Raw genomic sequence first — 112,345 nt, 5'->3', positions numbered from 1 at the left:
CGTACATGTGCCAGCGCCAATCGTCGTTGGGATCATCAGACGCGATAGCGCAGGTGATACCACCCTGGGCAGAAACGGTGTGAGAGCGGGTCGGGAAAACTTTCGATAACACGGCCGTCTTTTTACCGGACTTCGCCAGTTCCAGAGCGGCTCGCAGGCCAGAGCCACCGCCACCAATGATAATGGCGTCAAACGTCAGGCTACGCAGATTAGACATGTAATCAAGCTCCCCACAAAATTTGAATGCCCCACACCAAGTACACGAAAATGCCCAGAATGATGACAGCTTGGGCACCCACGCGCAGGCGAGTGGACTTGAGATAGTCGGTGGTAACGGTCCACAGACCGATCCAGGCGTGTGCCGCTATGGCGACGAAAGCCAGTAGCGAGAAAATCCGCATCCACGTCTGGCTGAATAGGCCGCTCCACGCGTAGTAGTCGAGGTTCGGATTAAACAGCAGGAAGGCAACGATAAAGACCGTGTAGAGGGCCAAAATAACAGCAGAAACGCGCTGCATCAGCCAGTCAGAAAGCCCACTACGGCCAAAACTTGTAATGTTGGTTACCATACCCAAACTCCTGCCAGAATAATCAGAACGGCGCTGACCACGACGGTGATCTGCGCTTTTTTAACGCCACCCTCAAGGGTTACACCAATGTCGGCATCCATCAGCAGGTGTTTGATACCTGCGACAAAGTGAAATGCCAGTGCGGATAACAGCCCCCAAGCAATCAATTTAGCCAAAAAATTATTGGCCAGAGCATCGCTAACGGCGTCGAAACCCGCCGGAGATGACAAGGATTTACCCAGCGCCCAAAAAGCGAAAATCAAGCCAACGAACAGGATGACACCAGTGATACGGTGTGTGATCGACGTCAGCGCCGGCAGTGGGAAATGTATCGTAGTAAGGTCTAGGTTTACGGGTCGTTTGCTATTCACGGCTTTGTACACACTCTCTTGGCCCGCTCTGCGACAGGTCGGGCATGGCCCGAGCGGGCGGTGGTTGCTGGAAGGGGCTCGGCCGTTGCCAAGTCGGGCACGACCACCTACCTGCCGGTCGCGCGCCGTGGATTATAAGAACCTTCGCCCTCGCTTACAAACCGAACTCAGGGCTAACTCGACTATGGTGCAAGAAAATTGTCTTCACCCTGTGTCGATTTTGCGCTGCAGCATGGTTATAGTGACAGTAGATTAGCAATTTGATAAGCCTGTTAACATATCATATTAGCCTATCGTCAATCTTCTGACGCTTCGCCATAATCTAGGCTTTTTCATCATATACAAAAATTATCCACAACAACAATATTTGTACAACCTGTAGCTAGCGCTTAGGCTAATTGACAAAATGTCGCACGCTTCTATAGTGGGCAAGCCTTTTCGCCGGCGCGGTATGCGCAGCAATGACTTTACGTCCCAACCCGAATTCGAAAGGAGGCCAGCATGGCTGACAGGAAAGCGACATTGACGGTAGGCGGTCTGGATAAACCGATCGATCTACCCATGTATTCCGGCACACTTGGCCCCGACGTCATCGACGTACGCGGTTTAGGCGCGGAAGGCCTGTTCACCTACGACCCCGGCTTTATGGCCACCTCTTCCTGCCAGTCTGCCATCACTTATATTGATGGTGGCAAGGGCGTACTGCTTCATCGCGGCTACCCCATCGACCAACTGGCCAAAGAGTCTAATTTCGTCGAGGTGTGCTACACCTTGCTATTTGGTGAGCTGCCCAACGACGAGCAGTACGCAGATTTTGAATCGCGCATTCGTAACCACACCATGGTTCACGATCAAATCAATAACTTCTTTAAAGGGTTCCGCCGCGATGCGCACCCGATGTCTATCTTGTGCGGCGTAGTAGGCGGCTTAGCGGCTTTCTACCATGACCACATGGACATTACTCAAGAAGAAGATCGTGTCATTAGCGCGATTCGCCTGATTGCCAAAATGCCTACGCTGGCGGCCATGTCCCACAAATATAATGTGGGCCAGCCGTTTAACTATCCGCGTAACGATCTGAGCTATGCAGAGAACTTCCTCTACATGATGTTCAGTAACCCTTGCGAAGAGTACAAAATCAACCCGGTATACGCGAAAGCCATGGATCGCATCTTTATGTTGCATGCGGATCATGAGCAGAACGCCTCTACCTCAACTGTACGCCTAGCAGGCTCCACGGGCGCCAACCCATTCGCTTGTATTAGCGCAGGTATCGCGGCACTTTGGGGCCCCGCTCACGGCGGCGCAAACGAAGCCGTGCTGGCCATGCTTGACGAAATCGGTGAAGACTCCGAAGAGAACATCCAGCGCTTTGTTGATAAAGCCAAGGATAAGGACGACCCGTTCAAGCTGATGGGCTTTGGTCACCGCGTTTATCGCAACTTTGACCCGCGCGCCAAGGTAATGAAAGAGACCTGCGACGAAGTTCTTGCAGAGCTTGGCATGGCCGACGACCCGCAGCTCAAAATCGCTAAGCGTCTTGAGCAAATCGCCCTTGAAGACGAGTACTTCATTGAGCGTAAGCTGTACCCCAACGTGGATTTCTACTCAGGCATCATTTTGAAAGCCATGGGTATCCCAACCAATATGTTCACCGTGATCTTCGCAGTATCGCGCACTATTGGCTGGATCTCTCATTGGCACGAAATGCTCAGCGAAAGTTACAAAATTGGTCGCCCGCGTCAGCTCTATATTGGCCACGACCAGCGGGACTACCCAAAAAAATAAATCATCCCCGTTTGATAGTAAGATCAAAGGCCACCTTCGGGTGGCCTTTTGCGTATGGGCTGATTAACCTGGCTCATAGACCAGCAACGTGCCACCACACGCGCTCACGACCAATCACTAACTACCGATGCCATGAGCAAGCTCTCCCCTTAGAGGCTACCCCTTGCCCTTTCTTAGCTTAGGCCACGGCGATAGTCAGATGCACCAGTGAAGGACTTCAAAAACGCCTAATTCGACCCTATTATCGCTTGACTTTTTTGCTTCTGGATCTTGCCAAGGGTTTTCCACACTATCTGTGGATAACCCTGTTCACAACCACTTCAAAACGTCCCGAAATCGCCATGGGCAGTGGGCCAGCCTTAAATTGGTTATTTTTTAACCTTCCATAAGTCATTGTTTTTTAACAGTTTAAGTTCTGTTGAAGATTTTTTGCGTCAACAACAAGGGGTTGTGCACAACCTTTAAACCAGAATCGCAAAAGTGGACAAGTCAAGCACAAAATCGTCCAAAAATTGACGATTTGTAGCTTTTTCGTGAACGACAGGAATACAAAAAGCCAGCAGATGAGAGGACTCATTGCCAGAGAAATAAACGATTAGGAAGGGTACTGAAGCAGTGGCGTCCCATAGGGGGTTCGAACCCCTGTTACCGCCGTGAAAGGGCGGTGTCCTAGACCACTAGACGAATGGGACGTATAACACTAACTATAAATCGCTTTGAAGCAATATGACGCTTAAAGCATGACTTCTTGAGCGGCTATCCACACGCTACGTTTAAATAGCTATATGAATTGGTGGAGCCTAGCGGGATCGAACCGCTGACCTCAACACTGCCAGTGTTGCGCTCTCCCAGCTGAGCTAAGGCCCCACATGTCGCGAAGACGGAGCGTATAATACTGATTCCCCAGGCCTTCGTCAACTAGTAAAACGCCAATTCCTTACGGTTAAGAAATTGGCGCTAACGCTAGATCAAGCGCGGTTAAGCGATCTCACGAAACTATTTCCCGGTACTCCTTTTCAAAGCGCTTCGCCTGTTTTTTCGAGACGCCGCCTAAAACCTCTATCGCACTACGCAGCCGCGCCCGGGTAACGTCAGAGCCAAGAATTGCCATAGCGTCCATCACAGAGGTACTGGAGGTGCTGCCGGTAATAGCAATAAACACCGGGGCAAGGAAAGCCTTCATTTTCAAATCAAAATACTCAGCCAGTATCTTCACTTCGCTCAGCAGCGCCTCTTTGTGCCAAGCCGAAACGCCCTCGAACCGCCAAACAAGGAACTGGAGCAGTTTAACCAGCTCCTCTTCCTCGAGCTTCACGCTATCAAACGACTCTTTTGTTAGCGCCGGAAGGCCTGAGAAGAAGTGCCCTGCCAAGGGCATTACCTGGGAGAGCGTCTCTACCCGTGGCCGAACCTGCGGCAGGATCTGCTTAACATAGGCTTCATTGAAGGCCCAGTCGCGAAGGGCGCTCAACAGGGCATCGTCGTCCAGATCTTCACGGATATAAACACCGTTCAGCCAGGTCAGTTTTTCCAGGTCAAACACCGGGCCACCTAACGAGACACGTTGAACGTCGAACTCTGCCATCATCTCTTGCAGGCTGAATTTTTCGCGTTCATCAGGCATCGACCATCCCATCCGCCCCAAATAGTTGGTAACGGCCTGGGGTAAAAAGCCCATCCGGCGGTAGTAATTGATGGAGGTCGGGTTCTTGCGCTTCGAGAGCTTGGATTTATCCGGGTTGCGCAGCAGCGGCATGTGACAAAGTTGCGGCATTTCCCAACCAAAATACTCATACAGCAATTGATGCTTTGGTGCGGAGTTAATCCACTCCTCCCCACGCAATACATGGGTGATCGCCATTAGATGATCGTCGACCACATTGGCGAGGTGGTAAGTGGGCATGCCGTCTGACTTAAGCAGAATTTGCGCGTCCACCTGCGCCCACTCCACTTCAATCGTACCGCGCAGCATATCATTGACCACACAAACGCCTTCGGCGGGCACGTTCATACGCACCACGAAAGGCCACCCTTCCTGTTCACGTCGTGCTTGCTCCTGGCTCTCCAATGCCAAGTCGGCAGGCTTCAATGCCAGTTGCAAGCCCGCGGCTTTGCGGGTTTCACGCAACTCATCAAGCTCTTCACTGGTGCGGTAACACTTAAATGCATGCCCGGCATCCAACAACTGCTGGGCGTATTGAGCATATATATCGCCACGCTCGCTTTGCCGATAAGGGCCGTGGGGGCCGCCAACGTCCGGGCCTTCATCCCACTCAAGACCCAGCCAGCGCAGTGAATCAAGAATCATCTGTTCCGATTCAGGTGTAGAACGCACCCGATCCGTGTCTTCAATACGCAGTATAAATTGGCCACCATGCTGACGCGCAAAACAGAGGTTAAAAAGCGCGATGTAGGCCGTACCAACGTGGGGGTCTCCAGTGGGAGAAGGTGCGATGCGAGTACGTACGGTCATGAAAACGTCCTATTGGCAAAAATGCATGGCGATATTATACGCACCTTAGGCGCAACCAACAGCGTTGCCCAGGGAACGACTAGCGCAAGAAAGCGTCAGAGAAATTAACTCAACGTTATTTGTCCACTAATGCGCGCTAAAGCACAATCGCTTAGTATGGCTCTGCAGCAACACCTTGGGTGCATACCCCAAGCTTGAGACAGACCAATAACGTATGTTCTTAGCGCCACTATCTATATTAGATGAAATTATTGTAGTGGCAGTCATTCAACGAGCTTGTTAGCTCATCATCAGGAAGACGAAATGGAATCGCTAGGCTCACGTATCAAGCAACTGCGGCTTAGGGCCAAGCTCAACAAAGCTGCCCTCGCACGCAAAGTTGGCGTGTCAGATGTCACCATTTCTTATTGGGAATCTGGGGCGATCAAACAGATCGGTCACGAACGCCTCGTTGCGCTCGCTGATGCACTCGACTGCTCCCTGGCAACTCTATTGGAAGGTGATAGCGCCCCCGAGCTATTAACGTTGACCCATACTGGCCCCCTCCCCTGGGAACAGGTGCAGGCAACGACCATTAAAGTGCCCAGTCATCTCCCGCTGAACATCGACTGGAAAGCACCGTGCGTGATGGCAACACCCGGCCAAGGTACAGATTTTTCACCCGTTAATGCTGGTGATCTTCTGCTGCTTGGGCCAACCCATGTGTTTCACAAAGCGGGCCACTATGTAGTGCAACGCGACGATCGTTTCGTCATTGAGCACTTCGCCAAAGCCCCAAGCGACACATCGATTCATGCAGTACTGTTAGCCCATTGGCATCCTGCCTAAAGCGTCTACCTCCCCGGACTCTCTAGCACTTCCACCTGGTCACGCGTTTGCCTTGGCTCACTCCCCACCAAGAAGCGCCGTGAGTAGGTGGCCACTTGGCCCAGCCCGTGGCGGGATTGATTTACCAGCTCTCCCGCCAGGAGCTGGCCCTCTTGGCCAATACGCGCCTGAACGGCTTCCGGCTGCACACTGCCTTCGGAAACCTCAACCTGCACTATATAGCCACCATCGGGTAAGCCACTGCCAGGCCCAAATGGCCCTGCTGCGAATTCCCCATCCCCTATACGTGTCCGCTCACGCCAACGGACGCTGCTGATCTCGCGCTCGACAATAATTTGCACCAGCGTCTCATCAGGCAAGTTGCTTTCACCTTCCACCATTAACCGTCGATCGCTGCGCAGCGATACATGCGCCGTTATCTCGACGACAAGAGGCGCCACTTCTTCTGCCGCAACCACGTCTATCTCAGCAGCTGTGGACTCAGGAGTTGATGTTTGCTCAGTTGTTGATACTGGCTCACTCGGCTTGTCTGTTTCGCTACAGCCTGCCAATAGCGCAACGGATATCATCAACACACCAACACTGCTTAATACATTGCGCATATGCACTCCAAAATATTGCCCCGGAGCCTTTCAGGCTTGACCGATCGTCGCGAAAAGCACACGAATTTTCAGTAGATCAGCGTTCCGCCTGTCAGGCTCCTAGCAGCTTACCACTGCATAGCTGCTACCACAGTGGAATACTTGTATTGGCCCCGCTACAGGCACCGCTTCAGGTACAATATGCTTATCATGCTAACAAGACACTTTTAGGAGCAGCGGCTTTGGACATCATTTGGTGGTTGGCCTATGTAGCACTGGGCGGTTTTGTAGGTTTGATGGCAGGTTTATTGGGGATTGGCGGTGGCGGCATTATGGTGCCGATTCTCACCTCCCTTTTTGTACTCCAAGGCGTGCCCCACGAACACCTTGCCCACTTGGCCTTAGGCACCGCCATGGCGGCCATCATTCCTGCCTCTACTGCTAGTTTGTTCTCCCACCACCGGCACGGTGCCGTTCGCTGGGACATCGTGCGCTTTATCACCCCCGGCATATTAATCGGCACTTTTTTGGCGACCTTTATCGCTGCATTGCTCCCTACCCGCGGCCTAGCCATCTTTTTCGCCTGCTTTATGGTGTTAATGTCGCTCCAGATGCTGGCAAACATTAAGCCCAAACCGAGCCGCAGCCTACCTGGCCCTCTCGGCGTAAGCGGTGTGGGCCTGGGCATCGGCGGCATTTCAGCACTCGTCGCCATTGGCGGTGGCTCACTCACAGTGCCTTTCCTCACCTGGTGCAACGTCAAGCTACCCCGCGCAATTGGCACCTCCGCAGCCGTAGGGCTCCCTATCGCGATTGCCGGGGCACTGGGCTACATCATTAATGGTTGGAGTACAGCTGGGCTGCCGAGTGCGGCGCTCGGCTATGTTTACCTGCCCGCGCTACTGCTAATGGCTCCCTTCAGTATTCTTACCGCCCCTATCGGAGCAAGGTTAGCGCATAGACTACCCGTCAATCTCCTCAAACGAGTATTCGCTTTTATGCTGATGGGGCTGGCACTGCAGATGGTGTATGCGGTGTTTACGGCTTAAACACAGGCTTCAGCGTATGGCCCTTTCTGAGAATGCTAAAATGGGCAGTATATGAGAAACTGCCGTCCTTTTTACGGCGCTTGCGAACCGTTGCCATACTTGCCTCTCAGATGTACAAATCGAAAGCGGCTCAAGTACCAAATATATACCAACGAACCATGAAAAACGCCGCCAAACCACTGTAAACATGAACAGCTATGAATGATAACACAACCGCGCGAACCCGCATGAAGTCTGGCATTGCCCGCCCGGAGCTGGATAGAACTTTCTCCGTCGCGCCCATGATGGATTAGAACGAAACCCCGCCGTTAAGCCTCTCGTTAAGAACAAGTACCAAATTTGTGCCAACTAAATAGCGCTTTTGTTCTGTTTCCCTTTTGCTAACAGATACTCGAGTGACGCGTGTGCGTGCGCATCATGCGTAAGGGTGCTTCAGAATGTTTGGGGGTCTCGGAAAAAGGTAATAAAGGTAACCAATCCTGAAAATACACAGTAAAATATTGATTTATATATAATTAAAACAGTCGTTCAAAAGGTAATAAAAAGGTGATCAATAGGTAACCACATTACCTTTTAAATAGGTAAATTCTTGTTTTTATAAATCTCAATATTTTCAGTTACTTGCTTTAAGATTACCTTTTGGATCACCTTTTATTACCTTTTAGAGGTAATCTTAAAAACAAGTAAAAACAAAAGCTTACAAACGAAAAAAGGCCAAATTACCTAGATTACCTTTTTCCGAGACCCCCATGCTTTCTGGGAGGTTACCCCCGTGACCTCCTTGTCCAGTGTTACTCCATTAATTTCGCAAGATTTCGCATGAGAAAACACGCCAGTAACAGGGCTATAAAGCCCAGCACCGGGGCGGCTTGTTAGCTAGTGCATGGGTGCATAAAAACACACAGGTTTAGCGCGCAGGCGGGGCGGGGAGTCGACGGCGCGGCTGGGGGAGGCAAGACTGTTTTGTATGGTCTAGTGTTGATTGTTGAAAATTAATCAACAGGAGGTGTAAGTGGACAATTACCACATCTCGAAAGAGGGTCATGAATGGAAGTTTCAGAGAGCAGATGCCAGTTTGGCTACTGGGCGCGCTGATACTCAAGAGAAGATCATCTTGTTTATGCAAGAGTACATGGTAGGTAAAGACGGTGTCGTTGAGATCTACCAAGAGGATGGCAGCATCCTAGAAGAGCGAATCTATAGTGATAGCTGCCGCCATCCTCAGGCTACTGGATAAAATATAGCCGCCCTTAACTGGGCGGCTTACTTTTGAGGGTGGCTCTCGGCTCAGCTATTAGTGATTATTAGCTCGCCACGTGGGCCAGTTGCCTGCTGCCCTACCGTGTACCGAATTTCAGTGGTACGAAACGTCAAGCCCTGGAACGCATCACGCATCTCGGGCGTATCGTTTACGCTGATCACGAACTGCCCCTGCCCTGTTCGGGCTAGCTCACCCATCCGGTAATACTCCTCAAGCGGGAAGTCACAGCCGTAGCCTGCGGTGCCCCAATACGGTGGGTCGAGGTAGAACAGCGTGCCTTCCCGATCGTAGCGTTTGATGCACTCCGCCCAATCCAGATGCTCAACCACGGTACGAGCCAGGCGCAGGTGTGCGGCGCTGAGATCTTCCTCAATGCGCAGTAGGTTCATTCGTGGTGGGGAAACCGCAGAAGTGCCAAACGTCTGGCCGCTCACTTTGCCGCCGAAGGCTAGCTTTTGCAGATAGAAAAAACGCGCCGCCCGTTGGATATCGGTTAGGTGGCGTGGGTCGATCTCTCTTTGAGTGAGGTACTCTTCCCGGCTGATCAGCCCCCAGCGGAACTGCTTTACCAGCTCATCAGGGTGGTGCTTCACCACTCGATAGAGGTTTACCAACTCCCCATGCGCGTCGTTGATCACTTCCACTTTGCTGGGTGCTTTCATGAAGAAGAGCGCGGCACCGCCGCAGAACGGTTCCACGTAGGCAGTATGAGGTTTGAAGAGCGGTAGGATCTGTTTGGCTAAGCGTCGCTTGCCGCCCATCCAGGGCAATATCGGTCGATTCATCATCCATGACACCTGTTCAAATATACAGTATTTATATACAGTAGTGGGTATCGCTTGCGAGGCCGGGACGCTCCCACTGTTTTCAGGGATGAAACGAGCGATGTGCGCCTGGTCACGCCAGGCGCTTTTTTTATTTATGGCTCCAACGAATACTCCCTAAACCGAATCACCTCCTCCCCCAGCACATCATTGATCTCACTGAACACCGCCTGCACGGGCTCTAGCTCATTAGTGACGAACACCTTGGCGGCTTTCTCCACGTCGCCGAAGCCGCCAGTGTTGTTGGGGATGATGCCCATTAGCTGCGGGGGAATGCGGTGGCCGGCTAGCTGGTCATCGCGGGTAATATTTTTGATTGCGGCGAAGTCATCCTTGGCGGCCACCTCGCTGATGGGAATGATCTGGATGCCGTCTTTTTTGCCGTTGGGGCTGTAGAGGAACAGGTTGCGGAAATTTCCCACGCCCTTCGACTCCTTCAGTGCGGTGCGCATGGCGTCGATATCCTCCTGGTTGTGGGCAGCGTCGGAGACGTACATCACAAAGCCCGCGTGGGAGCCATTTAGGTAATACTTGCGTCGGAACAGCGTGGCGTTTTCGTTCAGGTAGATCGACTGCAGCGCGCCCAGGTAATCCGGCACGCCGTAAACCTCTTGGTTAATGTCTGGTTCCAGTAAGTGAATGATGCTGCCCTCGTCGAACTCGCTGCGATCCGACCAGTTGGGCACCCAGAAGTAGCGGCTAAGATCCGCCCCGCGGCGCACGTATTTCGCCCGCGCTGGTTTCAGTGCCAGCAGCCGACCCAAGCGCCCGAAGATCCGCTCCAGGTAGCAGTTGCCGAACACCAGGTAATCGGTGGCCAGCGCACTAAACGCCTGGCGGCTGAGCAACGGGTGGGGAATGAACGAACGCACCAGGATATTGCGCTTCACCTGAATGGCCGAGCCATGGTGCGCCGTGGCGCGATAGGTCTGGGCCAGCGCCGGAAAATCCACCGGTGGCTCGTACCACTCATTCCCCAGCATCCAGCAGCCGGTGTAGAAAAAATCATAGCCATCGATCACCGGCGTCGGCTCGCCAAAGCTGAACGCCTCCGCCTTGGCAGGCGCGGCTGTGGTCTCGGTGTCTTTCACGTAAGCAGGCACGCGTACCCGCGGCTTCTGCGCTGCTGCCGCTTCGCTCATCCGTATAACTCCATTAGGGAACGGCCCGTGCCGTGATCGACCGGGCCATCGAGTGGTTCATTGTGTAAGGCATGCATGGTCGCCCACGCCAGGTCAGCGTGGCCGGTCTGGTTATTGCGCCCGGCGGTGTAAGTCATTTGGCGACCGGAGGCGGTCAGCTCCCGGCGGATCGCCATAAACGACTGGGCGAGATCCACCCACCCAGCATCGAATTCAAGACGCCCCTTGTTAATGATCTGCTGGGCCTGCATAACCAGGCGCGACTTCATTTCCGGGGTATAGCGGTAACGGGTCACGGTGGGGAAGAACTTCGCCACCAGCTGTGCCACGGCTTCGCCTAGGCCCGAAGTATCAATGCCGATAAAGGTCACGTTATAGCGGCGCGTCACACTGCGGATAAACTCCGATTGAGCCTCATAATCGCGGCCTTTAAGGCGGTGGCGCTCCAGAATACGGTGCTTGCTATCGGCGGTTTTTGGTGGTGCGACCACAACAAGGCCAGCCCCATCGCCATCTTCACCATCTCCGGCCGGATCGTAACCAATCCACACCGGATGCTCGCCATAGGGCCGCGGTGCGAAGGGTTTCAAATCCCGCCAAGCATCCCAGCTATCCACCATGCAGCGCTGCATCATCGCCAGCGGGAAGGCACTTTGCGTGTCGTCCACGAACTCGCACATCAACAGGTTCGCAAACTCGTCATCCGAGTACTCAAGGCGCAGCTGATCGATGTCGAACAGGTCACAGCCCCCGGCGATCGCATCCTCAATGGTCACAATCTGCCGCCATTGGCCATCCGGCCCGCGTGCCCCTGCTTTCAGCGCCGCGTGGCTTACGTCAATCTTCACCCGGTCGGCTTTTTTCTGGCGTTTGTTGAACCGGTCCCCGGTCCAGAACGGGTACGCCTCATGGGCCACGGACGATGGCGTGCTGAAGTAGGTCTGTTTCCACTTCTTGTGCATCGCCATGCCCGACGTCACCTTACGGAACGTCTCGAAGCCATGAATCCAGAAGTATTCGTCTAAGTAGGTATCGCCGTGGTAGCCCTGGGCGGTTTTGGCGTTGGTACCGAGAAAGTGAAGCTCCGCGCCATTGGCGAGAATGATGGGGTCGCCCTTGAGCTCCACCCCGGTCACCTCCTTCACAAACTGCACGATGTAGTGACGGAAAATATGCGCCTGAGCCTTACTCGCGCTCATGAAGATCTTGTTCTTACCGGTCTCCATGGCATCGGCGATCGCTTCCCGGGCGAAGTACCAGGTGGCACCGATCTGCCTCGACTTGAGCAGGTTACGAATCCGCTCATGCTGGCCCGCCCGGTACCAGCCCCGCTGGTAATCAAACAGCGAGGCCTCGAACGCCTCGACAATCTGAATGACGCCCTCGTCACCCACATCGTTACGGGCAGGCTTACGCTTCGGCCCTTCGTTACGGCGCTCGATGTTGGGATTAAGGTCGCTCTCCTTCCCGCTGCCCTGGTACTTATGCACCCGCGCTAACCGCTCGATCTGGCGGCCCAGCAGGTCGATCTCCTTAAAATCCTTGCCCTCTTTCTGCTCCTTCCAAATCAGCTGCACCAGGCGCGCTTCCAGTGCCCCCTCTACCCGTTGGGTCGGCGTCGCATCGTCCCAGGCGTCGCGCTTTTTCCACGAATCAATGGTCGCCCGGGGGATATCCAGGAACTCGGCAATGCGCGCAATCCGCCACCCCATCCAAAAAAGATGGCGGGCAGAGAGGCGGTAGTGATCGTCGTCGATGTTGGCTTGAGGCGTCATGCCGCCAGCGTACCCGCGCCGGAGCAGCCACGATTGCCCCGCCCGGTGTAAGTCACGCCACTTACACCCAGCCCTCATTGAGCCAAGCCGCGTGTGCGGGGAACCTGACCGCAGCCAAACGCCCAACCCACACACTGAGGCCCGCTCATGCCCTGGCACCGCATTGCAAAAGAAGGCGCAACCACCGATGGCCGCACCATCAGCGCCGAATGGCTCACTCAAATGGCCGCCAACTTCGACCCCGACAACTACGGCTGCCGGGTCAATATGGAACACATCAAAGGTCTGTTACCGGAAGGCCCCTTCAAAGCTTACGGCGATGTCACCGCGCTCAAAACCGAAGAAGGCGACGACGGCAAGCTCGGCCTATACGCCGAGATCGACCCGACCGATGAGCTCAAAGCCATGGTCGAGAAACGCCAGAAGATTTACACCTCCATGGAGATCGACCTCGACTTTGCCGACTCCGGCGAAGCCTACCTGGTTGGCCTGGCCGTCACCGACTCCCCCGCCTCTCTCGGCACTTCCATGCTCAAGTTCAGCGCGTCGGAAGGTAAGAACTCCCCGCTGGCCGCCCGCAAGCAGCGCCCGGAAAACCTCTTCTCTGAAGCTATCGAAACCGTGCTCTCATTCAGCGAGGAAGAGGAACAGGAAGAGAAAGGCCCGTCACTGGCCGAGCGCGTCAAAGCGCTGTTCAAAAAGCAGGACGCCAAAACAGAAGCTGGCTTCGCTGCCTTCCGCGCCGATCTGGAAGAGACCCTCGGCCTGTTCGTGGAAAAACACCAGGCACTCAGCGAAGCGCTTAAAAAGCGCCCTACCCAGGCCGCCTTTGCTGAGCTCAAAAGCGCCCACGAAACGCTGAAAGAAGAGTTCGACGCGCTCTATTCCCAGCTCGACAACACCCCCAACCGCCCGTCGCGCACGCCTGCCACCGGCAACGACGGCACCATCGAAACCGACTGCTAAGAGACGCCCAAGCCCATGCGCAACGATACCCGCACGCACTTCAACAGTTTCGCCGCACAGGTGGCGAAGCTTAACGGCGTCCCGGACGCCACCCAGAAATTCGCCGTCGACCCCACCATCCAGCAGCGGCTGGAAAAGCGCATCCAGGAGTCCAGCGACTTCCTCTCGCGCATCAACATGGTCGGCGTCGATGAACTGAAAGGCGAAAAACTCGCCCTGGGTGTTACCGGCCCTATCGCCGCCCGCACCAACGTCAACAACCAGGATCGCAAAACCCGCGACCTCACAACGCTGGATGCCCAAGGCTACGAGTGCCGAATGACCGAATTCGACACTCACCTGGGCTACGCCAAGCTGGATGCATGGGCCAAGTTCCCCAACTTCCAGGCCATGGTGCGCGATGTGATCGTTCGCCAACAGGCGCTGGATCGAATGATGATCGGCTTCAACGGCACCTCCGCCGCGACCCAAACCGATCCGGTGGCCAATCCCTACCTGGAAGACGTCAACATCGGCTGGCTGCAGCATTACCGCACCCAGGCCCCGGCGCGGGTGATGAAGGACGGCAAAACCAACGGCAAGGTGCTGATCGATCCAACGGCCAACGCAAACGAACCTGGCATCGTGGGCGACTACTCCACGCTGGATGCGCTGGTCTATGACGTCGTGAACAGCTTGATCGCCCCCTGGTTCCGCAAGCTCCCAGGGTTGGTGGTCATCCTCGGCCGCAACCTGATGTCAGATAAATACTTCCCTTTGCTAAACCAGCTACCGCCCACCGAGCAGATGGCCGCCGACCTGGTCATCAGCCAGAAACGCATCGGCGGGCTGCAAGGCATGGATGTGCCCTTCTTCCCTGATAACGCGCTGATGGTCACCACCCTGGATAACCTCTCGGTCTACTGGCAGAACGGCGCCCGCCGCCGTTACTTCACCGAGAACCCACGGCGTAACCGCGTGGAAAACTTCGAGTCCTCTAACGACGCCTACGTGGTGGAGGACTTCGGTGCGGGCTGCCTGGTGGAAAACATCGAGCTGTCTCCGGCAGCGCTGAACGGTTAAGGAGACACAATGACCAGCCCAGCCCGCCGTCACTTTGAACGCGTCAGCGCTGCCCAGGCAGCCGCTGACGCGGGCGAAGCCCCCATGCAGGGCGAAGCCTTCGAGCTCATGCAAGCCGCGCTGTTTGAAGACTACCGCCTGCTCAAATCCACGCAATCAAAGGAGCGCAAAGCCGAGATCAAGCGCGAGATCCTGCCCAAGTACGCCGAGTACATCACCGGCGTTTTGGAAGCCGGACAAGGCGCCCAGGACGACGTACTGATGCGGGTAATGCTCTGGCGAATCGATGCCGGCGACCTCGCCGGTGCCATTGCGATCGCCAAGTACGCCATCAAGCACGGCCTCACCCCGCCGGATCAATTCGAGCGTGGCACCGCCGCGATTATTGCCGAAGAGGTCGCCGATCAAGCGCTTAAACAGCTGGATGAAGAGGACGTTGATAGCGGCGCCTTACTTCTTCACTTGATCGATGTAGAGCTGCTCACCCGTGATGCGGATATGCACGATCAGATCCGCGCCAAGTTGCACAAAGCGCTGGGCTACGCCTGCCGGGCGACCGGCCAACTGGAAGATGCCCAGGTCAATCTGGAGCGCGCTTTATCACTCAACGACCGCATAGGTGTGAAGAAAGATCTTGAGCGCCTGGAACGCGAGCTGAAACAAAACGCTGCGCAGCCCAAGGCTGACAGCTAACCGAGTCGACCGCCGACGTCAGGGGGCGCGACGTAAGAGCCAGGCGTTTCAACGCCCACGTTCGAACGCCGCCCACCCCCTTTTACATAAGCGGCCACTATAAAGAGGTAACCCGATGAGCAGCTTTATCTCGGCAGGCACCACCAGCAGCGCAACCGAAGCCACCACCATCGAAAACCATCTCGAAAATAATGGCTTCTGGCCGGCGATCCAGCCCAGCGACTTCCGGGAAACCCACCGGCTGGATACCACCATAACCAACGCCCGCATTGAAACCGCTCTGAAAGCCGCCATGGCCACCGTGAACCGAGTACTGCGCCACTGGCAGCAGGCCAAGGTCGAGGCGGGCTACCCCACCATGGAAGCGTTGCCGATTCCGGTCTGGCAAACGCCTGAAGTCTTCAACGTGCTCTATTTGCGCGCTGTTTACTCCACTGCCCACGCCAGCCTGCTGGAACGCTACGCGGATTACGACGCCACCAACAGCGGCCGGGAGCGCAGCGAACGTTTGCAAGATCCCGCTGACGGTTACCGCCGCGATGCCGCCTGGGCGATCAGCGAGATCGAAGGCCGGCCGCACAGCACGGTCGAGCTGATATGACCCTGATGCACGCTGAGCAACACGACACGCTCGATGCCATCTGCTACCGCTTTTACGGCACCACACGAGGTGTCACCGAACAGGTGCTGGCTGCCAACCCGTGGCTGGCGGAACTAGGGCCGGTGCTGCCCCACGGCACGCCCGTCACGATGCCCGTCATTCCCCAGGCCACCCAACGCGCCCCCACGGTGAACCTGTGGGATTAACGTTTTAAACCGCCGAGGCCCGAATGAGCCACCACTTTGAAATCACCACCGAAAGCGCCAAGGTCACGCCCCCGGCCGTCGTCTCGCTGCTGCATGTCGGCGGCATGACACCCGCCGATTGGGTCACGGTGCTAACGCTGCTCTACCTCGCGCTGCAGATCGGGCTGCTGGTTCCCCGCTACCTCACCCGCCTGCGCCAATACTGGGAGAAACGCCGTGGGTCTTAAAACCAAACTCGGCATCAGCCTGGCCGCCGGTGCCATCAGTATCGCCACCGCCGTGGTCTCGTTTTACGAAGGGTACGAGCCCACCGCCTACCGCGACCCCGTGGGCATTCCTACTATCTGCTACGGCCACACGGAAACCACTCGCCTGGGGCAAACCCTCAGCCAAGCCGAATGCACCGCTCTGCTGCAGCAGGATCTGGGCGATGCCTTCGCGGTAGTGGATCGCCGCACCCAGGTCGAACTGCCAGAACCCACCCGCGCCGCGCTCGCCTCCTTCGTTTACAACGTCGGTGCTGGCAACTTCGCCCGCTCCACCCTACTGCGCAAACTCAACGCCGGGGATCTACACGGCGCCTGCCACGAGCTCTCCCGCTGGGTGTATGCAGGCGGGCGAAGACTCAACGGTTTGGTAAAACGCCGCACCACCGAACGAGAACTGTGTTTGGCCGGGCTAGAACAGGAGCCAACACCATGACTCGCCTACTCACCGCCCTCGCCATTCTGGGCCTGGTGCTGCTGGTCACCTGGGCGCTCTGGCAGCGCACCAACGCCGCCGAAGCCCGTGCTGATCTTGCCGAACAGCAGCTGGCCGAATCCTTACAGCGCGAAGCGCAAAACAAAGTGGTCATCAACGCCCTGTGGGACAACGCCCGCCGCCAGGCCAATCAGCGCCGCGCCCTGGCTCAGCAGCAAGCGGCGCTGGCCCGCACCGCCTCCAACCGCCTTACCACCATCGAGGAGCTACACCGTGAAAATGAAACGCTTCGCGCTTGGGCTACCGCTCCCTTGCCTGATGCTGTTAGCCGGATGCGCCGCCGCCCCGCCGTCACCGGCGCCGATGCTTATCACCAATCAGTGCGCGACGCCGAGCCCCTGCACGCTCCCCGCCAGTAACCCGCTCACCAATGGCGAGCTAGACCTGCAGCTGGAACGCACCGAAGCCGCCTGGGCACAGTGCGCCGCCGAGGTCGATGCCATTATTGCCTGCCATGAGAACGCCGATGAAAAAACTCCACCTGCTACGCGCCCACCTAATTAACGCGGTACCGGCGCTCGCCAACGACCCCGAACGGCTGCTCACCTTTGTGGAAGAGGGCAGCATCGAATTTCGCCGCGGCCCCAACCTCACCCATGAATACCGGTTCACCGCCCAACTGGTACTCACCGACTTCAGCGCGGATCTCGACACCATCATCGTGCCGCTGCTGAAATGGCTCGCCGAATACCAGCCGGATGCCGACCCAACGGAAGCCATCAGCTTCGAAGCCGAGATCCTCAGCCACCAATCCGTGGATGTCGCTCTGCGGGTGAAACTGACCGAGCGGGTGCTGGCCAAGATGGATTGCGACAAAGGGGAGATCAAGGTCGATCACGCCCTGCCCCGCTTCGATGTTACCGGCTGCCCGGCCCCTCGCTGGCAGCTGTTGATTCGTGATAGCGAGGCAGACGCCGACTACACCCTGGCCGCCGAATGGGAAGGCCCGCATGGCGGATAATATGGAAGCGTTAGAGGAGTGGGTTGGCCCGCTCCTGGTCAGGCTGGATGTTAAGCAGCGCCGAGCGTTGGCACGCAACGTAGCGCGGGATCTTCGCCGCCGGCAGCGGGAGCGAATCCGCGCCCAAACCAACCCGGACGGCACGCCCTACGCCCCGCGTAAGGAACAGCGCCTGCGCGCCCAGCAAGGCAGCATTCGTCGCCGTGCCATGTTCAGCAAGCTCTCCACCGCCAAATGGCTCAAAGCCACCGCCCAAGGCGACACCGCCGTGGTGGGTTTCTTTGGCAACGTCGCCCGCATCGCCACCACCCACCAACGCGGCCTAAAAGATCGCGTCAGCCGCGACGGCCCCCGCGTGGAGTACGCCCAACGGGAGCTGCTGGGTTTCACCGCGCTGGATCAAGAGCACATCATGGATTCAGTGCTTCATCATCTAAGCTCGGTATAAGCGGCTCGGTGTAAATAGCCCCACTTACACCCGCCGCCGCTTCGCCTTCGCCAAACGCCGCCGCAGGATAGCGGCTATGAACATTCCCGAACTGCTCCGCCTGCTGCACAACCTGATCCGCCTCGGCACCATCGCCGAGGTGGATCACCGCGCTGCCCGGGTGCGCGTTAAAACCGGCGAACTGCTCACCGATTGGCTGCCGTGGATCGAAGGCCGCGCAGGCACCACGCGGGACTGGGACCCGCCCACCCAAGGCGAGCAGGTGATTATCTTTTCCCCCGGCGGCGACCCCGCCGCTGGCGTGGTGCTGACCGGGCTTTTCTCCGATGCGCACCCAGCGCCTGCAGAGTCCGCCGCGCTGTGGCGCAGGCTGTTCCCCGATCAAGGGCTGTTCGAGTACGACCACGCCAACAGCGTGCTGCGCATTCGCCTGCCCGGAGCCATCGAGATCACCGCCCCCGGTGGCACCACCTGGCAGGGCAACATCAAACACATCGGCGAATTAAACCGGCAAGGCAGCTACCAGCAGCAAGGTGGCGGGCTTACCCATAACGGCAAAAACGTAGGGCACGACCACGCCCATAGCGGCATCCAGCCCGGCCCCGCCAACACCCAGGGGCCAGTGTAATGGCAGGTATGAATGCAAAAGACGGCCGCCGATTAGATGCGCTGGCCCATATCCAGCAATCCGTGGCGGATATTCTCACCACGCCCATTGGCTCCCGCGTGATGCGCCGGGAGTACGGCTCGCTGCTGCCAGAACTGATCGACCAACCCCTAAACGGCCCCACCGCCCTGCGCGCCTACGCCGCCACGGTGGTGGCCTTAATGAAGTGGGAACCGCGCATTCGCGTACAGCAAGTCACCCGCCAGGTCTCCACCCAGCGCCCTGGCCGCTTTGATCTGATCATCACCGCCCGGCGCGTGGATACCGGTGAAAACGTTAGCCTGGCCGTGCCGCTAAGGGGGAACCTGTGAACAGCCCCATCGATCTCTCCCGGCTACCCGCGCCCAACATCGTCGAACCACTCGACTATGAAACGATCCTAGCTGAGCGCAAGGCGCGGCTTATCGCCCTCTACCCGGAAGAGGAGCGGGACGCCATTACCGAGCTGCTCGCCCTGGAGTCCGAACCACTGGTCAAGCTGCTGGAAGAGAACGCCTATCGGGAGCTGGTGTTGCGTCAGCGCATCAACGAAGCGGCCCGGGCCGTGATGCTGGCCTACGCCAACGACGCAGACCTGGAACACCTCGGTGCGCTATTTGAAGTGGGCCGCCTGGTCACCGACCCCGGCAACCCGGACGCCATCCCCCCAGTACCGCCCAGCTATGAAACGGACAGCGAACTGCGCCGCCGCATACAGCTGTCGTTAGACGGGCTCAGTACCGCAGGCCCGGCGCAGGCGTATGTGTTTCACGCCCTGTCTGCCAACGGCAACGTGAAGGATGCCAGCGTCTCAAGCCCCGCCCCCGGCCAGGTCGTGGTGACGGTGCTCGCTCGCGATAACGGTGGCCTTGCCGATGCCGCCTTGCTTGAAGCCGTCAGCCAAGCCGTCAATGCTGAAGACGTGCGCCCGCTCACCGATCAGGTCAGCGTCCAGGCCGCCGAGATCCTCGACTACACCCTTGACGCCACGCTTTACCTCTACCCCGGCCCGGACAGCACCGTGGTACTCGCCGAGGCCCGTGCCCAGGCAGACGCCTACACCAGCGAACAGCACCAGTTGGGCCGTGATATCACCCTTTCAGGACTATACGCCGCCCTGCACCGCCCCGGTGTACAGCGCGTCGAGCTAGCCCTCCCCACCGCATCGTTAACCGTCAACCCGCAGCAAGCGGCGCACTGCAGCGGAATCACCCTGCGCGAGGGGGGCACTGATGAGTAACGCCACCCTGCTGCCACCCAACACCACGGCGCTGGAGCGGCGCGCCGCTCAGGTAAACGGGGCTATCACCGACCTCAATACCCCGCTGCGGGATCTCTGGCGACCCGACACCTGCCCGGCGCACCTGCTGCCCTGGCTGGCCTGGGCGCTGAGCGTGGACGAATGGGACGCCAGATGGAGCGAGGATCGCCAGCGCCGCGCCATTCAAGCCGCCGTCGGCGTGCATCGCCGCAAGGGCACCATCGGCGCAGTGAAGCGCGCCCTGGCAGCGATTGACTACCACGTGTCGCTGATCGAGTGGCACCAGGACGAACCGCCAGGCGCGCCCTACACCTTCCGCGCCGAAGCGATCATTGAAGACCGCGGCCTGGACGCCGCCACCCAGGCCGAGATTATCCGCCTGATCAATGCCACCAAGAATGCCCGCAGCCACCTCACCACGCTGCGCCTGATCGGTAGCCTCAAGGGGCAGATCTACCTAGCAGGGTGGGAACAATCTTTTGACACAGTATCGGTGCTGCCGCTTCAGATCACCGAGGCTGAGGTGCCGCCAACGCCTTATTACCTTGGCGCCACGACGACCGCCTACGACACCACCACGGTACAACCCCTATGAGCCAATTCTTTACCCTCCTGACCGCCACCGGCCAAGACCTTCTCACCCAGGCGATGGGCTTTGGCCAACAGATTGAATTGACCACCATGGCCGTAGGCGACGGAAACGGTGCCGCAACCTCGCCCACCGAGGCCCAAACCGCACTAAAAAACGAGGTTTACCGCTCAGGCGTTTCCAGCCTGATAGTCGACCCGCAGAATCCCCACTGGCTGGTCGCCGAACTGGTGATCCCCACCGATATGGGTGGCTGGACAATCCGCGAGATCGGCCTGTTCGATGTCAACGGGAACCTGTTCGCAGTGGGAAACTTCCCCGAGACCTATAAGCCGACCCTGACCGATGGCAGCGGCCGCGAGATCACCGTGCGCATGACGATTCAGGTCAGCGACACCGCATCGGTAACCCTCACCATCGACCAATCGGTGGTGTTCGCGACCCGTACTTTCATCGACAGCAAGATGCAGGCGCATGAACAGAGCCGCAACCATCCCGATGCCACCACCACGGCCAAAGGCTTCGTTGAGATAGCGACCAGCGCAGAAGTATTGGCTGGAACCAGCACCACACATGCGGTCACGCCAGCCGGTACCAAGGCAGTTCTCGACCAACACGCGCAAAGCCGCGACCACCCGGACGCCACGACGACAGCGAGAGGCTTTGTCGAGATGGCCACCAGTGCCGAAGCCGTCGCTGGGACAAGCACCGCGCATGCGGTGACCCCGGCCGGGGTAAAAGCCCACGTTGCTCATCAGCTCGACAATTACGGCAACACCGTTGATGGGCAGCTCGCCACGCTGGCTAGCCACATTCGTCTTAAAAACTACTTCATGAGCCAAAACTGAACGGAGCAGAACTGATGTCAGGAAAACTCGGCTCGGCGGCCCTTGCCGCTGACACCACCACCACGGTTTACACCGTGCCAGCCAGTACCGTGGCGACACTCAATATCGCCCTGGTTAATCGAGGTGGAGATCCCGCCAAGGTGCGTGTGGCCATCACCGATTCAGTGAACCCAGGCGATGCCGATTGGATCGAGTACGACGCGACAATTCCAGGCACTGGCGGCGTCATGGAGCGCACCGCGCTGGTCGCAGGCGCGGGCGAGAACATCATCATTCACAGCGATGTGGGCACAGTAAGCGCCCGCGTGCACGGCTTTGAGGAGGCTGAATAATGGGGCGCACGCTTGATAACGGTACAACAACGGCAGGAACCGGCGGCAGTGCTAGTGGCAGCAGCTTAGTGCTTCACGATGGCGTCGCTCGCGATATCTTCGGCGCAGGACAGTACGCCATTTACATGAGCGATGGAGTATTCACAGTTCCGCAAAATGTCAGTCGAATTCGTGTTCGCGCGATAGCGCCAGGCGGCGGCGGTGCTGTCAAAAATGAAAATGGTGCACGCTGCACTGGCGGTGCAGGGGGTGGTTTCGCCATGGGCGCTTACGACGTATCGCCTGGTGATACCTTTCAAATAACGATCGGGCAACCGGGGCAATATGTGTCTGACGGCGTTGCCAGCGCTGGCGGCACCACTTCCTTCGGCACGCTACTTTCTGCAACCGGCGGTGGTGCCGGTAATTACGCTCAGTCGGGGATGTTCTGCCCAGGTGCAGAGGGTGGTCAAGGAACGGGCGGCAACATCATTAATGCTAAAGGTGGTAATTCGGGATCAATCAGCGCGGGCACAGGCTCATGTGCAACGGGTGGGGGTGGAGCTGGCAGCCAACACGGCGACGGCGGCGATTCCGGCAGCTTGCTATCGATGTCTAGTTGGAGCGGTGCAACAGGTGGCGGTGCTATCCGTGGTTTTTCATCAGCAGGGGTGACAAGTACTTCTGTTAGTACGGGGGGCGCGGGGACAGCCTCAGGGTCAATAGGCAAGTTGGGCGGCTATAGCAGTTTCGCTGACGCTTCTGATGGCCATGGAGCGGATAACCCAGCGCAGTATATTTCCCGGTTCCCCAGTGAGTTTCTCCTGGGAGGTGGTGGTGCGGTCACCACTTCTACAGTTAGTTCATTTTCCGGAGGCCCTGGGGCAGGCGGCGGCGCCTCGCAGAGCACAGGGGGAAATCGCGCCGGTGATGGTGGATGGCTTGGCGGTGGTGGTGGTGCCATTTTATCTAACAGCGGTTCCGGCGGAAATGGAGCTTTGGGCGGCGGTGGTGGCGGCGCAGCTGGTACCAACGGCTACGCGGGAGCCGGTTCTAAAGGTGGATCCAGCATGATTATAGTGGAGTGGTAACCAATGAGTAATTACGCACGCATCAAAAGCAATGTCGCTGTGGATGTCAGCACCGACCCGGCCAGCCAGTTTCACCCGGCTATTGCCGCAGAGTTTGAAACGGTACCTAATGAAGTCAAGCGCGGCTGGCGTATCGACGAGGATGGCAACTGGTCGGCCCCACCCGCCCCAGAGCCTTTCGAGCCAGCAGAACCTGAGTTACAACGTCCGAAAGTCGGCCCGGTCGAGTTCAAGCTACTCTTCACCTCTGCAGAGCGGCTCATGTTAAAAGAGCTACGCAACACTGACGCAGCCCTCGCTGACTTCTTCGAGATCATTGAAGATCCGCGCCTGCAGTATGTTGATCTATCGCTCGGCTCCACAGCCGCCGGGGTTGACCACTGCCTATCATTGCTCATCAATGCAGAGATCATCGCCGAAAGCGAAGCGGACACGCGGCGAGAGCAGATTCTTTCGGGTACGTTGCTTTAGCCCCAAACAAACGGCCCGCCAAGCGGCGGGCTTCGAGCTAGAAAGGGGGCAAATGCCAATTTATTCGGCTTTTCTATCCACCTTTAGAGAGGGGGGAGATGTCGTAACTATCGTCCCCAATTTGCATCTGAGTGACCAGTAAGAAGGGCTCCACCAAGCATCACGAAAGGTATAACCGTCGAATTCATTCACGACGAAAACCCACTTTTTTCGATAAATATCTTTATAACGCACCACTAAGGACAGGCGTGTCATGAATTGAGCCATGCCGTCAGTTCCAGTGCGCACGAGATCTTCGGAAACTGAGAATTTTGCTATGGTGATTTCATCGTTGGCACCTAATGCATGCCCCCTTTCTAAGCTGCTTACTGAGTGTATTTCTTTCAAATACTTCCCAAAGGTTCCCGCTATTAAATTGCTTACCTTGTCGAACATCGGTCCGCCGACCGGGCTTCCATCCCTAAAGACCTGAAAAGACTGAGGTATTGCTGGACCAAAACCTTTGTTTCCCAGTTTTATTTCACAGACTAGATTACGTGCTCTGGGGTATTCAGCCCAAACTGATAAGGCAGGCACTACAGATAGTCTCGCGTTCTTGCGCGTGATAATACCGTTCCATATGGCAATGGCCACCGCTAGAAAAGCAACAAGCACACTGACTATACCTACCACTACTTGGGCGGAAGCTGGGTCGCTCATCAGCTCGATCACACGCTCCCACATTAGGTGTCTCCTAGCCGTTTAAGGTTTTAATAGTCAGGGATATCGTTGGGCATTAGCTATCAATATCCTGTGGATGAAAAATACCACATATGCTTGAATTGATTTTTCAATGGTCTATATATAGTATCCATTCCACTAGGCATTTGAATTACCTAGAAACGCAAAAAGGCCTGAGCCAATTAGACTCAAGCCTTCTTGCAATGTCCAAGGCGTTGACGCGCCTTAAACTAGATATTGGTAGATATCATATGAAGAAACTTAACACATTACGTGTTACATGCAAACACTGTTTAAGCGTTTTGCTTAAGCGTAGGCAGACGTTGAATATGTGTAGTTGGAGGGCTTCACGATGAGAACCATAGAAATCGTGTTACACCTCTTTGACTTAACGATTAGGCTAGTCGAACTTACACACAATGTGTTGCCTCACTGGCCAATATTCTTTTGACGTCAGCAAGCCCGCCTTGGCGGGCTTTTTTGTGCCCATTCACACCCCACGGTGTAAACCGCCCCACTCACACCCAAGACCGCTACCACCCTCCCCCAAGCCCCCGCACGATACCTGCGTGAATTCACAACATTTAAAGTGAACCTGCGCAGGAGCCACCATGGCACTCGATCAATACCACCACGGCGTGCGCGTTGCGGAAGTCAACGACGGCACGCGCACTATCCGCACCGTCTCCACGGCGGTAATTGGCGTGGTCTGCACCGCGTCCGATGCGGATGCCACCACCTTTCCCCTTAACCAACCCGCCCTGGTCACCAGCGTAGATACCGCCATCGGCAAGGCGGGCACTCAAGGCACGCTGAAAGACACCCTCACCGCCATCAGCCAGCAGGCCAAGCCGATCATCGTCGTGGTGCGGGTGGCAGAAGGCGAAACCGATGAAGAAACCACCGCCAACGTGGTGGGCACCACCACCGAGCTAGGCCAGCGCACCGGGCTGCAGGCGCTGCTGACCGCCAAGCAGAAGCTGGGCGTCACGCCGCGCATTATCGGCGTGCCTTACCTGGATACCCAACCGGTGGCCACCGCTATGGTCGCGGTGCTGGAGCAGCTGCGCGCCTTTGGCTATGTCTACGCCCACGGCTGCGAAACCATCAGCGAGGTCACCGCCTACCGGGATGAATTCGGTGCCCGCGAGCTGATGGTCATCTGGCCCCAGTGGCAGGCGTTCGATACCGACGACGCCGATACGTTGGATATCAGCCCTGTGGCGATCGCCCTCGGCCTGCGCGCCAAGCTGGATCAAACCGTGGGCTGGCACAAAACCTTGAGTAACGTGGTGGTCAACGGCGTCACCGGCATCAATAAAGACGTGTTCTGGGATCTGCAATCGCCCAATACCGATGCGGGCCTACTCAACGCGGCCGATGTCACCACCCTGGTCAACCAGAGCGGCTACCGCTTCTGGGGCTCGCGCACCTGCGCCGGGCCGCAAAGCCTGTTCCCCTTCGAGAACTACACCCGCACCGCGCAGATCCTCGCCGACACCGTGGCCGAAGCGCACCTCTGGGCAGTGGATCTGCCCCTGCACGCCTCCCTGGCTCGCGACATCATCGAAGGCCTGAACGCCAAGTTCCGCGAGCTGAAAACCCTGGGGCTGATTGTGGATGGCAGCGCCTGGCTGAACGAAGAGCTCAACACCCAGACCTCCCTCAAGGCCGGCAAGCTGCGCATCGACTACGACTACACGCCGGTACCGCCGCTGGAGGATCTCGGTTTCCAGCAGCGCATTACCGACACCTACCTGGCTGACTTCGCCGAGCGCGTCGCGGCCACCGCCTGAACTGACTAGCGAGAGACTCCATGGCACTCCCCAAAAAGCTCAAAGACCTCAACCTGTTCAGCAACGGCGAAAGCTGGCAGGGCATCGTCCAGTCGATCACCTTGCCCACCCTCACCCGCAAGATCGAAGAGTGGCGCGGCGGCGGCATGGACGGCGCCGTGGGTATCGATATGGGCCAGGACGGCCTGCTCACCGTTCAGTGGACGGTCGGTGGGCTGGTCGAAAGCCTGTTCGATAACTTCGGCACCGCCCGCATCGATGCCGACATGCTACGCATGACCGGCAGCTACGAGCGCGACGATATCGAAGACGCCTCCGCCGTCGAGGTCGTCATGCGCGGCCGCCACACCGAGATCGATATGGGCGATGCCCAATCCGGCGAAAACACCGAGCACCAGGTCACCAGCACGCTCAGCTACTACAAGCTCACCATCGACGGCGTCGAGAAAATCGAGATCGACCTGGTGAACGGCGTGTTCAAGGTCAACGGCGAAGACCGCCTGGCCGGTCGACGTCAGCGCCTAGGTATTTAACAACCCCCTTTTTTCGAACCCTCACACACCAGGACACCACCATGACCAAAGCCAACACCGCCACCGTGACCGACCCGATCGAACTAGACGAACCCATCAAGCGCGGCGAGCAAACCATCGACACCATTACCCTGCGCAAGCCCAAATCCGGCGAGCTGCGCGGTGTTGCCCTGGCCGATGTACTGCAGATGCAAACCGACGCGCTGATCACGCTAATCCCACGCCTCTCCAACCCGTCGCTCACCGCGACCGAAGTCCGCCAGATGGATCCGGCCGACCTGGTGCAATGCGGCGGTGAAATCGCCGGTTTTTTGCTGACGAAGCGGGCCAAGGGCGAGAGCGAATAAACCTCCCTGGCCAAGTAGAAGACGCGATGGCGGATCTCGCCATTGTCTTCCACTGGTCGCCGGAAGAGTGCGCCGACTTCAGCCTGCGGGAGCTAATGGAGTGGCGCGAACGGGCGCGAAAGCGCAGCACACCCTCGGAAAGCAGGAGCCAGCGTGGCGCGTAATCTAAAGCTTGAAGTCATTCTCAACGCCGTCGACCGGGCCACCCGCCCGCTACGGGCGATTGATCGCGCCTCCCAGGGCGCGTCTCAAGCCATGCGCGAAAACCGTGACCGCTTAAAGCAACTGGAGGCCACCCAGAAGAACGTCAACTCCTTTCGTACCCTAACCCGGCAATCCACGGAAACCACCACCGCCCTGCGCGAACAGCAGGAACGCATCCGCCGCCTCTCTCAGCAGATGCAGTCCCACCAGGGCGACACCACCGCATTGCGTGCCGAACGTCAACGGGCCATTACCCAGGCGCGCCGACTAAGCCAGCGTTACGATGAAGAACGCCAGCAGCTACAGCGACTGCGTACCTCGCTGAAAAATAACGGCGTCAGCACCGAACACCTCTCCCGCGATCAACGGCGGCTGACCAGTGAGATACAGCAGGCCAACACCGCCGTGGATGAGCAGCGGCAGCGGCTAAAACGGTTAGCCGAACAGCAGCGCAATGCCGCCCAAGCCCGTGGCCGATACGACCGCGCCATGAGTATGCGCAACAACATGGCCGGTACCGGCGCGGGCATGATGGCCAGTGGCGGTGCCGCGCTCTACGCCGGGGCACGGCTGCTGGCCCCCGGTGTGGCCTATGGGGAATCCATGTCTCGGGTGCAGGCGCTCACCCGCATGGAAGCCGACGACGAACGCTTCCAGGCCCTTCGCCAGCAAGCGCGGGAGCTAGGAGCCACCACCGCCTTTAGCGCGGGGCAATCCGCCGATGCCCAAGGCTACCTGGCCATGGCAGGTTTCGATCCGGAGGCCATTCAGGCTGCCATGCCGAATATGCTCGATCTGGCACTGGCCAACCGCACCGATCTCGCCCGCACGGCGGATATCTCCTCCAACATTCTCTCCGGCTTCGGGCTAGACCCCGCCGAGATGGGCCGCGTGGGCGATGTGCTCACCGCCACCACTACCCGGGCCAACGTCGATCTGGAAATGCTCGGCGAATCCATGAAGTACGTGGCGCCCCAGGCCCGGGCCATGAATATGTCCCTGGAACAATCCGCCGCCATGGCCGGGCTGCTGGGCAACGTGGGCATTCAAGGCAGCCAGGCGGGCACCACCTTGCGCGCCATGGTCACCCGCCTGGCCGCGCCCACCGGGGCCGCCGCCAGCGCGCTGGGAGATTTAGGTGTCAATGCCAAGGATGCCCAAGGCAACCTGCGGGACATCCCCCGCATTCTCACCGATGTGGCCCGCGCCACGGAGGAGATGGGCAACGCCGACCGCGCCGCCTACCTGAAGGATATCTTCGGCGAGGAACCCGGCGCTGGCATGGCGGAACTGATCGCCCAGCAAGGCAGCGCGGGCATTGAGCAGTTTGTCGAGATCCTCACCAACGCCGCCGGTGAAAACGCCCGTGTGGCGAAAACCATGGCGGATAACATCGGTGGCGACCTCAAATCGCTCAAATCGGCCTGGGAAGAAGTCGGGATCTCGATCACCGACACCAACAACGGCCCGCTGCGCGAACTCATCCAGAACGTCACCGCCATTACCCGTGGCGTAGGCCGCTGGATCAATGACAACCCACGGCTGGCCGGCACCATCGCCAAGGTGGCCGCCATTCTGGCCGTGCTGGTCACCGCGGGCGGTGCACTAACGCTGATGCTCGCCTCCATCCTCGGCCCCATCGCCATGGTGCGCTACGGCATGGCGTTGGTCGGCCCGCAGATCCTCATGGCAGGCAAAGCGTTCCTATGGCTGGGCGGTGTGTTCCGCACGGTGTCGATGTTCCTGCTCGCCAACCCCATTGGCGTGGCCATCGCGTCGATCGCCGCTGCAGCCTACCTCATCTACCGCTACTGGGAACCGATCAAAGCCTTTTTCCAAGGGCTGTGGCAGCAGGTGAAAAACGCTTTTGATAACGGCATCAGCGGCGTGGCGCAGCTGCTGATGAACTGGTCACCGCTGGGTCTGCTTTACCAGGGGATCACTACCGCTTTAAGCGCCCTGGGCGTTCAGATCCCCGAGCAGTTCAGCTCACTGGGCAGCGCCATTGTGGACGGCATGATCGGCGGGCTAACCGGCAAGCTGGGCGAATTGCGCGAAAGCATAACGGGCATGGCAGGCAGCGTGCGTAACTGGTTCGCCAATGTGCTGGGCATCAACAGCCCCTCCCGGGTATTTGCTCAACTAGGCGGTTTCACGGTGGATGGCTTAATCAGCGGCCTGAGTAGCAAGCTCGGCGAGCTGCGCGACCGAGTGGTGAATATGGCAGGCAGCGTACGTAGCTGGTTCGCCGATGTGCTGGATATCAACAGCCCCTCCCGTGTGTTCACCCAGCTAGGTGGCTACACGGTGGATGGCCTGAATAGAGGGCTAGATGCCCAGCGGGACGAACCCGCAAGGCGCATTCAAGAGATCGCCCGACGGGTGACCCGTGCAGGGGCCGGGCTGGCACTGGGCGCCGCTACCTTACCTGTAGCAGCGATGCCCAGCATCGAGCAGCAGGCACCTATTCAGTTTGATAACCGGCCACCGCTGAGCGCGCCCAGCGCCCAGGCGGGCAGCCTCACCATGGGCGATATCAATATCAACGTTACCCCTGCCCCCGGCATGAACGAACAGCAGCTCGCCCACTACGTGGCGCAGGAAGTCCAGCGCGCCCTGGCCAACGCCCAGCGCGACGCCCAGGCACGCCAGCGCTCATCGATGCGCGACCTCGATTAAAAGGAACCCATCATGCTCATGGCCCTCGGCATGTTCGTGTTTGAAACCCGCACCGTGCCCTACCAAGAACTCAAACGCATCACTGAATGGCGGCACCCCAGCCAATCCCGCGTGGGCCAACGGCCCGCCTACCAGTTTGCAGGCCCAGGCGCGGATACCATCACGCTCAGCGGCACCCTACTGCCCACCTTCACCGGCGGGCGCTTTAGCCTGGATGAGATCCGCGAGATGGCCGACCAGGGCAATGCCTGGCCGCTGGTTGAAGGCACCGGCCGCCAATACGGTTTATGGGTCGTCACTCGCGTGGAAGAAACCAGCACTCATTTTTTCCGCGACGGTGCCGCTGAAAAAATCGAGTTCGTACTCACGCTCGAGCACGTCGACAACGAACGCACCGAACTGATTGGCCGCTTGGCCCTGCCCGCCGTGGCGCGCCTAGCCGGTGGCTACGTATGAACGCTTACCCAAAGCCCAGCTATCGAATCACGTTGGATGGCACCGACATCACCCCGCGCATTAATGGGCGGCTGATCAGCTTAACCCTACGCGAGCAGCGCGGCCTGGAAGCCGACCAGCTGGATATCACCCTGGCGGATCACGATGGCCAGCTCGCCATTCCCCCACGCGGCGCCGAACTACAGGTAGCCTTTGGCTGGCTGGATGAAGGGCTGATCGACAAGGGGCGCTTTACGGTGGATGAAGTCCAGCACAGCGGCACGCCGGACCAGCTCACCATTCGCGCCCGATCGGCGGATATGCGCGGCCAGCTGCCTGGCAAGCGCACCCAGAGTTGGCATGACGTAACGCTGGGCGAGATCGTTAACACCATCGCCAGCCGTAATAGCATAGAGCCTGTGGTAGCCGCTGCGCTCAACGGCATCCGCATTGGCCATATCGATCAAACCGACGAGTCGGATCTGAATTTCCTCACCCGCCTGGGCGAACGTTTTGATGCCATTGCCGCCATCAAAGCCGGGCGAATGCTGTTCACCGTGGCAGGAGAAGGCCTAACCGCCAGCGGCCAAGCCATGCCCGCCATTGCCCTCACCCGCCGCGATGGCGACCAGCACCGCTACAGCGTCACCGATCGCGACGCCTATAGTGGCGTTAAAGCCTACTGGAATGACACAAGAGGCGCAGAGCGCAAAACCGTACTCGCCGGCAGTGGCGACAACACCAAACAGCTGCGTCCTACCTACGCCACGGAAGACGACGCCCTGGCCGCCGCCCGCGCCGAATGGCAACGCATCCAGCGTGGTTTGGCAGAGTTTGAATTAACGCTGGCACTTGGGCGGGCAGACATACTGCCGGAGTCGCCATTAACACTTAGCGGGTACAAGCCAGAAATTGATGCCACCGCTTGGCTAGTAGCGGAGGTAACTCACTCGCTGAATGATCGAGGGTTTGGGACGCAGGTGAGGTGTGAGATTAAAACCGCAGAACCAACCTCATTTTAACTGATCAGCTAAGAAATTCATCAGCCCTATAGCTGATAGACGTATTAATGGAGCATTTAACCCGCTAAGTCTTCTTACCTTGTCTCATACTGGTCTCTAGGGAACCCATACGTTTTAAAAAGAGGCTGGGGACGATGTTAAACAATAAAAAAATGAGCAGAAGAACCTTTGTGACAAGCGCAAGCCTAGGCAGCGGTGCACTGATTTGTTATCCCATCAACGTGTTAGGTCAACCAAGAAGCGTTTACCTGGATATAGAGGACTACGACACTATCAATGCGATTAGAGCCTCTGCGAAGCAAGAGTTCGCCCTCTTATGCCTGAACCCATCACCCGATGACCAAATTGATACCAGCAGTGAAGTCCTCGGTGTACTGCAGAATGAACTGGACAGGATAGTTCCTGAATTCGTGGAACTTGATGATATTGAAGGTGAGGAGTGGATACGTACTAACTTTTCCCCCGCTCCATTCAATGAGGATATCCCTTTACGTGATGAAGACGACATCAATTGGATATTGCCACCCTCGACACTCAACCCTTGTGCGGAAGCAGTACTACGAATATTAGCCGATGTGTTCAACATAGAGCCTAATCGTATAGATGACTTCAGGGGCTTTTTGAGCGAGCAAAATCAAGTTGCTTATGTAGATGGGATGGCTGATTCACTTGAGCAAGGCGATAACAATAAGCTCAGGAACTATATAGAACTACTTATTAATGACTTTACTATCAGTGAAGCTATCAAGCAGGCTGTTGAAACCTTGCGCTCCCCAATAGCGCGTGCGATAAGGCTTTGGCTGATGAAGCGAACCATTCCCTTTGTAGGCTTATGCTTGGCAATTATGGATGTAGGTATAAGTCTTATCCGGCAGCGCCATTATATTTTAGAGTGCGCTCATTCAGTTAGGAATTAACACCCAGTCCTCCATGGCTGGGGCTCATCCCAGTGCCGCAATCTTCTGGCGAAACCCTAAGGTAACGCGTGCTATTAGGCGACACTTACAGCTTGGTAATTTTTTGCCTAATTTTATGTAAGCCAACGCCGACAAAATTTGTAAGAGATCGCTTACACCGCCCAACACCGCGCCTGCCTAACCACCACGCCCTTGAACTGCTGCACGGTCACAAAGCAGCCCTGCCCACCAGCGGTGGGCAACAACCGGCACCGACTACCCACGCGGCGGGATTTAAACAAACGGCACCCCCCTTCCTCCTACGTCACAGAAGTCAACGCCCTGGGCGCCGCTCGCAGTGAATGGCAACGCATCCAGCGCGGCCTGGCAGAGTTTGAGCTAACGCTGGGGAGGGCAGACATCTCCCCCGAAACCCCGGTCACAGCCCAAGGCTACAAGCCAGAGATCAACGCCACGCCCTGGATCATTGACGAAGTCACCCACAATTTCACGGCGCGGGGGTATACCTGCAGTATTAGGATGGAGAGGCGGTGAGTATTAACGCAGAGGTGTCGGTGGGAATTATCGGGCTGGGCCCTTAACAATCAACACCAGACAACCCCCGGCCATCCGTTGGCCGAGGGCTTTTGGCATCCGTCTCCTTACAGAAAAGCTGATTCCTTCCAGCTCGCGCATCCAAGCGTCATATCCAGCTTGACAGAAAAGCACCACCATTGATGTAAGACATCGCCGACAAGATTTGTAAGAGATCTCTTACAACTTTATGACTAGGATCCTTCGCGAAGTGACCCACAATTACATTGAACGGGGGTATATAGAGACACGGTGAGGCTCACCGTAGCGTTGCCAGGTGGAAGGAAAGCCGCGCATTCCCATGACATAATGTTCAGCCCGTTTTTAGGAGGCGGCATGGGCATTATTAGAGGAACATGCTATGCATTTATACGCGACTGATCACATCACACAGCAGCAGCGCAAGGCGGCAACCATTGAGGCCGCACGTAAGCGCTATCTTGCCGCAAAACGGCAAGGCAATGTCAAAGTCAGCCTGAGCGCCGAAGAAGCGCAGAAACGTGCTCAGAAGTCCGTTTTTCGCCTGTCCTAATTATTAGCTTCAAAACAAAACCCCCGACCACTCCACATGGTCGGGGGTTTTGATTGCCGCAATCTTCTGGCGAAGCGTTACCGCCACGCGTGCTCTTAGGCGACACTTTCACTATGGCAAAGTTTCTCTAAGTTGCAAACAAGTAATTTCCCGTTACGCAATGTAAGGGTTCACCTACACCGCCCAACACCTAGCCTGCCTCACCACCACCCCGCGATACTGCTTAGCGGTGATAAAACACCCCTGGCCACCAGCGGTGGGCAGCAACCGACAACGGCTACCCACGCGGTGGGATTTAAACAATCGGAACTCCCCTTCCATCTCAGCCACCACCAGATCCCCGTGGCCGAACGAACGCGCCTCATCCACCACCAGCACATCGCCCTCCATCCACGGCCCACCTGGGCGTGCGTCCTCGCTTATCTCCACCAGAAAGCAGCTGGGGGGAAATTTTCGGCTATCCATTTCGGCCACTGCCGGGTGCTCCACGCCCACCACTGCTGGCCCCAAGTAATTTACTCGCATGCTGTTGCCCTGTGCTTGCTCCACATTAAGCGACGTACATTAGCGTTTGCCTGTCGCTTTCCTTGAGCCTAATACTGTATAAATTAACAGTCTTACACAAGAGCGGAAGCAAATTATGATTGGGCTGGTGGACTGCAACAATTTCTACGTCAGCTGTGAACGGGTGTTCAACCCCAAGCTGGAAGGCCGCCCCGTGGGCATCATGTCCAACAACGATGGCTGCATTATCGCCCGCTCAAATGAGCTCAAAGCGCTGGGTATCGAGATGGGCACCCCCGCCCACCAGGTGCGCCACCTGGTCGATCGCGGCGAGATCGTGTTGCACTCCTCCAACTACGAGCTTTACGGCGATATGTCCCACCGGGTGCAAGGCATCCTGGAACAGGAGACCGCCGGGGTAGAGCCCTACTCCATTGATGAAATGTTCGTGCGCATGGATGGCTTCGAGCCGGAAGCACTGCTGGAACACGCCAAATCCCTGCACGCGAAGATCCGCCGCTACACCGGCATCCCAGTGTGTGTTGGTGTAGCCGCGACCCACACCCTCGCCAAGCTGGCCAACCGCATTGCCAAGAAGCACCCCGGCTACCCCGGCGTGTGTATCCTTCACGCGGAAAGCGACGAAGCCAGGCACCTGCTGCAGCAAATCAAGGTGAGCGATGTATGGGGCGTCGGCCGCCGGCTAAACGAGCGCCTGCAGATCCTGGGCATCAACACCGCCTGGGATCTCCGCGAAGCGGACGCCAAACGCCTGCGGCGTAAGTTTTCGGTCAATATGGAGCGCACGGTGCTGGAACTGCGCGGCATCAGCTGCCTGGAGATGAACGACTTCAACGAGCCACGCCAGCGCATCATGACCAGCCGATCGTTCGGCCGCCCCACTTCACAGCTCTGCGACCTACAAGGCGCCGTTCGCCAACATGCCCAACGAGGCGCCGAAAAGCTACGCGAGCAGAAGAGCCTCGCTCGCGCCGTGCTGGTGTTTCTCAAAACCGATCGCTTCCGTCCCGACCTGCCCCAATACTCCCCCAGCCTGGCGGTAGAAATGGAACGCCCGAGCCAAGACACCCGCGACATACTCCACGCCGCTCAGGAGGCGCTACGCAAGATCTACCGGCCCAAGTACGGCTACAAGAAAGCGGGCGTTATGCTGATCGACCTGACCGACGAGAACCGCCAGCAACTCAGCCTAATGGACACACCGCAAACGGAAGAAGAACGCCAGCGCAGCCAGAAGCTAATGGCCACCATGGACGCGCTAAACGAGAAGATGGGAAAGGGAACTGTACGTCTAGGACTACCGGAAAAGAACGCCCCCTGGCACCTCCGCTGCGCGAACCGAAGCCCGCGCTATACGACGAGTTGGGATGAGTTGATGGTAGCGTATACAGATGAGGGGGCGGCAAAGAGAAATGTCGAAAAATTTTAATAAAAATCAAAATGTTGTGATTGATCAAGCCCCACGACAAAAACTAAATACCTATTATTTTCTTTAAAAATCCGTGAAAATAAGCACCAAATTCGAAACTGCCAAATATCCAAAATTGAGAGTCAATATGTCATCGCCCCGCTCATTTGTTACTCCCCTTCGCTACCCAGGAGGAAAAGCACGCCTTGGTGAATGGCTGGGTAGCTTAATGCGGCATAACGGCATCAGCGGTGGATATTACGTAGAACCTTATGCAGGTGGCGCAGGCGCTGCTATCTATTTATTAACGAATGGATATGTTAACAACATAATTATTAATGATGCTGATCCAGCAATTTATGCTTTCTGGTGGGCGATATTAAATGATGAAGAAAAATTCTCCGAACTATTTTCAAAAACTGAAACCAACATGGATAGTTGGTATCAACAAAAAGACATAGTTAATAACCCGGAAAAACATAGCACAACCGAACTTGGTTTCGCCACATTCTTTCTCAATAGAACGAATAGATCAGGAATAATATCGGCTGGCGTTATTGGTGGAAAAAAGCAAGAAGGAAAATATAAAATTGATGCTCGCTACAACAAGGAAAAATTATTAAAAAGAATCAAAAGCATAAACTCACTTAAAAACCATATAAACGTTTACAATTTGGATGCCCTAGAGCTAATAGCAAGGAAGCTACCTGAAGAAGATAGCAAGTGCCTTGTTTACTTAGATCCCCCTTATTATGTTAAGGGCAGCCAGCTATACAGAAACCACTATCAACCTGAAGATCACTCTAAAATTGCGGATACAGTAAGAAAGATTCGCCATCCTTGGCTTGTCACTTACGACAACTGTGAACCTATAAGAGCCTTATACTCTCAAGAGCGAAACGTGGAATTTTCTTTACGTTACTCCACTCACTTATCAAGACCAAATGCAACTGAAATCATGTTTTATGACAACTTAATGTTACATGATAGTCCTACGCTTCGTCGTTAAGAAGGCTTTGCTCTCCAACAGACTCCTATATAAACTGAAATCTCATCCCATAGGCTATTCAAAATTTGCCCCGTGGGATGAAATGATGCTGAATGAACATATTTTTGAATAGTTTTTATATGAAGCATACTTTCTGAAGAACGGGTTTGTCGCATCACAACTTCATGTTGATCCTTAGCTATAAACCCACTATCCAACATATGATCAGCAACTTTAGCTACTTGCTTAGTAAAATCTTGATCTTTTTTTACATCACTAAAATTATTACAATAATTTTCCGTACTAATTTCAATTAAAGCTCTTAATAGCATTGCAACTGCAATTGGTGTTCCTGGAGTGCTTTTATTACCGTTCGTTTTTAGCCTTCTAAGCTCCGCCACGATATTCTTAGCCTTTTTATGTACGCTAGGAATTGGAATTCCATCCTTACCTCGTGGGAAAAGGCCGGGACGTTCCCATGAGGCAGAAACAGTACCTTTTACTTGTGACCCGGTTCCAGCTGGCTTTTCAGGTTCAACATCATTAGAACCATTAGACTGACTATTATTAGATGCACTTTCGTGATTAATGCCGGCTGTTTCATTCGAACTTGAGCTTTCTTGGCTATTTAAACCTGACTCACCTTCTGCTCTAGCTCCTGTATCAAAATTGCTAACATCTTGATTTTCACAATTAGCGTTTAGGCCAACACTTTCTCTTACTTCATACAGGTAAGATTTGGCACTTTCTGGTGAAAAAACTTCCCTTACTGGTTTCCCACCACCAAAATCCGAAATAATTTTAACTGCCATCGATTTAGCAGTAACTTCTGGAATCATCAGTTTTAAAGAGTCATCGCTTTGCACTTCAAAGCCTAGCAAAACAATGTTTTCTTTAGTAAAAAATCGGTGTAAATTAGTTATCGGAAAATCATCCTCGACAACCAACCCTTTAGATTCAGCCCAAAGCAAATATTTCCCAGCTCGCCTATAATCTGTTGCACCATTATGATTCAATGAAAAAACAGCTTTCATATAAGCAGCCCAAGGGAGTTGCCCAGCCCCTCCCATAGCCCCAGAATGTCTTGCAATAACTTCTTTCTCTAAAGATTGAATATCATTACTTGAAAGGCACTCAACTTTATCTAAAATGCTATCTGTGAATTCCTCTGCGATTTTTTTTATTTTTGGCTTCAAATATTCTACTGGACAGCGTTCAGGATGTCTTAGCAGTTTAAGCGCTGTCGTACGCCTATTACCATCCCATACTAGCCATTTACCATCATCTAGTGGCTGAATTAAAATGGGCATAGTTGTTAAACCATTTTCAGCAATATCCTGTATTAGCGTAAGCATTTGATCTTCTTTCGCTAATATTTTTTCAATGCAATCTCGCTGATCTGCACCGGTTCTGATACGTGCATTCCCAACATCTAGCAACAAGTCATCAACGGAGACTTCTTCAATAGTAAAATTTCGTCTACTCACTGCACTCCCCCAATATTTTTAATATAATGATTAAAATAAAATTCAAGACTTGACCAATAGTTATTAATCAAACAACCCGCCCAATCCGTATCTCACACCGCCCCAGAATCTCCACATCATGCATATCCTGCGGCTTGATCATTTCCGGCTGATAAAGCTCGTTATCGCTGATCAGGTACAAAGCGCCCCCGGCTAACCTTTGCACCCGCTTGATCCGCCGCTCTCCACTCACCAGCAGCAGAAACACCCCTTCCTGTTTCGGATCCCGGTTGCTGCGATCTACCAATACCCAGTCGCCATCGGCCAGAGTACCGTCCATCGAATCACCGCGCACCTTGATGCCTACCACCTGTGCGGGATCCAGCCCCTTATCGGCCAGCTCACTGCTGGGGAAGTGCAGTGTGGTTTGCACTGGTTCACCTTCAAAACTGCGACCCGCGCCGGCGGCGGCTTCGATGTCGTACATCATCACAGGCACTAAATCCGGCCCTGGCTCGGTAACAGGCAAGCCAAGAGACTGAGCATCGGGTGTGCCTGTACGTATACCTGTCAAAACGTAGGAAACATCCACGCCAATATTTGCTAGCCGAGCAACTAGGTCAGCAGAACATTTTTGTCTTCCAGCAAGCACGTCTTTCAAGCGCTGAGGTGAGTTTTCACCCGCGCGCCTGGACGCTTCAGCCAGAGAAATCCCAAGGAGAGATATTTCTTCCCTAATTCTTTGGGGTATATTTTCCACCAATCCAATTGACACGGTAGGATATCTCCACCATTCTATTAATGTCTTTCACTCTAAAACACTACGCAAAGGGAGCCACTGCCATGGTCACCATCATTGCCACCATTCTTATGCCCACCACTCAGACCACCCTGTTCCGCGGGGTCGAGGTGGAGCTTGACCGCTGCTCTGAACAAACCCGCCGCAACATCGAAACCGCACTGAAGCGCGGCACCAACACGCCTAACCCGCTGGCGGATCTTGAAGCGCTGGAAGAGCGCATCACCGCCGAAGCCGTGGGCGAACTCGCTGCCTTGATGCTGGCCTGCAACGCCTCTAGCGATGAAATCGAAGACGCCCTTTGCGAACTGCGCACCTACATGGATGAACACTTCCTGCAGCGCAAGCTGGTACGCCTTTACGAGCGTTAATACAGACGCTCGGCCACCTTGTTCAAGCTCTCGTTTAAAGTCTTTCACTCTCTTAAGGAAGCCTAACCCATGGCCACCACTAACACCATTACCCCAAAGCCAATTTATGCCCCAAAAGGCTGCGACCAGCCTGTGATGACCTACCTCACGGAAAGCGAGTGTGCCGACCTGGAACGCATTCAGGAGCTGGAGATGCGCACTAAGTCGGCCACCGCTCGCATGCTCATGCTGCGCGGCATCGCCGAGTACGACCAAGACACGCTGAATGCCGAATGACCTTGCCTGCATAAGGATGTTTGCCATGTACCAGGACCCCAAACGTGTGCGCTCTCGTTACGCCGCTCTCAATTTGGATCAGTACGAGGCCCAACTGATCGATGCGCTGGTGGATTACACCGGCATCGAACGGGCATCGCTGCTGCGTCAACTGGTGCTGAAAGAAGCACTGGAAACGCTGGGCGTTGCTGATCTCTCTGTTAGCACTGTGCCCCAGCAGGCGTCGTAAAGGCAGGGCTTTTTGAGGCCCTCAAGGAGCATTGATGTATGGCTGACCAACCGGCACGCGGCGAATTACGACTTCCGCTGAACGACCAGCTAGAGGCCGTGCTGCAGCAGGTATGTGAACAGCAGGATTTAACCAGCCTGGATGAAGCCGCCGAGTGGCTACTCCGCCGGCGCTTACGCAAAGGCACCCAAGGGCTCACCGGCCGTGGTCGCGCCCTTTACCCCATTAAGAGAAAACATTGATGACAGCTAGCAAACACCGCATTCCTTGCCCGCACTGCGACCAGAACCTGCGCATTCGCAAAAGCCAGGGGCTAACGCCGTTGTATCGCGAGGCAATCGCGGAGTGCCGCAATGACGACTGTGGGTTTCGGGCGAAGGCACGCATAGAGCTGTGCAACACGTTGACGCCCAGCGACATGCCGAACCCGGCGATCGATCTGCCGTTTACGCCCACCTTGCTTAGCCAGGCGATCAAGCAGGCGCAACGGAAATCGTGAACGCCTAACCGGCCCCGCTACTAACTGTGACATAAGGAGGCGAGCGTGAATTCATCGCTGCGCCAGGACATTGTTGCGCGCTTAATCAGCGATTTTGAGGCGATTGAGCGCGGCCCCTACCTGCAACGGGTGCGCTGCCCGGAGTGCGGTAAGCGCGAGGCGTACATCAACGCCGATGCGCCGTGGATGCTGAAATGCGGGCGGGAAAACAACTGTGGCGCGCAAACCCACGTTAAAGCGCTGTTCCCGGATCTGTTCCGTTCCTGGAGCGAGCGCTACAGCACCCAGGTGGGTGAAAAGCCCACCTCTCAAACACCCGTGGCCGATGGCTATCTGCGTGATGGCCGCGGCTTTGAGCTGACGCGCATTCAGGGCTGGTACACCCAGGAAAGTTACTGGAAGCCAGAGATCGGTGGTACCGCCACCGTGCGCTTCGCCCTGCCCGGAGGCGCTTACTGGGAGCGCCTGCTGGATAACCCGGAGCGCTTCGGCAAGCAGAAGGCCAATTTCGTTGGCCGCTATAAAGGCCAGTGGTGGTGCCCGCCTGCGCTCACCACGGCGGATCTGGTCGCCGCCGAGGAAGTGTGGATTGTAGAGGGCATCTTCGATGCGATCGCCCTCTACCACCACGGCATCGCTGCCGTTTCCGCCATGAGCTGCGGCAACTATCCGGATGAAGCCCTAAACGCTCTTTCGGATGCTGCCCATAAAGCGGGTACCAGCTGCCCCACCCTGGTGTGGGCGCTGGATAACAACCGCGCTGGCCACAACGCCATTCACAAGCATGTAAGGCGTGCCCGTGCGGCGGGCTGGGATTGTGACGCTGCGCAGATTCCCAACGGTGGCCACGACTGGAACGACGCCCACCAGCGCGGTGAACTGACCGAGAAGCACCAGGAAACCTACCGCTATCACGGCGACCTGCTATTGGCCCCCACGGCCATGGCCAAGGCGCTGTTGATCTACAAGCGCCGAGAACAGCGGGAGTTCTGGTTCGAGTTCAAACGCCAGCTGTGGTGGTGGAAGCTGGATATGGACGCCTTCGACCGCGCCCTGCGCGCCGATGGGCTGGATGGTGAAGACCAGCGTCAAATCGACCCCGCCCTGCGCGATGCCGCCCTGGAGCAATCCGGCAGCGTGAAGCGGATCTGTACCTGCTATCCCACGGCGCTCTACTACCAGGCCAACGCGGTAACTGACGAAAGTTGGTACTACTACCGCGTGGAGTTTCCCGACGGCCGCCCGCCGATCAAGAACACCTTTAGCGGTGGCCAACTGGCGTCAGCGTCTGAGTATAAAAAGCGCCTATTGGGCGTTGCTCCAGGCGCAGTGTGGACAGGTACCAGCCAACAGCTGGATAGCCTGCTGCAGGATCAGATCGGCAACATCAAAACCGTCGAGACCATCGACTTTATCGGCTACAGCAAGGAGCACGGCGCTTATGTGTTCGGCGATCTTGCCGTGGCCGGCGGCAAAGTGGTGCCGATCAACAGCGAGGACTTTTTCGAGCTAGGGCCCCGCCGCCAGCTGAAAACCCTCAGCCAATCCGTCGCGCTGCATATCAACCCCGACCGCAAGGCGTTCAATACCGAGTGGACGCAGCAGCTGCTCGGCGCCTTCGGTACCCGCGGCGTCATCGCCCTGGGTTACTGGCTGGGCAGCCTGCTGGCCGAACAGATCCGCGCCGAGATGGGCAGCTTCCCGTTTCTGGAGATCGTCGGTGAAGCCGGCGCGGGTAAGTCAACGCTGATCGAGTTCCTGTGGAAGCTGTGCGGCCGGCGCGACTACGAAGGCTTCGACCCCAGCAAGGCCACCATGCCGGCACGCTCGCGCAACTTCGCCCAGGTGAGCAACCTGCCGGTGGTATTGATCGAGTCCGACCGCGAACAGGATGGCGGCGCCAAACAGAAGCAGTTCGATTGGGACGAACTCAAAACCGCCTTTAACGGCCGCTCGATTCGTGCCCGCGGCGTGAAGAACAGCGGCAACGACACCTACGAGCCGCCCTTCCGCGGCAGCATCGTTATCAGCCAGAACGCCCCAGTGCAGGCAGGCGAAGCCATTCAAACCCGTATCTGCCATCTGCACTTTACCCGGGAAGGCCAGAACAAACAGACCAAGGCGCTGGCCGAGGCGCTGGAACGTACCGAGATCGAGCACGTTAGCCAGTTCGCCCTGGCGGTGGCCCAACGGGAGGCCGCGCTGCTGGCGTTGATCACCCAACGCGCCCGCCACTACGCCGACCAGTTGGCCGACGACCCAGATATCAAGGTGCTGCGCATCGCCAAGTGCCACGGCCAACTGATGGCCCTGGTGGAGTGCCTGGGGCCGGAAGGCTTGGATCTCTTCGACCAGCAAACCCTGGATATCGCCCTGGGCCACGTAAAGCAGATGGCCCGCGAACGCCAGCAATCCATCAACGCCGACCACCCATTGGTCGCTGAATTCTGGGAAGCCTTCGACTACATCGAAGGCCTGCGCGACGAGCCCATGCTGAATCACTACGGCAAGGGCAGCGACCTGATCGCCATCAACCTTAAAGACTTCGAGCGCACCTGCGCCGAATACAAGCTGCGCACCCCAGAGGTGCGGGAGCTGAAGCGTTACCTGAAGAGCAGCAAGACCCGCAAGTTTATCGATTCCAACCGCACCGTGAACTCCCGCGTCCGCCTCAACGGCGGCAGCGTGAAGTGCTGGGTGTTTCAAGCATGAAGGAGCCTGTGATGACCACTAACCACTCAATGCCACTGGTGACCCAGCGCCTACGCGAGCGCAACCGTGAAGCACTGGAGGCAATGCTTGCCGTCGAAGATGCCGCTGACCAGAAGCGCGCCCAGCTCGATGAAAAAGGCCCGGATGCCTGGCAGCGCCTCGCCGTGGTAGCCCAGAAAGAGAGCGGCCAAAGCCACCACTGCCGCCGCATTCTGCTTGCCGTTTACAACAGTTACGCCTGGCCGCTGGATCTCACCCGCCTGCGGGTGCTGGATCGCGACCTGCAGCAAGCCGCGCTCACCGTTATCGAGTGGAGTATCTACGCCAGTGATGAACCCCACGAATACACGCCCGGTGGAAACAAATTGATGCAGCGCTTTGCCGCCATCGAAAAAGAGGAACAGTAACCATGGCTGACAACGCCGACATCGCCACCGAAATAATGGAACGCCGCATGGAGGCCGCCTTGAGCAGCCGGCTTTCGCTGTACATTCCCAATCCCGACCCCAAGTGCGAAGACTGCGGCCAGGAGATCCCCCAAGCCCGCCGCAACGCCGTCCCATGGGCCACTACGTGCATCGAATGCCAGGGGATTCGTGAGTTAAGGGGGCGTCATGTGCGCTGAACAACTCAAGGGCGGCAAACTGGCCCGGCAAGCGGCCATGCTCTGCCAGGATCACGCCTTCCAGCTCTACCTGGATCGCCGCCGGCGAGCCAAACGCAACATGACCGAGTTCCAACTACCCGATGGCACTCACAACGAAGAAGACGCCCGGGACTGGCTCTGCGCCGCCTGCCAGATCCAAAGTCGCGCCGAGCTAGATCACAGCCCAACCGCCGCGGCCACGTTCCGCCGCATTCGCCAATGCTTTCTGAAGTGGAAGCAGCAAGGGAGGCAACAATGAACACGTATTTTGGCTTACTGGCTGAATTCAACGGCCGCACAGAGCTTCCACTTGAAGAAGTCGCCCCACGCTTCTTCGGCATCAGCCCCCGCACCGCCGCCTTTCGAGCAGGTGCCCAGGCTTTACCGGTACCCGCCTATCGTGCGGGGGATTCGCAGAAAAGCCCGTGGCTGGTTAGTGCGATCGACCTAGCGCAATACATTGATGAGAAACGGGCTGAGGCGCGGGAGCAGTGGAAGATGGTGAATGGGTGAGGTATGCGCCGGCTAAACCTTTAGCCGGCTAGCCTTTGCACTCGCATCACATTTTAGCCTTTACCTCTGCCACACCTACCCGCACCATTTCCTTAACTTCCCTTCACCCGAGTAGTCCTACGGAGCTAACCATGGACCAAAGCCTTATCCCCGTTTTCCAAGCCAATGATCAGCAACTGCTTTGCAATGCTCGTGACCTGCATGAATTTTTGGAAGTGGGGCGTGATTTTTCGAACTGGATCAAGGATCGTATTAAGAAATACGGCTTCGTCGAAGGTGAGGATTTTCTCACTATCGACATGACGCCCGGCGAAGGTCACAAAACCGCTTCCCAAAGCAGAGAAGCCCAAGAATCACAAAGTTATGAAGACGAGGAAGCTCACCAAAATTGGCGAGCCCTAGAATCAATTACTTACGCTGAAAACTTCGGCCAACAAGGGCGGGTTGAGTACCACCTTACGGTTCAGATGGCCAAAGAGCTGGCCATGATCGAAAACAACGCCATGGGTCGTCGCGTGCGTCGCTACTTCATCCAGCGCGAACGCCAGGCGATTGAGCTGCTGCAACAACAGGCAGACAGCGTGCGACCATTAGAAGAAGTACGCGCAGAAATTGGCGATACGCCCAAGTTTCGCTACCTGCTGATTTTGCAGGAACAAAGCCGCTCATGTGCTCGCCAGTTAGATCAAGCGCAAGGGCCACATGAGCGCTATACCCTGCATTGCCAGCTGCGCCAAATTAATAACGTGCTGGGCATTCCCACTCAGCCGCTGGTGAAGCAGGATGAAGTTGGTAAGCTGTCTAGCAACGCCTCAGCCACGCACAAACTGGAGCACTCACGTGGATAGCATCATTGAACGAACCCTAGATACAGCCAGCAAGCGCGCCCTCTTCCCCGAGGAAATCAAACGGCTTAGCGCCTCCATACGTGCCTTGGAACGTAACCAAATGCCCCCAGAGGACGTGTTGGTAAGGCGTATCAAGGAGCTACAGGGAAAGCTTGACGACTGCCATGCCAGGGTCAGAAAGTGCGAGCGTAATGGCTGCCCTGACTAAGTAAGCCGCCTTTTCAGGCGGTTTTCACTCATTACAAAGTAACGGTATAAGACTAACGCAGTTTCAGTGTTTCCGGCCTTAAGTGCGTGTATCGCTTCAATACATCCCAGCTCTCATGGAGCGTGAACTGCTGCACCTCCACGATCTCATAGCCCGCCTCGAATAGCCGTGACGTTGCTTCATGGCGCAAGTCGTGAAAGCGTAGATCCTCAATCCCTTTGGATTCCGTCGCTGCTCTCCATCGAGTGCCAATCGATTTCGCCCAATAGGGGAAGATCCGAGGCTCATCTTTTTTACGCGGCTGCCGCTGGATGATGGCCATCGCCTCATGGGTGAGCTTAAAGCGCTTATGGTTACCCCACTTCTGCCGTGGGTGCTTTGCATCACGTACCCAGCAAGTCATTGCCTCTGTATCCAAATCGTCCCAAGTTAGCCGGGTAATTTCTTCCTGCCGGCGCGCTGACGCGATCGCAAAATCCATGATGTCTTCCATGGGTATAAGCGCACTGGGCCGGATCTTCTGAGAGCGAACGAAGTAAGCCCGTAGTCGCTCAATTTCATCGGCTGTCGGCCGCCGATCCCTGGATGCTGGCCGGCCTGTAAGTCCTTTGCTCTTCAGTAGCAACTTAGCGGATTCAAATTCATTCAAATCCACCGGCATTCGCCAGGCAGCCACAGCCGTTTTTAGGATAATGCCGAGCCAGGTCATATCGAGCGATGCGGTAGACGCTTTAACACCACTACGCCGGCGCATCTGAATATGATCAATAAGCTGCTCACTGCTGAGCTCGGTTATTTTGACGCGAGCAATAGGAAAGCGCTGCAGCTGTTCAATGGTCGCTCGCTTACTACGCCCGGCTCCATCAGCAAATTCATGCAGGTAGCGTTCAATGGCATCATGTAAGGTGACGCCCTTCCATTTCGCGGACAGCACACCACCTGGTGCAGCCAGTTCGAGCTCACGTCGTTTCGCCCACTCACTGGCCATTGCCTTTTTTGGGAATGTTTTAGACTCTGAGTAGTCAGGTTGACCAGTGCGCGCAATGCGAATACGCGCTAGATATGAGAAACTGCCGTCCCTTTTTGGACGCTTCACGATCGTCGCCATCACTGCCTCGAAATGTGACAAATGAAAGTGCCACGAAGTGCCAAATTTGTGACACCCATTAGCTAAAAACGTGGCTCAACTACTGTAAATATGAACAGTTATGAATGATAACACAACCGCGCAAACCCGCATGAAGTCTGGCATTGCCCGCCCGGAGCTGGATAGAACTTTCTCCGTTGCACCCATGATGGACTGGACAACCCGCGATTACAGAGCGCTAGCACGCACGTTAACCAAGCGAGCGCTGCTGTATACCGAGATGGTCACTACCGGTGCGATTTTGCACGGAACGCCCCGTGAGCGCTTTTTGGGCTATAGCGAGGTGGAGCATCCGCTTGCGCTGCAGTTAGGCGGTAGCGATGCCGGTGAGCTGGCGGAGTGCGCGGCAATTGCCGAGGCGTGGGGCTACGATGAGGTGAACCTGAACGTGGGTTGCCCGAGCGACCGCGTGCAGAACAACCTGATTGGCGCCTGCTTGATGGGTTACCCCGAGAAGGTAGCCGAGGCAGTGCGGGCGATGCAGGCAGCGGTATCTATTCCGGTCACGGTGAAGTGCCGTATTGGCATTGATGACCAGGATGAAGATGCCGACCTTGAGCGGTTTATCGCAATCGTTGCTGACGCAGGCTGCGAGGTGTTTACCGTTCACGCCCGTAAGGCGTGGCTGCAGGGTTTGTCGCCCAAGCAGAACCGCGATGTCCCGCCGCTTAACTACCCCCGCGTTCATCGTTTAAAGCAGAGCCGACCTGAATTGCATATTGGCATTAACGGTGGAATTAAAACGCTGGCGGAGTGCCAAGCGCAGCTTACCCATGTGGATAGCGTGATGGTGGGGCGTGAGGCGTATCAAAACCCGTGGCTGCTCGCGGGCGTCGATGAGCAGCTGTTTGGAGAGCAAGGCCCGGCGGCGAGCCGCTTGGATGCCGCAATTGCCTTCCGGCCGTATATTCAGCAGCGCCTGGATGAAGGCGCGAAGCTGAATCATATTACCCGCCACCTGCTTGGCTTGTTTCAGGGTTGCCCTGGCGGCAGGCGTTTTCGGCGTCATTTGTCGGAATACGCGCATAAAGAAGGCGCAGGATTGCGCCTATTTGATGACGCGCTTAGCTTGGTGAACGAAACAGAGTTCGTTGTATAAGTGCGTCGTATAAAAAACCCGCTACGCCAGCGTAGCGGGTTCGTTTTTCTATTAGCGTAAGCTTACTGACCGTTTTCCCGACGGTTCGCCATTACGCCCTGCTCGACACGCTCGCCGATAGTTTGGTCAACGTTTTTCCAGTACTCAAATACTCGTGATAGCACCGGCTCTTCCACACCATCGGAAACGTGGCCAACAATGTTGTTTACCAATCGGTCACGGGCGGCATCATCCATCACCTTATTGACCAGATCATTGGCTTGGTTGAAGTCGCCATCGCCCGGGCGCAGCGTATAGGCGGCGCGAACCAGCTCGCCGTCCGTCTCCCATACCGCATCTTCCGGGTACCTTTCAGGGTTGGCGTGCGCGCCCCCTTTGCTATTAGGTGCGTACACCGGGTCGGTGGAGTGGTTAATACGCATCTTGCCACCCTGGCTGTAACTGTTAACCGGGGTCTTGGGCGCGTTAACGGGGATATGTTGGTAGTTCACACCTAAACGCGCACGGTGCGCATCAGCGTAGGATATTACCCGCGCCAACAGCATTTTATCCGGCGAGAAACCGGTACCCGGTACGGCGTTGCTGGGCTGAAACGCTGCCTGTTCGATTTGGCTGTGGAAATCTACAGGGTTGCGATCCAAGGTCATTTTACCGACTTCTTGCAGCGGGTAATCGGCGTGCGGCCATACCTTGGTCAAATCGAAGGGGTTGATGTGGTAGGTCTTGGCATCTTCGAACGGCATAATCTGAACTTGCAGCGTCCAGGTAGGATAATCGCCGCGTTTGATGGCGTCGAACAGATCACGTCGATGGTAGTCGGCATCCGCGCCCGCCATCTTATCGGCCTGTTCCTGGGTCATGCACTTAATGCCCTGATCAGTTTTGAAGTGGTACTTCACCCAAAAGCGCTCGCCTTCAGCGTTCACCCACATATAGGTATGGCTGGAATAGCCGTTCATGTGGCGCCAAGTGGCGGGGATACCACGATCGCCCATTAGCCAGGTTACTTGGTGTGCAGATTGCGGCGAAAGCGTCCAGAAGTCCCACTGCATATCGTGATCACGCAAGCCGTTATCCGCTCGACGCTTTTGTGAGTGGATAAAGTGCTGGAATTTGAGCGGATCGCGAACGAAGAACACAGGGGTATTGTTACCCACCATGTCGAAGTTGCCCTCTTCGGTGTAGAACTTCAGCGAGAAGCCACGAGGATCGCGCCAAGTGTCCGGACTACCCGCCTCACCGGCCACCGTCGAGAAACGAGCCAACATCTCGGTTTTCTTGCCCGGTTGGAGAAAGTCAGCTTTGGTGTATTGGCTAACGTCGTGAGTGACTTGGAAGTGACCAAAGGCGCCACTCCCTTTTGCGTGGGGCTGACGATTCGGAATCATTTCACGGTTAAAGGCAGCCATCTGCTCCATCAAATAGTGATCATGCAGAACAATCGGCCCATCGGGGCCTACTGAGAGTGAGTGTTCATCACTGTTGACTCCTATGCCCGCATCCGTTGTGGTGTGCTTAGGTTTATCGCTCGTCATCGCTTTTCCTCCATGTCACGGTAGACGTGGCGTTTGATCGCCACTCGTTCGAGTACGATGAAAGCTTAGCTATCTATTTTAGTTGTTATCATTTTAACAGCCGCTAACAAAGCCCACCCCTAGGTATAGTCAAACGGTTGCTAACTTGCCATTTATAGTAGCTAATCCTTAACTATCAAAGCGATAGCTTTTAGTTATTAATGACGATTAATAAAACGAATCAGGTGGCGGCACCAAGCTTGAGTTAAAGCTCTCAATAGCCGTTTCAGCCTCATCAATTTCATCAAAACGGGCAATATGGAACAGCGCCTCGCCTTCATTGGCCAAGGGCAAGCGACTCATGCCAATCACAATACCGTCGGCGACGGCGCGCACTTCGCCCTCGTCATTGCCAAAGGGGTCAGCGACTTTGCCCAGCACCTCGCCTTTGGCAACGCGGGCGCCTAGGCGCACCTTGGGCCGCAAAATGCCGTCGATAGGTGCCCGGGCCCAGCTTGACCCTTTAGCAAGCTCCGCGGGTGCTGGCGTGCGGCGGCGCTGTTCGCCGGTCAGCATGCCTAACCGTCGCATTACCCGCAGAACCCCGCGAACGCCGGGGGCAATCGCCCACTCGTCAAAACGCAACGCCTCACCGGCTTCATAGGTCAGCACTGGAATCCCGCGGTTCTGGGCATAGTGGCGCAGACTACCTTCACGCAGTTCCGCATTCAGCACCACGGGCGCACCGAAAGCATCGGCCATGCGCTCGGTTTCGCTTCCAGGACGGAGTTGTGCACGAATCTGCGGCAGATTAGTGCGATGGATTGCGCCGGTATGCAGGTCAATAATATGGGTAGCGTGATCGACGATTTGTTCGCGAAACAAATTTGCAATACGGCCGCCGAGTGACCCTGACTCGCTGCCTGGAAAACAGCGATTTAGATCACGCCGATCAGGCAAATAGCGGGTTTGTTGCAAGAAACCAAGTACGTTCACAACCGGCACAGCGATCAAGGTCCCGCGGATACTACTAATCGCTTTCGCGCGCAGTACCCGACGAACAATCTCCACCCCATTGATTTCATCGCCGTGAATGCCGCCACATACCAACAGCACCGGGCCATCCTTGCGGCCATGAACGACTTCGACAGGTATATGCAGGGGGGTATGGGTATATAAGCGCGCCACCGGCACATCAACTTGTAAGCGTTGGCCGGGCATAATGGTATGTTCACCCAGCTGAAAAGGAGCTCGCGCCATGCTTTCTGTCCTGTTTTTTTAATTCGTTTTGCTCACGACGTTAGTGCTATGTGGGCCAGTCTCATTGCCCGTTTATACGCTTCCAGTCGCAAAATGACGAATTTGTTAATACACGTTATGAGATGGAATATTTATCCATACAGTTTTGAATGTAAATATTCTGCTGCTTAGGTTAAAATGTGACCATACTGTGTCCGATTATGAGGTTGTATTTCCATGGCAAGAAAGACCAAAGCAGAAGCGGCTGCTACCCGAGAAGCACTGCTTGACGCTGCTGAAGAGGTATTCTTTGCCAAAGGCGTGGCGCGCACTTCCCTTGAGCAAATTGCTCGCCATGCAGGCCTCACCCGTGGTGCCGTTTATTGGCACTTTAAAAACAAAGGCGACCTGTTCATGGCACTGGTTGAACAGGTGCGTATGCCCTTCCAGTCGCTGATGGATGAAGTCGACAAAGCTGACGCCGAATTATCACCGCTGGAGTCTATACGACTGGCTTGCCATGCGGGCTTGGTGCGCCTTGAGCAACCCTCTTACCAGCGGATACTGTCGATTTTACTGCATCGCTGCGAATTTTTTAGCGATATTAATCCGTTAGAAATGCAGGACAAGATCGGCAATGAGTGCTTTGAGGAAATGCTCGATGTCTTTGTGCTAGCTAAGCAGCAAAAGATATTGCGCGAAGATCTCAGCCCCGAAATGGCGACGCGGCTAATGCAATCCATGCTCGGCGGCCTTTTCCATGACTGGCTACGTAACCCCGAAGCTTTTTCCATCAGTGAGCGCGGTGGTGAGCTGATTGATACCGCTATTCGTTTAATGCAGCGTTAAACAGTTAATCCCATCCTCGCTGCAGTGCAGCAAATGTGTTAATACTGGCACTACTGTTATAGCCGTGTGAGCACACTATGGATGCCTTGGAGTTTGTACGCGTACGCGAATTAGAAGTGGCTGTACGCATCTGGAATCCTACCGCCCCCCGCACCCTGGTCGCCTGGCACGGCCTTGCCCGCCACGGTGGCGACTTTAGAGCACTGGCGCAGGAACTCGGCAGTGAATGGCGGGTTCTCGCCCCGGACACCCCTGGACGTGGACTATCAAGTTGGTCACTGTTCCCTGCTCACGACTACCTTTATAGCCATTATGTGACGGTAGCGATCGCGTTACTCGATCACTTTGAACTCGAGTATGTTGATTGGCTGGGCACCTCGATGGGTGGCCTGCTAGGTATGTTGATCGCCGCTGATCCACAGCACAGTGCGCGTATTTCCCGGCTGATTCTTAACGACGTTGGGCCTGAGCTGAACACACAGGGTCTTATCGGCCTCTCCAGCTATTTCGGCGTGACCCACCGCTTCTCTACCTTTAGCGAACTCCAGCAAGAGCTCAACCGGCACTACGCTAGCTTCGGTATTACCGATGAATCCGCACGGCGCGAGCTAGCACTCAACAGTGCCCGTCGATTACCGGATGGCAGTTGGACGTATCACTTTGATCCACGCATTGGGGAGCAGTTTGTACACGATACACCACGCGACATGTGGGCAGACTGGGCGAATATTCGCTGCCCGACGATGGTGATACGCGGCGAAGAGTCCACGCTTTTAGACCCGGAAACGCTGCCGCGGATGGCCGCAGTGCAACCTAAACTTGTGACACTTACCGTGCCACACTGCGGCCACGCGCCCATGCTGGATAAGCCAGCACAGGTTAACCCCATTCGCGACTTTTTAAACCGCCCCGCCCCTCGCCCTACCTCCGTTGATAAAACGCAAAACGCCACTGTCTGGCAGCGTGTAGTGCAGTGGCTGGCGCAGCAGTGGCGGCGATGGAAATAACCGGGATGTTTAGGGTTTGTGCTTCCCGGTGCCTCCTCTCATCAAAATGACGTATCAGTGAGAAGTAGAGTAATGGGCTGTATGACGGTTTTTCTGGTTAAAACGCAGCCTGTTCAAACGAACTCGCGTTTCAAGATACGCCTTCTCAGAGACGCTGCGGTAGGCGCTCTCTTCTGGTAAGTACTTCACCAGCACCCGTCGCTCCCCCTCTACAGGCAGTGCATCACGCTTGCTGAGCAGTTTGACCGTGCTATTGGGCTCATTATCGATCACTGCAAATGCCTGCTCACCAGCACCTTCGCGCTCAGTCACTACCACCGTTTGACCCAGTAAACAGCGCCGCGTGAAGGGGCGATAACGGTGCAACCCACGGTGCAACACCTGGCAGAGCATCGCCGCCACGGGCGAAGCAACCACCAACGTACCCCATAGCACCAGCACTCCTACCGGAATACGTATCAAGCCAAGCGGTAGCCAACGCAATATCAGTAGTTCGATGGCCAATGTGAGTGCCGCAGCAATGCTGAGAATCACTGTCAAAGCCAACGTCGCGGGAACCCCAGCAAAGCCTAGAGAAACCAACGTGCTGGCAAGATGGTCTTCTTTGAGACTATCACGCTCAAATAGCTCTAGAGGGGCTAAGCGGATAATCACTAATAGCCAGTAAAGGGCTAACAGCCCGAGTAGCAACGTAAAGACGATGGTCGGAAATTGCGTAGCAGCGTGCAGTAGATCGTTCATGATGCCTCCCGGTACTTAGCCGGTGATGTATTGTTACTTCCAGCTTAGTCCAGGTTAGCTTTGGGGTGCCACCTATACCTTGACCTTAGTCAGCTAACTTGATTATCAATAAAAAAGGGTGCCATCCGAAGATGGCACCCGCCTGTGTTTACGCGTGGTTAATCGCTAAGGACTAGTGCTTTTCATGCTCAAGCGCCGGCTGTGAGCCATCATGTCTATTCCCTTTCATCTTGCGACCTAGCCAGTCAGAAACAGTTGCAATCATAGCGTAGAAGCTGGGGATAAATAGACTCCCCAAGATAGCAACAGACGCCATACCCACCGCCACCGTAGTGCCGATGTGATGGCTACTTACATCACTAGCACCGGTGGCTAAGGCCAACGGCAACGTACCGAAGATAAACGCCAACGATGTCATCACGATCGGGCGGAAACGCAGTTCTGCTGCGGTAATCGCCGCCTCACGGATTGTTTTACCCTGCTCCTTACGCTGCAGTTCGGCAAATTCGACGATAAGGATCGCGTTCTTGGCCGCCAACCCAACCACCACCAGCATGCCGATCTGCACATACACACTGGTGTCCAACCCGCGCAATGCGATGCCACCAACCCCCCCTAGGAAAGCAAAGGGGGTAGCGGTCAGTACCGCGAGGGGCAACGACCAGCTCTCATACTGAGCCGCTAGGATCAGGAAGACCATCAATAGGCCGAAGACAATCGCCAGCGTCGCTGCGCTGCCCATGTTGGACTCTTGATACGCCGTGCCGGTCCACCCCATTCCCCAGTCAGAGCCTAGCGTCTCTTGCACGATCCCTTCCATCGCTTCAATGGCTTGGGCAGAGCTGTACCCAGGCGCAGGCTGTCCCTGGAACTGGGCACCAGCATAAACCCCAAACCGCGACACTACCGCCGGCCCGGTTTGGCGCTCAAGCTCGACAAACTCGGAAAGCGGAATACGTTCGCCGTTACCGCCGCGCACGTAGACGCTGCTAACGTCTTCCGGCGTTTTACGGAATTCGTCTTCGTTTTGCAGATAGACTTGGAAATTACGGTTTTGATAGCTAAAGAAGTTCACAAAACCATTACCAAATGTATTACCTAAGGCCGAGTTAATATTCTCCAGCGCCACGCCATAACTCAACGCCTTCTGCTGGTCGATATTGGCACGATATGACGGCACATTAACATTGAAGGTGGTAAAAACCCGGTTCAAGGCGGGATGCTGGTTAGCCTTTTGCATTATTTGCAACGAGGCCTCATAGAGCTCGCGTGTCGACGCCCCATCAAATGACTGAAGGTAACCAGTGAACCCGCCGGTTGTCGAAAGTCCCATAATGGGCGGCAAGTTAAAGGCCATAGCAGAGCCACCATCAATACTTGCGCCTAACCCCATAATACGCCCAACCAGCTCGCTGGCGGTTAGTTCACGCTCAGACCAAGGGCTAAGATTGATAAACATCACACCGCGAGCAGTATTCACGGCGCTTGAAAGAATGTCATAACCCGCCACTGCCGAGGAGTATTCCACCCCAGGGATATCTTCAATTGCCGTACTGAGTTTCGCCATATAGCGTTGAGTACGGTCAAGTGAAGCCGCATCTGGCAACGACACGCTCACCAGGACGACCCCCTGATCGGTTTCAGGCACCAACGTTGAGGGTGTATTAGCATATAGCCAGTAAGACCCCACACCGGTAAGCACCGTCAGCGCAAGCGCCAGCAGCCAAAACCTTACTAGGCCTTTTACGATCCACATATAGGCGGCGGTAATACCGGCAAACAGCCGATCAAACAGGCGAAACGGTGTATTCAGCGCGCGCTTGAATTTGGATTGACCGGCGCCCGCGACTTTATGCTTGATAAAGATCGCAGAGAGGGCGGGCGTAAAGGTCAATGCCATCAGCGCTGAGAGCGCTACCGAGATCGCCACGGTAATCGCAAACTGCTGATAAATCTGTCCGGTAAAGCCGCCCAGGAAAGCCACGGGTATAAACACAGCGGCCATAATCAGCGAAGTCGCAATAACCGGCCCGCCGACTTCTTTCATCGCCCGGATAGTGGCATCCCGCACACTGATATCATCCTCTTCACTCAGCACGCGCTCGACGTTCTCCACAACCAAGATCGCATCATCGACGACTATCCCTATCGAGAGAACCAGCGCAAATAGCGTCAACAGATTGATCGAAAAGCCTAATAGATAGAAACCTGCAAAAGTGCCCACTACCGCCACCGGCACCACTGACATCGCAATGACAGTAAAACGCCAGTTCTGCAGGAAAATAAACAGAATGACGATAACGATTAGGAACGCTTCAATGAAGGTATGAATGACCGTCTCTACAGAGGCATCAATAAACAGCGTAGTATCGTAAGGTGCCACATACTCAAGCCCGGGCGGGAAGCGAGTGGACAAATCTTCCATCGCCGTACGCACACCTTGAGCAGTTTCTAGCGCATTTGCACCGGGCTGTTGATTAATAATAATCGGCGCCATGCTGGAGCCATTCAAACGCGCATCAACGCCGTAAGAAGACGCCCCAAGCTCAATACGTGCAACGTCCTCCAAACGTAGTGAAGAGCCGTCGCTATTGGTTCGCAGGTAAATATTACGGAAGTCATCAACATCATTGAGGCGACCTCCAGCGGTAATCGTGTAGGTGTATGCGCGTGGATCGCTTTGCGGTGTCGATGCCAAACTACCCGCTGGCACTTCCGTATTTTGCGCTCTAATCGCACTAGCTACTTCGCTAGGAGTGAGATCGTACTGGGCTAACTTATCCGGATCCATCCAGATTCGCATGGCAAACTCGCCGCCACCCAGTACTTCTGCATTACCTACCCCTGGTACCTGACGAAGTTCGTCAAGTACATTGAGGGTAGCGTAGTTCTGCATGAAAATTTTGTCATAGTCGCCGTCCGGCGAGGTCAACGCAATAAACATCAAGATAGAGTCGGAGCGGAGCTCAACGGTGACGCCTTGCGACTGCACTGCTTCAGGCAACTGAGAGAGCGCACCTTGAACGCGGTTATTCACGTTAATCGTATTAATATCGCCATCAGTGCCGATATTAAATGCCACGCTCAAACTCATACTGCCGTTATCGGAGCTGTTGGAGGTCATGTAAAGCATGTCCTCAACGCCGTTAATCGCTTCTGCGATAGGTGCCGCCACGGTCTGTGCAACAGTTTCCGCATCCGCTCCGGGGAACTGAGCCTGTACCGATACCGTTGGCGGTACCACGTTGGGATACTGTTCAATAGGCAGTATGCGCATGGACATCACGCCCACCAGCGTCACGATAATCGCCAGTACCGTGGCAAAAATCGGCCGACTGATGAAGAAGTTAGAGAAGTTCATTATTGCGCACCCTCTTCCCCTTCAGTGGGCTGACCATCTGCCGCCCCATCTTCCATTGTCTCTGCCGCTTCAGCCTGCTGTTGTGCCTCTTCTTGCTCCACATTTTCAACAATGTTTTCAGCGTTGCCATCAAATGGTTGAGGCTCAATCGTCATGCCCGGCTCTAAACCAGCAGGGTCTCCTACTACCACACGATCCCCCGGCTCTAATCCCTCACGAATCAACTGCCACGGGCCAGCCACTTCACCCAATGAAACAGTCCTTTCGCGGGCTTTATTATCATCATCCAGGACAAACACCTGCGGGCCCATCAACCCTTGGGTAACGGCAATTTCCGGCACGGCCATCACATCAAAACGCTTCAGACCCTCTATACGCACGCGCACAAATTGGCCAGGCAGCACAGTCGCATCGGGGTTTTCGAAGGTTGCAGACGCTTGCACGGTGCTGGTACCGCTATCAACACGCGAACCCAGGAAATCCAAATGGCCTTCCAGTTCAGAATCGCTGCCGCCACTCACCCCAGGGATGCTCAGTTTTGCGCGAATATCCGACGTATCATCGCCGTCGCTCAATTGGCGACGCAGCTCGAATGCGTCACGCTGAGGCAGTTGAAAACGAACTTCCAGCGGATCCAGTGGCGTGATCGTCGCCAACTCAGTACCGGAAGTCACTAAATTGCCCACATTCACTTGGCTCAAACCGATCATACCCGAAACAGGGGCTGTAACTTGGGAATAGCCTAAGTCTAAATTGGCGCTGGTTAAGGCCGCCTCGGCTTGCGCAACGCTCGCCTGGGCGACCCGTTGGTCGGCTAACGCTTGGTCATACTGCTGACGACTCACCGAGTTTTGGCTTAGCAGTTGCTCAAAGCGCTGAGCATCACGCTGGGCGCGGGCAAGCTGGGCACGAGCGCTCTGTAGATCCGCTTCACGCTGATTAACCGTTGCCTGATAAAGATCTGGCTCGATGGTGTAAAGACGATCGCCTTCTTCGACCAACTGGCCGGGTTCAAAGTGGCGTTCTTCCAGAAACCCATTTACACGGGCAACCAAAGTGACTTCACCATCACTGCGCAGCAGTGAGGGGTACGACTTATCCAGCGGTATATCCTGACGCTCCATTTCGGCAACTTCGACCTTATGGGGCGGTGCTTCTTGCTGGGCACCCTGCTGAGGTACCTCGGTTTGTTCTTGACCGCAGGCTGAAAGTGCCAGCGCAGCTACTAGCGTCACCAGACTCGCTCGGCGTGAGTGAATCATCTTTTTCATACGTTACATTCCCATATATCTTTTTAAGGTGACCGATAGCACATGCACACCTGAATCACTTCCCACCGTCGGGTAATTACATACCAGGCTGGGGCGGTGCACCGATGTTGAGCGCGGGCTCATAGGGGTCGTCGCCACCGCTTTCTGGCAAGGTAAAATTCACCTCATCGCCGGTTAACCACGCATTGACTTCCTCAATGGCGTCTACATCCAGGCGTCCGGCTTGCTGACGCAGCGAGAGCAGGTTGACGACATAGCTGTATCGCGCCTCGGCATAGTTGGCGATCGCGTTGTATAAATTCTGCTCAGCATTTAAAACGTCCACTATGTTACGGGTACCGACCTCGTAACCGGCGCGTGTTGCTTCCAGCGCACTTTGGTTGGAGACGATGGCCTGCTCACGAGCCTCGACAGTTTCCACATCATTGCTAACCTGGGTATAAAGCGAGCGGACTTGCTGAATCGACGAACGACGCTGGGATTCGAAATCATACTGGCTGCTTTCCAGCTGATAAGTCCCTTGCCGGATACTAGCGCTGGTGCTGCCGCCGGTGTAGATGGGTAAATTAGCGCGAATGCCTACTTGGCTAGAGGAGTCATTGCCGGTGGTATTATCAATATCACTGTCGCCATACTGATAGTTGCCAAAGGCTGAAAGCGTGGGTAAACGACCCGCGCGGGCAATATCTACACCGCTACGTGACACCTCGATCCCCGCTTGTTGGGCCAATACCTGAGGGTTACGCTCAATAGCCTGCTCTACCCAGTAATCGCGGCTGCTTGGCTCGGGAAGTGCTATCGGCATACTGTCGCCCAGCGCCTCAATGCTGGCATAACGCTGGCCGGTCAACTGCTCCAGAGCCTCAAATGCCACCTGCAGATTGCTCTCTGCGGCAATGCGATCAGCACGGGACTGGTCAAAGGTAGCCCGGGCCTCTTCGACTTCGGTAATTGCAATCAACCCGACCTCAAACTGCTCACCGGCCTGCTCAAGCTGACGGCCAATAGCTCGCTCTTGAGCAAACCGCGCTTCGAGGACTTCGTGAGCACGCAGAATGTCGAAATAGGCGCTGGCTACATCGATTAGCAACTGCTGCTCAGTCGCCGCTAGCAGATATACCTGCTGGTCAATCTGGCGCTCGGCCTGGGTGACTTGTCGGCGGGTTACTTCATCATAGAGCGCCTGGGTGGCTTCAAGGGAGAGCGATACGGTGTTGTAGCGGTCATCACCAGCGCTCACACTACCCGTTCCAGCCCCTACTCCCGCTCGGGATGAACCCTGGCTTTCATACTGTTCATTGTGCGCCACGGTACCCGAGGCGTTAATTTGGGGTAATAACCCGCTACGCACAACATCTCTGCCTGCTTCAACACCCAAATATTCCGAGCGCGCCGAAGCAAGCTCAGCGTTATTATCCAACGCATCACGGGTAATCGTGATTAGGTCGGCGGCTTGAGCAGGCAATACAAAAGAAGCCGTAAATACCGCTAACAGCAGGGGTCGTAAAGGGGCATTGACTGCCCAGTGTGCCAGTCGCATGGGATTGCCTCTAGGTATCAGCATCAGGTTGGCGAACGCACTCAATCAATCAGCGCACAAAATCACTCAAAGTACGGTGCCACTCAGAAAGATGAGCATTATAGTTACATTCATGTATGTATGCTAGCCTTGAACAATCGGAAAATGTGTGAACAACCTATTGTCAAGCCGCTTCCAGCTTACCTTAGTCCAAAGCATGATGCCTTGGCGATAAATGTGGCTCTCTTCTACGAAACTCCCGCGTGTCGATGCCCCATTTATTTAGCCGTGAGGCAAGCGTCGTGGGCTTTATGCCAAGCAACTCCGCCGCACCTCCTGCCCCAGAAACTTTACCTCCCGCCCTTTCCAGAGCGGCAATCGTGCTCTCCCGCTGGCGCTGCCCCAGCGCATGTTCGGTCAGCAGTAGTGTTTCACTTTTCTCCACGCTGGCGTGGGCTGGTGCAACCGGATTAGTAAGACCTATCGCACGCGGGGGCTCCCCCAATAGCAAGTCATCAAACATCAAGCGGCGATCCTGGGTCACAATCACTTGGCGCTCAATAATGTTTTCCAACTCACGAATATTGCCCGGCCATGGGTAGCGCTGAAGAATTTCCAACTGGGCGGGGGGAATGCGCACGCCGGGTTTATTAAACTTCAGGCAGGCACGCTGTAAAAAATGCCGTGCCAGCAGCGGTACATCTTCTATTCGTTTGCGCAACGGTACCGAATCAATCGGGAAGACATTAAGGCGGAAATAGAGATCCTCACGAAAGTGGCCCTCTTCGATCATGTCACGTAGATCACGGTTAGTAGCAGCAATCACCCGCACATCTACCTCGCGGGTACGGTTATCGCCCACCCGCTCAAACTGCTGATCCTGCAGCACCCGCAGTAGCTTGCTCTGCAGTTCCAGAGGGATTTCACCGACTTCATCCAAAAATAGCGTGCCGCCGTGGGCAAGCTCAAAGCGCCCAGGGCGATCCTGTACCGCGCCGGTAAAGGCGCCTTTGACATGGCCAAAAAACTCGCTTTCAAACAGATCACGGGGAATAGCAGCACAGTTCACGCGGATCAGCGGTCGATCGCTGCGCGAGCTACCGGCATGAATGGCCCGGGCAATCAGCTCTTTGCCGGTACCCGACTCGCCGCTAATCAACACGTTGGCGCTAGTGGGAGCGACCAGCTCAATCTGCTGGATCAGTTTTGCCACCGCCGGGCTATTGCCAACAATATCGCGGTGGTTAAGCTCCGCTTTTATCTCTTCTTGAAGGTACTCATTCTCCAGTTCCAGACGCTGTTTGAGTGACTCCACTTCTGCAAGGGCATCACGCAACTGCTGCTCGGCGCGCTTGCGCTCACGAATATCGCGAAATAGCACCACCGCCCCGACCAAACGGCCCATTTCAAAAATAGGGGTGCTGGTGTACTCAACGGGAATCGCCTCACCATTTTTGTGCCAGAACACCTCGTTATCGACGTGGTGCACCTGGCCGTCGCTGAATGAGGCGTGGATAGGACACTGCTGCACCGGGAAGTGGCTGCCATCGGCGTGGGTATGATGAAACATTAGGTGCGCATCGTGGCCTACCATATCTTCGGTACTCCAGCCCAGAATTCGCTCGGCGGCAGGATTCACGAAGGTGGTTTTTCCTTCAGCATCCAGGCCGTAAATCCCCTCACCCGCTGCGCCCAGAATCAGCTGGTTCTGCTTTTCAATCCGTTCGAACACCTGTTCGACCCGCTGCCAACCCACTTCCCCCTGGCGGTGTTGGCGGCCTAATTCCGCTTTTGCTCGCCGCTGCTCAGCTTTATTGCGGTCTATCAGCGTCAGTAACAGCTGTGAAGAGTCTTCAATATGCTGGGCATAAACTTCTACCCGATAAGGCTGGCGCAGCATGTCTAGTATCACCAGGTCATCCGACCAGGCCGTTTTTTGCACCAGCGTCTCATCGGTGAAGCTCACCCATAGCGGCAGTGAAGCACTTAAACGATGGCTAAAAGGCGCCTTTAGAGGCAGTGCTTCATTAATATTGAGCAACTCACAGGCGGCAGAGTTAGCGTCCAGTAACTTATCGGCATAAGGGTCGACCACTATCATCGCCAAAGGTGAAAAAGCGACCATCAGCGCCGCGGTGTGATTGCGTTGTTGCTCATCCATTGCATACCTCATGGCTCTAGGTGGTCTCTCCTTAACCATTCAATTCCCGCGCCAATTACGACATTTCGTAAATAAAGCAACGAAATATCGTTAATTACGATTTTTCGTAACTCGATATGCAATTCAAAAACTCCTTCAAAAAACCAATTAATTTATTAAAAACAGACGATTAAAAACAATACGCGCGAGTTGGCACACAAATAGCAATAGCTATGTGGATAGTGCGATAGCGCCATACGCTTAATCTCTTTTGCACCAGGACGGCGCAGCCATCGGTTTTATTGCTCCTATTTATTACTCCTGCCAGGAAACACTAAAACTCTAGGGTTAGGCGTTAATTAACCGAAATGACACAGGAGACATACTTATGTCTTATCTAATGCCAAGTGAATTTGTCACCAAGTTGGTGGATCAGGGTGAGTCCAAAGTCTATATGGGTACTCGGGATACGCTTATCCGTTCCTTTATGGCGGGGGCGACCCTAGCGTTGGCAGTTATTTTTGCCATTACCATCGCGACCCAAACAGGCCACTTTTTAATTGGAGCACTGCTCTTCCCCGTGGGCTTTGTGATGCTCTACCTGATGGGCTATGACCTGCTCACTGGTGTTTTTACGCTGGTACCTCTTGCATGGCTCGACAAAAGACCCGGTGTGACACTGCCGCGCATGCTGAAGTGCTGGGCGCTGGTGGGTCTTGGCAACCTTGGAGGTGCCCTATTTATCGCCACCTTCGGCTACCTGAATTTCACCATGGGCGGCACCGAGGAGATCAACGCTGTCGGCCAAACGATGATGGCCGTTGGAGAAAGTCGCACGGTGGGTTATCAGGAGGCGGGGATTGCCGGCTGGATCGTGCTCTTCCTGAGGGGCATGTTCTGTAACTGGATGGTCTCCATGGGCGTGGTGGGCGCCGCCATCTCCACAACGGTGTCCGGCAAAATCATGGCCATGTGGATGCCAATTATTGTGTTTTTCTATCTCGGTTTTGAGCACTCCGTGGTCAACATGTTCCTGTTCCCAATTGGTCTGATGATGGGCGCTGACTTCACTCTGTATCAATACATCATGTGGAACGAGATTCCCACGGTACTGGGTAACTTGGTCGGCGGCCTGACCCTGGTTGGTCTCGTTCTTTACACCACCCACGTCCGTACCCAAGCCAAAAAAGTGTTGTCTTGATCACAGCCTATTAGGCAAAAAAAGGGCTTCAAACGCCCTCCCCTATAAAGGAGAACCATCATGGATAAGCTCGAAATGCGTCACACCCTGCTCGCCGCCAAAGCGCGTAAAAAGATGAGCTGGGATGATATTGGTAAAGCGGTCAACATGTCGCCAGTCTGGGTCGCCTCCGCCTGTTACGGTATGAACAGCGCCAGCCAAGAGGTTGCCGCTAAGCTTTGCGACACACTGGGTGTGGAGAGTGATGTCACCGACGCCCTGGTGGCCTTCCCTACCAAAGCCTGGGATGAAGCGATTCCCCAAGACCCGTTCATCTACCGCCTGTATGAAGTTGTCGGCGTTTACGGGGAGACTCTTAAAGACGTGGTACAGGAGAAGTTTGGCGACGGCATCATGAGCGCCATCGACTTCACTATGGAGGTCGACAAAATCGAAGATCCCAAAGGCGACCGGGTATTACTCACCATGAACGGCAAGTTTTTGCCCTATAAGTCTTGGTAAGACTCAGCTGAAAGACTCGAGCCTCACCACGCTGCGTTCAACCGCCGAACGGTAACCGGCACCGAACAGCAGCAGGTGATTCAGCAGCGGATAGAGCTGAAACAGGGCTTCACGCCTCGGCCATTCGGTCGGGGCGTTGCCGTTCCAGTAGGCGTCAAAAAAGGCCTCCCCTGGCGAACCAAATAGTGTCAGCATCGCCACATCAACTTCCGGGTAGTGGCGATAAACGGCCGGATCGATAAGCGCTGGTCCCCTGGTAGTGAAAAGCACATTCCCCGACCAACAATCGCCGTGTAGCAAGCTGGGCGGTGCATTCGGCAACCAGCGCTCTAAATCATGGGCTAAGCGCTCGATACGCCCTCGCAGCTCATTACTCAATAGACCACGTTGGTGGCACGCCTCACACAGGGGAAGTAGGCGACGCTCGCGCTGAAAAGCTCGTCCGTCGCTAAGCGGGGTATTCGGCTGAGGCGTTTGCCCACAGGCATTATCTTGATGCCAGCCGTGGGCATCGCCAATTACGCTGTGCAGGCCGCGCAGCCCTTCACCAAGCGCGGCCTCGCTCTTCGGCTCCACGGGCACTGTGTCTAATGACTCAATGACCAGCCAGCCCGCCGATAAACCTAGCACTTCCGGCACCGCAAGCTTCTCGCAGGCGCTGCGCAAGGCACCTAGCCCCTCGGCTTCACCGCGTACTCGCGCCGCGTCATCGTGCTTAATCACCACCTGCCCGTGCTGTGTCTCCAAGCGATAAACGGCAGCAATATCACCCCCACTTAGCGGCTGCAAACCGCCGGTGGGGGTTAACTCGATAGACTCGAGCAGTTGGCTCAGGGTGGCATCCATAGTGCGACTCTCCATAGGGATGAGTACGTCCTAAGATTGGTAGCTTAACTCAAGCGTTTATCGATCAATGATTCCAGTTCCAGCTGATCATCGTGGAAGCGGCGGATACCTTCAGCGAGCTTGTCGTTGGCCATGGCGTCTTGATTGTGGCCCCAGCGGAAGGCGGTTTCGCTCAGCGGCTCAGTCGGTTTGCCACTGCCTTTACCCGATTGAATTTGCGCGGTGACACTGCCTTCGGTGGCATCCAGCTCTTCTAGCAAGGCAGGCGAGATCGTTAGCCTTGGGCAGCCTGCTAAGGCAAGCACCTGGCCAGTGGTGCGGAAACTTGCGCCCATTACAACGGTGTCGTAGCCACCCTGGTTGGCGCGCTCACAAACACCCTGAACAAACTGAACGCCCGGGTCGTTTTCCGGCGTGTAGTCGTTGCCGGTCTCTTTTTTATACCAATCGGTCACGCGGCCGACAAAGGGAGAAATCAAAAACACCCCGGCATCAAAGCAGGCCTGGGCTTGGGCATCACTGAACAGTAGCGTCAGGTTGCACTGAATGCCCTCACGCTCGAGCACCTCGGCGGCACGAATCCCTTCCCAGGTGGAGGCGAGCTTGATCAGCACGCGATCCCGCGACACGCCGCGGGCGTCGTACAGTTCGATTAACTCATGGGCCTTGGCGATGCTGGCCTGAGTATCAAACGACAATCGAGCAGCCACTTCGGTGGAGACACGGCCCGGTACCACGGCGGAAATCTCACTGCCCATCGCCACCGCCAGACGGTCAACGGCATGCTTGACCTGCTCTTCACGGCTGCCACCAGAGGCTTTTACGCTGCTCAGCTCTTCGTCGATCAGCGCTTGATAACCGGACAGACTAAATGCCTTGAGCAGCAGCGACGGGTTAGTGGTGGCATCCTGGGGCTGATAACGGCGAATAGCCTCAAGATCTCCTGTGTCGGCGACGACAAGCGAATGTTGCTTTAACTGTTGCAGCTGGCTGGTCATAAAATCTCCTTGGTATGCGTTTAAGCGCCGCCATGGCGTTGTTCAAGTGCTGCGCAATAACGCGTATAAATGGGTTGGTAAGCGGCCACACTCTCTGGTTGTGGGTCAGCCACCGACTTGGCATCCAAATGGACAAGCCGCTCACACAGTGCTTCCAGTGTTACGCCCTCTGCACGCTGGTCACACCAGGCCGCCTGTATCGCGGCGCCAAGCGCGGCCGCATCGGTAATCTCAGGGCAAATCACCTGGGTACCGGTGATGTCCGCTACCATCTGCCGCCATACGGGGCTGTTAGCGCCGCCACCGATCAATCGAATCTGACTCGCCCCGGCGGTTAAATCACCCAACAATTCCAGCCCATAGCGTAGCCCGAAAGTGGCCCCCTCCACCACGGCCCGGCACAAATTAGCCTGAGTGGTATTCAGGCTGGTCAGGCAAAGAAAGTCCGCGGAGGCGTCGGGCAGCATCGGCACCCGCTCGCCGTTGAAAAACGGCAGCACGGTAACGCCCTCGGCCCCTATCGGCGCGCTGGCTACTTTTTCGCCAAAGGCGGCCAGATCCAAGCCAAACAGCTCGCGCACCCGCGTAGTGGCCGAAGTAACGTTCATCGTGCAGATCAACGGCAGCCAGCCACCGGTGCTGGAGCAGAAGTTGGCGACCATGGCGCTATCGCATTCAACAGGGTCAGCCGAGTAAGCGCAAACGGTGCCGGAGGTGCCTAAACTCAGCGTAATGAGCCCTGGGGTAATATTGCCAGTGCCAATGGCACCCAGCATATTGTCACCACCGCCGGAGGAGACGACAACCTGATCGCCAAGCCCAAGTTCGCGGGCCACCGCCGAGCACACAAAGCCTACCGGTTCATGGGCTTCCAGCAGCTGGGGCAATACCCGCGCCGGGTCTAGTTCTGGGGCTATCTCTGCAAAAACATCCAGCTGCCAGCAGCGCTTACGGGTATCGAAGTAGCCAGTGCCGGAAGCATCGCCCGCCTCGGTGACCCGTTCACCGGTTAGCCAAAAATTGAGATAGTCGTGAGGCAGCAGCAGGCTCTCAATGCGTCGATACGCATCCGGCTGATGCTCCCGTAGCCAAGCGACTTTAGACGCGGTATAGCCGGTTTGCAGCACCAGTCCCAGCTTCTCTAAGCAACCTGCTTCGCCGCCAAGGCGGGTAACCAAATCAGCGTTCTGGGCGCTGGTCTCGGTATCGCACCACAGCTTGGCTGGATAGACCGGCACGCCTTCGCCATCGAGCGCGACCATGCCGTGCTGCTGGCCAGAGACACCAATGCCGCGCACTTGGCTAGCCGATACAGCGGCTTTATCCAACGCGGCAAAAAACGCCGCTTTCAAGGCGGCTAGCCACTCCGCGGGCGCCTGCTCTCGGCGACCATTTTCGCCCTCGTCCAGGTGATGAGGGCGGCTTGCTTCAGCCAGAATCTTGCCCCGCTCAACGTCTACCACCACTACCTTGGTACTCTGGGTACCGCAATCTACCCCGATATACATCACAATGTTCCTTTGGACGACGCCAGACCCTCTAGCGTAGCGCGTGCGCCACGTTCGTGCAGGGAACTTAGAGCAGCTAGATAGGCTTCCACAAAACGGGTGCTGTCGATTAAGTCGCCAAACAGCTCGCGATTTTCGATAAAGGCCGTTGGTCGCTGACGGTTCTCCGCAGCAATCGCCATGAGCGGCGCTTTCAAGCGATCGACAATCTCGATGGGCTCGCCATGCTCGTCCACCCCTTCAGCGTAGCGTGCCCAGCTAGCCACCACGGCGGCGCTGCGCTCTATTTCACCATCTTGTGCCAACTGCTGGCGAATCACCGGCACTAGCCATTTAGGAATGCGGTCAGAGCTCTCGGCACAGAGCCGCGCCAGGGTATCTTTGATTTGCGGGTTGGCGAAGCGCTCAATCAGCGTTAGGCGGTAGGTTTCCAAATCAACCCCCGGCACCGGCGCCAGGGTCGGCGTGCCCTCTTCGCGCATATAGCCCAGTAAAAAATCAACGAATAGCGGATCTTGGCACACCTCATGGGCGTAGCGGTATCCGGCCAAATAGCCAAAATAGGTCAGCGCTTGGTGGCTGGCGTTGAGCAGGCGCAGTTTCATCAGTTCGTAGGGCTCGACATCCGCCACGACTTGAACACCCACTTTATCAAACGCCGGACGCCCAAGGGGGAAGTGATCTTCCAACACCCACTGGGTGAAGGGTTCACAGACTACCGGCCAGGCGTCCTCTACGCCAAAGCGCTGCCTCAGTTCATCAATATCCGTGGACGACGTCACCGGAGTAATGCGATCCACCATGGCGTTGGGAAACGCCACCTCGCTGGCAAGCCAAGCGCCTAACTCGGCGTCACGCGCCTGGGCATAGGCGCCAAACATACGCTTGGCTACATCGCCGTTACCTTGAATATTATCGCAGGACATCACGGTAAACGGCGCAATACCCCGCGCACGGCGGCGGGCGAGCGCTTCCACCACCAGCCCGAAGCTGGTGGTGGGGTGGGTGGGGTTGGCAAGATCGGCGCGCACCTGGGAATTATTGAGATCGAACTCGCCACTCACCGGATGAAAATTGTAGCCGCCTTCGGTTACCGTCAAGGATACAATGCGAATCGCCGGATCAGCCATCTGCTCAATGACTGCCTCGGTGTCTTCCGGTGCAAACAGGTAATTCACCATACTGCCAATGACCCGCGGCTCATACTGGCCATCGGGGTGTTTCACCACCAGGGTGTAGAGGTAATCCTGCGCTGCCAGCGCCAGCTGCATGCGTTTGTCGCCAGGCATCACGCCTACGCCGACAATGCCCCAATCCAGCGCCTCGCCCTGGTTCATCAATGCATCCAGATACATCGCTTGGTGGGCGCGGTGAAAGCCGCCTACCCCAATATGTACGATGCCAGGGGTGAGAGTCTTGCGGTCATACTGAGGTTTGGCAACGTAATTAGATTTGGCAACATCGTCGGTTAGCTTGCCCAGGTTGTGATTGTTAAGTCGGGTCATGGGACTCTCCAGCCAAGGCCTGCTTGGCGCGATGGGGTGAATATGGCAGGTAACAAGTGGCGATATAGAGCGCTAGCGCCAGCGCTGATCGGGCGGCAAACAGCAACTCTTCACCAACTGAGCGTTGAGCATATCTTTGTGATGGGTGCGCTCCAGCGCCCCGGCTCGCCCCTGGCCCATCTCAAGCCAGCGATTGATCAGCCGCTCAACCAGCACAACGTCATCGACGTCTAAAAATAGCGTCCAATCGAACAGCGGTCGCAGTTCGCGCCAGGGGGAGCGGTCAAGCAGCAGGTAGTTGCCCTCGACAATAACGATTCGCTGCTCAAGGGTGATCAATCGTCCACCGGCACGGGCTAGATCCAACGGGCGGTCAAAAACCGGTACCGCTACCGGGTGGCTAGCCTGGCGGATGCGCTCGAGGTCGCAGCGCAACCCCTCCACATCGAAGGTATGGGGCGCGCCTTTTATCGGCACCTGCTCCTCGCCCAGCACAGCGTTATCGAAGTGGTAGCCATCCATGGGCACTAGCCCTGCCTGGCCCGGCAGGTGCTGATTAATGGCATCACAGAGCTGGACGCTGCGATAGGATTTCCCCGCCCCCGGCGGCCCTGCTAGTGCGACCAGATAGCGTGAGGCGCCTTCGGCGGCGCGAATAATCTGATGGGCTAACGTATCAAGATCAGGGGTCATGGCCACCTCAGCTCATCCAGTTGCCGCCATCGACATTGAGTGTCTGGGCGACCACGTAATCACTGTCTTGGCTGGCCAAGAACAGCGCCGCGCCGGTGTGATCTTCGGGGAGCCCCATACGCCCAAACGGCACCGCCTCGCCCACCAAGCGTTTTTTCTCGCCGAGCGGACGGTTCTCGTAACGGGCAAACATTGCGTCGACCTCTTCCCACATCGGCGTGTCCACAACCCCTGGGGCAATGCCGTTAACGTTGATACCGTGTTTGATCAGATCCAGCCCACTGGATTGGGTAAGACTGATGACAGCCGCTTTGCTGGCGCAGTAAACGCTTACCAGGGCTTCACCACGGCGGCCTGCCTGGGAGGCCATATTAATGATTTTGCCACCCTGGCCACGGGCCACCATCGAACGGGCAACCGCCTGCAGGGTAAAAAACATGCCTTTGGTATTGACCGCAAACTGCTTATCGAAGCTCTCCTCGGTCACCTCTAGCACCGGCGCCATATCAAAGATGGCAGCGTTATTGACCAAAATATCGATGCCACCAAAGCGCTCTATTACCGTTTTAACCATGGCATCGATCGAGGCCTGATCGCAGACATTCAGCTCGACCCCCATCACTTTTTCGGCAGGCGCCTGCTGCTGCAGCGTCGCTAAAGCATCATCGATAGCGGCCCGATCAATATCCGCCACAACCACGCTGGCGCCTTCGCTTAAATAACGCTGGGCAATGGCCAAGCCGATGCCCCGCGCGCCGCCAGTAATCACCGCGATTTTGTTGGTTAGTTTCATCGTCATGCTCTCGTTAAGGCGAACAGCTGGAACCCTTGGCTTGCCATTCGTCCACCAAGGCTTCCAGGCCGTGCATATGTTCTAAAATACGCCAGGCACCGACTTGAGTAAGGCGCGCCGCTTGATCAACATCCACATGGCTGGCGCCGACAAACCCAATCACGCACATACCCGCAGCACGGGCGGCCGTCACCCCGGCCACGCTATCTTCTACCACCAGGCAGTCACGCGGCACTTGGCCTAAGTGAGATGCCGCCAATCGGTAGAGTGCGGGGTCGGGCTTGGGGTGCGCTACCTGATCAGCGGTAAAAATGGGCACCTCGCCCAACGCATCGGCCAACCCAGTGCTTGCCAGTGATGCCAATACGCGGCTGCGCCGACTGTTGGAAACCACCGCCTTTTCCAAGGTAATGCCACGAATCGCCTTGTCGGCGCCGTCTATAGCTTTAAGCTCCTGCGCCAATCGGGCCTCGATAGCGGTATCTACCTGTTCTGTGGCGTCCAATGGCAACATGTGGGCGCTTAGCGCTTCGAGATGAGCGAGAATAGCCGCCGTGGTCATCCCCAGCGCTTGACCTAATTCCTGGTCGATGTTCAGATCGGGCAGCCAGTGGGAGAGGTACTCCACCAGTGTGCCTTCCGCAAGAGCCTCGCTGTCGACCAGCACACCATCACAATCAAAGATTAACGTCCTCATGAAGGCTCCTCAGAAGGCGAGCCGGGGGCGCGGTTGTCATGGCGGGTCAGCCCCGCTAGCGGATGCTGCTGCAAGCTAGGTAGGGCTAGCCCGCCTGCGTCAAACAGGTGAGCGCGCTCGGGGGCAAAGCCGAAACGCACGGTCTCGTTGACCCGATAGGCCACATCGCCATCAGCCATAATAGTGATCAGTTCATCGTCCATTTGAACGTAGAGCGAGGTTTGACCGCCGAGGCGCTCAAGCACTTTGATCTGCCCACTCAGCGGCCCCTGCTCCTCGAGTATCAGGTGTTCTGGGCGAACACCCAGCTCGAGGGTGGCGTTTGCATCCAAGTGCGCACCGTCCACCGGCACGCTGCGCTCGCCGCCACCGGGCAGACGAATCGCTACGCCTTCAGGCGTTACTCCGATCAACGTCACCGGTAGAAAATTCATTTTCGGTGAGCCAATAAAGCCCGCCACAAAGCGATTGCGGGGGTGGTGGTAGAGTGCCATTGGCGAGCCCACCTGCTCGACCACGCCGTCGTGGAGCACGACGATTTTATCCGCCATGGTCATGGCTTCAATCTGGTCGTGGGTGACGTAAATCATGGTGGCGTCCAGCTCATCATGCAGACGCGCCAGCTCGATACGCATCTGAACCCGCAGCGCAGCATCCAAGTTGGAGAGCGGCTCATCGAACAGGAAGATGCTGGGATTACGCACAATCGCCCGGCCAATCGCCACCCGTTGGCGCTGACCACCCGAGAGCGCTTTGGGCTTACGATCCAACAGCGGCTCTAACTGGAGAATTTTGGCCGCTTCCAGCACCTTGGCGCGTCGCTCCTCCTTGGGCACTCCGGCCAAGCGCATGCTGAAGCCCATGTTGCCCTCTACCGTCATATGCGGGTAAAGCGCGTAGCTCTGAAACACCATGGCGAGGCCACGGTCGGCGGGGCCGACGTCATTGATGCGCTGTCCGTCGATCAAAATATCGCCGTCGGTCGCACTTTCCAGCCCGGCGATCATACGCATCAGAGTCGATTTACCGCAGCCGGAGGGACCAACGAAGACCACAAATTCTCGGTCATTGACCTCAAGGTCGATGCCCTTGATCACCTCGGTGTCGCCGAAACGCTTGGTAATATTGTTCAGTTGTAGTGTTGCCATGAGGAAGATCCTTTACTTGACGGCACCAAAGGTCAGGCCACGTACCATTTGTTTTTGGGTCATCCAACCAAGTATTAAAATCGGCGCAATCGCCATGGTGGAAGCGGCGGACAATTTGGCCCAGAACAGCCCCTCAGGGCTTGAGAATGAGGCGATATAGGCGGTTAACGGTGCAGCACTTGAGGTCGTTAGGTTGAGACTCCAGAACGCCTCGTTCCAACTCAAAATGACCGATAGCAGGCCCGTTGAGGCGATACCGGGCAGCGTGAGTGGCAACAGCAGAAAGAACACTTCCTGGAGAGTGGAGGCGCCGTCCATACGCCCTGCTTCAAGAATGTCTTTGGGCATATCCTTGAAGAAGGTGTAGAGCATCCACACCACAATCGGCAGGTTCATCAGGGTATAGATGATGATGAGACCGGTGCGTGTGTCGAGCAGCCCAACGTCGCGGCATATGAGATAAATCGGCACCAGCACGCCTACCGAGGGCAGCATTTTGGTGGAGAGCATCCATAGCAGCGTGCCTTTGGTACGCTTAGTGGGCAAAAAGGCCATGGCATAGGCTGAAGGAATCGCAATCAGCAGCGCGAAGAACGTTGAGCCAAATGCCACCGCGACACTGTTGAGCGCAAAGCGTGCATAGCCGGAACGCGCATGCACGTCCTGATAGCTCTCTAAGGTGGGCGAAAAAATCAGCGAGGGGTCGGCAATCGCCGCTGTTTCCGTTTTAAAGCCGGTCAGGATCATCCAGAAAATCGGAAAGAAGATCACCAGCGCCACCGACCACCCCAAAAGCGTCAGCAAGATGCGCTTGCTTTGCGCCGACCGCCACCCTGACACCGAGCGTGGCGCTGCGGTTTTGGAACTTAATGTTGTCATCGAAGTACTCCCAAGACACAAGTGCCGGTCTAATCTTCCAGGTTTTTGGCTACCATTCGAACCAGGAAGATCGCCACGATATTGGCGAGGATGATCGCAATCACCCCACCGGCGGAGGCAGTGCCTACGTCAAAATCCAGTAACGCACGAATGTAAATCAGGTAAGCCAGATTGGTCGTCGCCAAGCCAGGCCCGCCGGAGGTAGTGACGAAAATTTCGGCAAAGATGGTCAGCAGGAAGATCATCTCAATCATGATCACCACGCTGATGGCACGCTTTAGATGCGGCAGAGTGATAAAGAAAAAAATCGCCACCGGCCCTGCGCCGTCCATCCGCGCCGCTTCCACCTGATCCTCATCCAGGGATTGCATCGCGGTGAGCAGGATCAGCAGTGCAAACGGCAGCCACTGCCATGCAACGATGATCACAATCGAGGTTAGCGGCAGCGAAGAGAACCAATCGACAGCGGGCAGCCCAATGGACTCAGCCAGCCATGCCAGCACCCCATTCGAGGGATGCATCATCATGTTTTTCCACACCAGGGCACTCACGGTGGGCATTACAAAAAACGGTGAGATCGCCAGCACACGGGCAATCCCGCGCCCCGCAAACTCCTGCTGGAACAGCACCGCCAGCAGTGTGCCGCCCACTACAGTAATCGCCAGCACCCACCCCACCAGCAGCAGCGTGTTGCCCATAGCGGCCCATAGGGCAGGGTCGGTGAGAAGGTATTCATAGTTTTCCAACCCGGCAAAGCCCGTCATGCCGGGCATTAGCAGGTTATAACGCTGGAAGGAGAACCATAGCGTCATGCCCAGTGGCACAATCATCCAAAGCAATAACAGCGTTACAGCAGGCGCTTGAAGCGAAAGCGTCCTTAGCCCGCCGACCGTCCGGCCAGAAGCACGTGTTTTATTCATGGAAATACCTGCAGAAACAGTGTGGGGGCAATGCCTGCCTAGTTAGCTAAGGCAGGCATTGCGGGCCATCAGTCTAGATAACCGGCACGCTGCATGGTGCGTTCGGTGGCACGCTGAGCACTGTCTAGCGCCTGTTCAACGGTGGTGTCACCGGTCAGCGCCGCGGCAATGGTTTGGCCAACCTGGGTGCCGATCGACTGAAACTCTGGAATGCCCACAAACTGCACGCCCACATAGGGATTGGGTTCCAGGGTGGAGTCGGTAGGGTCGGCGTCTTGAATAGCCTTCAGCACGAAGTCAGCAAAGGGGGCTGCTTCGGTGTACTGTTCATTGGCGTAGGTCGACTCACGAGTGCCTGGCGGCACGCTGGTCCAGCCTTGAGTTTCACCGACCAGTTCAATGTACTCTTGTGAGGTCGCCCAGGTAATAAACTCGCGCGCCGCTTCCTGGTTCTCTGAAGAGGCCGGGATAGCTAGCGCCCAGGACCACAACCAGTGTGAGCCTTTGGGTGTTTTTGCGATAGGCGCTGGGGCAAAACCTAAGCTGTCCGCCACATCGGACTCATTGCCGTCATACAGTTTGCCCGCTGCCGACGTAGCATCCACCCACATTGCGCAGTTGCCACGGGAGAACAGCGCCAGATTTTCGTTAAAGCCGTTGGAACTTGCGCCTGGCGGGCCGTAGTCGTTGAGCAAATCGACATAGAACTGGATAGCGTTAACCCAGGCTTCAGAGTTGAGCTCTGGGTTCCACTCTTCGTCAAACCAGCGGCCACCGTAGGTATTCACGAGGGTGGAAACAAAGGCCATGTTTTCACCCCAGCCTGGTTTACCGCGCAGACAGATACCGGCCAGACCTTCTTCGCTGCCGTGCAGCTCGCCCGCCCACTCACGCACCTCTTCCCAGGTGGGCTGATCGCTCATTTCAATACCCGCTTCCTCAAACAGATCCTGGCGGTAGTACATCATCGAGCTTTCGGCGTAGAAAGGCAGCGCATGCAGCGTGCCGTCCAAGCTCAAACCATCGCGCACCGAGGTCAGCAGATCGTCTTCGTTGTAATCGTCGGGCAGATTATCCAGCGGGGAGAGCCAGCCGCGCTCTGCCCAAATAGGTACTTCGTAAGTGCCGATGGTCATCACGTCGAATTGGCCGCCACCAGTAGCAATATCGGTGGTCATGCGCTGACGTAACACGTTCTCCTCAAGCACCACCCAGTCCAGGGTGATATCGGGGTGAGCCTCTTCGAAAGCCTCGGTGAGGCTCTGCATAATCACCATATCGTTGTTGTTAACCGTGGCCACGGTAATTTCGGTTTGCGCCTGGGCATGGCCCGACATGGCAATGGCGGCCGCTAGCGTGGTAACGGGCAAGTGACGTGCGAGTCGCATAAAGCACTCCTATGGGCTGGTATTGGCATTGTTGTCGCCTTGATCTTATTGATCAACTATCGAACAAATGATCGTACGTAAGCCAAAAAAAAGCAAAGCTGATTAGCTTAGACTTTACGCTAATTCATTATCTCTAACGCATATTGCAGTGCACGCAGCTGGGTTTGAAAGCCCTAGAGTGCTTCAACGATCTGCCGCGCGGCCACTTCGTCAGTCACCAAGCCCTTCAGCCAGCCGCCGCGCAATGCGGCATGGATCGCCGGGGCTTTTTCGTGCCCTCCCGCAATCGCCACCATATGGTGCTTACCAAAGCGCTCCAGGGGAAGACTGGTGACCCGCCGCGTAATTGAGCAGTCTATCACCTCGCCGTCGCGATTCAGCGGCCAACCAAGCAACTCCCCTACCGCTTTCAGTCCCAACAATTCATCCAGCTCGCTTTCACTAATGAAATGGTCTTGAAACAGCGTGGCCTGACGGTCGATGCGCCCGACACCGATAAACGCTGCTTCTGACTGTCGCGCCACATCAGCAATCGCTTTAAAGAGGCGTTGAGCCAGCATCGCCTCTTTTTCAGCCAGCGACTCGGCGACCACCGGTGCAGGCAGTAAGAAGCGTTCGCCGCCGGTTTTATCCGCCATCACCATCACCGCATCGTAGCGGTTGGCCGAACCATCTCGGGCGACATTGCCCACCAGCGACACAAAGCGATGTTGGGGCCGCTCAACGCGGCTAAGCGCTTCCACCGCGGCCCGCACAGAACGCCCGGTGCCTAGCGACAGGGTTAATGGCTCGCTGCGTTCGACCAGTTGCGCAATGCGCTCGGCAGCAGCGACTGCCAAGTAGGAAGCGGCGCTGTCGGCGGCGTGGCTATCGGCAGGTACCACTTCACAGTAGGTCAAGCCAAAGTGGTCGCGCAGCGTGCTGCCCAGCGCCATGCAGTTAGAGATCGGGTGATCAATATGCACTTTTACCAGCCCTTCCTGGCGAGCCAACGCCAATAAACGCTGCACACCGGGTCGTGAGACACCCAACTGGCTGGCGATCTCATCCTGGGTCATTCCACCTACGTAAGACATCCATGCGGCTCTGGCCGCCTGATCCAGCTTTACCTCAAATTTATCCATGGGATGGCTCATCTAACAATCGTGGGTAAACGTCATAAAAGCATCATCATACAAAGCCAAGCCCGCGACCAGTAGTCGCCTATCCGCTAACATAGCCAGAGTTCAACGTTTCACACTGGATTGATCGTTTGGAGGTACAGTATGTATAAGCTCGCATTTTTTGTCCCCGTAGAAGATGCCGAAAGTGTCAAACAGGCGGTATTCGAAGCCGGAGCCGGGCGTGTAGGGGCGTACGAAAACGTCTGTTTTCAAACCCGAGGCACGGGGCAGTTTCGCCCAACGGAAGGCGCCCACCCGCACATCGGCTCGGTGGGCAGCTTGGAAAAGGTCGAAGAGTTCAAAGTCGAACTGCTCTGCGATGAAGCGCATATTCACGGCGCCATCGCGGCCTTGAGGCTTGCCCACCCCTATGAAGAAGTCGCTTATGATGTGTGGCAGCTCGCCGATCTATAATCAGACCTTTAACGTCTTACGCACTGCCAAAATAACGCTCGCGATCTTCTGGCGTTACCATGCTGATATGCAGCGGAAATTCATTGCGGGGGCGGTCGGCGTAAAAATGCTTGAGGGTGCGCTCAATAGTCATGAAGGCGAGCTCATCCCAAGGGATCTCATGCTCTTCGAACAGCGCGACTTCCAGGCTTTCCGGCCCGGCGCTGAAGCCACCGACTAATTCGGCGCGAAAAATCATATACACCTGATTGATATGCGGCAGGTCAATTAGCGTGTAGAGGTTGGCCAGTTCGACCTCGGCACAGGCCTCTTCACGGGTCTCACGGGAAGCGGCCTGCTGGGTTGATTCGGCATTTTCCATATAGCCGGCGGGCAGTGTCCAGTAGCCTTTGCGCGGTGAAATCGCCCGTTTACAGAGCAGCACTTTACTACCGCTGACGGGCAGCGTACCGGCGACAATGCGTGGGTTCTGATAGTGAATCGTGCCGCAGGCATCGCACAGGTAGCGCGGGCGGTCATCGCCTTCCGGGATGGCAAAACGTACTTTATCACCACACTGGCTGCAAAAGTTCATCGCATATTCTCAACGGCTAGTGAATAGAAGCCTCGACGCGCTTGACGTCAACGACCGCTGCTGGGTAAAAGAGAACAAAGTAACGGGATACCCCATGTTAGAGAAACTGCGTAAACAGCTGCAACAGCTGACTCCTCAACGCTTGGATCACATAGTGATGCCCGAGGCCGCCGTGCTGTTGCCGATTGTCGAACGCCCAGCGCTTACCTTACTGTTTACCCGCCGGGCCAGCCACTTGAGCACCCACAGCGGCCAAGTGGCGTTCCCTGGCGGCAAGCGCGAGCCCTTTGATAGCGACCTTTACGCCACGGCACTGCGCGAGGCAGAAGAGGAGATTGCCCTCGACCCCGCGCTGGTGCAACCCCTAGGTAGGCTGTCGGACGTTATTTCGCTGCACGGTATTCGCGTTACCCCCTGGGTGGGCATTATTCCGCCGGATTTACCGCTGATCGCCGACCCAGGAGAGCTAGACGCTATTTTTGAAGTGCCACTAAGTCACTTTCTAGACGATCACCGCACCCATACCGACGTGATTACCGTGGATGGCGTTGCCCACTACGTGCCTAGCTATCATGTGGACGGCCATGTGATTTGGGGATTATCTGCCATGATGCTGGTCGAGTTACTGGCCGAGGGCTTCGGTATGCCGATTGATTTATATCAACGCCCCCAGGGGCCGCTGCGCCACCACCCTGAGCGCAAAAACCGTCTATCTAAACTCTCTACAAGCGTTCCTGATTCGGCGCCATCGAGATCCAACCAATGATCCCTAGTGTTGCTACGTCGTCACCTGCGCTTCAGCCCGAGACGCAGGTCGCTCTTGTGGATGCGCTGGTTGAACAGGGTTGGTATGTAGGCCGCGGGGCTATTGACTTGGAGCTATGCGGCGCGCTGAATAATGAGCTTCTCCAGCGGGCGGCCTATAACGGACTGGATGAAGCGGGCATTGGTCGCGGACAACAGCACCTACTGCGTAAAGATATCCGCGGTGACGCTATTCATTGGCTTGATCGAGAAAGCGCTGCCCAACGGCGATACTTAGACGCCATGAGCGAGCTACAGCAGGCGCTTAACCAGGCGCTGTTTTTGGGCTTATTTGAGTACGAGGCCCACTTTGCCCACTATCCACCGGGCGCTTTTTATCAACGTCACCTGGATAGCTTTCGAGGCCGTGCCAACCGCGTGATATCTACGGTCGGCTATTTGACACCGGACTGGCCCAGCGACGGTGGCGGTGAGATGGTGATCTACCACCCCGACGACCCCAGACAAGAGGTCGCCCGGGTGGTACCCGAAGCGGGCACCTTCGCCTGCTTCTTATCTGAGACCATTCCCCATGAAGTGCTACCAACTCGCTGCCCGCGTACCAGCATTGCGGGTTGGTTTAGGCGCAACGCATCGCTGGGAGGGGTTTTGGACCCAGCACGCTAGCGCTGCACCATCGTTTAGCTAATCGGCACGATCTGGCCATTCGCTCGCTCTAATATTTCACTTACCTGCTCGTAGTTGACGCTGGAGGCATTACCCCCGTCATGCTTTTCAATTAAGCCAACTACGTTTAACAGCGTTTCCATACCAAATACTTGCTCATCCGTGGCGGTGAAGGCTTGAATGTAGCGATTCCCCTCTTCACCCCAGCCTACTTTGATCGGCGAATCGATAATATTGACCTGGGTGCCTACCGGCACACGCCAGAACACCGACTCGATATCTTCCGGGTGCATGCGGATGCAGCCCCGGCTAGCCCGCATACCAATGCCATCTGGTTGGTTGGTGCCATGGATCAGGTAACCGGGGATATCCAGCAAAATAGCGTATTCACCCAAGGGATTGTCGGCACCAGGGGGAACTACCGCAGGGGCTGGGTCGCCCCGCTCGGCGGCTTCACGACGAATCGACTCAGGTGGATACCAGGCCGGGTTTTCAAGCCGCATAGTGGTTTCGGTAACTCCAAGTGGGGTGTTATAAGCATCCCGCCCGATACCAATAGGGTAGGTTTCGACCCGCGGCGTCTCGCCCTCTGCTACCTCGGGGTAGTAGTAAAGGCGTAGCTCTGCCACGTTAATCACAATGCCGCTACGCGCTTCATCGGGAAGAATATACTGCCCGGGGATCGTCACTTCGGTGCCTTCTCCCGGTACCCAGAGGCTGGTATCCGGGTTGGCCATACGAATTTCTTCGTAGCCCACGTTGTGTGCCCGGGCAATATCCAGCAGCGTATCCTCTTCGGTCGCCGTGACGGTATACACTTGGCCCACCATGTTGCCCTCTTCAGGCAGTAGAAAATGCCCTTTGGGAAGCTCGCTGCTATCGGCCACAGCACTTGAGGCTAATAGCCAAGCGCCTAGCGCAACGCTGCTAACGCAGAACTGTTTTAAACACTGCAAAGGGTGGGAAATCATGGTCAGGGTTCTCCTTTTTATGTGACCTCACTTTTATCAAACCTTTTATCAAACAGAGGATAGAAAGCGAGCCATTTGGAGACGAATATGAACACTGAGCGAGGGCGGGTCAACTCAACAGCCTGTGGCATGACGGCGCGGGTGTAGGCCCATGAGGGCCGAACAGCAGTGGTGGTGGTACTTAAAAGTTTCACTTTAATGGTTGTATTTTTGAACGCAGCGACTAACCTGATAGTTGTCTTGACGCAGTGAAGCGCAAGATAGCGTTAATTATCCAATGCACTAATTCTCAATGCATTAAGTAGCTAGGGTAATTAACACACTTAGGAATAATAGTATCGGCATTGCCATCGCTTATTTTAAACGAAGCCAATACCGTCACTATTGATTTATTCGGGTTGCTACGCGGAGTCGTTAAGCCCAATAAAATCGCAAGGAGCAAGCAAAATGAAAATGATCAAACCCGCTATTCTAGGTACTCTCATGGTTCCAGCCTTTATGTTTGCCGCTGGCAGCGTAAATGCTGAAGAAAACACCACGACCATGGAAGCGACCTACCTAACGGAAACGCCAGAAAACACATTCCACGCTGACGCCTTAACCGGCAATCAAGTCAAAAGCAGCGTCGAAGATGACGAAGACATCGGCACCATTACTGACCTCGTGATTGGTGAAGACGGCCAAATCAATGCTGTTGTTGTTGGCGTTGGTGGCTTCTTAGGTATGGGTGAGAAAAACGTTGCGATTGAATGGGATTCACTTGAGCTGACTAAAGACGAAGATGGCGATGATTATGTCATTACCGTTAATGCATCAGAAGATGCGCTTGAAGCAGCTGAAGAGTATAACCGTGACGGAGACGAAGACAAGTAAGCACTAGTCATAAGATAAAAGCCTTGGCAATTGCCAAGGCTTTTTAATGCATGTCATTTAAGATAACAAAGAAATAATCAAAAACCTAAAATGCGTTTAGTTAGCAAAATGGCTCGCGCACACTGTTTATACGCGAGCCATCTATGTCAAAACACAACCTATTTATAAGCAAAGTACAGCCTAGACAAAATTAGGCTTTCAGTTTAGCCGTCATGCTAATATCAGCATTAAGTACTTTGGAAACAGGGCAATTGGCTTTAGCCGTTTCCGCTGCTTCTTGGAATGCTGCGTCATCAGCGCCACTGATCTCAGCAACAACGTCCAGGTGAATGTTCGAGATATCAAAACCTGCATCGCTTTGGGAAAGAGTCACTTTGGCGCTGGTTTCGATAGCGTCAGCGGTATAGCCTTTCTCACCCAAAATCATGGAGAGCGCCATTGAGAAACAGCTGGCGTGTGCCGCGCCGATCAGCTCTTCGGGATTGGTACCAGGCTCTCCCTCAAAGCGCTGTTTAAACGAGTAGCCCGCATCTAGCACACCACTTTCAGTAGACACATTGCCTTTACCGTCTTTTAAACCACCTTCCCAGCGTGCACTTGCTTTACTATCCATACTGTTCTCCTTTCCTGTGATAGTTAGCTTATCGATTAGGCTCCGATAAGGCTCGGTAACTGCGATTACCGAGTTACTAGCGTAGCTGATTCCGCGGCTTATGCCGAATCAGGGTGTTGAATCGGTCTCGGCAGACTCAAGAGGATCGGAAGAAACGGGTTGCAATGACTCCACTGAGCGCTCGCCCCGCTCTTCAACAGCCGCATCCAGATCAATCATTAGCTCAACCCGGCGATTTTCGGCTCGGCCTTCGTTGGTCAGATTAGAGGCCAATGGCCTAGTATCCGCGAAGCCTTGAACGATTAGCCGCTCAGGTGCCAGCGCACCGGTCGCGGTGAGAACGTTTGCCACTGAAGCGGCTCGCATTGCCGAAAGATCCCAATTGCTGCGGAATTGGGATGTACGGATAGGCACATCATCAGTATGCCCATCAATGGAAATCGTTCCAGGCACATCGGCCAGAAGGGTTGCTAGCGACTGTAATAAGTCCTCAAAGGCCGAAGTGACGGTGGCATTACCCGACCCAAAGGTGCCATTTTCGGAAATTCGCACCACCACACGAAACTGATCAATATCAATTTCAGTCGCGCCCTCTGGCAACGATGTTTCGAGCAGCTTTTCAACATTCTGAGCCAATTGGTGGCTTTGCAGGTGGCGCTGGGCTTCCTGACTATCGCGCATTGACTCAAGCTGCGGTCGCTGTTGCATTGTTTGCTGACGCACTTCATCTACCAAGGTGCGATCAGGCACTGCTGGAGAGAAATGCTGCTTTACCGCGCTGGTTCCCATAGGTACTTGTGTCGCTTCAACTTCGCGCTGAACGCCAAAGGCTTTGGACAATTCGTCCGCCACTCGACGAAACTTTTCCGCATCGATTTCCGCAAACGACAGCAATAGCACAAAAAAGCACAGCAGCAGTGACATTAAGTCTGCGTAGGTAATCATCCAGGCGGGGATGTTGGTCTGTTTTTGCGCCATTTTTTACGTCTGCTCGCCTGCGGTAGTATTTGCTTCTGCGTCAGCTGCGCTGCGATGTTCTGGTGGGAGATATATCGTCAACATTTGTTCCAGTACGCGCGGGTTCTTATCGCTTTTAATGGCCAGCACCGCATCAATCCACAGCTCCTGCATTTTGGCTTCTTGATTCATGCGCACCCAAAGCTTATCCGCGATAGGACTGGCGATCATCGTTGCGATCATCGCACCATACAAAGTGGTTAGAAGAGCAACGGCCATGGCCGGGCCAATGAGCGATGGGTCGCCCATATTGGAAAGCATTTGCACTAAGCCTACCAGTGTACCAATCATGCCCATGGCGGGAGCCACCTCGCCTAGGGCTGAAAATACCTGCCCCCCCGCCTGATTACGCTCAAGAGTAAGCAGGCGCTCCTTTTCCATCATGTCTCTTATCATCTCGGCACTGTAGCCATCGGCCAGCATTTGCAGGCCCTTCTGCAAAAACGGCGAACTGACTTCGCGACTTTCTAGAGCAATCATGCCTTCTCGGCGCGCCACCTTTGATAGCTCTACTAACTCATCAATACTTTCTTGAATACTTGGCAGTTGAAACTTAAACGCCCGGGCAGCGGCTCTAAAGGCGAATTTAAATTGCGTAATACTAAACTTAGCCAATACAACAAACAGGCTTCCCCCTACCACTAGCAGCAGCCCAGTGGGGTTCATGAACACCTCTGGCGAAGTGCCCATAATCACAGCAGTGCCTACTAAGACAGCAGCCCCTACCAAGCCAATCAATGTTGCGAGATCCACGGCGCTTCCCCACAGTGTAAAAATACTAGTGTGCTAGAGTCTCGGACACTAGAGACTCCCTATAAAAGCGTCAACGACAAATTAATCAATCCGTCTATCTTGACAAGTTAAAAAACGCATTTTTAACTATTAGTATGCTGAGCTTTCTAGACGCTGCGGGCTGTTACTGTCAGTCTATCACCCACGCGAATAACACTGCCGTCGCCGGCTACCAGCGTAGCGTTTTGGCCAAAGTGGGCGCCTTTTAAGGTGGGCTGGGTGTTGAGTTCAATCAAGGTTTTCAGCGGTTCAGCTGGGGCAGGCACTGCCGCGGTATGCTGATCGATGGTGGTAATCTTGCAGCGCTTGCAGGGCTTGCGTAACGCTAGCTGAAAGGCGCCGTCTTGCTCAGTCAACGTTGCCCAGTGATCTTCCGCCCAAGCCTCGTCACTCTCTACGACGATATTGGGCCGAAAGCGGTTCATGGGCACGGGGGCGTGCCCACCTGCTACTAAGGCCTGGTTCAGGGCGTCTAACGACCCTGTAGTCGCAATCAAGAAGGGGTAGCCGTCAGAGAAGTAGGTATGCGCCGCCCCGCCATCAAGGAAATCCTCTTCAACGGCACGGGTAAACTCGGTAGCAAAGCGCACCATGCTAAGCCCCTGAACCTGCTCGCCCAAGGCGGCAACCAACCAGTGCGATACTTCATCGCTCTCTGGCAGAGCTTTACAGTGGTCATTCCACACACTGACCAGGCGCAAATTTCCCTCTGGCTCGGCCAGCGGTACGCTCAACGGCTCGACGTTAGGATGCGACAGCACCAAGTGCTCATCGGTCAGCGCGACCTCAACGGTGGCAAGCGCCGGGAGTTGGCGCTGGGTCACAAAACGCTGCTGCGCATCCACCAGCATCCAGCGGCGATCCCAGGCTAGTCCGTGCTCTTGCAGCTCGCTTTGAGTCACGCTGATGCCTTTTAGCGATTTGACGGGGTAAATATTGAGTTGAGTAATCTGCACGACGGCCTCGCGACAAAAGTAAAAGGCTACTTTAGTCATTTACGCCGCTAACGGCTACTCGATAACGCGCTCTATAAGGTCATTCCCACTTCAATACGGTAACCCAAATCAACCACTTTCTGGGTTAGCAATTCTCCACGAATCCGCGCCAATAATTCCGCCGCTGCCGCTTCGCCTATGGCCTGACGCGGAGTGACTACGCTGGCAAGCCGTGGCGTCATAACGTGCCCCACGTCGTGGCCATGGAAGCCAGCCAAGGCCATCCGCCCAGGTACATCAATCCCCCGCCGCTGGCACTCGAAATAGGCCCCTACTGCGACGTCATCGTTGGTGCAGAACAGGCCATCCGCCGCTGGATAATCGACGATTATCTGTTGCAGCAGCGCCGCCCCCACGCTGTAAGAGGAGCGCTGAGTGCTTTGTAAGGTGACGGGTGTTAATCCATGCTCCTCCATGGCGCGACGGTAGCCCTGCTCACGCTGTCGGGTGCGCTCATCCAAGCGCACCGCCAGATAAATCACCTGACGTCGACCACGTCGGATCATCTCACTCACCATGTCATACGCCGCTTGAACGTTATCGTAGCCCACTACCTGCTGCAGCGGAGGGCGGTGGGTGTCCATGATCTCAACAATTGGAATGCCGGCGGTTTCCAGCATGCGCAGGCTGCGCGGTGTATGGTCACGGTCAGACAGAATCACCCCATCGACGTTATAGGAGAGCAAAGATGCCAGACTCCGCTCCTCAAGCTCTGGGCTATAGCCATAGTGGGAAAGCATTAGGTGATAACCTGCCGGCTCCGTCAGCGTTTCGATACCGAGGATGACATCGGCGAATACCTGATTGGTAAGCGACGGCACCAGCACCCCGATGGAGTGGCTGGTCGCCCGTGAGAGCAAATCCGGTGCGCGATTGGGAATATAGCCAATCTGCTCAGCAACCGAGAAGATACGCTCTCGGAGGCCTTCCGAGACCGTTTCAGGGTCGCGCAGGCAGCGGCTTACCGTCATTTTGGTAGCCCCTACGTGATTGGCGATATCCTGCAGGGTTGGGCGTTTTTTCTTCAAAAAGTGACTGCCTTATGCAACGTGTAAGCGATAGGGCCTAGCCTAACCAGCAGCGACCCTAATGCTTATTCCTGCCTTTTAACTTAGCGAGTGGCTGGGCGTCGACAATGTGGCAGCAAATTGCGTAACGATCACTTGGGGCGATAAAGCAATCGAGGCATTGAAGGCCTCCTCTCTACTCGGTGGTTCCAAGTCGGCCAGCTGGCTGGCCAACATGGTATCACCTTTAAAGAAGTGCCCGGCCCGGGTTTCAAGCCGTTCAAGCAGTAGCTCCCGGCTGCCCTCTAAATACAGGATCTGCAACGCTGAGTCGCCCTGTCGCAGTCGATCGCGGTAGCGTTTTTTCAACCCAGAGCAAGCAATCACCAGCGATTCACTCTTTGCCCGATACTCGGCAAACAGCGCCGCCAAGGTATCCAGCCACTCGCTCCGGTCATCGTCGTTAAGCGGCTTGCCGCTAGCCATTTTGGCAACGTTAGCGGGCGAGTGGTAGTCATCACCATCGATAAAGGTCGCTCCTAGGGTTAGCGCCAACTGTTGGCCAATGTGCGACTTCCCTGAGCCGGACACGCCCATCACCAAAATACGATGCGAGAGGGTCTTCACAGAGGCTCTCCTATTAATTGCCGCGCACGGCGGTGAGGTCGGGCAGCCAGGTAACGATACCTGGGAAAGCGACCAGGATCACCAACACCACCAAGAGAGCCGCATAGTAAGGCAGCATGGCTTTGACCAACGACTCCATAGAAACTTTACCTACACCGCAACCTACATAGAGGCAGGTGCCCACCGGTGGGGTTAATAACCCGATGCCCAATACAAAGGCCATCAGCACGCCGAAGTAAGCCGCATCAACGCCCACCGAGGTGACAATGGGAGCCAGCATAGGCGCCATAATTACCATTGCCGGAGTCAAGTCCATCACAAATCCCACCAACAGCAGCAAGAAGGCCACAATCAACAGCAGCATAAACGGGTCTTGAGTGATCGACTGAACTTGGCTAACCAGGGTTTGCGGCACCATATTAATGGTCAGGAACCAAGCGATTACCGTCGCAAACGCCAGTAACATCATGACCATACCGGTCAAGCGGGCCGTACGAATCAGCATACCGACAAGCTCTTTAAGCTTGAATTCGCGGTAGACCACCAGCGAAATAGCCAGCGAATAGAGCAGTGCCGCTACGGCGGCTTCGGTGGCCGTAAACACGCCGCCAATAATACCGCCAATCACAATCACCGGAAGCACTAGCGCCATCCAGGCATCTTTGAAGGCTTTCCAAAGACGATCCCAGCGGAACTGCTGCACGCCGCCACCATCCTTTTTGGCAAGAATATAGGTGGTCACCATCAGCGCAAAGCCAATCAGCAGGCCGGGGATAATACCGGCGATAAACAGGCGGCTAATGGAAGTCTCAGTGACGATGCCGTAGAGAATCAGAGGAATCGAGGGTGGAATAATGATCCCGATTACTGACGATACGGTATTAATTGCGGTGGCATTGGCAGCCGTATACCCCTGTTCTTTCATAGAGGGAATCATCATCGCACCGGTAGCGGCCGTATCGGCCACCGCTGACCCACTGATGCCGCCAAAGAACATCGAGCCGGTGATAGCAACCTGCCCTAGCCCGCCGCGCATAAAGCCCACCATAGCGCCAGCCAGCTCCATCAAGCGGCGAGCGATACCGCCATTGCTCATCACCTCACCGACTAAAATAAAGAACGGAATTGCCAGCAGCGGAAAGCTATTTACCCCGCGGATGGACTGCTCGATCATGATCGACAGTGGAATATCAGAGAGTACCGCCATCACCAACGCGGCAACGCCCAGGCCAAAGGCAATGGGCAGCCCGATAACGATGGAGGCCAATAAAATAGCCAGAAAAATCCATAGCATGATTAGCGCTCCCGCTCAGGGTGTCGAATAACGTTCAGGCTGACCCACATTCGCCACATCGATACCGCCGCAATAAAAATGACGCATAGCACCAGCGAAAGGCTGATAAAGCTCAGCGGCACGTCCATAATCGCCGAACGCCCACTAGAGTGTGCCAATACTTGGTAGCCGCCCCAAATCATCACTACCATGAGGCCGGTAATAATCAGGTGCTGCAGCAGATATAGCATATGCGCCAAGCGCAGCGGCAGGCGCCGTACAAGAGCGTCAACGGCAATGTGCTCGTAACGGGAAAACGCCGCAGCGGCACCGATAAATACCAGCCATATAAACAGCATACGCGCGAGCTCATCCGCCCACGGCAGCGAGTTATTAAACAACGCACGTCCCACCACGTTGCAGGAAACGGACACAATCAACGCCACTAAAATAGCGCCGATCAAATACTCCATGCCTAAAGTCATCCAGCGGAACAATGCCGGGCCTTGGCGAGTATCGGTATCGATTTCCAGCAACTTGCGATTAGGGTCATCCAGATACACCGATGGATCTTCAATCGGCGTGGGGGTATTTGGGGGTGTAGAGGAGAGTGACATAGGAGCTCCAGGGCACTGACACGTCGGGCAGGCCCAATGGCCTGCCCGAGTAGTGCGCTAAACGTAAGGTTTAGTTGCTGCTCTCTTCAACAATCTTTTGAATGTCGGCGATCAGGTCTTCACCAATACGCGGCGCCCACTCTTCATAAACCGGTTGAACGGCATCCTGGAACGCGGCTAACTGCTCATCGTCCAGGCGGGTAATTTCCATTCCGCGCTCTGCAAGCTGATCCCGTGACCAATCATCGTATTCAGCAGAAAGCTGAATTTCATATTCAGCGGACTGACGCGCCGCTTCCAGCACCAGCTCTTGGTACTCGGGCGCCATACGATCCCAGGTACGCTCAGAAAGCATCATGATAAAGGGAGTATAGACGTGACGCGTCTCAGTGCCATAATCCTGCACCTCATGGAAGTTAGAGGTGAGGATGGTGCTCCATGGGTTTTCCTGGCCATCAACAACGCCCTGCTCCATGGCAGAGAACAGCTCACCAAAGGCCATCGGCGTTGGGTTGGCGCCTAACGCTTCCCAAATTGCCAGGTGCACCGGGTTTTCCATGGTACGTACGCTTAAACCGCGCACATCTAGACCTGCAACGTCTTCAGGACTCGCCACCGGGCGTGCGCTGTTCGAGAGCTGACGATAGCCATTCTCAGAGAAGGCGAGCGCTTTCAGACCGGTACCTTCAAAGGCATCCAGCATGTCCTGGGCCACATCGCTCTGCATCACAGCCACGGCTGCTTCACGGCTAGGGAGCAGGAACGGCAGATCGAAAGCGGCTAGTTCTTCAACGTAACCAGTGGTGGCAGAGCTGGAAGGATAGGTCATATCCAGCGTACCGGTTTGCAGCATTTCCATCATTTGAACGTCATCACCTAACTGACTGTTAGGGAAGACATTAACGGTAATACGGCCGTCGGTACGCTGCTCCAGAATCTCACCAAAGTATTGGCTGGATAGGTACTGTGGCGAACTTTCCGCAAGGCCGATGCCCATGCGCAAAGTATGCGAGCCGTGGTCGCCAACTACCTCGCCTTCAATCTCAGGCGGATCAGAAAGCTCAGGGCTCTGGGCATGAGCCATACCAAATGTCAGGGTGGTCGCGCCGACGAAGGTCAGTGTGTTGCGCCAAATAGGTGTCATAGCGTTATCTCCAAATACTCGTTGTTGTTAATGACTGGGTTGTTAATAGCTGAGTCGTTAATAGCGAGGTTGTTAATGGCTGATTCAATGAACGGCAACTTGTTACCGGTAACATCCAGTAAGCGAAGGCTAGCTACCTGCCCTGTGCGTGTCAAAACAAAACTGCCAACTTACGACCAACGTCTAGGGATAGCCACTAACTGCTTCCCGCGCTACATTACCCTACGTATTTCGGATCGGAACCCATACTTGTGCAACCATCTTGTAGCGAATTAGAGCTCGATCACCAACTTTGCTTTGCGCTCTATTCAACCTCGTTGATGATGACCAAAGTTTATAAACCCTTGCTCAAAAAGTTGGGGCTAACTTACCCGCAATACCTGGCGATGCTGGTGCTTTGGCAAAACGATGGCATCACGGTAGGCACTATGAGTAAGCGCCTACTAACAGACCCTGGCTCACTTACGCCGCTGCTTAAGCGACTTGAAGCCGATCAACTGTTGAATCGCAAACGCAGCCATGAAGACGAACGCGTAGTAGAGCTTTACCTCACAGACAAAGGCAAAGCGTTGCGCGAACAGGCGTGCGATATTCCCAGCTGTGTGGTGCATGCCAGCGAGCAGTCAATTGAGGCACTGACCATGCTTAAAGAGGACTTAGTGCGGCTGCGTGATAGCCTGCAAAAGAACCAGTAGCCTTTGCTTTTTGGCGCAGGGCGTAGCGATTTATTTGGCATTTATATTGCGCGCAAAATAAAGCTGCGCTAAGTTAATAGCGTAAGTTCATAATGAAAATACCGACAGGAGATAGCAAATGACGACCACTATTGAAAATGTTGTTTACCGTGCCCACGCCACTGCTACCGGCGGCCGTGAAGGCCAGGCCAAATCGTCCGATGGCGCGCTGGATGTTAAACTCAGCACGCCCAAAGAGCTGGGAGGCGCAGGCGGTGATGGCACCAATCCTGAGCAGCTCTTTGCCGCTGGCTACTCGGCCTGCTTTTTAGGCGCACTAAAGCATGTCGCTGGCCAGGAAAAAGTAAAGCTACCCCAGGATACGAAAATTGATGGCCACGTTGGTATCGGCGCCATTCCTACCGGCTTTGGCATCGAAGTCGAGCTAAAAATCAGTCTGCCTGGCCTTGAGCAAGACGTTGCCCAGCAGCTGGTCGATAAAGCCCACGTTGTCTGCCCCTACTCCAACGCGACCCGTGGCAATATTAATGTCACCCTGACGTTGGTATAAGCTGCTAGCCACCTACTTAGCTAGCGCCCACGCCACCGCTCTCTGGGCATGCAGAGCGGTGGTGTCGTAAAGGGGCACCGCGGTATCGCCCTGGCCTACCAGCATGGCGATTTCGGTACAGCCTAAAATCACCCCCTGGGCGCCTTGGGCATGCAAGGCATCAATGATTGCCAAATAGCGCTGACGTGATTCATCTTCAATGCGGCCCTGGCAAAGTTCATCAAAGATAATCCGATGAACGATGTCGCGCTCAGACTGATCCGGCACCACGACCTCAATGCCGAACCGCTGTTCTAATCGACCAATATAAAAGTCCTGTTCCATGGTAAAGCGCGTACCCAATAGGCCAACCCGGGTAATGCCGTCTGCGGTGAGTTGTTCAGCCGTGGCATCGGCAATATGCAGCAGCGGAATAGCAATAGCCTGTTCAATGGCAGGTGCCACTTTATGCATGGTGTTAGTGGCAATCAGCAGGCAATCGGCGCCCGCCCGCTCGACGCTTTGGGCAGCGCTGGCCAGCAGATCGCCAGCCGCGTGCCAATCGCCTTGCTGCTGCAGTGCTTCAATGTCGGCAAAATCGACGCTAACCATCACGATCTTAGCCGAATGAAAGCCACCTAGCGCCGCTTTTACGCCTTCGTTTAAGGCCCGGTAGTAGCCTTGGGTAGATTCCCAGCTCATACCGCCGAGTACACCAATAACACGCATCCGCCACCTCATTTGGGAAAATGAACTACTTTATTATCAGGCTAATCACTAGCTACCCCTTGTAGCTGCTTTGACACTGATAGAATATTTATAGCGAGGAAACTAATGAGCGACAACACCTATACTCCGCCGAGCGTTTGGAAATGGGAACCTGGCAACGGTGGTAAATTTGCCAATATCAATCGCCCAATCGCAGGCCCTACCCATGACAAGGCGCTGCCGGTAGGCAAACACCCACTTCAGCTTTACTCCCTGGCCACGCCCAATGGTGTCAAAGTCACCGTGATGCTGGAAGAGCTGCTGGAGAAAGGCGTAACAGGCGCTGAGTACGACGCTTACCTGATTCAAATTGGCGAAGGCGATCAATTCAGCAGCGGCTTTGTCGAGGTGAACCCCAACTCCAAAATTCCGGCACTGATGGATCACTCAGCCAATCCCCCCCAGCGAGTGTTTGAGTCTGGCGCAATCCTGCTCTATTTGGCTGAAAAATTTGGCGAGTTCTTACCCAGCGACCCGGCGAAGCGTACCGAATGCCTCTCTTGGCTATTCTGGCAAATGGGCAGCGCGCCGATGTTAGGCGGCGGCTTTGGCCATTTTTACGCCTACGCACCGGAAAAGTATCAGTACCCGATTGACCGCTACACCATGGAAGTCAAGCGCCAGCTTGATGTGCTTGACCGCCACTTGGCGGAAAATCGCTTTATGGCCGGCGATGAGTACACCATTGCCGATATGGCGATTCACCCTTGGTATGGCGCGCTGGTGAAAAATCGCGTTTACGAAGCGGCCGAGTTCTTGGAAGCTCACACTTACAAGAACGTTCTACGCTGGACGGAAGAGATCGATGAGCGCCCCGCCGTTAAACGCGGCCGTATGGTCAACCGCTCCTTTGGCGAGCTGCACGAGCAGTTGCACGAACGTCATGATGCCAGCGATTTTGAACTTCGCACCCAAGATAAACTGGCTGACGGGGAGTAAGTAGCCCAACAAAAGAGCCTGCGCTTGATCTCTCAGCGTAGGCTCTTGGTAGCTTTCAGATTACAAGCTAAGACTATGCAACCCGTGAGTTATTCAAGGCGTAATTCCATACCCGGTAGAAGTAAAAAATATACCCCAGTCCAAAGGTGACCAGCGAAATCAGCATCCAGAGGATAATGTGGCCAATGTTGCTGAACAGATTGATATCACAAACCATTTTTCGCTCCACCCCAGCAGCATCCACTACCGAGGTACGGTTAATCACAAATCGTGAAAACGAATAGGGGAAGAAAAACAGCGCTATGCCAAGAGTAACAATACTGAGTACCACCCAAACAATCAGATGGCCAATAATATCGAGAATGGAAAGATCAGCTTTGATATTCACGTTGCGTCCTTAAAATTAACAGTGGCGAAGAGTACCATCGCTAGGCAGAAACGTGAACGCAAAAATTAATATTACTTAGACATATGAGCTATGAATTGGCTTCAATGGGGGCCCCTAACACCCTCTAAGCTGGATTGACGGCTCTCCGCCTGCCGTTTGACGACACTTAATGAACCATCGGTTTCTAACACCACTGCTTCTACCCTGGTCACGTCACTAAGCCCACTACTGCGAATGGCCGAAAGGACTTCGTCTTGGGTTACCCGCGCTTGTCGCAGCGACGTTAACAGAAACTCGCCCTGATAGAGCAGCATCAGCGGCTCGCCAGTGACTAACCGACGAACCCAACGAAATCGCACGCTTGTCCAGGTAATTATAAATTGAAGTGAAATCAGTAATGCTAACGCGACCGCCCCATCCACCAAGGCGACATCTTTAGATAGCAGCACAGTGGCCAGCGTGGAGCCCAGCGCTACCGTCACGATTAAGTCGAAGGCATTCATTTTCGAAAGCGTACGATTGCCTGACAGGCGCAGGAAGAGAACAAGCGTGGCGTATGCCAGTACTCCAACGATCACAATGCGTAATAAACTACCCCAGCTATTGAAAAAACCCAGTTCCATTGACCCTTACTCCTAGACGCCGAGTGGTATGTGGACATCACACACCTCTACGTAGGCTAGCAGCCCTGAGTCTGTTGTATACGCTAGGAGGGCATTGAGTGATGACGCTCCCACCACTCGGCATAGGAACTGTTATGGGGCGCAAGGCCGCCTTCATCGGGGGCTTCATCATCCCACCAGACGGGGCCACGCTCTCCGAGTGCTTCTTTAGCGCTCTGCACTGCGTTGCGGGCTTGGCGAAGCGCATCTTCATCGTCTTTTTGCTGGGCTGCTCTAACCGCTCGACGGGCTTTCATCAACTCTTTGATATGGGCTCGCCTTTGCTCTTCATCTAAACGCGGGTCAGTGCAGCGCCAAAGCCGATTTTTGGCGACAAAGTAGCGCCCATCTGGGGTGTGGGGGTACTTGTTAGCCATAAGCACTACTCCTTTCCCGTTGAACGCGAGTGACTAACCGAACTGTTTTAGAAGCGTTTAGATAGCGTGATAGAACCAAACTTATCCTGCTCTTCCTGGCCGTCAAATTCACGTGAGCGTTGAACAGCCGCGTAGGTGACCTGCCAATCATCCCAGGCAAGCGCCAACCCCGCGGAGACATCGCCCACCCACTCTTTGCGATCAACCGAGTGACTATTTCTAAACGTATTACCGTCCAGTGTCAGATTCTGCGCCATGTAGTAACCGTCGACGCTGGCAAACAGGTACCACTGCCACCCCTCTTTACCCGTCATATAGTGTCGGCTGCCGGAGTTTGGCGTTAGTGTAGGAATGCCAGGGGCCTCATCTCCCCAACGCACGCTATACCCAGCGCTTGCGTAGGTATAGAGGTTGCCCAAAGCAGCGCTGATGCTGGGGCCATGGGCAAACTGCTTGCCGATCAATGGGGAGCTATGCCACCACTGGCGACGCATGGAGACGTTGACGATGGCTTCATCACCAAGCTGGTTATCCCAACCGCTGGGGCGGTCGCTTTCAGTAATGCGATGCACTTCACGTTGAATGCTATCGGCAAGCGACGAAGGCCCTACCAAGCCAATATCCAGGTGCAGGTCAGTCGCTTGGCGCCAGTTGCCCGTGGGCACATCTTCGTAAAGTGACATACCGCCGTAAACAATCCCTGCGTAGGGTCGATCATCTTCGATCAGTCCACGCTGCTCAATATTGTTTGGCGTATAAATCTGATGCACCAGACGAAAAGCTGCCATGTCAGCGCTGCCAATGAGGCTATCAGGTAACGCGGTGGCCAAGCGCTGCGTCCAGCTTTGCGCTTCAGGTTCAAACGCCCAATTTAGCTCAAAACCGCTGGTAAAGTGGCCATCATCGCTGCTGGCCATGCCATCATTTTCGTGCTTAATCGAGAGGATGCTATCGTCGGCTTGCGCCAGTGCTGGCAGCAGGCTTACTACAGCCACGAGCGGTAGCAGCTGCCATCGTAAAGGGGTCTTTGCTTTCATTACTCATTCCTTGAGATAGATCTTGGGCCTGTTTTTTGAAACTGCTAGATTAAGAATAGCAACAAACATTGTTGATTGTATGTAATTATGCAAAAAGATAGCAAGCATACTTTTGCAAATTTCTACACAAAAAGGCTAAGACACTAAAAATTAAGGATGGCCCGTAGGCCATCCCTTATGCTGTTGATTGCTTAGATTTATAGCGTAGTCGACTAAACGAAAGTTTGCAGGCTAATGGTCAAGATCAATCACTCTCTGTCGCGCAGCAGCCATTGCGGGGTAATTTCATGCTGGCCATTTTCATCGGTAATAAACAGCGATCCTTCGCTGATCATTACCGCCCAATTAATCGCCCTTGGCAGGTCTTTAGCGATAGTCGCTAGAGCCTCTTGTGGCAGGCCCGCCACATGGACATTTTTCAGCGATGCCACATTGGGCAACACTTTACTTTCCCATTGATCTACCCGGCCGTAAGCAAGGAGGGACACGCGCTCTGCCCTACGTGAGCACCAGGTAACCCGCTCGGCATCGGGCAAACCCACTTCGATCCAGTGCAGTAGGCGACCGTCTAGGCTTTTCTCCCACAGTGCCGGTTCATCTACATCGGAAAGCCCACGCCCGAAGGCAAGCGTTTCGCTATACCACAGCACATAGGCGAGCAGGCGCGCGGTCATGCGCTCTTCGGTCTCTGATGGATGGCGAGCCACGGTAAAGCGCAGCGTTTCATACACCCCGCGATCCAAATCGGTCAGGTTAATATCAACTTTGTAGGGCGTTGCGCTAAGAGCCATGGAAGTTTCCAAACGAAATTTGCGTCAGTGTACCCGATGCAGGGTGTCCTTGGTGAATAGCCTGAAAGGTTAAGCTTTGCGGTGGTCAGCTGTCACTGTGCCATTTTTCAACGTATCGGCCTCGTGCATGGACTCCCGCCATGGCTCTTCTAGCGCGGCTTGATACCATGCCTGCATGGCAGGCAGCGCTAACAAGCGCTCGACATACGCCCGGGGCTTCTCGCTAACCGGCAAGCTGAATGTCTGCATGCGAAAGGCCACAGGGGCGTAAAACGCATCTACCGCGGAGAAGGTTTCACCCGCTAAAAACGGCCCACCAAAGCGCTCAAGCCCTTGCTGCCATAGTGCATCCACGCGTGCCAGATCGGCCTTGAGATTAGCCGATAAGCTATTCAATTCCACCCGCATACCGCAGTTCATTGGACACTCGCCGCGCAGGGCGCTAAAGCCGCTGTGCATCTCTGCTGTAGCTGAGCGCGCCCAGGCGCGGGCGGCTTTATCACTCGGCCAGACATTAGCGTGCTGCTCGGCCAGATACTCAACAATCGCCAGGGAGTCCCACACCGCCAGCTCGCCTTCGTCCGTCACCTCCACAAGGCAAGGCACTAAGCCTGAAGGGGAAAAGCGGGTAAAGGTGGCATGACTCGCGCCAGTGCCCCCTTCAAAGGGCATCAGGTGTTCGTTAAACGCAATCTCCAGTGCTTTCATCAGCACCCAAGGGCGCAGCGACCAAGAAGAGTAATTCTTGTTGGCAATATAGAGATCAAACATGCAGCGCTCCTTTTGTGGAGAATTGAATTAACCGATCGATGAAGGCAGCCTCTCTTAACGTGCCGCCTGAGCCAGCGTATTACCGCCTAACCCCATTAATACACCACCGCCAATGCGCTGAATGAGTCGGGAGGAACCATGGGATTTTTGTAACCACTCACGCAATGGGCTGGCCAGCAGCACCACCACAACATCCGCCGATGAGAACAGCGCATTGGTGGCGATACCTAACCAGAGCAGTTGCCACGCTACCGGCATAGCGCTCTCGGGCTGCACAAACTGGGGCAGAAACGCGACAAAGAAAAGCGCGGTTTTAGGGTTGAGCACCTCCACCAAAAAGCTGTCACGCAGCACGCGTTTAGTGGTTGCCAGCGGTACCTCATCGCCATGGGCACGAATGCCCTGTTGCCATAGCCGCAACCCCATCCAGAGCAGATAGAGCCCGCCAATGATTTTCATGGCGATATAGGCAGGCGGAATCGCTGCAAACAGCAGTGCCAAGCCTAGCGCAGCGGCTACCACATGAACGTAGCAGCCCATGTGCACACCCATGACCGCTAACCACCCTGCTCGTCGGCCGCGCCCCAGGGTTTGCGCTGCGGTATACAACATCGCAGGCCCAGGGAGGTAGGCAAAACCCAGCGCGGCGAGGATAAACGCGGCCCATTGCATCGTGGCAACTCCGAAGAGATCAGTAGTAGGAAGCCTTTGAGAATAAAACGGGGATGACGCAAGCGCCACCCCCTAAATAAGTAAAACTGGAATGAATAAAGGCTTAGAAATTAGCTTTACGCTTCTCGACAAAGGCCGCCATACCTTCTTTCTGCTCATCACCGGCAAAGCAGAAGGCAAACAGGCTGGTTTCCAGCGCCAGCGCGCTGTCCAGGTCTTGATCCATCCCGTCGTGAACCGCCTGCTTGGCACCGCGCACTGACTGCGGGCCGTTACCTTTAAGCTGTTTAGTGAGCTCTTCAGCGTAGCTCTCCAGCTCTGCTTGCGGCATTACCCGGTTCACCAAGCCGATACGCAGTGCCTCTTGGGCGTCGATTTTGCGCCCGGTGGTGACCAGATCAATCGCCATCGCGGGGCCAACGCGGCGTGGCAGGCGTTGCGTACCCCCAAAGCCAGGAATGACGCCCAGCAGCACTTCCGGTTGACCAAACACCGCGTTGTCGCTGGCTACCGCCCAGTCGCAGGCCAGTGCCAATTCGCAGCCGCCGCCAAGGCAAAACCCGTTCACCAGCGCGACCACCGGCACGGGCAGAGTCTCTAGGCGTTTAATGGTTCGCAGCGCTTGCATGGCAAAAGCCCGCGCTTCTTCAGGCGTTTTCTCACGCATTTCAGTGATATCAGCACCCGCTACGAAGGACTTCTCGCCCGCGCCTGTAATCAGCACAGCACGTAGGTTCGGGTGGGACTCAAGCTCTACCAGATGCGCTTCCAGCGCGGCTAACACATCGCTGTTCAGGGCATTCAGCGCTTTAGGACGATTGATGGTCAGCCGCACCATCCCATCGTTATCAACCTTCTCGATCACTGCTTCGCTCATGGCGGACTCCTTATTCGATTTGTTATGGAATATTAAAGTGAACACCACTCAACCCTAGCGAACGCTTGGTTGAGTGGCAATGACTTCTTTATGCCGCGCTCTTTTGTTCAGCGCAAGCTAGTCGTAGTGATAAAAACCGCGACCGCTCTTACGGCCAAGGTAGCCCGCTGCGACCATGCGCTTAAGCAGTGGGCAAGGACGGTATTTGGGGTCGCCAAAGCCCTCTTGAAGCACTTCCATAATCGCCAGGCAGACATCAAGGCCGATTAAATCTGCCAGCGCTAGCGGCCCCATGGGGTGAGCCGCGCCGAGCTTCATGGCTTCATCCACCGCTTCCGGTGTTGCAGTGCCTTCTTGAACAATAAAAGCCGCTTCGTTGATCATTGGCACTAGCAGGCGATTCACCGCAAAGCCCGGCGCGTCGCCTACCGGCACGGCGGTTTTACCCAACGCTTTAGCGAGGGTTTCAATCTCGTCCACGGTAGCGTCCGAGGTTTGCTCGGCACGAATCACTTCCACCAATTTGAGCACCGGCACCGGGTTAAAGAAGTGCATACCTACTACTCGCTCGGGGTGCTCGCATACTGCCGCCAAGCGGGTAAGCGACAGCGACGAGGTGTTGGAGGCCAGAATCGCGGTGCTGCTTAAGCGGCTTAGGTCACGAAACAGTTTCTCTTTCAGCTCTGGCTGTTCAGGGGCGGCTTCAATAATCACCGCGCAGTCGCTCAAAGTATCCAACGTGGTGGTAGTCGACAAGCGCGCTAAGGCAGCGCTTTTATCTGCCTCGCTGATCTTTTCTTTCGCCACCAGCTTGGCTAAACCTTTGTCTATATTCGCCTTGGCGCGGCTTAACTGCTCCTCAGCCACATCGTAAAGGTGCACCTGATAGCCACTGGCAGCCACTACTTGGGCAATGCCCTGCCCCATGGTACCGGCTCCTACAACGCCAATTTGTTGATCACTCATGCACGCTCTCCTCTATCTATTATCACCACTATCTATTATTACCACTGGGGGGTTATCAATGCTGCTTGGCTTCTTCGCGCAGTACGAATTTTTGAATCTTGCCCGTTGAGGTTTTCGGGAGTTCGCTGAAAATGACCGTTTTGGGCACTTTATAGCCCGCCAAATGTTCGCGACAGTGAGCGATAATATCGGCCTCGGTGACTTCACCATAACCGACTTTGAGCTTCACAAAGGCACAGGGCGTCTCGCCCCACTTCTCGTCGGGCTTGGCAACCACCGCTGCCTCTTCAACGGCGGGATGGCCGTAAATAGCGTCTTCCACTTCGATGGTCGAGATATTTTCACCACCGGAAATAATAATGTCCTTGGAGCGGTCTTTGATCTCGATATAGCCATCCGGATGCCATACCGCCAAGTCGCCGGTGTGGTACCAGCCGCCCTCCAGCGCCTGCTCGGTGGCTTCCGGGTTCTTTAAATAGCCCTTCATCACGTTGTTGCCGCGCATCATTATCTCACCCATGGTTTGGCCATCTTTGGGCACTGGTTCCATGGTGAGCGGATCAGCCACACAGAGCGCTTCGAGCATGTGGTAGCGCACCCCCTGGCGGGCTTTGATTTTGGCCCGCGATTCAATGGGCAATTCATCCCACGCCTCTCGCCAGGCGCACACCGTTACCGGGCCGTATACTTCGGTAAGGCCGTATACGTGGGTGACCTCAATGCCTAGCTTTTCGACTCCGGAAATCACTGAGGCTGGCGGCGCGGCACCAGCGGTGGTCACTTTCACCGGGTGATCAAACTCACATTTGTCTTCAGCCGGTAGATTCACCAAGCCATTAAGAATAATCGGCGCCCCGCTGAAATGGGTGACCTTTTCATCGGCGATCAACTGCATGATCTTTTTGGGATCAACGCGGCGCAGGCAGACATTCACCCCGGCGTTGGCGGCAATCGTCCAGGGAAAGCACCAGCCGTTGCAGTGGAACATCGGCAGCGTCCACAGGTAGATCGGATGGTGGGGCATTGCCCACTCCATAATATTGCTCACCGCATTGAGATAAGCGCCGCGGTGGTGATAAACCACCCCCTTGGGCTTGCCGGTGGTGCCAGAGGTGTAGTTTAGCGAGATCGCATCCCACTCATCGGCAGGCAGCTGATAGGCGAATTCAGCATCGCCCTCGTTAAGCAGCGCCTCATACTCAATTTCCCCAATGCCCTGGGTATCACCAATAAACTCAACATCGGCGACATCGATGATCAAAGGCTTATGCGCAAGCTTGGCAACCGCTTGCTGGATGACCTCGGCAAATTCTGGATCGACAAGAATGGCTTTGGCCTCGCCGTGTTCCAGCATATAGCTGATCGCTTCGGCATCCAGGCGAATATTCAGTGTATTAAGCACACATCCCGCTAGCGGCACACCGAAGTGCGCTTCAAACATCGCCGGAATATTGGGCAGCATCGCCGCCACCGTTTGGCCTGGCTGAATGCCTCGCTTTTCGAGCGCAGAGGCAAGCTGGCGACAGCGTGACCAGGTTTCGCTCCAGGTGCGCCGCGTGCTGCCATGTACCACAGCCGGGTAGTCGGGATAGATCGACGCCGAGCGCTCGATAAAGGTCAGCGGTGAAAGCGGCACGTGGTTGGCAATGGTTTTGGGCAAGCCTTGCTCGAAGATAGCGGTCATCATCAGCTCCTGAATGTTGTTGATATTATTGAAAGCGTTCGTTTTAAGGGTTCGTTTAAAATAGTTGTTTTGATCGCCTAGAAACAACAACGCCGCCCAAAGGGGCGGCGGCACTGGTTGAAACATTAGCGTTAGTGAACCTCAAATTCGCTTAAACACTGCATGCCCGCCTCAATTACCGCGCGTTGAGCGCGGCCTACCGGCAGCCATTGGGTAATGGCAAATTCGGCGCTGCGCATCTTGGCAGTATAGAAGGGATCATGGCTGCCGTTGTTAAGGGCGGCCTTGGCGCTAAGCGCCGCCTGCCCCATCTGCCAAGCACACAGCACGTGGCCCGCCAAGTTAAGGAACGGCGTGGCATAAGCCTGTACTGCATCTGCGCCTTTTTCAGGGTCACTGCCTTGTTCTAGCACAATTGCTTGGGCGGCTTTTAAATCTTCCAAGCCTGCGGCCAAGCTATGGCCCAACGCTTTTAGTGCGGGGTCGGTGTTTAGCTGCTCCACGGTGGCGGTAACGTCATCAAGCAGCGCGGTGAGCGCATCGCCGTTGTCACGCTGGAGCTTCCGCCCCGCCAAATCAAGCGCCTGAATACCGTTAGTGCCTTCGTAAATAGGGGCAATGCGGGCATCACGTAGCAGCTGCGCCGCGCCGGTCTCTTCCACGTAGCCCATCCCGCCATGTACCTGAATGCCCATGGAGGCGATATCCACTGCCTGATCGGTAGAGAAGCTTTTGATCACTGGAATCAAAATATCCGCGCGGGCCTGGGCGGTTTGGCGGGCATTATCATTTTCAGCGTGGCGGGCAGTGTCCAACTCGGCAGCGCAGTAGAGCGCCAACGCACGCAGCGCATCGGTACGCGAGCGCATGGAGAGCAGCATACGGCGCACGTCTAAATGATCGCTGATGGTGCACTCGGCGCCGCCACGGGTTTTGGGAGAGCGCCCTTGGCGACGCTCCAACGCATAGGCAAAGGCGTGCTGGCAGGCACGTTCGGCCACGCCAATACCCTGAATACCGACTTTGTGACGCGCCTCGTTCATCATGGTGAACATATGATTAAGGCCACGCCCCTCTTCACCGACCAAGTAGCCAATGGCACCACCGTTTTCGCCAAAACTCAGGGTGCACGTCGGCGAGCCGTGAATGCCCAGCTTATGCTCAATAGAGGCGCAGGTGACATCGTTGCGCTCACCCAGCGAGCCGTCTTCATTGACCAGGAACTTGGGTACCAGAAACAGGGAGATGCCTTTGTTGCCTGCCGGAGCATCAGGCTTACGGGCCAGTACCAGGTGGATAATGTTTTCGGCGGCGTCGTGTTCGCCCCAGGTGATATAGATCTTCTGGCCGCTAATGCGGTAGTGGTCGTTTTCAGGTACCGCGCGGGTACGCACTTGGGAGAGGTCTGACCCTGCTTGGGACTCGGTCAGATTCATGGTGCCCGTCCAGGTGCCTTCCACCAGCTTGGGCAAGTAGGTCGCTTTGAGTGCATCGCTGCCATGATGGGCCAGCGCTTCGATAGCGCCAGCGGTCAACATGGGGCAGAGCCCTAGCGCCATATTGGCGCCGTGAAGCATCTCCTGCACCGCACTGGCCACCACCTCGGGCAGGTTCTGGCCGCCTAGCGACTCAGAGACGCCAATACCATTCCAGCCACCCTCGACATAAGCCTGGTATGCCGCCGCGAAGCCTTCCGGCGTCGTCACGCTGCCATCGGTGTGGCGCTTGGCCCCTTGCTGATCGCCAATCTTGTTAAGCGGGCCCCAGACGTCACCGGCCAGCTTTGCGGCCTCTTCGAGTACCGCCTCGACCAAATCGGGCGTGGCTTCTTCAAAGCCCGGCAGGCTGAGCGAACGGTGCGCTAGCAGCTCTTCGAGCACAAAGCGCAAATCGCGTACCGGTGCGGCGTAAACATTCATGGCGAACCTCGGGCTGAAAAATTAAACAATTGTTTGAAAGTACGCCCTTGATAGTAGTAATACTCTCTCACGTACACCATTAGCCCAAGGTATCACCCGCTATGTTTAGCGTCTTCACCCGTATTTATTTTCGCTTACTTGCTTGCTCCACATCATCATAATAAGTGATATGGCTCTCATCTTCCGCGGGCGGCCCTACCACCGGTTCGGCGGCGTCAACATCCCATACGGCATCGGAAAGATCCTCCAAATGCTCGTGCTCCAACGCCCCCTGAATCAACTCTTCGGTGACCACCAGCTCGGCACCGGCAGCGGTCATGGGCGTAGTCGGGGTAAAGGGTGCCACGGGCACTGGCGCCGGGCGCACGCTACGGCGCCAGGAGAAGAACATTAAGAAGAATAGACTGAGTGAGCCGAAGGCCCAGAACAGGCCCGCATCGCCCATGGCGGTCATCACCGGAGAAATCATTAGCGGGCTGATGGTGGCGCCAATCGAGTTGATCAGCAGCAGGCCTTGGCTCATGCGCACCAGCGCCCCTGCGGGGGCGCGGTCAGCGGCGTGGCTCACCGCCACTGGGTAGAGCGCAAATACCCCACCGCCAAGCAAGAACAACAGCAGCGCCAATAGCGGCGTCGAGAGCGGCAGCCAGAGCATCGCCGCAGAGATGAGTACACAGAAACCGCTAATACCGATCAGCACCATTTGACGGTCGTGGCGATCCGACCAACGGCCAATCGGATACTGCAGCAGCATCGCGCCCATAATCACCACCGCCATCATCTGCCCCACCTGGCTGACACTCATACCAATGCGCTGTAAATAGAGCGGCAGCAGCGTATACGCTGCGGCTACCACCATCCCAGAGCCTAAACTACCCATCACGCCGGTGGGCGTCAGGGTGATCAGACGATGGGGGGGAAGCGGTTCGGCGTGCTCCATAATCGGTGATACCCGGGGAATCATCGCCATAGGCAGAACAGAGAGCGAGGCCAGTAGCCCAATCACCATAAAAGGCGCAGTGACGCCCATGGCGTTGGTCACACCCAGCAGCAGTTGGCCCAAGACGCCGGCGGCGTAAAGCGAAATCATGTAAAGCGCCAGCAGGCGGCCGCGAACCTTCTGGTCGCCTGACGTGAGCAGCCAGCTTTCGATAACCAGATAAACCCCTACCGTGGCCCAGCCGCCGATAAGGCGCAGTACAAACCAGGCCCAGGGGTCGAAGAACAAGCCTTGCAGCAGCACCGTGACGGCCACTAATGAGGCAAAACTGCCGTAAGCGCGAATATGGCCAATGCGCAGCAACAGGCGGTCATTCACCATTGCGCCCAACGCTAAACCGATAAAGTAAGCCGACGAGACAATACCGATGACCGTGGCCGACTCACCGGCAGCATCCAAGCGCACGGTAATTAAGGTGGCAAGAAAACCGTTGCCAATCCCGAGAATGAAGAGCCCTAACAGGGGCGCCAGCGCCATGGCTAGCAGTTGCCGCGACATGAAAACCTCGTCTTGCCTAAAAGTGGTGAAACAAAAGACTGAAAACAGGCGTGAAAACGCTACTAAGCGCTTCCACAGGAACCGTCATCTCACCTGGCACATCGAGTCAGGCCGGGATAGCGGCGCGCAATTATTGCCCCAAAGGGGGCAAAGTCAATGCTTTTCTAACGTTACAATTATTCACGTTAGCGTTTTGTGTAGAATAACCGTGTCTGGCCCAGGAAATTCCACTACTAAACTATTCTTTTGCGCCCACCAACGGAAGGTCTCCTCACTAAAAAAGCTGATATGCGTGGGGTCGCTAATATAGTGCCAGCGGGCAAAAGCCTGAGGCGAAGTGACGCGTTTGGTCATTAAGCCCAGATAACCACCTGGCGCGAGCTGAGCCGCCAACTGCGTAAGCACCTTACCAGGCTGCGCCAAGTGCTCAACAACTTCTGTGGCGGTGATAAAATCATATATTTGTGTCAAAACTGAGGCATCGGGGGCGTAAAAAAGGTCGTAAATAGCCATCGGGTGCCCCTGCTCTGCGAACATCACCGACAGCGTTGGCCCTGGCCCTGAACCAAAATCAAGACCGCGGGCGCTGAGTTCGAGCTTAGCTAACAGCGGGGTAAATAAACGCCCTAAAAAGCGCCGGTATCCCGTATCATGCGGCGAGTTTTGATGTTTATCATATTCGGCCTTTTCTGCAGCAGGGCTTAAATGCTGCTCGGGGGGGACAAATACCAGCTTGCACGTGGCACACTGGTAGTAGTCACGACGCCGATCCCGGTGGTAGAGCGCAGTAGTGGATTCCGCGCAGAGCGGACAGCGGCGCATCATCGTATTCTCTGGCTTATCGTTACGTATTAAGGAAAGTGACATGCTATCAGGTCTAGATCATCTTGTTGTAACAGTGACCGACATGGGTCGCGCAGTTGATTTTTACTCGCGGGTTTTAGGCTTAGACGTGCGCTATCGCGATGCCCAGCGGGTCGATCTAATGCTCGGTGATACGGCGCTTCGCCTACATCAAACCGATACCGACATTGCCCCCATTTCAGCCACACCCACCCCTGGCAGTCTGGATTTATGCCTGCGCTGCCAGCTGCCGCTGGATGAGTTCAAGCAGCATTTAGACGCACTAGCGATTGACGTAGAGCTAGGCCCCGTGGCTCGCCAAGGCGCCAATGGCCCGATTGAATCCATCTACCTGCGTGACCCGGACGGCAACCTGCTAGAGATTTGCCGCCCCTCTTCGCGTTAATGCTAAGTCTAGTGAATCCAGGTATTATATATCGCGCTTAAATAGCACTCACTGATATGCCAAGCATCATCACCCACTTCAGCACATATACAGATTGATCGAAAGGAAACGTTATGCTTGATAACGATGAATCCCCACTCGACGGCCAAGTCATCAACGGAGAGCAGAGCTCCCAGCCCGACACAACCATGGCAATGGTTATTTATGCCCTCTATCTAGCAAGTTTTATACTTGGTTTCACCTCGATTATTGGTGTGGTCATTGCCTATGTCTATAAGGGCAAAGGCCCTACGTGGCTGGACGAGCACTACCGCTACCAGATCCGCACCTTCTGGATAGGATTGGCGTACGGCATTATTTTCTCGATATTGCTCTTTGCAGTGATCGGTTTCCCACTTTTGCTGGCGCTAGCCGTGTGGTTCATTATTCGCTGTGTTAAAGGTTTCAAAGGGCTGCAAGAGAAGCGCGCACCTTCCAATGTAGACACTTGGTTGATTTAACGATGACACCACAGGGGGCTAATAACGCTAGGCGTTTTTCCAAAGCCAGGGCAATCAGTTGGCTGTGGCGTCAGCTATCACGCTGGCCGCTTGCGCGTCTCTGGCATTTTGCTTCGGCGCTCGGCCCCCTGGTTTACCGCTTTAATAAGCGTGAGCGCTGGGTAACCGATCGTAACTTAGCGGTTGTTTTCCCAAACCTCTCCATTGCGGAACGTAAATCCCTTGGTCAATTAAGTTTACGCCACTCAACGGCTACGATGCTGGAACTGGGCCACGCCTGGATGGCGGAACCTAATAGAGTAGAAGCCAGCATTTTAGCGGTGCATGGTCGCGACAAGCTCGATAATGCCCGCGCAGAAGGCCGCGGCGTGATTGTACTTGCCCCGCACTTCGGCAACTGGGAGGTGCTTAATTTTTGGCTATCAAGCCATTTCCCTTTCACCGCCATGTACGAGCCCCCCAAAATCACCGCTCTCGATCCAGTGATTCGTCATGGCCGCGAGCGTATGGGGGCAAGTTTGGTTCCCACCAACCCCCGCGGTGTGGCGGCGCTGCTTAAAGCGCTTAAACGCTGTGAAGCGATTGGCATACTTCCTGATCAGGAGCCCGACTGGGGCAGCGGCGTTTTTGCGCCCTTCTTTGGTCGCGAGGCCTACACCGCCACCCTGCTGCCGAAACTGGTCGCCCGGACTCAGGCGCGGGTAGTTACCGGCGTCGCGCTACGTATTCCTGGTAAAGGGTTTGAGATCCATTTTCTTGATGCCGACGAACGGGTCTATAGCGACGATGATGTGCAGTCTGCCACTGGTGTCAATGCCAGCGTCGAGAGCGCGATTGCCTTGGAACCGGCACAGTATCAGTGGGAGTACAAACGCTACCGTAAAGTAGTGCAGGAGCAGCAAAATCTAGCCAATTTCCGCGACTATCGTCTTTATTAGGCTGAAAAAGAGAGCACTGATGACACAACCCCCTGTACCCCACGATGACATACTCGCGCCACAGATTATTTACGCGCTCTACCTAGCAGGTATCGTCACAGCCAATATCACCCTGCTGATTGGCGTAATCATCGCCTATGTTTATCGAAAAGAAGCGGCACCCTGGTTGCAGCAGCACTATCGTTACCTGATACGCACCTTTTGGATCGGCACGCTGTATGCGTGCATCGCTTTTTTACTCAGTATTGTGATAGTTGGCACCCTGCTCTGGCCGCTGCTAGCGGTATGGCTAGGCGTGCGCTGCGTGCTCGGCTGGGTCGATGTTCGCAAAGGGTTAACACCGGCACGCCCGAATAGCTGGCTTTGGTAAACTGCGACTGATTCCGTTCTTCACTCATCGTTATCACGGTCGTAAACATCATCTAAACGCTCGATATCGTCTTCGCCCAAATAACTGCCAGACTGCACTTCGATCAATTCAAGAGGTATTTTACCGGTGTTTTCCAGTCGGTGTAGTGCCCCAATAGGAATGTAAGTGGACTGGTTTTCAGTCACTAAAAAGCTGTGGTCACCGATAGTGACTTGGGCCGTGCCACTCACCACTACCCAGTGTTCAGCGCGATGGTGATGGCGCTGTAGCGATAACCGCCCGCCGGGCTTAACGGTAATGTGCTTAACCTGATAGCGCTCGCCGTGATCCATGGCTTGGAAGCTGCCCCAGGGGCGGTGTACAAGTGGCGCTGAGTGCGGCTCGCTGCGCTCCATTTTAATAAGCTCAGCAACTAGTTGCTTAACCTGCTGCGCGTTATCCCGATGAGCCACCAGCACGCTGTCCGATGTCTCCACCACGATGATGTCTTTAACACCCAAGGTGGCTACCAAACGGTGTTCGGCGATTATCAGCGAATCCTGCGTATCGGTTAGCCAGGTATCGCCTTTGGCACTATTTCCCGCTGCATCCGTATCCAGGGCAGACCACAGTGAGTCAAAACTGCCGATATCACTCCACGCGGCATCTAATGACACTACCGCGGCGTGCTCACAGCGCTCCATCACCGCGTAGTCGATGGAGTCGGCAGGGCAGCGGCGAAAAGCCGCTTCACCCAAGCGTAGAAAATCCAGGTCACGATGCGCACTGCTGACCGCCTCTTCACAGGCTTTCAGCATATTCGGCTGGAGCCGTTTTAGCTGCTCTAAGTAGTTTGAAGCACGAAGGAGAAACATGCCGCTGTTCCATAAGTAATCGCCGCTATCGACTAACTCAGCCGCACGTTTGGCATCAGGCTTTTCAATAAAGGCCGCGAGATGATGACCACCTTCCAACGGCTCGCCGCAAGCAATGTAGCCGTAACCCGTTTCAGGCTGTGTGGGCACAACGCCAAAGGTTACCAGGTAACCCATTTCGGCTAACGGCACGGCGAGTGAAACGCTACGCTGAAACGCCTGAATATCGCCAATTACATGATCCGCCGGGAGCACTAGCAGTAGCGGGTCATCGCCAGTACGGCGCGCCAACAGCGCAGCACAAGCAATCGCCGGAGCAGTATTGCGGCCTTCAGGCTCAAGTACCAGGGTGGCTGCGTGATCCATTTCCCGTAGCTGTTCAGCCATTAAAAAGCGGTGGCTGTGATGGCCCATCAGCATTGGCACGGTGTCGGTTAACCCGGTTAGACGACTTAGGGTTTGCTGAAGCAGACTCTGGGAGGAGGTTAAGCGCAAAAACTGTTTAGGCATCTGCTCGCGGGAAAGCGGCCACAGCCGCGTGCCGCTGCCCCCGCTTAAAATCACTGGCTGAATCATTGCTGCGTCCTTGTCATTGTCTTTGAAACGGTGACTGGCCGTACATCAGAGGAACCTCCTACCCCAGCGATCATTCCTGTTGCACATCAGCGGCTGCATCCACCGCGAATACTCCAAAATCGGCCTGCAGCCAGTGGCGTAACTGGCTCATTCTTGGTGCGTGGCTCACATTTTCGAGCCTAGGCAACGTCCCGGAAACAAAGCCACGCTTTATAAAGGGCGTCAATAGCTCAGGGTCGCCACTAATAATATGCACCGGCACTACCGCGCTAGCATCGTCGCCGGTAATCAACGGCGCGGCTTGATGGTCACCCAGCACTATCATCAGGGTATTGTCATCCACGACGCGTTCGGCCCAGCGGCCTGTGACTTTCACAGCGTAGTCCACCGACCAGGCATAGTGATCACGAATGCGCTCAATGTCCTGCCACAACACTTCTGGTGGGTCACCGGCATCCTCCCAAGGGGCAAAAATACGCCCATCGCCAATGGATGACCAATCATCCAAGACAGGCAGGATGGGTGTCCAAGGGGCATGACTGGAGATCAGTGCCAATTGGGCAAACACCGGAGTCTCACCCAGCAAGTAACGCTGGGTGTAATCGAGAGTAAATTGATCCGGCATGGTTACCCAGTTGAGAGCAGGCCCGGCGTAGGCGATATCTTTCGCTGCGGCAATTTCACCAAAACCGTAGGCCTCCCCTTCCGGCCACGCCAGGGTAATGGCGGGCATGACACTAAGGGTGCGCTGACCAGTAGCACCAAAATCATCGATCAAAGTGGAGTGGCCGCTATCTAGCATCAGCTGATACCACAGCTGATTGTCGATCCAGCGGCCACTGAGGGCTGTCGCGTGGGCTAACCATGACTGCCCACCGCGAATGGGTGAGGCCAACATGCCAGAGACCACGTGGAGGTCATGCTGACCCAGGCGCTGCTGCATTTCGGCTAGAGTAGGCAGAAGAACGTCGGAATAACGTGGTTTTTTCAGCGCAGAGATACCGTAGGACTCAATAAAGGTGAGCAGTACATTGCGCCCCACCAATCCCGGTAATGGCCGGGCTTCCATTGGTGCGGCCTCCAGCTGTGCAGTAAAAGCCAGGCGGGCGGCGTGGGTATCGGTAATTTGCTGCCACTGAAAACGCGTGGTGTTCACCATCGGCAAACGGGCGCTATCCATTACCCGCACACCATTGAGCTCAAGCACCGCACCGGTAGTGGCAGTGACCAGCAACGTTAACGCGACCGCGCCAGGCAGGCGCTTAACTGAGTAGGCAACGGGAGGCATCAGCAGGCGTGCCAAAACCAGGGTGATGGCGATCAGCAAGGCTCCCCCCAGTAGCATTGCGCAAACTGCCAATAGTTGGCCTACATTACCTACTAGCAAATGATAAATTGAGCGCAGCAAAGGCACATCAAGATAGAGATTGAGTGGCCGTGCAAAGGCCATTTGGGTGGCGGCAGTGCCTAGATTTGCAGCGGTTGCCAACACGACCCAACTGACGAGCACTACTGACACTATGCGGCGCGCCTGGCCGACAGGAAGCAGCAGCATAAGTGGCGCCATGATGAGCGCTTCCCAGGCAAGCAAATATGAGCTGATCTCACCATAACGCCACCAGAGCGGCGCGATGAGTAATAGATTCAGCGTTAGCAGCATTAGTAATAATCGACTCATCGCATCCCCATAGATGCCTGCTTTAGCTTACAGTTTCAAAGTTACAGTCTGTCAGCGCCCAGCCTCGAAGGGAGGTGTACCCAAGCGTAAGACAAGAGAGCAAGGAATAAGACTGCTGAAATACACAATAATCATGTACTGTAATATTTTATCGTATAGTTATTGTGTAAAAATTTCACGCTTAGCTTGGCATAAGGCCATGCATTTTGCAGGCCTTCACCGGAAAGGATTTCGCCCATGAGTTGTAACCATTTTAATAGGTGGCGGGCTGGTAAATGGATGGTATTCATAGGCTGCACACTGGCCTTACCGGCATTTGCCGAAGACGACAAACACTTCAGCGCTGTCATTGAACGCGCCCAACAGCTTGCAGAAGAGGCCTATCAAGCGCCCGAAGAGACATTGCCCGAGGTGTTGCGTGAGCTTAATTACGATACCTACCGGCAAATTCGCTTTGATCCCGCCCATGCCTATTGGAAGGACGAGAGCCCTTTTAGCCTACAGTTATTTCATAGCGGCTTTCTGTTTCAAACCCCGATTGCCTTGAACGTCATCGACAACGACACGGTAACCCCCCTACCCTTTTCAGCAGCGGACTACTCCTACGACGGCAATGCCGCCGCGCTGAAAGAGCAAGATCTAGCCGGAAGCGGCCATGCGGGGTTTCGCCTTCACTACCCTCTTAATAGCAGTGACTACGCTGACGAATTTGGCGTATTTCTCGGTGCCAGCTACTTCCGCATTGTCGGGCGTGACCAAGCTTACGGGCTCTCCACCCGCGGGCTGGCGATCGATACCGCCTCACCAGATGGCGAAGAGTTCCCGGCGTTCCGCGAGTTTTGGCTCTATAAACCCGAGGCTGACGCCGAACAAATTGAACTGCTGGCGTTAATGGATAGCCCCTCGGTCAGCGGCGCTTATCGTTTTGTTATCCAACCCGGTGAGAATACTCAGGTCGAGGTCGAAGCGGAGCTGTTTGCCCGACAAGATATTACCAAGCTTGGCGTCGCCCCGCTCACCAGTATGTTCACTTATGGTGAGGTAAGCCGAGAGCGGCCGGACGATTTCCGTCCACAGGTGCACGACTCCGATGGCCTACTAATACATACCGGTAGCGGCGAGTGGATCTGGCGCCCGCTGAGTAACCCATCTCACCTGCATACATCCGCCTTTGTAGACGACTCCCCTCAAGGCTTTGGATTAATGCAGCGAGAGCGGGATTTTAACCGTTATTTGGATACCGAAGCCCAGTATCACCGTCGCCCCAGCCAATGGGTTGTGCCGCTGGACGAATGGGGCCCGGGCCAAGTGGAACTTGTCGAAATCCCTACCCCCGATGAAACTCACGACAATATCGTCGCCTACTGGGTGGCAGACGACACCCTGGATGCCGGCGAATCCCGCCGCCTGCACTATCTCACTCACACGCTGAACACTCAGCCTGACGCGCACAACCTTGGCCGCGCCATTCGCACTCGCCATGGCAGTGCGGCGGTGCCGGGGCAAACGGACACTGCCTCACAAGGTCAGCGCCAGTTTATTGTCGATTTTCAAGGAGGTGCCTTAGCAGAGCTCACCGCTGATCAGCCCGTCGAGTTAGATATCAGCGCCCTGCACGGTGAGGTTCTGCTCCCCCAGGTCACATCACTGCCCAACAATGGCTGGCGAGCCAGCTTCCGACTACCCGCTAGCGATCAACCCAGCGATGTTCGCCTAAGGCTCACCTTAAACGGCGAACCAGTTAGCGAAACCTGGAATTACGTGTGGTACCCCGATGCCTAATACAATCGATATAACGCCATCGATTCCCTGGCTGAAAATCCGCCGTGCCTTTCTCGCTATCATGGTGCTGATTTCCAGCGTCGCGGGCTGTATCGCCATGAGCCGGGTCGCCGGAAGTCTCTCCATGGGCTGGCAGATCACCATGCTGATGTTGTTCGCGCTGACCTTTACCTGGATTGCCCTGGCGTTCTGGGGCGCGGTCTGCGGTTTCGTGGTGTGCGCGCTGCGCCGCGATCCGCTAAGCCTACGTAAATTGGATATGGAAGCACCCAGCGCACGCCTGCTGGTGAGCCGCACCGCCATTGTGATGCCAATTTTTGCCGAGCCGCCCATCCCCACCTTTGCCGGGCTTGAAGCCACCTGCCATTCGCTGCTGGGCTATGCCATTGACGATAGCGAGGAAGGCGAAGCCGCACGCCCCATGAGTGAGCACTTTGAAGTGTTCGTCCTTAGCGATACGCAGGACGCCAGCGTGGCGGAACTGGAAGAAGCTCACGTGGGGGCGCTACAGCGCCGTTTCGCCAACAAACTCGCGATCCACTACCGGCGGCGGCCCAATAATGAGGGTCGCAAAGCGGGCAATATCGCTGAGTTTTGCCGCCGCTGGGGGCGCAACTACGACTTTATGATCGTGCTGGACGCCGATAGCCTAATGAGCGGCGCCACGCTACTGCGCATGGTGCAGCGCATGCAGCGACAGCCCAGCATTGGCTTGCTCCAGACGGTACCAATTCCGGTAGGGCAAAAAACCCTGTTTGGCCGCTTTACCCAGTTTGCTTCAGCGCTGTATAGCCCCATGTTGGCGGCAGGTCAGAGCTTCTGGCAGGGCGATGCGGCCAACTACTGGGGACACAACGCCATTATTCGCACCCGCGCCTTTATGGATTACGCGGGCTTACCGACACTCTCCGGCAAACCTCCGCTAGGCGGCGAGATACTCAGCCATGACTTTGTTGAGGCCGCCCTGCTCAAACGCGGCGGCTGGCAGGTAATACTGGATACCACCATTACCACCGCGGTCTCGCGCCATGATCCTTATGCCAGCGCCTCTCATAACAGCTTTGAAGCCATGCCAAGCAACCTGCTCGACTTTGCCAAGCGCGACCGACGATGGCTCCAGGGGAACCTTCAACACCTACGCTTGTTGGGCGGGGCAGGTCTCCACCCCATGAGCCGCCTCCACTTCTTCTACGGCGCCTTTGCCTATTTATCATCGGTGGTGTGGCTAGGACTTCTGGTCTGCACCAGTATTTTGGTATCTTATCAAGTTCTTAGCGATGCGGGCGAAAAAGACCTGCCTGAGCCGCTGTCACTAGGGCTACTCTCCATTACCCTTGGAATGCTGTTGGCGCCCAAACTGCTCGGCTTGGTGTTGGCCTTCTGGCAAACACCCCACGCCTTTGGTGGCCGTCTTCGCCTACTGGCAAGCACCTTTCTAGAAATGCTGTTTGCTGCCTTGCTAGCCCCATTGATGATGGCGTGGCACAGCTTGTTCATTATCAATATATTGCTGGGGCGTTCTGTGGACTGGCAAACACAACACCGCGGCGAACGCTCTTTGTCCTGGCGTGAAACCTGGCAACATACAGGCTGGATGACTATCACTGGGCTAGTCTGGGCGGGCGCCATGGTGTCCTTCTCGCCGACGGCGTTTGGTTGGTTAACACCAGCTTGGCTTGGCCTTGTCGGTGCAGCACCGCTGGTCAAATACTCCAGCAGCGGTACCTGGGGCGGCGTAGTAAGCCATCGGCTGGGGCTGCTCAAAACACCCAGTAACTGTTTGAAGCCGCCACTGCTGGATGACTTCGCCAAGCTAATGAGCGAAAGCGACCCTCATCCTCTTGATCCAATCACCCAGGCACCTTTTGTACTTCAACTGCCCCCTGCCGAGCGTTTTAGTCAGATGCGTTGCCAATCTTTCCAGCAGTTTGATCGCCAATCATTGGTTGCGCCTTCAATGACGTCTACTTCAACCTCCAGGGAGACCAACTGATGCAGCGCATGGCGCTACAACGACTGCGCAGCGCAGGCGGGCTAGCCCGCTCACTGTTTATTTATTGGCGGCCTGGGCGCCAGCGCGGGCTCCAGCGCCTATACCAGCCTTTCATACAACCCGGCACCGTCGCCTTTGATATCGGTGCACACCTAGGCGACCGTAGCGCGGCTTTTCATGCGCTCGGTGCCAAGGTGGTGGCACTGGAACCCCAGCCCGACCTCGCCAAATGGTTTAAACGCCTGGTAAAGCCGCCCACCATTACCCTGCTGCCCATGGCGGCGGGCCCTGAGGAGGGCTTTGCTGAGATAGCGATCAGCCCCAGCAACCCAACCCTGGCCACGCTTGCCACTGAGTGGCGGGAGCAAATCGGCGAACGCAACGCAGGCTTTAGTCAGGTACGTTGGGAACAACGTTTGCAGGTTCCGGTCACCACGTTGGATACGTTAATTGACGAGTATGGCGAACCCAGCTTTATCAAAATCGACGTTGAGGGCTTTGAGGCGGAGGTGCTTGCGGGTCTAAGCTGCCCAG

The 112,345-nt window shown here is 55.6% G+C and carries 126 protein-coding genes and 2 tRNA genes (2 of these 128 cut by a window edge); 66 read left to right on the top strand and 62 right to left on the bottom strand.

The window, feature by feature from the left end; all coding sequences use genetic code 11:
* The 3 genes in view from sdhA to sdhC are tightly spaced (at most 4 nt apart) and all read right to left on the bottom strand, a layout consistent with a single transcriptional unit that may run on beyond the window.
* Window positions 1-217, bottom strand: partial view of a succinate dehydrogenase flavoprotein subunit gene (sdhA, locus tag KF947_RS18070; protein WP_223287809.1) — the 5' portion only. It extends 1,556 nt beyond the left edge of the window; only the first 217 of its 1,773 coding nucleotides appear in the window; the start codon lies at window positions 215-217; its stop codon lies off the left edge, out of view.
* Window positions 218-221: 4 nt separating this feature from the next.
* Window positions 222-569, bottom strand: a complete 348-nt coding sequence (gene sdhD / locus KF947_RS18065) for a succinate dehydrogenase, hydrophobic membrane anchor protein (RefSeq protein WP_035577578.1) — start codon at window positions 567-569, stop codon at window positions 222-224.
* Window positions 563-940: a succinate dehydrogenase, cytochrome b556 subunit gene (sdhC, locus tag KF947_RS18060; protein ID WP_196518187.1), complete on the bottom strand. Its 378-nt coding sequence runs from the start codon at window positions 938-940 to the stop codon at window positions 563-565. The genes sdhD and sdhC overlap by 7 nt, the downstream gene beginning before the upstream one ends.
* A gap of 501 nt (window positions 941-1,441) precedes the next feature.
* Here sdhC and gltA point away from each other — a divergent pair.
* Window positions 1,442-2,728: a citrate synthase gene (gltA, locus tag KF947_RS18055; protein ID WP_133731118.1), complete on the top strand. Its 1,287-nt coding sequence runs from the start codon at window positions 1,442-1,444 to the stop codon at window positions 2,726-2,728.
* Window positions 2,729-3,344: 616 nt separating this feature from the next.
* On the opposite strand, the gene KF947_RS18050 is transcribed toward gltA, so the two are convergent.
* The 3 genes from KF947_RS18050 to gltX all read right to left on the bottom strand — a co-directional run bounded on the left by KF947_RS18050 (window position 3,345) and on the right by gltX (window position 5,201).
* A tRNA-Glu gene (locus KF947_RS18050) sits at window positions 3,345-3,420 on the bottom strand.
* Between the two features lie 99 nt (window positions 3,421-3,519).
* Window positions 3,520-3,595 (bottom strand) — tRNA-Ala (locus KF947_RS18045).
* A 121-nt stretch (window positions 3,596-3,716) separates the two neighbouring features.
* A complete protein-coding gene (gltX, locus tag KF947_RS18040; RefSeq protein ID WP_227404710.1) occupies window positions 3,717-5,201 on the bottom strand; it encodes a glutamate--tRNA ligase in 1,485 nt (494 codons plus the stop codon).
* A gap of 303 nt (window positions 5,202-5,504) precedes the next feature.
* On the opposite strand from gltX, the gene KF947_RS18035 reads away from it, so the two are divergent.
* Window positions 5,505-6,029 (top strand): helix-turn-helix domain-containing protein, encoded by a 525-nt coding sequence (locus KF947_RS18035; RefSeq protein WP_035563045.1) that lies wholly within the window; start codon window positions 5,505-5,507, stop codon window positions 6,027-6,029.
* 5 nt (window positions 6,030-6,034) lie between these two features.
* On the opposite strand, the gene KF947_RS18030 is transcribed toward KF947_RS18035, so the two are convergent.
* Window positions 6,035-6,631: a hypothetical protein gene (locus KF947_RS18030; protein WP_227404709.1), complete on the bottom strand. Its 597-nt coding sequence runs from the start codon at window positions 6,629-6,631 to the stop codon at window positions 6,035-6,037.
* Between the two features lie 221 nt (window positions 6,632-6,852).
* Here KF947_RS18030 and KF947_RS18025 point away from each other — a divergent pair, with 221 nt between their 5' ends.
* Window positions 6,853-7,659, top strand: coding sequence for a sulfite exporter TauE/SafE family protein (locus KF947_RS18025; protein ID WP_133731122.1), 807 nt, complete (start codon window positions 6,853-6,855; stop codon window positions 7,657-7,659).
* Window positions 7,660-8,671: 1,012 nt separating this feature from the next.
* Window positions 8,672-8,896: a DUF2188 domain-containing protein gene (locus tag KF947_RS18020; RefSeq protein WP_227404708.1), complete on the top strand. Its 225-nt coding sequence runs from the start codon at window positions 8,672-8,674 to the stop codon at window positions 8,894-8,896.
* Between the two features lie 50 nt (window positions 8,897-8,946).
* Here KF947_RS18020 and KF947_RS18015 read toward each other — a convergent pair whose 3' ends face one another.
* The 3 genes from KF947_RS18015 to KF947_RS18005 form a co-directional block, all read right to left on the bottom strand.
* Window positions 8,947-9,708 carry a DNA adenine methylase gene (locus KF947_RS18015; RefSeq protein WP_227404707.1) on the bottom strand — a complete coding sequence of 254 codons (762 nt, stop codon included), beginning with the start codon at window positions 9,706-9,708 and terminating at the stop codon, window positions 8,947-8,949.
* 131 nt (window positions 9,709-9,839) lie between these two features.
* Complete coding sequence (locus KF947_RS18010) at window positions 9,840-10,886, bottom strand: phage portal protein (RefSeq protein WP_227404706.1); 1,047 nt, start codon at window positions 10,884-10,886, stop codon at window positions 9,840-9,842.
* Window positions 10,883-12,661, bottom strand: a complete 1,779-nt coding sequence (locus tag KF947_RS18005; protein WP_227404705.1) for a terminase large subunit domain-containing protein — start codon at window positions 12,659-12,661, stop codon at window positions 10,883-10,885. The genes KF947_RS18010 and KF947_RS18005 overlap by 4 nt, the downstream gene beginning before the upstream one ends.
* Window positions 12,662-12,808: 147 nt before the next feature.
* On the opposite strand from KF947_RS18005, the gene KF947_RS18000 reads away from it, so the two are divergent.
* The 11 genes from KF947_RS18000 to KF947_RS17950 all read left to right on the top strand — a co-directional run bounded on the left by KF947_RS18000 (window position 12,809) and on the right by KF947_RS17950 (window position 18,360).
* Window positions 12,809-13,627 carry a GPO family capsid scaffolding protein gene (locus KF947_RS18000; protein ID WP_227404704.1) on the top strand — a complete coding sequence of 273 codons (819 nt, stop codon included), beginning with the start codon at window positions 12,809-12,811 and terminating at the stop codon, window positions 13,625-13,627.
* Between the two features lie 15 nt (window positions 13,628-13,642).
* Complete coding sequence (locus KF947_RS17995) at window positions 13,643-14,689, top strand: phage major capsid protein, P2 family (protein ID WP_227404703.1); 1,047 nt, start codon at window positions 13,643-13,645, stop codon at window positions 14,687-14,689.
* Window positions 14,690-14,698: 9 nt separating this feature from the next.
* Entirely contained in the window at window positions 14,699-15,382 is a 684-nt protein-coding gene (gpM, locus tag KF947_RS17990) for a phage terminase small subunit (RefSeq protein ID WP_227404702.1), read from the top strand.
* A 115-nt stretch (window positions 15,383-15,497) separates the two neighbouring features.
* On the top strand, window positions 15,498-15,983 hold the full coding sequence (locus tag KF947_RS17985) for a head completion/stabilization protein (protein WP_227404701.1): 486 nt from the start codon (window positions 15,498-15,500) through the stop codon (window positions 15,981-15,983).
* Window positions 15,980-16,189, top strand: a complete 210-nt coding sequence (locus KF947_RS17980) for a tail protein X (RefSeq protein WP_413614110.1) — start codon at window positions 15,980-15,982, stop codon at window positions 16,187-16,189. The genes KF947_RS17985 and KF947_RS17980 overlap by 4 nt, the downstream gene beginning before the upstream one ends.
* Before the next feature lie 23 nt (window positions 16,190-16,212).
* Window positions 16,213-16,416: a hypothetical protein gene (locus KF947_RS17975; RefSeq protein WP_227404700.1), complete on the top strand. Its 204-nt coding sequence runs from the start codon at window positions 16,213-16,215 to the stop codon at window positions 16,414-16,416.
* Complete coding sequence (locus KF947_RS17970) at window positions 16,406-16,891, top strand: lysozyme (RefSeq protein WP_227404699.1); 486 nt, start codon at window positions 16,406-16,408, stop codon at window positions 16,889-16,891. The genes KF947_RS17975 and KF947_RS17970 overlap by 11 nt, the downstream gene beginning before the upstream one ends.
* Window positions 16,888-17,310 (top strand): Rz-like lysis system protein LysB, encoded by a 423-nt coding sequence (lysB, locus tag KF947_RS17965; protein ID WP_227404698.1) that lies wholly within the window; start codon window positions 16,888-16,890, stop codon window positions 17,308-17,310. Before KF947_RS17970 ends, lysB begins: the two co-directional genes overlap by 4 nt.
* Entirely contained in the window at window positions 17,210-17,455 is a 246-nt protein-coding gene (lysC, locus tag KF947_RS22245) for an Rz1-like lysis system protein LysC (protein WP_413614109.1), read from the top strand. Before lysB ends, lysC begins: the two co-directional genes overlap by 101 nt.
* On the top strand, window positions 17,388-17,912 hold the full coding sequence (locus KF947_RS17955) for a phage tail protein (protein WP_227404697.1): 525 nt from the start codon (window positions 17,388-17,390) through the stop codon (window positions 17,910-17,912). The genes lysC and KF947_RS17955 overlap by 68 nt, the downstream gene beginning before the upstream one ends.
* The gene (locus KF947_RS17950) at window positions 17,902-18,360 is read left to right on the top strand and encodes a phage virion morphogenesis protein (protein ID WP_227404696.1); all 459 of its coding nucleotides are present in this window, start codon (window positions 17,902-17,904) and stop codon (window positions 18,358-18,360) included. The genes KF947_RS17955 and KF947_RS17950 overlap by 11 nt, the downstream gene beginning before the upstream one ends.
* On the opposite strand, the gene KF947_RS17945 is transcribed toward KF947_RS17950, so the two are convergent.
* A complete protein-coding gene (locus KF947_RS17945; RefSeq protein WP_227406336.1) occupies window positions 18,323-18,508 on the bottom strand; it encodes a hypothetical protein in 186 nt (61 codons plus the stop codon). The two genes, KF947_RS17950 and KF947_RS17945, sit on opposite strands and share 38 nt — an antisense overlap.
* Here KF947_RS17945 and KF947_RS17940 point away from each other — a divergent pair.
* The 8 genes from KF947_RS17940 to KF947_RS17900 are packed head-to-tail and all read left to right on the top strand — an operon-like array spanning window position 18,500 to window position 23,577.
* Window positions 18,500-18,988 carry a phage baseplate assembly protein V gene (locus KF947_RS17940; RefSeq protein WP_264478609.1) on the top strand — a complete coding sequence of 163 codons (489 nt, stop codon included), beginning with the start codon at window positions 18,500-18,502 and terminating at the stop codon, window positions 18,986-18,988. The two genes, KF947_RS17945 and KF947_RS17940, sit on opposite strands and share 9 nt — an antisense overlap.
* A complete protein-coding gene (locus KF947_RS17935; RefSeq protein WP_227404694.1) occupies window positions 18,988-19,338 on the top strand; it encodes a GPW/gp25 family protein in 351 nt (116 codons plus the stop codon). Before KF947_RS17940 ends, KF947_RS17935 begins: the two co-directional genes overlap by 1 nt.
* The gene (locus KF947_RS17930; protein ID WP_227404693.1) at window positions 19,335-20,246 is read left to right on the top strand and encodes a baseplate J/gp47 family protein; all 912 of its coding nucleotides are present in this window, start codon (window positions 19,335-19,337) and stop codon (window positions 20,244-20,246) included. The genes KF947_RS17935 and KF947_RS17930 overlap by 4 nt, the downstream gene beginning before the upstream one ends.
* A complete protein-coding gene (locus tag KF947_RS17925; protein WP_227404692.1) occupies window positions 20,239-20,862 on the top strand; it encodes a phage tail protein I in 624 nt (207 codons plus the stop codon). The genes KF947_RS17930 and KF947_RS17925 overlap by 8 nt, the downstream gene beginning before the upstream one ends.
* Complete coding sequence (locus tag KF947_RS17920) at window positions 20,859-21,704, top strand: phage tail protein (protein WP_227404691.1); 846 nt, start codon at window positions 20,859-20,861, stop codon at window positions 21,702-21,704. Before KF947_RS17925 ends, KF947_RS17920 begins: the two co-directional genes overlap by 4 nt.
* A gap of 14 nt (window positions 21,705-21,718) precedes the next feature.
* Window positions 21,719-22,036 carry a hypothetical protein gene (locus tag KF947_RS17915; protein ID WP_227404690.1) on the top strand — a complete coding sequence of 106 codons (318 nt, stop codon included), beginning with the start codon at window positions 21,719-21,721 and terminating at the stop codon, window positions 22,034-22,036.
* Window positions 22,036-23,106, top strand: coding sequence for a hypothetical protein (locus KF947_RS22150; RefSeq protein ID WP_264478608.1), 1,071 nt, complete (start codon window positions 22,036-22,038; stop codon window positions 23,104-23,106). Before KF947_RS17915 ends, KF947_RS22150 begins: the two co-directional genes overlap by 1 nt.
* A gap of 3 nt (window positions 23,107-23,109) precedes the next feature.
* The gene (locus KF947_RS17900) at window positions 23,110-23,577 is read left to right on the top strand and encodes a hypothetical protein (RefSeq protein WP_227404688.1); all 468 of its coding nucleotides are present in this window, start codon (window positions 23,110-23,112) and stop codon (window positions 23,575-23,577) included.
* 60 nt (window positions 23,578-23,637) lie between these two features.
* Here the strand turns inward: KF947_RS17900 and KF947_RS17895 are convergent, their stop codons facing one another.
* Entirely contained in the window at window positions 23,638-24,300 is a 663-nt protein-coding gene (locus KF947_RS17895) for a hypothetical protein (protein WP_227404687.1), read from the bottom strand.
* Window positions 24,301-24,908: 608 nt separating this feature from the next.
* Here KF947_RS17895 and KF947_RS17890 point away from each other — a divergent pair.
* From KF947_RS17890 to KF947_RS17845, 10 genes are all read left to right on the top strand, one after another.
* Window positions 24,909-26,093 (top strand): phage tail sheath protein, encoded by a 1,185-nt coding sequence (locus KF947_RS17890; protein ID WP_227404686.1) that lies wholly within the window; start codon window positions 24,909-24,911, stop codon window positions 26,091-26,093.
* A gap of 20 nt (window positions 26,094-26,113) precedes the next feature.
* The gene (locus KF947_RS17885) at window positions 26,114-26,626 is read left to right on the top strand and encodes a phage major tail tube protein (protein ID WP_133731153.1); all 513 of its coding nucleotides are present in this window, start codon (window positions 26,114-26,116) and stop codon (window positions 26,624-26,626) included.
* A 41-nt stretch (window positions 26,627-26,667) separates the two neighbouring features.
* Entirely contained in the window at window positions 26,668-26,973 is a 306-nt protein-coding gene (locus KF947_RS17880; RefSeq protein ID WP_227404685.1) for a phage tail assembly protein, read from the top strand.
* A 26-nt stretch (window positions 26,974-26,999) separates the two neighbouring features.
* Window positions 27,000-27,137, top strand: a complete 138-nt coding sequence (locus KF947_RS17875; RefSeq protein WP_227404684.1) for a GpE family phage tail protein — start codon at window positions 27,000-27,002, stop codon at window positions 27,135-27,137.
* Complete coding sequence (locus KF947_RS17870; protein ID WP_227404683.1) at window positions 27,127-29,856, top strand: phage tail tape measure protein; 2,730 nt, start codon at window positions 27,127-27,129, stop codon at window positions 29,854-29,856. Before KF947_RS17875 ends, KF947_RS17870 begins: the two co-directional genes overlap by 11 nt.
* A gap of 12 nt (window positions 29,857-29,868) precedes the next feature.
* Window positions 29,869-30,312 (top strand): phage tail protein, encoded by a 444-nt coding sequence (locus KF947_RS17865; RefSeq protein ID WP_227404682.1) that lies wholly within the window; start codon window positions 29,869-29,871, stop codon window positions 30,310-30,312.
* Window positions 30,309-31,313 (top strand): phage late control D family protein, encoded by a 1,005-nt coding sequence (locus KF947_RS17860; protein ID WP_227404681.1) that lies wholly within the window; start codon window positions 30,309-30,311, stop codon window positions 31,311-31,313. Before KF947_RS17865 ends, KF947_RS17860 begins: the two co-directional genes overlap by 4 nt.
* 134 nt (window positions 31,314-31,447) lie before the next feature.
* Window positions 31,448-32,230, top strand: coding sequence for a hypothetical protein (locus KF947_RS17855; RefSeq protein ID WP_227404680.1), 783 nt, complete (start codon window positions 31,448-31,450; stop codon window positions 32,228-32,230).
* A gap of 192 nt (window positions 32,231-32,422) precedes the next feature.
* On the top strand, window positions 32,423-32,764 hold the full coding sequence (locus KF947_RS17850) for a hypothetical protein (RefSeq protein ID WP_227404679.1): 342 nt from the start codon (window positions 32,423-32,425) through the stop codon (window positions 32,762-32,764).
* Window positions 32,765-33,164: 400 nt separating this feature from the next.
* Window positions 33,165-33,335: a hypothetical protein gene (locus KF947_RS17845; RefSeq protein WP_227404678.1), complete on the top strand. Its 171-nt coding sequence runs from the start codon at window positions 33,165-33,167 to the stop codon at window positions 33,333-33,335.
* Between the two features lie 174 nt (window positions 33,336-33,509).
* Here KF947_RS17845 and KF947_RS17840 read toward each other — a convergent pair whose 3' ends face one another.
* Entirely contained in the window at window positions 33,510-33,860 is a 351-nt protein-coding gene (locus KF947_RS17840) for a hypothetical protein (protein ID WP_227404677.1), read from the bottom strand.
* A gap of 115 nt (window positions 33,861-33,975) precedes the next feature.
* On the opposite strand from KF947_RS17840, the gene KF947_RS17835 reads away from it, so the two are divergent.
* Both KF947_RS17835 and KF947_RS17830 read left to right on the top strand, forming a co-directional pair.
* A complete protein-coding gene (locus KF947_RS17835) occupies window positions 33,976-35,289 on the top strand; it encodes a Y-family DNA polymerase (RefSeq protein WP_227404676.1) in 1,314 nt (437 codons plus the stop codon).
* 127 nt (window positions 35,290-35,416) lie between these two features.
* Window positions 35,417-36,277 carry a DNA adenine methylase gene (locus KF947_RS17830; protein WP_227404675.1) on the top strand — a complete coding sequence of 287 codons (861 nt, stop codon included), beginning with the start codon at window positions 35,417-35,419 and terminating at the stop codon, window positions 36,275-36,277.
* On the opposite strand, the gene KF947_RS17825 is transcribed toward KF947_RS17830, so the two are convergent.
* Both KF947_RS17825 and KF947_RS17820 read right to left on the bottom strand, forming a co-directional pair.
* Window positions 36,274-37,743, bottom strand: a complete 1,470-nt coding sequence (locus tag KF947_RS17825) for a ParB/Srx family N-terminal domain-containing protein (protein WP_227404674.1) — start codon at window positions 37,741-37,743, stop codon at window positions 36,274-36,276. The genes KF947_RS17830 and KF947_RS17825 overlap by 4 nt on opposite strands.
* Window positions 37,744-37,810: 67 nt before the next feature.
* Window positions 37,811-38,296 carry a helix-turn-helix transcriptional regulator gene (locus KF947_RS17820; protein WP_227404673.1) on the bottom strand — a complete coding sequence of 162 codons (486 nt, stop codon included), beginning with the start codon at window positions 38,294-38,296 and terminating at the stop codon, window positions 37,811-37,813.
* Window positions 38,297-38,565: 269 nt separating this feature from the next.
* Between KF947_RS17820 and KF947_RS17815 the strand changes: the two genes are divergently transcribed.
* From KF947_RS17815 to KF947_RS17760, 12 genes are all read left to right on the top strand, one after another.
* Entirely contained in the window at window positions 38,566-38,892 is a 327-nt protein-coding gene (locus KF947_RS17815; protein ID WP_227404672.1) for a hypothetical protein, read from the top strand.
* Window positions 38,893-38,961: 69 nt separating this feature from the next.
* Window positions 38,962-39,168, top strand: a complete 207-nt coding sequence (locus KF947_RS17810) for a hypothetical protein (RefSeq protein ID WP_133731169.1) — start codon at window positions 38,962-38,964, stop codon at window positions 39,166-39,168.
* Window positions 39,169-39,193: 25 nt separating this feature from the next.
* The gene (locus tag KF947_RS17805; protein WP_227404671.1) at window positions 39,194-39,397 is read left to right on the top strand and encodes a hypothetical protein; all 204 of its coding nucleotides are present in this window, start codon (window positions 39,194-39,196) and stop codon (window positions 39,395-39,397) included.
* Between the two features lie 38 nt (window positions 39,398-39,435).
* On the top strand, window positions 39,436-39,639 hold the full coding sequence (locus KF947_RS17800; RefSeq protein ID WP_227404670.1) for a hypothetical protein: 204 nt from the start codon (window positions 39,436-39,438) through the stop codon (window positions 39,637-39,639).
* Window positions 39,639-39,896, top strand: a complete 258-nt coding sequence (locus KF947_RS17795; protein WP_227404669.1) for an ogr/Delta-like zinc finger family protein — start codon at window positions 39,639-39,641, stop codon at window positions 39,894-39,896. The genes KF947_RS17800 and KF947_RS17795 overlap by 1 nt, the downstream gene beginning before the upstream one ends.
* A 45-nt stretch (window positions 39,897-39,941) precedes the next feature.
* Window positions 39,942-42,608, top strand: coding sequence for a toprim domain-containing protein (locus KF947_RS17790; RefSeq protein WP_227404668.1), 2,667 nt, complete (start codon window positions 39,942-39,944; stop codon window positions 42,606-42,608).
* Window positions 42,609-42,619: 11 nt separating this feature from the next.
* The gene (locus KF947_RS17785; protein WP_133731174.1) at window positions 42,620-43,015 is read left to right on the top strand and encodes a hypothetical protein; all 396 of its coding nucleotides are present in this window, start codon (window positions 42,620-42,622) and stop codon (window positions 43,013-43,015) included.
* Window positions 43,016-43,017: 2 nt separating this feature from the next.
* Entirely contained in the window at window positions 43,018-43,233 is a 216-nt protein-coding gene (locus tag KF947_RS17780; protein ID WP_133731175.1) for a TraR/DksA C4-type zinc finger protein, read from the top strand.
* The gene (locus tag KF947_RS17775) at window positions 43,223-43,513 is read left to right on the top strand and encodes a hypothetical protein (protein WP_227404667.1); all 291 of its coding nucleotides are present in this window, start codon (window positions 43,223-43,225) and stop codon (window positions 43,511-43,513) included. Before KF947_RS17780 ends, KF947_RS17775 begins: the two co-directional genes overlap by 11 nt.
* Complete coding sequence (locus KF947_RS17770; protein ID WP_133731177.1) at window positions 43,510-43,767, top strand: pyocin activator PrtN family protein; 258 nt, start codon at window positions 43,510-43,512, stop codon at window positions 43,765-43,767. Before KF947_RS17775 ends, KF947_RS17770 begins: the two co-directional genes overlap by 4 nt.
* 131 nt (window positions 43,768-43,898) lie before the next feature.
* Window positions 43,899-44,615 (top strand): antA/AntB antirepressor family protein, encoded by a 717-nt coding sequence (locus KF947_RS17765; protein ID WP_227404666.1) that lies wholly within the window; start codon window positions 43,899-43,901, stop codon window positions 44,613-44,615.
* On the top strand, window positions 44,608-44,823 hold the full coding sequence (locus KF947_RS17760; RefSeq protein WP_227404665.1) for a hypothetical protein: 216 nt from the start codon (window positions 44,608-44,610) through the stop codon (window positions 44,821-44,823). Before KF947_RS17765 ends, KF947_RS17760 begins: the two co-directional genes overlap by 8 nt.
* 52 nt (window positions 44,824-44,875) lie before the next feature.
* On the opposite strand, the gene KF947_RS17755 is transcribed toward KF947_RS17760, so the two are convergent.
* Window positions 44,876-45,919, bottom strand: coding sequence for a tyrosine-type recombinase/integrase (locus tag KF947_RS17755; protein ID WP_227404664.1), 1,044 nt, complete (start codon window positions 45,917-45,919; stop codon window positions 44,876-44,878).
* Between the two features lie 112 nt (window positions 45,920-46,031).
* Between KF947_RS17755 and dusA the strand changes: the two genes are divergently transcribed.
* Window positions 46,032-47,069 carry a tRNA dihydrouridine(20/20a) synthase DusA gene (dusA, locus tag KF947_RS17750; RefSeq protein WP_227404663.1) on the top strand — a complete coding sequence of 346 codons (1,038 nt, stop codon included), beginning with the start codon at window positions 46,032-46,034 and terminating at the stop codon, window positions 47,067-47,069.
* A 62-nt stretch (window positions 47,070-47,131) separates the two neighbouring features.
* Here dusA and KF947_RS17745 read toward each other — a convergent pair whose 3' ends face one another.
* Together KF947_RS17745 and KF947_RS17740 are read right to left on the bottom strand one after the other, a co-directional pair.
* Window positions 47,132-48,604: a catalase gene (locus KF947_RS17745; RefSeq protein ID WP_227404662.1), complete on the bottom strand. Its 1,473-nt coding sequence runs from the start codon at window positions 48,602-48,604 to the stop codon at window positions 47,132-47,134.
* Window positions 48,605-48,811: 207 nt separating this feature from the next.
* Window positions 48,812-49,843: a succinylglutamate desuccinylase/aspartoacylase family protein gene (locus KF947_RS17740; RefSeq protein WP_133731182.1), complete on the bottom strand. Its 1,032-nt coding sequence runs from the start codon at window positions 49,841-49,843 to the stop codon at window positions 48,812-48,814.
* Between the two features lie 216 nt (window positions 49,844-50,059).
* Between KF947_RS17740 and KF947_RS17735 the strand changes: the two genes are divergently transcribed.
* Both KF947_RS17735 and KF947_RS17730 read left to right on the top strand, forming a co-directional pair.
* Window positions 50,060-50,671 carry a TetR family transcriptional regulator gene (locus tag KF947_RS17735; RefSeq protein WP_133731183.1) on the top strand — a complete coding sequence of 204 codons (612 nt, stop codon included), beginning with the start codon at window positions 50,060-50,062 and terminating at the stop codon, window positions 50,669-50,671.
* A 77-nt stretch (window positions 50,672-50,748) separates the two neighbouring features.
* Window positions 50,749-51,678, top strand: coding sequence for an alpha/beta fold hydrolase (locus tag KF947_RS17730; protein ID WP_133731184.1), 930 nt, complete (start codon window positions 50,749-50,751; stop codon window positions 51,676-51,678).
* Between the two features lie 54 nt (window positions 51,679-51,732).
* Here the strand turns inward: KF947_RS17730 and KF947_RS17725 are convergent, their stop codons facing one another.
* From KF947_RS17725 to KF947_RS17705, 5 genes are all read right to left on the bottom strand, one after another.
* The gene (locus KF947_RS17725; protein ID WP_227404661.1) at window positions 51,733-52,419 is read right to left on the bottom strand and encodes a hypothetical protein; all 687 of its coding nucleotides are present in this window, start codon (window positions 52,417-52,419) and stop codon (window positions 51,733-51,735) included.
* Window positions 52,420-52,591: 172 nt separating this feature from the next.
* Complete coding sequence (locus KF947_RS17720) at window positions 52,592-55,780, bottom strand: efflux RND transporter permease subunit (RefSeq protein ID WP_227404660.1); 3,189 nt, start codon at window positions 55,778-55,780, stop codon at window positions 52,592-52,594.
* Window positions 55,780-57,051 (bottom strand): efflux RND transporter periplasmic adaptor subunit, encoded by a 1,272-nt coding sequence (locus KF947_RS17715; protein ID WP_133731187.1) that lies wholly within the window; start codon window positions 57,049-57,051, stop codon window positions 55,780-55,782. Before KF947_RS17715 ends, KF947_RS17720 begins: the two co-directional genes overlap by 1 nt.
* 76 nt (window positions 57,052-57,127) lie before the next feature.
* Window positions 57,128-58,591: a TolC family outer membrane protein gene (locus tag KF947_RS17710; protein WP_227404659.1), complete on the bottom strand. Its 1,464-nt coding sequence runs from the start codon at window positions 58,589-58,591 to the stop codon at window positions 57,128-57,130.
* 184 nt (window positions 58,592-58,775) lie between these two features.
* Window positions 58,776-60,731, bottom strand: coding sequence for a sigma 54-interacting transcriptional regulator (locus KF947_RS17705; protein WP_133731189.1), 1,956 nt, complete (start codon window positions 60,729-60,731; stop codon window positions 58,776-58,778).
* 367 nt (window positions 60,732-61,098) lie between these two features.
* On the opposite strand from KF947_RS17705, the gene KF947_RS17700 reads away from it, so the two are divergent.
* Window positions 61,099-61,911, top strand: coding sequence for a formate/nitrite transporter family protein (locus KF947_RS17700; protein ID WP_133731190.1), 813 nt, complete (start codon window positions 61,099-61,101; stop codon window positions 61,909-61,911).
* A 60-nt stretch (window positions 61,912-61,971) separates the two neighbouring features.
* On the top strand, window positions 61,972-62,412 hold the full coding sequence (gene cynS, locus KF947_RS17695) for a cyanase (RefSeq protein ID WP_133731191.1): 441 nt from the start codon (window positions 61,972-61,974) through the stop codon (window positions 62,410-62,412).
* Between the two features lie 3 nt (window positions 62,413-62,415).
* On the opposite strand, the gene KF947_RS17690 is transcribed toward cynS, so the two are convergent.
* The 12 genes from KF947_RS17690 to KF947_RS17635 form a co-directional block, all read right to left on the bottom strand.
* Entirely contained in the window at window positions 62,416-63,258 is an 843-nt protein-coding gene (locus tag KF947_RS17690) for a fructosamine kinase family protein (protein WP_133731192.1), read from the bottom strand.
* Between the two features lie 44 nt (window positions 63,259-63,302).
* Entirely contained in the window at window positions 63,303-64,256 is a 954-nt protein-coding gene (tal, locus tag KF947_RS17685; protein ID WP_133731193.1) for a transaldolase, read from the bottom strand.
* Between the two features lie 20 nt (window positions 64,257-64,276).
* Window positions 64,277-65,764 carry a xylulokinase gene (gene xylB, locus KF947_RS17680; protein ID WP_133731194.1) on the bottom strand — a complete coding sequence of 496 codons (1,488 nt, stop codon included), beginning with the start codon at window positions 65,762-65,764 and terminating at the stop codon, window positions 64,277-64,279.
* Complete coding sequence (locus KF947_RS17675) at window positions 65,764-67,269, bottom strand: mannitol dehydrogenase family protein (protein ID WP_223287810.1); 1,506 nt, start codon at window positions 67,267-67,269, stop codon at window positions 65,764-65,766. The genes xylB and KF947_RS17675 overlap by 1 nt, the downstream gene beginning before the upstream one ends.
* Before the next feature lie 72 nt (window positions 67,270-67,341).
* Window positions 67,342-67,962 carry a nucleoside/nucleotide kinase family protein gene (locus tag KF947_RS17670; protein ID WP_133731196.1) on the bottom strand — a complete coding sequence of 207 codons (621 nt, stop codon included), beginning with the start codon at window positions 67,960-67,962 and terminating at the stop codon, window positions 67,342-67,344.
* A 7-nt stretch (window positions 67,963-67,969) separates the two neighbouring features.
* A complete protein-coding gene (locus KF947_RS17665; protein ID WP_133731197.1) occupies window positions 67,970-68,755 on the bottom strand; it encodes an L-iditol 2-dehydrogenase in 786 nt (261 codons plus the stop codon).
* 13 nt (window positions 68,756-68,768) lie between these two features.
* Window positions 68,769-69,452: an HAD family hydrolase gene (locus KF947_RS17660; protein WP_133731198.1), complete on the bottom strand. Its 684-nt coding sequence runs from the start codon at window positions 69,450-69,452 to the stop codon at window positions 68,769-68,771.
* A complete protein-coding gene (locus KF947_RS17655) occupies window positions 69,449-70,600 on the bottom strand; it encodes an ABC transporter ATP-binding protein (protein WP_133731199.1) in 1,152 nt (383 codons plus the stop codon). The genes KF947_RS17660 and KF947_RS17655 overlap by 4 nt, the downstream gene beginning before the upstream one ends.
* Before the next feature lie 12 nt (window positions 70,601-70,612).
* A complete protein-coding gene (locus KF947_RS17650; RefSeq protein WP_227404658.1) occupies window positions 70,613-71,479 on the bottom strand; it encodes a carbohydrate ABC transporter permease in 867 nt (288 codons plus the stop codon).
* Window positions 71,480-71,508: 29 nt separating this feature from the next.
* Window positions 71,509-72,399 (bottom strand): carbohydrate ABC transporter permease, encoded by an 891-nt coding sequence (locus KF947_RS17645; protein WP_133731200.1) that lies wholly within the window; start codon window positions 72,397-72,399, stop codon window positions 71,509-71,511.
* A gap of 68 nt (window positions 72,400-72,467) precedes the next feature.
* Window positions 72,468-73,787 carry an ABC transporter substrate-binding protein gene (locus KF947_RS17640; protein WP_133731201.1) on the bottom strand — a complete coding sequence of 440 codons (1,320 nt, stop codon included), beginning with the start codon at window positions 73,785-73,787 and terminating at the stop codon, window positions 72,468-72,470.
* 173 nt (window positions 73,788-73,960) lie between these two features.
* Window positions 73,961-74,911, bottom strand: a complete 951-nt coding sequence (locus tag KF947_RS17635) for a sugar-binding transcriptional regulator (RefSeq protein ID WP_133731202.1) — start codon at window positions 74,909-74,911, stop codon at window positions 73,961-73,963.
* 141 nt (window positions 74,912-75,052) lie between these two features.
* On the opposite strand from KF947_RS17635, the gene KF947_RS17630 reads away from it, so the two are divergent.
* The gene (locus KF947_RS17630) at window positions 75,053-75,364 is read left to right on the top strand and encodes an NGG1p interacting factor NIF3 (protein ID WP_133731203.1); all 312 of its coding nucleotides are present in this window, start codon (window positions 75,053-75,055) and stop codon (window positions 75,362-75,364) included.
* A 16-nt stretch (window positions 75,365-75,380) separates the two neighbouring features.
* Here the strand turns inward: KF947_RS17630 and KF947_RS17625 are convergent, their stop codons facing one another.
* On the bottom strand, window positions 75,381-75,938 hold the full coding sequence (locus tag KF947_RS17625) for an NUDIX hydrolase (protein WP_141439670.1): 558 nt from the start codon (window positions 75,936-75,938) through the stop codon (window positions 75,381-75,383).
* Between the two features lie 94 nt (window positions 75,939-76,032).
* Between KF947_RS17625 and KF947_RS17620 the strand changes: the two genes are divergently transcribed.
* Together KF947_RS17620 and KF947_RS17615 are read left to right on the top strand one after the other, a co-directional pair.
* Window positions 76,033-76,704: a CoA pyrophosphatase gene (locus KF947_RS17620; protein ID WP_227404657.1), complete on the top strand. Its 672-nt coding sequence runs from the start codon at window positions 76,033-76,035 to the stop codon at window positions 76,702-76,704.
* Window positions 76,701-77,369 (top strand): 2OG-Fe(II) oxygenase, encoded by a 669-nt coding sequence (locus tag KF947_RS17615; RefSeq protein ID WP_133731206.1) that lies wholly within the window; start codon window positions 76,701-76,703, stop codon window positions 77,367-77,369. The genes KF947_RS17620 and KF947_RS17615 overlap by 4 nt, the downstream gene beginning before the upstream one ends.
* A gap of 14 nt (window positions 77,370-77,383) precedes the next feature.
* Here the strand turns inward: KF947_RS17615 and KF947_RS17610 are convergent, their stop codons facing one another.
* A complete protein-coding gene (locus KF947_RS17610; protein WP_227404656.1) occupies window positions 77,384-78,340 on the bottom strand; it encodes a L,D-transpeptidase family protein in 957 nt (318 codons plus the stop codon).
* A gap of 447 nt (window positions 78,341-78,787) precedes the next feature.
* Between KF947_RS17610 and KF947_RS17605 the strand changes: the two genes are divergently transcribed.
* Window positions 78,788-79,213 (top strand): PRC-barrel domain-containing protein, encoded by a 426-nt coding sequence (locus KF947_RS17605; RefSeq protein WP_133731208.1) that lies wholly within the window; start codon window positions 78,788-78,790, stop codon window positions 79,211-79,213.
* Window positions 79,214-79,403: 190 nt separating this feature from the next.
* Here KF947_RS17605 and KF947_RS17600 read toward each other — a convergent pair whose 3' ends face one another.
* The 9 genes from KF947_RS17600 to KF947_RS17560 form a co-directional block, all read right to left on the bottom strand.
* Window positions 79,404-79,826 (bottom strand): OsmC family protein, encoded by a 423-nt coding sequence (locus KF947_RS17600; RefSeq protein WP_133731209.1) that lies wholly within the window; start codon window positions 79,824-79,826, stop codon window positions 79,404-79,406.
* A gap of 108 nt (window positions 79,827-79,934) precedes the next feature.
* Window positions 79,935-80,804 (bottom strand): MotB family protein, encoded by an 870-nt coding sequence (locus tag KF947_RS17595; RefSeq protein ID WP_133731210.1) that lies wholly within the window; start codon window positions 80,802-80,804, stop codon window positions 79,935-79,937.
* Between the two features lie 3 nt (window positions 80,805-80,807).
* The gene (locus KF947_RS17590) at window positions 80,808-81,596 is read right to left on the bottom strand and encodes a MotA/TolQ/ExbB proton channel family protein (RefSeq protein WP_133731211.1); all 789 of its coding nucleotides are present in this window, start codon (window positions 81,594-81,596) and stop codon (window positions 80,808-80,810) included.
* 146 nt (window positions 81,597-81,742) lie between these two features.
* The gene (locus KF947_RS17585; protein ID WP_133731212.1) at window positions 81,743-82,591 is read right to left on the bottom strand and encodes an MOSC domain-containing protein; all 849 of its coding nucleotides are present in this window, start codon (window positions 82,589-82,591) and stop codon (window positions 81,743-81,745) included.
* A 71-nt stretch (window positions 82,592-82,662) separates the two neighbouring features.
* Complete coding sequence (gntR, locus tag KF947_RS17580; protein WP_133731213.1) at window positions 82,663-83,658, bottom strand: gluconate operon transcriptional repressor GntR; 996 nt, start codon at window positions 83,656-83,658, stop codon at window positions 82,663-82,665.
* 78 nt (window positions 83,659-83,736) lie between these two features.
* Window positions 83,737-84,264 carry a gluconokinase gene (locus KF947_RS17575; protein WP_133731214.1) on the bottom strand — a complete coding sequence of 176 codons (528 nt, stop codon included), beginning with the start codon at window positions 84,262-84,264 and terminating at the stop codon, window positions 83,737-83,739.
* Window positions 84,265-84,277: 13 nt separating this feature from the next.
* Window positions 84,278-85,558 (bottom strand): TRAP transporter large permease, encoded by a 1,281-nt coding sequence (locus KF947_RS17570; protein WP_133731215.1) that lies wholly within the window; start codon window positions 85,556-85,558, stop codon window positions 84,278-84,280.
* A gap of 2 nt (window positions 85,559-85,560) precedes the next feature.
* Window positions 85,561-86,154, bottom strand: a complete 594-nt coding sequence (locus KF947_RS17565; protein ID WP_133731216.1) for a TRAP transporter small permease — start codon at window positions 86,152-86,154, stop codon at window positions 85,561-85,563.
* 70 nt (window positions 86,155-86,224) lie between these two features.
* The gene (locus KF947_RS17560) at window positions 86,225-87,298 is read right to left on the bottom strand and encodes a TRAP transporter substrate-binding protein (RefSeq protein WP_133731217.1); all 1,074 of its coding nucleotides are present in this window, start codon (window positions 87,296-87,298) and stop codon (window positions 86,225-86,227) included.
* Between the two features lie 251 nt (window positions 87,299-87,549).
* On the opposite strand from KF947_RS17560, the gene KF947_RS17555 reads away from it, so the two are divergent.
* Together KF947_RS17555 and KF947_RS17550 are read left to right on the top strand one after the other, a co-directional pair.
* On the top strand, window positions 87,550-87,993 hold the full coding sequence (locus tag KF947_RS17555; RefSeq protein WP_133731218.1) for a MarR family winged helix-turn-helix transcriptional regulator: 444 nt from the start codon (window positions 87,550-87,552) through the stop codon (window positions 87,991-87,993).
* Window positions 87,994-88,111: 118 nt separating this feature from the next.
* Window positions 88,112-88,543, top strand: coding sequence for an organic hydroperoxide resistance protein (locus tag KF947_RS17550; RefSeq protein WP_133731219.1), 432 nt, complete (start codon window positions 88,112-88,114; stop codon window positions 88,541-88,543).
* 12 nt (window positions 88,544-88,555) lie between these two features.
* Here the strand turns inward: KF947_RS17550 and KF947_RS17545 are convergent, their stop codons facing one another.
* Window positions 88,556-89,251, bottom strand: a complete 696-nt coding sequence (locus tag KF947_RS17545) for an aspartate/glutamate racemase family protein (protein WP_133731220.1) — start codon at window positions 89,249-89,251, stop codon at window positions 88,556-88,558.
* A gap of 105 nt (window positions 89,252-89,356) precedes the next feature.
* Here KF947_RS17545 and yghU point away from each other — a divergent pair, with 105 nt between their 5' ends.
* Entirely contained in the window at window positions 89,357-90,229 is an 873-nt protein-coding gene (yghU, locus tag KF947_RS17540; RefSeq protein ID WP_227404655.1) for a glutathione-dependent disulfide-bond oxidoreductase, read from the top strand.
* Between the two features lie 73 nt (window positions 90,230-90,302).
* Here yghU and KF947_RS17535 read toward each other — a convergent pair whose 3' ends face one another.
* From KF947_RS17535 to KF947_RS17475, 13 genes are all read right to left on the bottom strand, one after another.
* Complete coding sequence (locus KF947_RS17535; RefSeq protein WP_227404654.1) at window positions 90,303-90,617, bottom strand: DUF6693 family protein; 315 nt, start codon at window positions 90,615-90,617, stop codon at window positions 90,303-90,305.
* A gap of 101 nt (window positions 90,618-90,718) precedes the next feature.
* Entirely contained in the window at window positions 90,719-91,240 is a 522-nt protein-coding gene (locus KF947_RS17530) for a DUF421 domain-containing protein (RefSeq protein ID WP_227404653.1), read from the bottom strand.
* A gap of 83 nt (window positions 91,241-91,323) precedes the next feature.
* Complete coding sequence (locus KF947_RS17525; RefSeq protein ID WP_227404652.1) at window positions 91,324-91,656, bottom strand: hypothetical protein; 333 nt, start codon at window positions 91,654-91,656, stop codon at window positions 91,324-91,326.
* Between the two features lie 47 nt (window positions 91,657-91,703).
* Window positions 91,704-92,693 (bottom strand): lipid A deacylase LpxR family protein, encoded by a 990-nt coding sequence (locus tag KF947_RS17520; protein ID WP_227404651.1) that lies wholly within the window; start codon window positions 92,691-92,693, stop codon window positions 91,704-91,706.
* 248 nt (window positions 92,694-92,941) lie between these two features.
* Entirely contained in the window at window positions 92,942-93,484 is a 543-nt protein-coding gene (locus tag KF947_RS17515) for a YaeQ family protein (protein ID WP_227404650.1), read from the bottom strand.
* Between the two features lie 69 nt (window positions 93,485-93,553).
* Window positions 93,554-94,255, bottom strand: coding sequence for a glutathione S-transferase family protein (locus KF947_RS17510; protein WP_227404649.1), 702 nt, complete (start codon window positions 94,253-94,255; stop codon window positions 93,554-93,556).
* Window positions 94,256-94,309: 54 nt separating this feature from the next.
* Window positions 94,310-94,927, bottom strand: coding sequence for a LysE family translocator (locus tag KF947_RS17505; RefSeq protein WP_133731227.1), 618 nt, complete (start codon window positions 94,925-94,927; stop codon window positions 94,310-94,312).
* A 103-nt stretch (window positions 94,928-95,030) separates the two neighbouring features.
* Window positions 95,031-95,804 carry an enoyl-CoA hydratase-related protein gene (locus KF947_RS17500; RefSeq protein WP_133731228.1) on the bottom strand — a complete coding sequence of 258 codons (774 nt, stop codon included), beginning with the start codon at window positions 95,802-95,804 and terminating at the stop codon, window positions 95,031-95,033.
* A 117-nt stretch (window positions 95,805-95,921) separates the two neighbouring features.
* On the bottom strand, window positions 95,922-96,770 hold the full coding sequence (locus KF947_RS17495; RefSeq protein WP_227404648.1) for a 3-hydroxybutyryl-CoA dehydrogenase: 849 nt from the start codon (window positions 96,768-96,770) through the stop codon (window positions 95,922-95,924).
* Window positions 96,771-96,825: 55 nt separating this feature from the next.
* On the bottom strand, window positions 96,826-98,457 hold the full coding sequence (locus KF947_RS17490; RefSeq protein ID WP_227404647.1) for an acyl-CoA synthetase: 1,632 nt from the start codon (window positions 98,455-98,457) through the stop codon (window positions 96,826-96,828).
* A gap of 128 nt (window positions 98,458-98,585) precedes the next feature.
* Window positions 98,586-100,373 (bottom strand): acyl-CoA dehydrogenase, encoded by a 1,788-nt coding sequence (locus KF947_RS17485; protein WP_227404646.1) that lies wholly within the window; start codon window positions 100,371-100,373, stop codon window positions 98,586-98,588.
* 124 nt (window positions 100,374-100,497) lie between these two features.
* Complete coding sequence (locus tag KF947_RS17480) at window positions 100,498-101,871, bottom strand: MFS transporter (RefSeq protein ID WP_227404645.1); 1,374 nt, start codon at window positions 101,869-101,871, stop codon at window positions 100,498-100,500.
* A gap of 180 nt (window positions 101,872-102,051) precedes the next feature.
* Window positions 102,052-102,738: a class I SAM-dependent methyltransferase gene (locus KF947_RS17475; RefSeq protein WP_133731233.1), complete on the bottom strand. Its 687-nt coding sequence runs from the start codon at window positions 102,736-102,738 to the stop codon at window positions 102,052-102,054.
* Between KF947_RS17475 and KF947_RS17470 the strand changes: the two genes are divergently transcribed.
* From KF947_RS17470 to KF947_RS17455, 4 genes are all read left to right on the top strand, one after another.
* Complete coding sequence (locus KF947_RS17470) at window positions 102,737-103,120, top strand: VOC family protein (RefSeq protein WP_133731234.1); 384 nt, start codon at window positions 102,737-102,739, stop codon at window positions 103,118-103,120. The genes KF947_RS17475 and KF947_RS17470 overlap by 2 nt on opposite strands.
* Before the next feature lie 113 nt (window positions 103,121-103,233).
* Complete coding sequence (locus KF947_RS17465) at window positions 103,234-103,620, top strand: DUF4870 family protein (protein WP_133731235.1); 387 nt, start codon at window positions 103,234-103,236, stop codon at window positions 103,618-103,620.
* Between the two features lie 2 nt (window positions 103,621-103,622).
* Window positions 103,623-104,558 carry a lysophospholipid acyltransferase family protein gene (locus KF947_RS17460; protein WP_227404644.1) on the top strand — a complete coding sequence of 312 codons (936 nt, stop codon included), beginning with the start codon at window positions 103,623-103,625 and terminating at the stop codon, window positions 104,556-104,558.
* A 19-nt stretch (window positions 104,559-104,577) separates the two neighbouring features.
* The gene (locus tag KF947_RS17455; protein ID WP_133731237.1) at window positions 104,578-104,928 is read left to right on the top strand and encodes a DUF4870 family protein; all 351 of its coding nucleotides are present in this window, start codon (window positions 104,578-104,580) and stop codon (window positions 104,926-104,928) included.
* A gap of 20 nt (window positions 104,929-104,948) precedes the next feature.
* Here the strand turns inward: KF947_RS17455 and KF947_RS17450 are convergent, their stop codons facing one another.
* Window positions 104,949-106,358 carry a mannose-1-phosphate guanylyltransferase/mannose-6-phosphate isomerase gene (locus KF947_RS17450; protein WP_133731238.1) on the bottom strand — a complete coding sequence of 470 codons (1,410 nt, stop codon included), beginning with the start codon at window positions 106,356-106,358 and terminating at the stop codon, window positions 104,949-104,951.
* Window positions 106,359-106,428: 70 nt separating this feature from the next.
* Complete coding sequence (locus KF947_RS17445; protein WP_227404643.1) at window positions 106,429-108,036, bottom strand: alkaline phosphatase; 1,608 nt, start codon at window positions 108,034-108,036, stop codon at window positions 106,429-106,431.
* A gap of 237 nt (window positions 108,037-108,273) precedes the next feature.
* Between KF947_RS17445 and KF947_RS17440 the strand changes: the two genes are divergently transcribed.
* The 3 genes in view from KF947_RS17440 to KF947_RS17430 are tightly spaced (each overlapping or abutting the next) and all read left to right on the top strand, a layout consistent with a single transcriptional unit that may run on beyond the window.
* A complete protein-coding gene (locus KF947_RS17440) occupies window positions 108,274-109,818 on the top strand; it encodes a glucan biosynthesis protein (RefSeq protein WP_413614108.1) in 1,545 nt (514 codons plus the stop codon).
* Window positions 109,811-111,811, top strand: coding sequence for a glucans biosynthesis glucosyltransferase MdoH (mdoH, locus tag KF947_RS17435; RefSeq protein WP_227404642.1), 2,001 nt, complete (start codon window positions 109,811-109,813; stop codon window positions 111,809-111,811). Before KF947_RS17440 ends, mdoH begins: the two co-directional genes overlap by 8 nt.
* Window positions 111,811-112,345, top strand: the 5' portion of a protein-coding gene (locus KF947_RS17430) for an FkbM family methyltransferase (RefSeq protein WP_227404641.1). It continues 248 nt past the right edge of the window; the window shows 535 of its 783 coding nt (coding positions 1-535); it begins with the start codon at window positions 111,811-111,813; its stop codon lies beyond the right edge, outside the window. Before mdoH ends, KF947_RS17430 begins: the two co-directional genes overlap by 1 nt.

The sequence above is a fragment of the Halomonas sp. FeN2 genome (genome assembly GCF_020595105.1).
Taxonomy (GTDB): Bacteria; Pseudomonadota; Gammaproteobacteria; order Pseudomonadales; family Halomonadaceae; genus Vreelandella; species Vreelandella neptunia.
This window is presented reverse-complemented; position numbering and strand designations above follow the sequence as displayed.

Coding starts and splice junctions, on each gene's coding strand:
- sdhD (WP_035577578.1), bottom strand. CDS start 569: ATGGTAACCAACATTACAAGTTTTGGCCGTAGTGGGCTTTCTGACTGG.
- gltA (WP_133731118.1), top strand. CDS start 1,442: ATGGCTGACAGGAAAGCGACATTGACGGTAGGCGGTCTGGATAAACCG.
- gltX (WP_227404710.1), bottom strand. CDS start 5,201: ATGACCGTACGTACTCGCATCGCACCTTCTCCCACTGGAGACCCCCAC.
- KF947_RS18035 (WP_035563045.1), top strand. CDS start 5,505: ATGGAATCGCTAGGCTCACGTATCAAGCAACTGCGGCTTAGGGCCAAG.
- KF947_RS18030 (WP_227404709.1), bottom strand. CDS start 6,631: ATGCGCAATGTATTAAGCAGTGTTGGTGTGTTGATGATATCCGTTGCG.
- KF947_RS18015 (WP_227404707.1), bottom strand. CDS start 9,708: ATGATGAATCGACCGATATTGCCCTGGATGGGCGGCAAGCGACGCTTA.
- KF947_RS18010 (WP_227404706.1), bottom strand. CDS start 10,886: ATGAGCGAAGCGGCAGCAGCGCAGAAGCCGCGGGTACGCGTGCCTGCT.
- KF947_RS18005 (WP_227404705.1), bottom strand. CDS start 12,661: ATGACGCCTCAAGCCAACATCGACGACGATCACTACCGCCTCTCTGCC.
- KF947_RS18000 (WP_227404704.1), top strand. CDS start 12,809: ATGCCCTGGCACCGCATTGCAAAAGAAGGCGCAACCACCGATGGCCGC.
- KF947_RS17995 (WP_227404703.1), top strand. CDS start 13,643: ATGCGCAACGATACCCGCACGCACTTCAACAGTTTCGCCGCACAGGTG.
- gpM (WP_227404702.1), top strand. CDS start 14,699: ATGACCAGCCCAGCCCGCCGTCACTTTGAACGCGTCAGCGCTGCCCAG.
- KF947_RS17985 (WP_227404701.1), top strand. CDS start 15,498: ATGAGCAGCTTTATCTCGGCAGGCACCACCAGCAGCGCAACCGAAGCC.
- KF947_RS17980 (WP_413614110.1), top strand. CDS start 15,980: ATGACCCTGATGCACGCTGAGCAACACGACACGCTCGATGCCATCTGC.
- KF947_RS17975 (WP_227404700.1), top strand. CDS start 16,213: ATGAGCCACCACTTTGAAATCACCACCGAAAGCGCCAAGGTCACGCCC.
- lysB (WP_227404698.1), top strand. CDS start 16,888: ATGACTCGCCTACTCACCGCCCTCGCCATTCTGGGCCTGGTGCTGCTG.
- lysC (WP_413614109.1), top strand. CDS start 17,210: ATGCTGTTAGCCGGATGCGCCGCCGCCCCGCCGTCACCGGCGCCGATG.
- KF947_RS17955 (WP_227404697.1), top strand. CDS start 17,388: ATGCCATTATTGCCTGCCATGAGAACGCCGATGAAAAAACTCCACCTG.
- KF947_RS17950 (WP_227404696.1), top strand. CDS start 17,902: ATGGCGGATAATATGGAAGCGTTAGAGGAGTGGGTTGGCCCGCTCCTG.
- KF947_RS17935 (WP_227404694.1), top strand. CDS start 18,988: ATGGCAGGTATGAATGCAAAAGACGGCCGCCGATTAGATGCGCTGGCC.
- KF947_RS17925 (WP_227404692.1), top strand. CDS start 20,239: ATGAGTAACGCCACCCTGCTGCCACCCAACACCACGGCGCTGGAGCGG.
- KF947_RS17920 (WP_227404691.1), top strand. CDS start 20,859: ATGAGCCAATTCTTTACCCTCCTGACCGCCACCGGCCAAGACCTTCTC.
- KF947_RS17915 (WP_227404690.1), top strand. CDS start 21,719: ATGTCAGGAAAACTCGGCTCGGCGGCCCTTGCCGCTGACACCACCACC.
- KF947_RS22150 (WP_264478608.1), top strand. CDS start 22,036: ATGGGGCGCACGCTTGATAACGGTACAACAACGGCAGGAACCGGCGGC.
- KF947_RS17900 (WP_227404688.1), top strand. CDS start 23,110: ATGAGTAATTACGCACGCATCAAAAGCAATGTCGCTGTGGATGTCAGC.
- KF947_RS17895 (WP_227404687.1), bottom strand. CDS start 24,300: ATGTGGGAGCGTGTGATCGAGCTGATGAGCGACCCAGCTTCCGCCCAA.
- KF947_RS17890 (WP_227404686.1), top strand. CDS start 24,909: ATGGCACTCGATCAATACCACCACGGCGTGCGCGTTGCGGAAGTCAAC.
- KF947_RS17885 (WP_133731153.1), top strand. CDS start 26,114: ATGGCACTCCCCAAAAAGCTCAAAGACCTCAACCTGTTCAGCAACGGC.
- KF947_RS17880 (WP_227404685.1), top strand. CDS start 26,668: ATGACCAAAGCCAACACCGCCACCGTGACCGACCCGATCGAACTAGAC.
- KF947_RS17875 (WP_227404684.1), top strand. CDS start 27,000: ATGGCGGATCTCGCCATTGTCTTCCACTGGTCGCCGGAAGAGTGCGCC.
- KF947_RS17865 (WP_227404682.1), top strand. CDS start 29,869: ATGCTCATGGCCCTCGGCATGTTCGTGTTTGAAACCCGCACCGTGCCC.
- KF947_RS17860 (WP_227404681.1), top strand. CDS start 30,309: ATGAACGCTTACCCAAAGCCCAGCTATCGAATCACGTTGGATGGCACC.
- KF947_RS17855 (WP_227404680.1), top strand. CDS start 31,448: ATGTTAAACAATAAAAAAATGAGCAGAAGAACCTTTGTGACAAGCGCA.
- KF947_RS17845 (WP_227404678.1), top strand. CDS start 33,165: ATGCATTTATACGCGACTGATCACATCACACAGCAGCAGCGCAAGGCG.
- KF947_RS17840 (WP_227404677.1), bottom strand. CDS start 33,860: ATGCGAGTAAATTACTTGGGGCCAGCAGTGGTGGGCGTGGAGCACCCG.
- KF947_RS17835 (WP_227404676.1), top strand. CDS start 33,976: ATGATTGGGCTGGTGGACTGCAACAATTTCTACGTCAGCTGTGAACGG.
- KF947_RS17830 (WP_227404675.1), top strand. CDS start 35,417: ATGTCATCGCCCCGCTCATTTGTTACTCCCCTTCGCTACCCAGGAGGA.
- KF947_RS17815 (WP_227404672.1), top strand. CDS start 38,566: ATGGTCACCATCATTGCCACCATTCTTATGCCCACCACTCAGACCACC.
- KF947_RS17810 (WP_133731169.1), top strand. CDS start 38,962: ATGGCCACCACTAACACCATTACCCCAAAGCCAATTTATGCCCCAAAA.
- KF947_RS17805 (WP_227404671.1), top strand. CDS start 39,194: ATGTACCAGGACCCCAAACGTGTGCGCTCTCGTTACGCCGCTCTCAAT.
- KF947_RS17800 (WP_227404670.1), top strand. CDS start 39,436: ATGGCTGACCAACCGGCACGCGGCGAATTACGACTTCCGCTGAACGAC.
- KF947_RS17795 (WP_227404669.1), top strand. CDS start 39,639: ATGACAGCTAGCAAACACCGCATTCCTTGCCCGCACTGCGACCAGAAC.
- KF947_RS17785 (WP_133731174.1), top strand. CDS start 42,620: ATGACCACTAACCACTCAATGCCACTGGTGACCCAGCGCCTACGCGAG.
- KF947_RS17780 (WP_133731175.1), top strand. CDS start 43,018: ATGGCTGACAACGCCGACATCGCCACCGAAATAATGGAACGCCGCATG.
- KF947_RS17775 (WP_227404667.1), top strand. CDS start 43,223: ATGTGCGCTGAACAACTCAAGGGCGGCAAACTGGCCCGGCAAGCGGCC.
- KF947_RS17770 (WP_133731177.1), top strand. CDS start 43,510: ATGAACACGTATTTTGGCTTACTGGCTGAATTCAACGGCCGCACAGAG.
- KF947_RS17765 (WP_227404666.1), top strand. CDS start 43,899: ATGGACCAAAGCCTTATCCCCGTTTTCCAAGCCAATGATCAGCAACTG.
- dusA (WP_227404663.1), top strand. CDS start 46,032: ATGAATGATAACACAACCGCGCAAACCCGCATGAAGTCTGGCATTGCC.
- KF947_RS17745 (WP_227404662.1), bottom strand. CDS start 48,604: ATGACGAGCGATAAACCTAAGCACACCACAACGGATGCGGGCATAGGA.
- KF947_RS17740 (WP_133731182.1), bottom strand. CDS start 49,843: ATGGCGCGAGCTCCTTTTCAGCTGGGTGAACATACCATTATGCCCGGC.
- KF947_RS17735 (WP_133731183.1), top strand. CDS start 50,060: ATGGCAAGAAAGACCAAAGCAGAAGCGGCTGCTACCCGAGAAGCACTG.
- KF947_RS17730 (WP_133731184.1), top strand. CDS start 50,749: ATGGATGCCTTGGAGTTTGTACGCGTACGCGAATTAGAAGTGGCTGTA.
- KF947_RS17725 (WP_227404661.1), bottom strand. CDS start 52,419: ATGAACGATCTACTGCACGCTGCTACGCAATTTCCGACCATCGTCTTT.
- KF947_RS17720 (WP_227404660.1), bottom strand. CDS start 55,780: ATGAACTTCTCTAACTTCTTCATCAGTCGGCCGATTTTTGCCACGGTA.
- KF947_RS17715 (WP_133731187.1), bottom strand. CDS start 57,051: ATGAAAAAGATGATTCACTCACGCCGAGCGAGTCTGGTGACGCTAGTA.
- KF947_RS17710 (WP_227404659.1), bottom strand. CDS start 58,591: ATGCGACTGGCACACTGGGCAGTCAATGCCCCTTTACGACCCCTGCTG.
- KF947_RS17705 (WP_133731189.1), bottom strand. CDS start 60,731: ATGGATGAGCAACAACGCAATCACACCGCGGCGCTGATGGTCGCTTTT.
- KF947_RS17700 (WP_133731190.1), top strand. CDS start 61,099: ATGTCTTATCTAATGCCAAGTGAATTTGTCACCAAGTTGGTGGATCAG.
- cynS (WP_133731191.1), top strand. CDS start 61,972: ATGGATAAGCTCGAAATGCGTCACACCCTGCTCGCCGCCAAAGCGCGT.
- KF947_RS17690 (WP_133731192.1), bottom strand. CDS start 63,258: ATGGATGCCACCCTGAGCCAACTGCTCGAGTCTATCGAGTTAACCCCC.
- tal (WP_133731193.1), bottom strand. CDS start 64,256: ATGACCAGCCAGCTGCAACAGTTAAAGCAACATTCGCTTGTCGTCGCC.
- xylB (WP_133731194.1), bottom strand. CDS start 65,764: ATGTATATCGGGGTAGATTGCGGTACCCAGAGTACCAAGGTAGTGGTG.
- KF947_RS17675 (WP_223287810.1), bottom strand. CDS start 67,269: ATGACCCGACTTAACAATCACAACCTGGGCAAGCTAACCGACGATGTT.
- KF947_RS17670 (WP_133731196.1), bottom strand. CDS start 67,962: ATGACCCCTGATCTTGATACGTTAGCCCATCAGATTATTCGCGCCGCC.
- KF947_RS17665 (WP_133731197.1), bottom strand. CDS start 68,755: ATGAAACTAACCAACAAAATCGCGGTGATTACTGGCGGCGCGCGGGGC.
- KF947_RS17660 (WP_133731198.1), bottom strand. CDS start 69,452: ATGAGGACGTTAATCTTTGATTGTGATGGTGTGCTGGTCGACAGCGAG.
- KF947_RS17655 (WP_133731199.1), bottom strand. CDS start 70,600: ATGGCAACACTACAACTGAACAATATTACCAAGCGTTTCGGCGACACC.
- KF947_RS17650 (WP_227404658.1), bottom strand. CDS start 71,479: ATGACAACATTAAGTTCCAAAACCGCAGCGCCACGCTCGGTGTCAGGG.
- KF947_RS17645 (WP_133731200.1), bottom strand. CDS start 72,399: ATGAATAAAACACGTGCTTCTGGCCGGACGGTCGGCGGGCTAAGGACG.
- KF947_RS17640 (WP_133731201.1), bottom strand. CDS start 73,787: ATGCGACTCGCACGTCACTTGCCCGTTACCACGCTAGCGGCCGCCATT.
- KF947_RS17635 (WP_133731202.1), bottom strand. CDS start 74,911: ATGGATAAATTTGAGGTAAAGCTGGATCAGGCGGCCAGAGCCGCATGG.
- KF947_RS17630 (WP_133731203.1), top strand. CDS start 75,053: ATGTATAAGCTCGCATTTTTTGTCCCCGTAGAAGATGCCGAAAGTGTC.
- KF947_RS17625 (WP_141439670.1), bottom strand. CDS start 75,938: ATGAACTTTTGCAGCCAGTGTGGTGATAAAGTACGTTTTGCCATCCCG.
- KF947_RS17620 (WP_227404657.1), top strand. CDS start 76,033: ATGTTAGAGAAACTGCGTAAACAGCTGCAACAGCTGACTCCTCAACGC.
- KF947_RS17615 (WP_133731206.1), top strand. CDS start 76,701: ATGATCCCTAGTGTTGCTACGTCGTCACCTGCGCTTCAGCCCGAGACG.
- KF947_RS17610 (WP_227404656.1), bottom strand. CDS start 78,340: ATGATTTCCCACCCTTTGCAGTGTTTAAAACAGTTCTGCGTTAGCAGC.
- KF947_RS17605 (WP_133731208.1), top strand. CDS start 78,788: ATGAAAATGATCAAACCCGCTATTCTAGGTACTCTCATGGTTCCAGCC.
- KF947_RS17600 (WP_133731209.1), bottom strand. CDS start 79,826: ATGGATAGTAAAGCAAGTGCACGCTGGGAAGGTGGTTTAAAAGACGGT.
- KF947_RS17595 (WP_133731210.1), bottom strand. CDS start 80,804: ATGGCGCAAAAACAGACCAACATCCCCGCCTGGATGATTACCTACGCA.
- KF947_RS17570 (WP_133731215.1), bottom strand. CDS start 85,558: ATGCTATGGATTTTTCTGGCTATTTTATTGGCCTCCATCGTTATCGGG.
- KF947_RS17565 (WP_133731216.1), bottom strand. CDS start 86,154: ATGTCACTCTCCTCTACACCCCCAAATACCCCCACGCCGATTGAAGAT.
- KF947_RS17560 (WP_133731217.1), bottom strand. CDS start 87,298: ATGACACCTATTTGGCGCAACACACTGACCTTCGTCGGCGCGACCACC.
- KF947_RS17550 (WP_133731219.1), top strand. CDS start 88,112: ATGACGACCACTATTGAAAATGTTGTTTACCGTGCCCACGCCACTGCT.
- KF947_RS17545 (WP_133731220.1), bottom strand. CDS start 89,251: ATGCGTGTTATTGGTGTACTCGGCGGTATGAGCTGGGAATCTACCCAA.
- yghU (WP_227404655.1), top strand. CDS start 89,357: ATGAGCGACAACACCTATACTCCGCCGAGCGTTTGGAAATGGGAACCT.
- KF947_RS17530 (WP_227404653.1), bottom strand. CDS start 91,240: ATGGAACTGGGTTTTTTCAATAGCTGGGGTAGTTTATTACGCATTGTG.
- KF947_RS17525 (WP_227404652.1), bottom strand. CDS start 91,656: ATGGCTAACAAGTACCCCCACACCCCAGATGGGCGCTACTTTGTCGCC.
- KF947_RS17520 (WP_227404651.1), bottom strand. CDS start 92,693: ATGAAAGCAAAGACCCCTTTACGATGGCAGCTGCTACCGCTCGTGGCT.
- KF947_RS17515 (WP_227404650.1), bottom strand. CDS start 93,484: ATGGCTCTTAGCGCAACGCCCTACAAAGTTGATATTAACCTGACCGAT.
- KF947_RS17510 (WP_227404649.1), bottom strand. CDS start 94,255: ATGTTTGATCTCTATATTGCCAACAAGAATTACTCTTCTTGGTCGCTG.
- KF947_RS17505 (WP_133731227.1), bottom strand. CDS start 94,927: ATGCAATGGGCCGCGTTTATCCTCGCCGCGCTGGGTTTTGCCTACCTC.
- KF947_RS17500 (WP_133731228.1), bottom strand. CDS start 95,804: ATGAGCGAAGCAGTGATCGAGAAGGTTGATAACGATGGGATGGTGCGG.
- KF947_RS17495 (WP_227404648.1), bottom strand. CDS start 96,770: ATGAGTGATCAACAAATTGGCGTTGTAGGAGCCGGTACCATGGGGCAG.
- KF947_RS17490 (WP_227404647.1), bottom strand. CDS start 98,457: ATGATGACCGCTATCTTCGAGCAAGGCTTGCCCAAAACCATTGCCAAC.
- KF947_RS17485 (WP_227404646.1), bottom strand. CDS start 100,373: ATGAATGTTTACGCCGCACCGGTACGCGATTTGCGCTTTGTGCTCGAA.
- KF947_RS17480 (WP_227404645.1), bottom strand. CDS start 101,871: ATGTCGCGGCAACTGCTAGCCATGGCGCTGGCGCCCCTGTTAGGGCTC.
- KF947_RS17470 (WP_133731234.1), top strand. CDS start 102,737: ATGCTATCAGGTCTAGATCATCTTGTTGTAACAGTGACCGACATGGGT.
- KF947_RS17475 (WP_133731233.1), bottom strand. CDS start 102,738: ATGTCACTTTCCTTAATACGTAACGATAAGCCAGAGAATACGATGATG.
- KF947_RS17465 (WP_133731235.1), top strand. CDS start 103,234: ATGCTTGATAACGATGAATCCCCACTCGACGGCCAAGTCATCAACGGA.
- KF947_RS17460 (WP_227404644.1), top strand. CDS start 103,623: ATGACACCACAGGGGGCTAATAACGCTAGGCGTTTTTCCAAAGCCAGG.
- KF947_RS17455 (WP_133731237.1), top strand. CDS start 104,578: ATGACACAACCCCCTGTACCCCACGATGACATACTCGCGCCACAGATT.
- KF947_RS17450 (WP_133731238.1), bottom strand. CDS start 106,358: ATGATTCAGCCAGTGATTTTAAGCGGGGGCAGCGGCACGCGGCTGTGG.
- KF947_RS17445 (WP_227404643.1), bottom strand. CDS start 108,036: ATGAGTCGATTATTACTAATGCTGCTAACGCTGAATCTATTACTCATC.
- KF947_RS17440 (WP_413614108.1), top strand. CDS start 108,274: ATGAGTTGTAACCATTTTAATAGGTGGCGGGCTGGTAAATGGATGGTA.
- mdoH (WP_227404642.1), top strand. CDS start 109,811: ATGCCTAATACAATCGATATAACGCCATCGATTCCCTGGCTGAAAATC.